Here is a 113612-nt window from a genome sequence, read left to right as displayed (position 1 = left end):
GCTGCGCCAGGGCCGTGAGGTGCTGGCCGGCCTGCCCGGCAACACCTTGCTGCTGGGTGAGATGGGCATTGGCAACACCTCGTCGGCTGCCTTGCTGCTGGCCTGGGCCAGTGGCCGCCCGGTGGCCGAGTGCACGGGCCGCGGCACGGGGCTGGACGAGCCCGGCGTGGCCCGCAAGGTGGCCGTGCTGGAGCAGGTGATGGCGCGCCACGCCGACATCGGCCGCGACGAGCCCTTGCGCGCCCTGGCCGCCTTCGGTGGCTTCGAGGTGGTGACCCTGGTGGGCGCCGTGCTGCAGGCGGCCGCCGAGCGCCGCGTGGTGGTGGTCGATGGCTTCATCACCACCGCCGCAGTGCTGCTGGCCTGCGAACTGGCCCCTGCGGTGCGTCAGCGCTGCGTGTTTGCCCACCAGTCGGGCGAACGGGGGCACGCCCTGATGCTGCAGCAATTGAGGGCCGAGCCCTTGCTGAGCCTGGGTTTGCGCCTGGGCGAGGGCTCGGGCGCGGCGCTGGCCTGGCCCTTGCTCGATTCCGCCTGCCGGGTGCTGGCCGAGATGGCCAGCTTCGAATCCGCGGGGGTGTCGCAGCAGCAGGCTTGATCAACCCGCGCGCACACAATTGCGGCCATCGTTCTTGGCCTGGTACAGCGCCTTGTCGGCCCGGGCCAGCAAGGCGTCAATCGATTCTCCGGGCTCGACGGCCGTGGCCACGCCGATGCTCACCGTGCAGCCCAGGGCCGGTGGCGCCGGCTGGGCCTGGCGCACGCGCTCGGCCACGCCCAGGGCGGTGGCCGCATCGGTGCCGGGCAGCAGCACCAGGAACTCTTCGCCGCCATAGCGGCCCAGCAGGTCGGTCTGGCGCAGCATGCGGCGGGTGCGTGCGGTGAACTCGATCAGCACGGCATCCCCCTGCTGGTGGCCGAACTGGTCGTTGATGGCCTTGAAATGGTCCAGGTCCAGCATCATCAGCGACACCGGGTCGCCGTGGCGACGCAGCCGGGCCAGTTCCTCTTCGGCACGCTGCAGCACGGCACGCCGCGTCAGGGCCTGGGTCAGGGTGTCGTGGCTGGCCAGGTGCTCGAACTCGATGCGCAGCCGCTCGGTGGCGCACAGCACCGAACCCACGGTCAGCATCAGGATGGTCACGGCATTGCCCGACAGGTAGGCCAGCTGCATCAGGCCGGGCTCCATCAGGCCTTCACCCGCGTGCCCCAGCAAGACGCTGATCAGGCGGGCGCCCAGGATGGCGCTTTGCAGGCCCAGCACCAGCACTACCACGGTCTGGCTGAAGCTGGTGGGCTGGCGCATCATGAAACGCATCTGGGTCAGAAACAGCGCACCCATCAGGCTGGTGAACAGGATCAGTCGCACGTCGTACGAGGGCGACACCCAGGTGAACCAGGCCATCACAGGCAGGCAGCCGAGCACCACCAGGGTCCAGCCCTTCCAGCGCGCTTGGCCCGTGAAAAAGTATTGATTGCCTACGTGGTAGGCCAGCACGCCACCCATCAGGACTTCATTGGCCAGCACCACCGAGAAGAGATCCGGCAGGTGTCCGCGCAGGCCGAACAGCACGGTGCTGGCACACCACAACAGCGGTGCGCAGGTCAGCAAACCCAGGCCTTGGCGCAGATGGCGTGGGTAGCTGCGGCGCATGAAGATCAGCACCAGTGACATCAGCAGGGCCAGCAGGCCTGACAACATCATGATCGACCGGGCGTCGAGTGCAGACAAGTGATGGCTTTCAGGCAAGGCAGTGGTCTTGGCCGCCCAGTCAAGCCTTTGGGCGACAGACGGTTCGGATGACAGTATACGAAGCCTTTACATAGCCCAAGAGTTTCAGATCTGCTGGTTTTCCCGGCTTTTTGTGTTCGATGGCGAACTGAACGTTCCGGCCAATGGCTTTGATCGTGCCGGCCATTGCGAGGGGTGGGCCGGGCTGCCTAGACTGGCCCGGTCCTTCACCCGCCCGCTGTCATGACACCGACCCTTGCCCCTCCTGACTCTGCGCCCCTTGCCGGCCCGGCCCAGGCCGCCCCTTTGCATGGGGTGCGTGTGCTCGATCTCACCCGCCTGCTGCCCGGGCCGATGTGCACCCTGCACCTGGCCGATCTGGGCGCCGAGGTGATCAAGATCGAAGACACCGGTGCGGGTGACTACGCCGCCCGCGCCGTGCGCGAGCTGGTCAACCGCAACAAGCAGGGCCTGTGCCTGGATCTGAAGCAAGCCGCCGGCCTGGCCGTGCTGCAGCGCCTGGTGCGCGAGGCCGATGTGCTGGTCGAGGGCTTTCGCCCGGGCGTGATGGCGCGCCTGGGCGCCGGCTACCCGGCGCTGGCCGCCATCAACCCGCGTCTGGTCTATTGCAGCCTGACCGGCTACGGCCAGACCGGCCCCCTGCGCGATGCGGCCGGCCACGACCTCAACTACGCCGGCCTGGCCGGCGTGGCCGAGCAGAGCGGGCAACCCGGCCAGCCGCCCGCCTTGTCCAATGTGCCGGTGGCCGATCTGCTGGGGGGCAGCATGACCGCGGTGATGGGCATCCTGGCCGCCTTGTTCGATGCGCAGCGCACGGGCTTGGGGCGCCATGTCGACATCGCCGTGGCCGACGGGGTGTTGGCCCATGCCGTGCTGCCATTGGCGGCGGTCAACACCCAGGGCCGCACCAGCCCGGTGGGCCAGGGCAAGCTGACCGGGGCCTTGCCCTGTTATGCGGTGTACACGGCCGCCTGCGGCGGGCACCTGGCCGTGGCAGCCCTCGAGAAGAAGTTCTGGGACCTGTTCTGCCAGCACGTCGGCCGGCCCGAGTGGCAGGCCCGCCACCAGCCCGCCACGCCGGCCGGCTGCGAGCAGATGCGTGCCGAGCTGCAAGCCCTGATCGGCAGCCAGCCCCTGGCCTGGTGGGCCGAGCACCTGGCGGGCGTGGACTGCTGTGTCACCCCGATCCTGAAACTCGAAGAGGCGTTGGAGCATCCGCAGTTCCAGGCCCGGGGCATGGTGCTGCAGCAGCCTGAAGGGCAGCGCCAGCTGGCCTGCCCGGTGCGCATGAGCGGCTATGAATTTGCCCTGCGGCAACCGGCGCCCCGGCCCGGCGAGCACACCGACCCCGTGCTGGCCCAGGCCGGCTACAGCGCCGAAGAGATCGAGGCCCTGCGCGCCCAGGGGGCCGTGGCCTGAGCGGGGCCCGTCTGAATCAGCGGGCAGGGCCCTCGGCCCGCCCAGGATAAAAACCAAGGAGACAAGCCTATGAAGACCGGATTCTGGACAGGGCGTGCGCGCCCGCTGGCCCGCCGTGCCGCGATGGGGGCCCTGTTGGCATCGCTGGGTGGTCTCGCCTTCGCCCCGGCGTTGCAGGCCGCCGAGGCCTACCCCAGCAAGCCCATCACGCTGATCCTGCCGTTCCCGCCCGGCGGGGCCACGGATGTGCAGCTGCGCGCCCTGGCGCTGGCGGCCCAGCGCGAGCTGGGCCAGCCCATCGTCATCGTCAACCGCCCCGGCGTGGGCGGCACCCTGGGGCCGGCCGCCATGGCCCAGAGCGCGGCGCCCGACGGCTACACCATCGCGTTGATCGCGGCCACGCTGTTCCGCCTGCCCCACCTCATGAAGGTGAGCTACGACCCGGTGGCCGATTTCAGCTACCTGATCTGCCTGACCGGCTACACCAACGGCCTGGTGGTGCGCCAGGACGCCCCCTGGAAGACCGTGCAAGACCTGCTGGCCGATGCACGCAAGCAGCCCGGCGCCATCAGCTTCGGCAGCACGGGGCGGGGCAGCAGCGGCCACATCGCGATGGAGCGCCTGGCCCGGGCGGCCGGGGTGCAGTTCAACTTCATCCCCTACAAGGGCATGGCCGAAGAGACGGCCGCCCTGCTGGGCGGGCACCTGATGGTCATCTCCGACCCGGGCTGGGGCGCGCTGGCCGAGTCGGGCAAGGCCCGTGTGCTGGCCACCCTGGGCGAGAGCCGCCTCAAGCGCTGGCCCGAGGTGCCCACGCTGCGCGAACTGGGCTTTGACCTGGTGGTCAACTCGCCCATCGGCCTGGCCGGCCCCAAGGGCATGGACCCGAAAGTGGTCAAGGTGTTGCACGACGCCTTCCGCAAGGCCATGGCCGACCCCGGCTTCACCCGCGCGCTGGAGCAGAACGACCAGGTGCCCCTGTACCTGAGCGCCGAGGACTACACCCGCTACGCTGCGGAACAGACCGCGCGTGAGAAGGTGTTCGTGCAGGAACTGGGCCTTAAACTCGACTGATGCCATCGACCGAGGTGACCCGCCACACCATTGCCATCCTGCAGGTCAGTCAGATCCTGCAGGGCGTGCGTGGCCGTGGCGTTGACGTGCAGGCCTTGCTGCGCCGCGCCGGCATCGTGCCGGCGCTGCTGGATTCGCCGCTGTCGCGCGTCACGCAGGCCCAGTACGCGGCGCTGATCAAGCTGCTGAGCCGCAGCACCCGCGACGAGTTGTGGGGCCTGTGCAGCCAGCCCGTGCCGCTGGGCCACTTTGCCCAGATGTGCCGGCTGCTGGTGCAATGCCGCACCCTGGGCGAGGCCTTGCGCACCGGCCTGGCCTATTACCACCGCGTGCTGCCCGACTTCGTGCCCCGCCTGGTGGTGCACGAGGGGCAGGCCGCGGTGCGCCTGGTGGGGCGGGGCGAACGGGCCGTGGAGCGGGGCTATGCCGACCGCACCTTCTGCTTTTTCACCTACGGGCTGGCCTCGTGGCTGGTGGCGCGCCGCATCCCGGTGCTGGAGGTGATGTACCGGCCCATCGACCAGGGCTACAGCAGCGATGCGGGGCGCCTGTTCCAGGCCCCCGTGGTGTACGACCACCCCTGGGTGGGCTTTCGCTTCGAGGCCCGCTGGCTGGATCTGCCGGTGGTGCAGACGCCGCAAAGCCTGCAGGAGTTTCTGCGCCAGGCGCCGGCCAGCCTGCTGATCCGTTACCGCGACCAGACCAGCCTGAGCGAGCGCATCCGCCGCTTGCTGCGGCGCCACCTGGCGGGCGAGATGCCCTCGCTCGAATTCGTCTCCGACTACCTGGCCATGACCCCGCAGACCTTGCGCCGGCGCCTGCGCGACGAGGGCCTGGGCTACCAGGCCATCAAGGACGACCTGCGCCGTGATGCCGCCATCGAGTACCTGGGCCAGCCCGAGCTGACCTTGCTGGACATCGCCAACCGCCTGGGCTTTTCCGAGGCCAGCACCTTCCACCGCGCCTTCAAGGGCTGGACCGGCCTGGCCCCGGGCGTGTACCGCCAGACCTTGTTGCGGCCGCACGCCGGCGCAGCTGCCCCGGACCCGACCACCTTGGCCCTGCCGCATTGAGACCTTGTGGTCTGGGTGCGCTTTACCGAAGCGATGCGATCCGGGCATCGCGCCACCACACGCCGTGGGCATACTGGCGGCGGATTCTGCCGACCTCTTCTGCTTTGCCCATGACCGCCTGCAAAACCCTGTCCACGTTACGCACCACCGCCTTGCTGGGCGGAACCACGCTGCTGCTGGCGGCCTGCGCCCAGCTGGCGCCCGGCGCCGCCGCAGGCACGGGCACCGCCCTGAACTTCGATGCCCAGCGCTACGAGCTGCGCCAGATCCAGGTCAACGACCAGACCCTGGCGGTGCGGGCTTACGAGAACATTGTCTATGTGGCCCGGCCGGCCGATGCACGCTACGAGCGCATGAACCTGTATGTGCCCGAGGCCTATTTCAAGGGCGAGAGCGTGGCCGGCTTCACGGCCCAGACGGCGCCGATCTTCCTGCCCAACGAGGTGGGCGGCTACATGCCGGCCGAACCTGCCAGCCTGAGCGGACGTGCCGGGCTGGGTGGGCCACCAGGAGCGCCCCAACACTCTGGCCGTGGCCCTGAGCCAGGGCTTTGTGGTGGCGGCTCCCGGTGCCCGCGGGCGCACCCAGGCCAACGGCAAGGCCCCCGCAGCCATCGTCGACCTGAAGGCGGCCGTGCGCTACCTGCGCTACAACGACGCGCGCATGCCGGGCAATGCCGAGCGCATCATCTCCAACGGCACCAGTGCGGGCGGCGCCTTGTCGGCCCTGCTGGGCGCCAGCGGCAACAGCCCTGACTTCGAGCCCCTGCTGGCCGAGCTGGGGGCCGCCCCCAGCCGCGATGATCTGTTTGCGGTGTCGGCCTACTGCCCCATCACCAACCTCGAGCATGCCGACAGCGCCTACGAGTGGTTGTTTGCCGGCTTCAACGACTACCAGAAGATCGAGATCTCGATGCTCGACTACAAGGTGCAGCGCAAGCCCGTGGCCGGCACGCTGTCGCCCGAGCAGATCCGGCTCTCGCGTGAGCTCAAGGCTGCCTTTCCGGCCTACCTCAACAGCCTGCAGTTGCGCGGGCCCGAGGGCCAGGCCCTGAGCCTGGACGCCCAAGGGCAGGGCCCCTTCCGGCAGTACCTGAAATCGCTGCTCGTCGCCTCGGCCCAGCAGGCACTGGACCAGGGGCAAAAGCTGTCAGGCCTGAGCTGGCTCACGGTGCGTGAGGGGCGGGTGATCGATCTGAACCTGGAGGGCTATCTGGCCTACGCGGGCCGCATGAAGACCCCGCCCGCCTTCGATGCGCTCGACCTCAGCTCGGGCGAGAACCAGCTGTTTGGCCTCGCCCAGGCTGACAAGCAGCATTTCACCGACTTCGGCATGGCGCACAACACCGCCCCGGGCGCCACCCGCGCCGACGCGCAGCAGGTGGCCATGATGAATCCCATGAATTACATCGGCCGCGCCGGTGTCAGCACCGCACGCCACTGGCGCATCCGCCAGGGCACCAAAGACCGCGACACCTCGCTGGCCGTGCCCCTGATCCTGGCCAGTGCGCTGCGCCAGCAAGGCCGGTCGGTGGACCTGGCCTTGCCTTGGGACCGCCCGCACAGCGGTGACTACGATCTGGATGAGTTGTTCGCCTGGGCGCGCCAGATCAGTTTGGCGCGCTGAGCGGGCAGGGGCAGGGCTCAGCCCCGCATCAGCGCCTCGGCCACCGCCGCAAAGGCCGGCAGCGTGATCGGGTCGTTGCCCACGCCGCTGGCCACCGGGTGCGAGCCGGTGCGCACGATCACCATCTCGGCGGCCGGGTCGATGTAGATGCACTGGCCGTGCACGCCGCGCGCCATGTAGGCGCCGTGGGCGTTGTGGCTGACCCACCACATGCTGCGGTACGACCAGCCCGGCAGGGTGGCGCGGTAGCCCTCGGCCTGGGCAAAGTGGCTGCGCTGGCCGCCGGCCTCGATGTCGGCCACCACCGCCTCGGGCACGATCTGGCGGCCGTTGAAGTGGCCGCGCAGGCGCATCATCTCGCCAAAACGGGCCAGGTCGCGCACGGTGGCGCTCATGCCGCCGCCGCCAAAGGCCGCGCCCGTGGCGTCCAGCGAGATCGAGGCCTCGTGATCCATGCCCAGGGGCTGCCACAGCCGCTGCGAGATCTGCGTGGCCAGGCGCTGGCCATGCAGGCGCTCCAGCAGCCAGCCCAGCACCTGGGTGTTGACGGTCTTGTAGGCAAAGGCGGTGCCATGCTCGCCCTGCTGGCGCAGCGTGGCCAGGAACTCGCCATAGCTGAGCGGGCCGGCATAGCCCTCGGGGCGGGGCAGCAGGCCGCCGGCGCGCGAGAAATCCCAGATGCCGGCCTGCGGGTCGGCATAGTCTTCCGAATAATCCAGCCCGATCAGCATGTCCATCACCTGCCGCACGCTGGCCGTGCCATAGGCGCTGTGGCGCAGTTCGGGCAGCAGCTCGGCCACGGGCTGCTGGGGGTCGAGCCGGCCCTGGTGCACGTCCATGGCGGCCAGTGTGCCGACAAAGGATTTGGTGACCGAGAACAGCGCATGGCCCCGATCAGCAGCGCCTTCGCCAAAGTAGTCCTCCTGCACCACCCGGCCCCGGTGCAGCACCAGGATGCCGTCGTAGTAGGTGCGCAGCAGCGCCTCGCGCCAGCTCATCGCTTCACCGTGTAGGGAGGTGAAGCGCAGGGCATCCAGGTCATCGCGCAGGGCCAGCGGCAACGCACTGGGGGCGCCAGGTGCGCGCTCGATCGCCGTGGTGGGCACAAACTCGCGCAGGTGGCTCAGGCTCCAGCGCAGCTGCGGAAAGCGCAGAAAGCTGCCGTCGTCGAACCGGATGGTCTTGTCGGCCGGCGGCGGCGAGCCCTGCATCCAGCCCAGGGCCTGTGGGTTGCTGGCGTGGGCGTCGGGCCAGGTGGGGGGCGTGAGGGTGTCTGACATGGGTGGATTTCTGGGGGCCAAGTGGATCCCGATTGTGGCGATCTTTGGTAGCGAGTCGATTTCGCTGACGCGACAGACGGGCATTTTGAGAAACGATTAAAAAACGGTCGCTCATCAAAAAAACGCTTAGGTTTCAAGAAATTCGATGATTTCTGGCACCGATGCCCATTTTTTGATTAAAAGCCAAGCCCCAAAACAAACGGCCCGTGACCACCACAGGGGCGGGCACGGGCCGTCGGGGCACAGGCGAGGGGCTGTGCTTACTTCACTTCGCTCACGAACTGCGAGTTCGGGCGGCGCACCTTCTTCAGGTTGACCAGCCAGTCCTTGTCCTCTTCGCGGTAGCCCAGGGGCAGGATGATCACGCTGCGCAGGCCCTTGGCGCGCAGGCCCAGGATCTCGTCGAGGGCGGCGGGGTCGAAGCCTTCCATGGGGGTGGCGTCCACGCCTTCGGCGGCAGCCGCGATCAGCGCGGTGCCCAGGCCGATGTAGGCCTGGCGGGCGGCGTGCTGGTAATTGGTTTCAGCATCGCGGCCAGGGTACAGGGCCAGCAGCTTGGCGCGGTAGGCTTCCCAGCCTTCGTTCTTGAAACCACGTTCGTCATTGGTCAGGTCGAACATGTGGTTGATGCGATCGGCGGTGTAGTTGTCCCAGGCGGCGAACACGATCAGGTGCGAGCCGTCGGTGACCTGGCCCTGGTTCCAGGCGATGGCCTTGATCTTCTCGCGCACTTCGGGGTTGGTCACCACGATCAGCTCGTAGGGCTGCAGGCCGCTGGAGGTGGCGGTCAGGCGCACCGCTTCGATGATGCGGTCGACCTTGTCCTGGGGGACGGCCTTTTGCGGGTTCATCTTCTTGGTGGCATAGCGCCACTTGAGCAAATCGTTCAGGTTCATGGTACGGACTCGGAAATGGGATTGGGATGGGTTTTTGACCCGGTGTGCCATCGCTGGGCCGGGTGTGCATTGCATTCTGCCACCGACCTTGTTTTCTTGCCGGCAACGCAATATTTCCAAATTGGAGACAGTGCTTGTTGCGTAAAGCGCGTTGCACCGGCCTGTTGGTGCACGGTGCCCTGAACGCGGCCCCTGGTATTTTCTGCCAATCAGATTGGCTCAATCCGCGATTGGCCTGCTCTCCTGAAATGCGCAAACTGAAGGCCTGAATCCGCTCGAAGAAGCGGGTCGGGTCCTCAAAACCAGGAGACAAGACATGCGCGTTTCACGTCGATCAGCCTTGCAGGCCCTCGCGGCCATGGGGCTGGCTGCAGGCGGGGGCTCCGCCTTTGCCCAGGCCTATCCGGCCAAGCCCATCCGTCTGGTGGTGCCTTACCCGGCGGGTGGGGGCACCGACATCATGGCCCGCATCCTGGCCACCCAGCTGGCGCAAAGTTGGGGCCAGCCGGTGCTGGTCGACAACAAGCCCGGGGCCAGCGGCATGCTGGGCAACGACATCGTGGCCAAGGCCGCGCCTGATGGCTACACCGTGCTCGTCAGCATCACGGCCATGATCCAGTCGCCGGCACTTTATGCCAAAGTGCCCTACGACGTGCTGCGCGACTTCGCCCCCGTCTCGCAGCTGGCCACCTCGTCCGATCTGTTCATCGTGCCGTCCAGTTCGCCGGCCAAGACCCTGGCCGAGTTCATCGCCCTGGCCAAGGCGCGGCCGGGCAAGCTCAACTACGGCACCTATGGCAACGGCACCTCGTCTCACATGCATGGCGAGCTGCTCAAGATGGCCGCGGGCATCAACCTGATCTCGGTGCCCTACAAGGGCGCCGGCCCCGAGGTGAACGACCTGCTGGGCGGCCAGCTCGATTCGGCCTTTGTCGACGCCACCTCCATCACCCCGCACCTGCGCTCGGACCGCATCCGTGTGCTGGCCATCACCGGCACCCAGCGGCACCCGTCGCTGCCCGAGGTGCCCACCCTGGGCGAGCAGGGGCTCAAGGGCTTCGAGTCCAACGGCTGGTTTGGTGTGTTTCTACCGGGCGGTACGCCGCGCCCCATCGTCGACAAGCTGTCGGCCGAGGTGCAGCGCATCGTGGCGGGGGCCGAACTCAGCGGCCGCCTCAAGGCCATGGGCCTGACCCCGGTGGGCGGCACGCCCGAGCAGTTGCAGGCCGTGCTGAGCAACGACCTGCCCAAGTGGGAGCGCATCGTGCGCGAGGCCCGCATTTCCATCGAGTAGCCGCCGGCATCGGCCTTCGATTTCCGCTTTCCGCTTTCCGATTTCCAGAACCCTGGGCCCGAGTTGGGCCCGCAGGAGACTTCCATGAGTGCTGTTCAAGCGTTGCAACGTGCCGTCCATGTGGTGGGCGTGGGCATGATCCCCTTCACCAAACCCGGTGCCAGCGAGCCCTACACCGTGATGGGCGCCCGCGCCGCCCGGCTGGCCCTTGACGATGCCAAGGTCGACTACGCCCTGGTGCAGCAGGCCTATGTGGGCTATGTGTATGGTGATTCGACCGCCGGCCAGGCCGCGATCTACGGCGTGGGCCTGAGCGGCATCCCGGTGTTCAACCTCAACAACAACTGCTCCACCGGGTCGAGCGCGCTGTTCCTGGCGCGCCAGGCGGTGGCCAGCGGCATGGTCGAGTGCGCCATCGCGCTGGGTTTCGAGCAGATGCAACCCGGCGCGCTCAAGGGCGCCTGGGACGACCGCCCCTCGCCCATGGCCCGCTTTGCCGAGGCCATGGATGCGCACCAGGGCTACGAGCCCCAGACCCCGCGCGCCGCGCAGTTCTTCGGTGGCGCCGGGCGCGACTACATGCGCCAGTACGGCACCCGGGCCGACACCTTTGGCCGCATCTCGGTCAAGGCGCGCCAGCACGCCGCACGCAACCCGCTGGCCCTGTTCCGCCAGCCCCTGACGCTGGACGAGGTGATGGCCTCGGCCACCGTGTTCGACCCGCTCACGCGCTTCCAGTGCTGCCCGCCCACCTGCGGGGCCGCCGCGGCCGTGGTGTGCTCGGCCGACTTTGCCAAGCGCCACAAGCTGGACCAGCGCGTGGTGATCGCCGCCCAGGCCATGACCACCGACACCCCCAGCACTTTCGAGAGCGACGACATGCGCAAGGTGGTGGGCTACGACATGAGCGCGGCGGCGGCCCGCCAGGTGTATGAGGCGGCCGGCATCGGCCCCGAAGACCTGGACGTGGTGGAGCTGCACGACTGCTTCACGGCCAACGAACTCATCACCTACGAGGCCCTGGGCCTGACCCCCGAGGGCACGGCCGAGAAGTTCATCCTCGACGGTGACAACACCTATGGCGGGCGCATCGTCACCAACCCCTCGGGCGGCTTGTTGTCCAAGGGCCACCCGCTGGGTGCCACGGGCCTGGCCCAGTGCACCGAGCTGGTGTGGCAGCTGCGCGGCCAGGCCGAGCAGCGCCAGGTCGAGGGTGCCCGCCTGGCCCTGCAGCACAACCTGGGCCTGGGCGGGGCCTGCGTGGTCACCCTGTACCAAGCCGTTTGAAGGGGCACGCACCATGATCGACAAGAAGTTCATCGGGCATGTGATGCCCCGCTTCAGCGCCGTGGTCGAGGCCGGTCGCCTGCGCTTTTTTGCCAAGGCCACGGGCCAGACCGACCCGGTCTACAGCGACGAGGCCGCCGCCCGCGCCGCCGGCCACCCCGGCCTGCCGGTGCCGCCCACCTTTCTGTTCTGCCTGGAGATGGAGTCGCCCGACCCGGCCGCCATCCGCGACCTGCTGGGCATGGACTACCGCACCCTGCTGCATGGCGAGCAAGGCTTCACTTACCACCGCATGGCCTACGCGGGCGACACGCTGAGCTTCGAGCAGCGCATCGACGACATCTACGACAAGAAGGGCGGGGCGCTGGAGTTCGTGGTGCGCGGCACCCGTGTGCGCAACCAGCGCGATGAACTGGTGGCCGAACTGCGCGCCGTGACCGTGATCCGCAACCAGCCAGGAGCCTGAGATGAGCACGCTTCCCTCTTTCGACCAGGTGAACGTGGGCGATGCCCTGCCGGCCTTCGAGACCCCGCCGCTGTCGCGCCACACCCTGGCCCTGTACTGCGGCGCCTCGGGCGACCACAACCCCATTCACGTCGACATCGACTTTGCCAAGGCCGCCGGCCTGCCCGACGTGATCGCCCACGGCATGTTGTCCATGGCCTGGCTGGCCCGCCTGCTCACGAACTGGGTGCCGCAAAGTGCGCTGCGCGAGTACAGCGTGCGCTTTGCCGCCATGACCCAGGTGGGCGAGCGCATCACTTGCGCGGGCCACATCACCGAGAAGTTTGAACGCCAGGGCGAACGCTGCGTGCGCCTGGCCCTGAGCACCACCAACGCCGAGGGCGTGATCAAGCTGGCCGGTGAGGCCGTGGTCGCCTTGCCCTGAACCCTGACCCTTTGAAGGAAACCCCATGAGCAACGCATTGAACAAACTCGCGGGCAAGGTGGCCCTGGTCTCCGGCTCTGGCCGGGGCATCGGGCGCGAGATCGCCCTCAAGCTGGCCCGCGAGGGCGCGGCCGTGGTCATCAACGACCTGGACGAGGCCCCGGCCCGCCAGACCGTGGCCGAGATCGAGGCCGCCGGCGGGCGCGCCCTGGCCTGCGTGGGCAGCGTCACCGAGGCCGGCTTTGCCGAGCGCTTTGTCGAGGCCGCGGTCAGCACCTATGGCGGGCTGGACATCATCGTCAACAACGCCGGCTACACCTGGGACAGCGTGGTGCAGAAGATGAGCGACGAGCAGTGGGACGCCATGCTGGCCGTGCACCTGACGGCCCCCTTCCGCATCCTGCGCGCCGCCTCGGGCTTCATCCGCGAGGCCAACCGGCGTGAGAGCGAAGAGGGGCGCGATGTGTTCCGCAAGGTGGTCAACATCTCGTCCACCTCGGGCGTGTACGGCAACGCGGGCCAGGCCAACTACGCGGCCGCCAAGGCCGGCATCAATGGCCTGACCAAGGCCATGGCCAAGGAGTGGGGGCGCTACAAGGTCAACGTCAACAGCGTGGCCTTCGGCCTGATCAAGACCCGGCTGACCGAGGCCGACGCCACCGCCGGCGCCAGCATCGACATTGCCGGCCAGCAGATCAAGGTGGGCGTGAACCCGCAGATCCTGAAGAACGCCGAAGCCCTGATCCCCCTGGGCCGTGGCGGCACGCCCGAAGAGGCGGCCGGTGCGGTGTACCTGTTCTGCATTCCCGAGTCGAACTACGTCAGCGGCCAGGTGCTGGTGTGCGGCGGCGGCCGCCCCTGAGGAGCTTTTCATGGATGAGCAAAGCGTCTTGAGTTTTCCGCGCACCCTGTTCCGCGACGACCACGAGGCCTACCGCGAGACGGTGCGCCGCTTCGTGGCCCGCGAATGCCTGCCGCGCCAGGCCGAGTGGGACGAGGCCGGCCGGGTCGACCGCGAGACCTGGCTCAAGGCCGGCCGCGAAGGCCTGCTGTGCACGGCGATCAGCCCCGACTACGGCGGCGCCGGGGGCGATTTCGGCCACTGCGCCGTGCTGGTCGAAGAGGTGGCCCGCTCGGGCGTCAGCGGCCCGGGCTTTCACCTGCACTCGGACATCATCGCGCCCTACATCGAGCGCCTGGGCACCGAGGCGCAGAAGCAGCAGTGGCTGCCACGCTGCGCCAGCGGCGAGACCATCCTGGCCATCGCCATGAGCGAGCCCGGCGCCGGCAGCGACCTCAAGGCCATCCGCACCACGGCCCGCCGCGAGGGCGACGAGTATGTGATCAGCGGTGCCAAGACCTTCATCAGCAACGGCCTGAACTGCGACCTGGTGGTGCTGGTGGCCAAGACCCAGCCCGAGCTGGGCGCCAAGGGCACCTCGCTGATCCTGGTCGAGGCCGACCGGCCGGGCTTCCGCAAGGGCCGCAAGCTCGACAAGATGGGCCTGAAGGCGGCCGACACCGCCGAGCTGTTCTTCGACGAGGTGCGCGTGCCGGTGAACAACCTGCTGGGCGAAGAGGGCAAGGGCTTCAGCTACCTGATGACCGAGCTGGCCCAGGAGCGCCTGATCATCGCCATCGGCGCCGCCGCCAAGCTCGAGGCCATGCTGGCCGAGACCATCCGCTACACCAAGGAGCGCATGGTGTTCGGCAAGCCGCTGTTCGACTTCCAGAACACCCGCTTCAAGCTGGCCGAGATCAAGGCCCGCGCCACGGCGGTGCGCATGATGGTCGACCAGTACCTGGCCGAGCATCTGCGGCGCAAGCTCAGCCTGCAGGAGGCCGCCATCGCCAAGCTCTTCAGCACCGAGGAGTTGGGCCGCTGCCTCGATGAGCTGCTGCAGCTCTACGGCGGCTACGGCTACATGATGGAGTACCCCATCTGCCGCGCCTATGTGGACTCGCGCGTCAACCGCATCTACGGCGGCACCAGCGAGGTCATGAAAGAGCTGATCTCGCGCACCCTCTGAGCTGCCTGGCCCGCCATGCCCACCCCCCGGCTTCACCGCTCACAGCAGGCCCAGCCACTGGCCCCACACCAGCTGGCCCAGGTAGCGCTGGGGCAGCAGCGTGAACACGCCGGCGCCCACGCAGGCCATCCAGTACAGCGACTGCATGCAGCGCCGGTGGCCGCTGATGTTGCGCCGGGCCAGAAACCAGAAGGCCCCGAACAGACCCGAGAAACACACCGGCACCAGCAGATGGATCGGGGTGTAACCCGCCCAGTTGGGCAGGCTGAAATCCCGGATGAACAGGGCCGAGGTGGCCGTGATCAGCATCAGCGTGACCCAGGCGTAGCCTGCGGCGCGGTGCAGCCAGGGGCGTTGCGTGCGGCCCTGACGGGCCCACAGCGCGACCGGGCCCAGGGCCAGGGCGCCCAGGGCAGCACTCAGGTGGATGGCGATGGAGGGTGTGAGTTGCATGGCAGATCAGGGGTTTCAACAGCAGATGGGGCGAAGTGTGCGCGGGCTCAGCGCCGATCACATCTGCTTTTCGACCGACTGCCTCTGTGCTTCGCCAAATGTCAATTTCAAAGTGCCAGTTGTCTGATTTTCAAGCCGGTGACCGAGCGCCTTGGCAGCACGCCAGAAGCGCTTTTCAACTTTCAGGAGGCCTTCTGATGCATCCCCGAGTCCATGCCCGCACCCAGCCCGACAAAGCCGCCCTGGTGATGGCCGACAGTGGCCAGCGCCTGAGCTATGCCGAGCTCGACGCCCGTGCCAACCAGGTGGCCCAGCTGCTGCGCGCACGCGGCCTGAAGGCCGGCGACCACATCGCGCTGCTGCTGGAGAACCAGCTGCGCTTTTTCGAGCTGTGCTGGGGCGCCCAGCGCGCCGGCATCATCTACACCGCGATGAGCACGCGGCTCAAGGTGGCCGAAGCGGCCTACATCCTCGACAACTGCCAGGCGCGCCTGCTGGTCAGCTCGCAGGCCCTGGCCGCCCAGGCCGGCGAGCTGCTGGGCCAGATGCCCAGCGTGCACACCTGCCTGATGCTGGACGGCACGGTGCCGGGCTTCGAGTCGTATGAGGCGGCGCTGGCGGCCCAGCCGGCCACGCCGATCGGCGACGAGAGTGCGGGCGGCGACATGCTGTACTCCTCGGGCACCACCGGCTACCCCAAGGGCGTGTTCGTGCCGCCCGATTCGCCCGAGGTCGAGGCCGTGCCGGCCCTCACCGGCATCTGCCAGCGCGTGTTCGGCATGGACGCTTCCACGGTCTACCTGTCGCCCGCGCCGCTGTACCACGCGGCCCCCATGCGCTTTTGCATGAGCGTGATGCGCCTGGGCGGCACCGTGGTGGTGATGGAGCACTTCGACCCCGAGCGCTACCTGGCCGCGGTGCAGCAGCACCGCATCACCCACACCCAGGTGGTGCCCACCATGTTCGTGCGCCTGCTCAAGCTCAGCGAGGCGCAGCGCCAGGCCTTTGATGTGTCGTCGCTGCGGGTGGCCATCCACGCCGCAGCACCTTGCCCCATCCCGGTCAAGCAGCAGATGATCGCCTGGTGGGGCCCGGTGCTCTGGGAGTACTACGCCGGCACCGAGGGCAATGGCATGACCCTGGTCGGCTCGGCCGACTGGCTGAGCCACCCCGGCACCGTGGGCCGTGCCGTGATCGGCCAGCTGCGCATCTGCAACGAGTTCGGCGAGCCCGTGCCTGCGGGCGAGACCGGCACCGTGTACTTTGCCGAGGGCAAGCCCTTTGCCTACCACAACGACCCGGCCAAGACCGCCGAATCGACCAACGCCCACGGCTGGACCACGCTGGGCGATGTGGGCCATGTGGATGCCGAGGGCTACCTGTACCTGACCGACCGCAAGGCCTACATGATCATTTCGGGCGGGGTCAACATCTACCCGCAAGAGGTGGAGAACCTGCTCGTCACCCACCCCATGGTGATGGACGCCGCCGTGCTCGGCGTGCCCAACGAGGAGTTCGGCGAAGAGGTCAAGGCCGTGGTGCAGCCGCGCGACATGGCCCAGGCCGGCCCGACCCTGGCGGCCGAGCTGATCGCCTTCTGCCAGCAGCACCTGTCGCACATCAAGTGCCCGCGCTCGGTCGACTTCGAGGCCGAGCTGCCGCGCCACCCCACCGGCAAGCTCTACAAGCGCCTGCTGCGCGATCGCTACTGGGCCGGCCACGCCAGCCGGCTGGTCTGAATACCCGCCTTCATGAACCCGCAGGAGACCCCCACCTTGACCGCCCCTGTCACTCCGCGCCATCACCGGCACTGGCCGCCCGGCGTGCCGCACGCGTTCCGCCCCAGCGCCGTGGGCCTGAGCCACTACCTCGAGGTGGCCGCGCAGCGCTACCCGGCCAAGCCGGCCCTGCTGTTCTGCGGCCTGAGCCTGAGCTATGCCGAGCTGCACCGGCGCGTGCAGGCCCTGGCCGCCTGGCTGAACCGGCGCCTGGGCGTGCAGCCCGGCGACCGCGTGCTGCTGATGAGCCAGAACTGCCCTCAGTACGTGCTGGCCTACCACGCCGTGCTGCGCCTGGGCGCGGTGGTGGTGCCGGTCAACCCCATGAGCACCACGCCCGAGCTGCAGTGGTTCCAGCAGGACACCGGGGCCCGCGTGGCCCTGCTGGCGCAAGAGCTGCTGCCCCGCCTGCAGCCCCTGCTGCAGTCCGGCGCCATCGAGGCCGCGGTGGTCCATGCCTATGCCGATGCCATGCACCCTGACGAGGTCGGGGCCCCCAGCTCGCCCTGGCCCGAGCCCTTTCATCAGCCGCGCCAGGCCTTGCCGGGCCCGGGCCTGCACGGGCTCGAAGAGGCCCTGGCCGAGGCCACCGAAAAGGGCTGGCAGCCCGACTGGCTGCACCCCGGCCCCGAGGCCCTGGCCGTGCTGCCCTACACCTCGGGCACCACCGGCCACCCCAAGGGTTGCATGCACACGCATGGCACGGTGCTGGCGTCCAACCTGGCCTCGCAGGTGTGGCGCCGACTGCATGCCGATTCGGTGTTCTTGAGTGTGGCGCCGCTGTTCCACATGCTGGGCATGCAAAACGGCATGAACATGCCGCTCACCCTGGGCGCCACCCTGGTCATGATGCCGCGCTGGCATGCGCCCACGGCGGCGCGCCTGATCGAGCAGCACCGGGTCTCGGTGTGGACCGCACCGCCCAGCATGGTGATCGAGTTCTTTGCCCAGCCCGATGTGATGGCGCGCGACCTCAGCAGCCTGAGCCTGCTCTCGGGCGGCGGCGCCGCCATGCCCGAGGCCGTGGCCACCCTGTTGGCCGATCGCTTCGGCCTGGCCTACAACGAGGCCTACGGCCTGTCCGAGACGGCCGCCTTTCTGCACGCCAACCCGCTGCACCGCGGCAAGCGCCAGTGCCTGGGCATGCCCACGCAGGGCGTGGTGTCGCGCATCGTCGACCCCGCCACCGGCGAGGAACTGCCCGCGGGCGAGGTGGGCGAGCTGGTCACCAGCGGCCCGCAGCTGATGCTGGGTTACTGGCGCAACCCCGCGGCCACCGAGGCCGCCTTCTTCGAGCGCGACGGCCTGCGCTTCTTCCGCACCGGCGACCTGGCCAGCGTGGACGAGGACGGCTACTACTTCATGCGCGACCGCCTCAAACGCATGATCAATGCCTCGGGCTTCAAGGTCTGGCCGGCCGAGGTCGAGAGTGCCTTGTACGAGCACCCGGCCATCTTCGAGGCCTGCGTGATCGCGGTGGACGACCCCAAGCGCGGCGAGACCGTCAAGGCCCTGGTGGTGCTGCGCCCCGGCCATGAAGGAACGCTGAGCGCCGAGCAGCTCACGGCCTGGGCGCGTGAGCGCATGTCGGCCTACAAGGTGCCGCGCCTGGTCGAGTTTGTGCCGGCCCTGCCCAAGTCGGGCACCGGCAAGATTTTGTGGCGCGAGCTGCAGGAGGCGCACCGGCACAGCCCCGGCAGCGAGCCCGCCCCAGCCCACGCCGAACTTCAGGAGACCCCATGAACCCCGATAACTTCGAGCGCATCCGCTTTGCCGTGCGCGACCAGGTGGCCACGCTCACGCTGCACAACCCCGAGCGGCGCAATGCCTTCGACCCCGCCATGCGCGAAGAGATGCGCCAGGTGGTGGCCTGGCTGCGCGCTGACCCCGGCATCCGCGCCCTGGTGCTGACGGGCGCGGGCGAGCATTTCTGTGCCGGTGGCGATCTGCGCAACATCGCCACCGTGGGCCTGGACAACGCGGGCTGGCGCGCGCGCCTGCAAAGCCTGCACGACTGGCTCAAGGAGCTGATCACCCTCGACCGCTCGGTGATCGCCGCGGTGGACGGTGCGGCCTATGGCGCCGGCTTCAGCCTGGCCCTGTTGGCCGACTTTGTGATCGCCACGCCGCGGGCGCGCTTTTGCATGTCTTTCATGCGCGTGGGCCTGGTGCCCGACTGCGCGGCCTTCTACACCTTGCCCCGCATCGTGGGCGTGCAGCGCGCCCGCGAGCTGATGCTGTCGGCCCGCGAGGTCGATGCCGCCGAGGCCCTGCGCCTGGGCATCGCCATGGAGTTGCAGCCGCCCGAGCAGTTGCAGGCGCGGGCCCAGGCCCTGGCGGCCAGCTTTGTGCAGGCCTCGCCGATGGCGGTGGCGCTCGTCAAGCGCACCCTGGCCGCGCCCGGGCACGACCTGCCCACGCTGCTCGAGATGGAGGCCAACGCCCAGGCCCTGGCCATGGGCACCGAGGCACACCGTGTGGCGGTGCAGCGCTTTCTCGACAAGCAGCCCGCGCTGTTCCAGTGGCCGGCCGCCTGATCCCCTTTTTGATGACACCTCAGCAACCCAAGGAGAACAACATGAGTCAATCCAGCCCGTCCCGCATGGTCGAAGGCAAAGTGGTGGTGGTCACCGGCGCAGGCGGCGGCATCGGCCGCGACATCGCCCTGGCCATGGCCCGTGAAGGGGCCCGTCTGGTGGTCAACGACATCGGTGCCTCGGTGGCCGGCGAAGGCAACGATGCCGGCCCGGCGCAGAAGGTGGTGGACGAGATCCGCGCCCTGGGCGGCGAGGCCGTGGCCAACACCGACAGCGTGAGCGAGGCGGTCAGCGCCGGGCGCATCGTGCAGGCGGCGCTCGACACCTTCGGCCGCATCGATGTGGTGGTCAACAACGCGGGCATCCTGCGCGACCGCTTCTTCCACAAGATGAGCCTGGACGAGTGGGACGCCGTCATCAAGGTGCACCTGTACGGCGCCTACTACGTGAGCCGCGCGGCCTCGACCCACTTCAAGGAGCAGGGCTCGGGCAACTACATCCACATGACCTCCACCTCGGGCCTGATCGGCAATTTCGGCCAGGCCAACTACTCGGCGGCCAAGTTGGGCATCGCGGCGCTGTCCAAATCCATTGCGCTCGACATGCAGAAGTTCAACGTGCGCAGCAACTGCATCGCCCCCTTCGCCTGGAGCCGCATGATCGGCAGCATCCCCACCGAGACCGATGCCGAAAAGGCCCGGGTCGAGCGCATCAAGCAGATGACCCCGGCCAAGATCGCGCCCCTGGCCGTGTGCCTGGCCAGCGATGAGTCGTCTTACGCCAACGGCCAGATCTTTGCCGTGCGCAACAACGAGATCTTCCTGATCAGCCAGCCCCGCCCCGTGCGCTCGGTGCACCGCAGCGAGGGCTGGACGCCCGAGAGCGTGGCCAGCCACGCGCTGCCGGCCCTGAAGGCCATGTTCTACCCCCTGGACCGCTCGGGTGATGTCTTCACCTGGGACCCGATCTGATGTCCGCCGCGCACAAGGAGCCAACCATGAGTGAGCAAGGGCAGGGCGTCCAGGCCCGGCATCAGGCCTGGCTGGACCAGGGCCGTTTCATGATCCAGCGCTGCGCCGCCTGCGGCCAGCATGTGTACTTTCCGCGCGCGGTCTGCCCGCACTGCGGCGCCTCCGACCCCGGCTGGGTGGAGCCCAGCGGCGCGGGCATGGTGTACTCCGTCACCGTGGTGCGGCGCAAGCCCGAGGCGGGCGGCGACTACAACGTCTGCCTGATCGACCTCGATGAAGGCGTGCGCCTGATGAGCCGCGTCGAGCAGCAGCCCGCCGATGCGGTGCAGGTGGGGCAGCGCGTGAAGGCCCGCGTGCTGCAGGCCGAGGGGCAGGGCGGCATCGTGGTGTTCGACCCGGTGGCTGAGCCGGCCGCGGCCGCGCCAACCCCGGTGCCGCATGGGCCTGCCGCACCGACCCCGGTGCCGCGTGGCCCCGCCGCCCCGGCCGCCCCGGCGGTGCACACCCCGCCAGCCCTGCGCGCCTTGCGCGGCAGCGCCGTCATCGCCGGTGTGGCCACCTTCGGCTGTGGCGAGGCCACGGGCTACACCGAGATGGAGGTGCTGGCCCACGCGGCGCGTGCCGCCGTGGCCGATGCGGGCCTGACGATGCGCGACATCGACGGCCTGTGCACCGCCAGCGTGCTGTCCACCATGTGGCCCATGCCGGTGACCGAGTACCTGGGCCTGAACCCGCGCTACATCAACGGCACCATGGTGGGCGGCTCCAGCTTCGTGGCCCACCTGCTGCCGGCCATGATGGCCTTGCAGGCGGGCCAGTGCAACGCGGTGCTGGTCTGCTATGGCAGCACGCAGCGCACGTCCACCTTCGGCCGCAGCGAGATCGCCAAGGCCCGCCGCGTGATGGACCCGCAGCCCTACGAAACGCCTTACGAGCCCATGCAGCCGCTGTCGGCCTATGCGCTGGCCGCCCGGCGCCACATGCACCAGTACGGCACCACGCGGCGCGATCTGGCCGAGGTGGCGGTGGCCGCGCGCGCCTGGGCGCAGCTCAACCCCGAGGCTTTCATGCGCGACCCGCTGAGCATCGAGGATGTGCTCAAGGCGCGCATGGTGTCCGACCCGCTTTCGGTGCGCGACTGCTGCCTGGTCACCGACGGGGGCGGGGCCTTGGTGCTGACCCGCGCCGACCGGGCCGCCAGCCTGCCGCGCAAACCGGTGTACGTGCTGGGCAATGCCACCGCCAACTGGAACCGCCAGATCTCGTCCATGCACGACCTGACCGTGACGGCGGCCAGCCAGTCGGGCCGCGAGGCCTTTGCCATGGCCGGCCTGGCCCCGCGCGACATCGGCCTGCTGGAGCTGTACGACGCCTTCACCATCAACACCCTGCTGTTCCTCGAAGACCTGGGCTTCTGCCCCAAGGGCGAGGGCGGGCGATTTGTGCAGGACGGCGCCATCGCCCCGGGCGGGCGCCTGCCGGTCAACACCAACGGAGGCGGGCTGTCGTGCGTGCACCCGGGCATGTACGGCATCTTCACCCTGATCGAGGCCGTGCGGCAGCTGCGCGGCGACGCCGGGGCCCGCCAGGTGGCCGGCGCCGTGACGGCCCTGGCCCATGGCAACGGCGGCACCTTGTCGAGCCAGGCCACCGCCATCCTGGGCACGGCCGACGCGCTGTGACCGCAACCGAAAGAACCCACCCATGATCCGAGACCCCCAAACCTTTCAGGCCCTGCTGGATTCCGTCACCCGCTTCACCCGCGAGCGCCTGGTGCCGGCCGAGAACGAAGTGGCCGAGACCGATGCCATCCCCCACGCCATCGTGCAGGAGATGCGCGACATGGGCCTGTTCGGCCTGACCATCCCCGAGGCCTATGGCGGCCTGGAGCTGACCATGGAGGAAGAGGTGCGCGTGCTCTTCGAGCTGTGCCAGACCTCGCCCGCCTTCCGCTCGGTGATCGGCACCACCGTGGGCATCGGCTCGCAGGGCATCCTGATGGATGGCACGCCCGAGCAGCAGGCCGAGTACCTGCCGCGCCTGGCCACCGGCGAGCTGATGGCCTCGTTCGCCCTCACCGAACCCGACGCCGGCAGCGATGCCGCCTCGCTGCGCACCACCGCGATCAAGGGGGTGGACAGCGAGGGCGAGCACTACATCGTCAACGGCAGCAAGCGCTACATCACCAACGCCCCGCAGGCCGGCATCTTCACGCTGATGGCGCGCACCAACCCGGCCGACAAGGGTGCGGGCGGGGTGTCGGCCTTCATCGTCGATGCCCACTCGCCCGGCATCAGCCTGGGCCGCATCGACCGCAAGATGGGGCAGAAGGGCGCCCACACCTGCGACGTGATCTTCGACAACGTGCGCGTGCCGGCCCACCAACTGATCGGCGGGGTGGAGGGGCGCGGCTTCAAGACCGCGATGAAGGTGCTCGACAAGGGCCGCATCCACCTGGCCGCGGTGTGCGTGGGCGTGGCCCGGCGCATCCTGGCCGATGCCCTGCGCTACGCCATCGAACGCCAGCAGTTCGGCCAGCCGATTGCCGAGTTCCAACTGGTGCAGGCCATGCTGGCCGACAGCCAGACCGAGCTGTATGCGTCCGAGTGCATGGTGATCGACGCGGCGCGCCGGCGCGACGAGGGCCGCAACGTGTCCACCGAGGCGGCCTGCTGCAAGCTGTTTGCCAGCGAGATGTGCGGCCGCGTGGCCGACCGTGCGGTGCAGATCCTGGGCGGGGCCGGCTACCTGGCCGAGTACGGCATCGAGCGCTTCTACCGCGATGTGCGCCTGTTCCGCCTGTACGAGGGCACCAGCCAGATCCAGCAGATCGTGATCGCCCGCAACATGGTGCGTGAGGCCCGCGCATGAGCTCCGGGGTGCTGGAGGCCGGTGCTGAACCCTCTACCGACACCCGCGCCCTGTTTGCCCAGGTGGCCTTCAACCACCTGCTGGGCCTGCAGCGCGAGTTTGCCGAGGGCGGCGTGGCCCGGCTCTCGCTCGATCTGCGGCCCGAGCTGACCAACAACTTCGGCGTGGTGCACGGCGGCGTGCTGATGTCGCTGATGGACAGCGCCATGTCCAGCGCGGCGCTGTCGGCCACGGGCTTTCAGAAGGCAGTGGTCACGATCGACATGAGCACCAGCTTTCACCGCCCCGGCCGGGGCCGCCTGCTGGCGCATGCCACCTGCCAAGGCGGTGGCCGCTCGGTGTGCTTTTGCGAGGCCCGGGTGGAAGACGCCAGTGGCCAGGTGGTGGCGCGTGCCATGGGCACCTTCCGCTACGTGCGGGTGTGACGAGATTCAAGAAATACAACGGAGACAAGACATGCCAAGCTATTTTTCAAGGCCACGACGCGTACTGCTCGCGCTGGCCAGCCTGGGCCCCCTGCTGTGGGGCGCACCGGCCCAGGCCCAGGGTGGGGGGCAACCCATCCGCCTGGTGGTGGGCTATGCGGCGGGCGGCCCGGTGGACGCCACGGCGCGTTTGTTCGCCCCGGCCCTGTCCAAGGAGCTGGGCCAGCCCGTGGTGGTCGAGAACCGCCCCGGCGCCGCCGGCAGCATGGGGGGCGACGCCGTGGCCAAGGCGGCGCCCAACGGCCTGCTGCTGTACTTTGGCGCCAGCCCCACGCTGACCATCAGCCCGCACATCCTCAAGTCCATGCCCTTTGATGTGAGCAAGGACCTGAGCGCCATCGCCCCGCTGGTGAGCTACACCAATGTGCTGGTGATCAACAAGGACCAGCCCTTCAAGACCCTGCCCGAGCTGGTGGCCTACGCCCGGGCCAACCCCGGCAAGCTGGCCTATGGCTCGGCCGGCATGGGGGCGTCCAACCACCTGAGCGGCGAGCTGTTTGCGCTGCGCGCCGGCATCAAGCTGACCCATGTGCCCTACAAGGGCAATGCGCCGGCCATGACCGATGTGATTGGCGGCCAGCTCAGCATGATGTTCGACATCATCGGCAGCGCCCGCAACTACATCAGCACCCAGCGCGTGCGGCCCCTGGCCGTCACCTCGCGCGAGCGCAATGCCTCGCTGCCCGAGGTGCCCACCATGGTCGAGTCGGGCATTGCCGACTACGACGTGGGCGGCTGGTACGGCCTGTACGGCCCGGCGCGCCTGCCGCCTGAACTGGTGAACCGCCTCAACGAGGCCACGCGCCGGGCCCTGGCCCAGGACGAGCTGAAAGCCAAGCTGATCGAGCAGGGCTACGACCTGTGGTCCGGCAGCCCGCAACTGCTGGCCGAGCGCGCGGCGCGCGATCTGGCGCTGTGGGGCACGGTGGCCAAGGGCATCCAGGTGGAGTGAACCGACATGACCCATCCCCCCACCCGACTTCACCACCTGTTTGACCAGCGCCTGGCGGCCACGCCCGAGGCGCTGTTTTTGCATCTGCCCGATCACACCCTGAGCTACGCCCAACTGGGCACCATGATCGACACCCTGCAGGCCGAGCTGCTGGCCCAGGGCGTGCTGCCCGGCGACCGCGTGCTGGCGGTGGCCGAGAACTGCCCCGAGCACGTGGCCCTGGTGCTGGCCTGCAGCCGCGTGGGCGCCTGGTCTTGCGGGGTGAACGCCCGCATGGCGCGCGGCGAGATCGAGGCCTTTGTGGCCAAGGCCGACCCGCGGCTGGTGTACTTCACCTGCGAGGTGGGCAGCGCGGCTCGCGAGCACGGCGAGCACCTGGGCGCCCAGCCCTCGGCCCTGGCCGGCCTGAGCCGCACGGCCCGGCGCGAGCAGGCCACGCCCGAGCCCGCGCCGCTGGCCGAGCAGGTGGTGGCCATCATCTTCACTTCGGGCACCACAGGGGCGCCCAAGGGCGTGCTGGTGTCGCATGCCGGCCTGCTGCAGTTTGCCCGGGTGTCGGCCGAGTCGCGCGCCCTCACACCGGCCGACCGCTCCTATGCCTGTGTGCCCATGACCCACATCTTTGGCCTGGGCACGGTGCTGGCGGCCTCGCTGCACGCGGGCGCGGCCCTGGTGATGCGCAGCCGCTTCGAGCCGGCGGATGCGCTGCAGGCCCTGGCGATGCACCAGGTGTCCAACCTGCAGGGGCCGCCGGCCCTGTTCACGCGGCTGCTGGCCTGGCTGGACGAGCAGGGCGTGGTGGGCATGCCCCCGGCGCCCGCGCTGCGCTACATCTACACCGGCGCGGCGCCGCTGGACCTGCCCCTGAAGAACGCGGTGCAGGACCGCTTCGGCCAGCCGCTGCACCACGGCTATGGCTTGTCGGAGTACGCCGGCGCGGCCTGCCTGGTGCGCCGTGGTCAGTGGCGCGAAGACACCGCCGCCGGCGTGCCGGTGGAGGGCGCTGAATGCCGCATCGTCGATGACGCCGGGCGCGAACTGCCCCAGGGCGAACGCGGCGAGATCTGGCTGCGCGGCGTGGGCCTGATGCCGGGCTACTTCCGCGACCCAGCGGCCACCGCCCAGGTGATGCGCGAGGGCGGCTGGTATGCCACCGGCGACCTGGGCCGCATCGGGCCCGACGGTGCGCTGCACGTGGTGGGCCGGCTCAAGGAGATGATCATCCGCTCGGGCTTCAATGTGTACCCGGGCGAGGTCGAGAACGTGCTCAACCAGCACCCGCGCGTGCAGCGCTCGGCCGTGGTGGGCCGCAAAGAGGCCGACGGCAACGAAACCGTGCTGGCCTTTGTCGAGACCGTGGGCGGCCAGCCCCTGGGCGAGGCCGATCAGGCCAGCCTGCAGGCCCTGCTGCACGACCAGTTGGCGCCCTACAAGCGCCCGGCCAGCATCACGGCCCTGGAGGCCCTGCCCATGACGCACAGCGGCAAGGTGCTCAAGCGTGCCTTGCTGGACCTGCCCACCCCCGTCTGACCCCCAGGAGAACGCCATGTTCAAGACCCTTCATGAAAGTGCCGCGGCCCGCATCGGCCGCCGCCAGTGGCTGGGCACGGCCCTGGCGGGGCTGACGCTGCCGACCTGGGCCCAAGCGCCAACACCGGCCTACCCGGCACGCCCAGTGAAGTTCATCGTGCCCTTTCCGGCCGGCGGGCCGGTGGACATCACGGGCCGCGCCCTGGCCCAGAAGCTGGCCGAGCTGTGGGGCCAGCCCGCCGTGGTGGACAACCGCGCCGGTGCCGGCGGCATGGTGGGCGCCGAGCTGGCGGCCCGCGCCCCGGCCGACGGGCACAACCTGTTCGTGTGCAGCATCCACCACACCGTGCTGCCCGCGCTGAACCCGCGCATGAGCTACGACATCGAGCGTGACTTTGCAGCGGTCAGCTTTGCGGCGCGCTTTCCGGTGGTGCTGGTGGTGCACCCCAGCCTGCCCGTCAAGAGCGTGGCCGAGCTGATCGCCCTCGACAAGGCGCGCCCGGGCACCCTGGCCTTCGCCTCGGCCGGCAATGGCGGCGGCACGCACCTGGCGGGCGAGCTGTTCAACATGCTGGCCGGCACCAAGTTGCAGCATGTGCCCTACAAGGGCAGCGCCCCGGCCATGACCGACCTGCTGGGCAACCAGGTGCCCATCATGTTCAGCGATGCCCCCACCGCGCTGCCCCAGATCCGCGCCGGCAAGGTGCGCGCGCTGGCCGTGGCCAGCGTGCAGCGCTCCAGCCTGTTGCCCGATCTGCCCACGGTGGCCGAAACCGGCCTGCCGGGCTACGAGGCCTATTCCTGGGCCGGGGTGCTGACCCCGGCGGCCACCCCGCGCGAACTGGTCGGGCGGCTCAGCGCCGACATCGGCCGCGCCCTGGCCCAGCCCGAGGTGCGCCAGCGCCTGCAGGACGCCGGCGCCGAGCCCGCCCCTGGCAGCCCCGAAGCCTTTGCCCAACTGTTGCACGCCGAGCGGCTGAAGTGGGCGCAGGTGGTGAAGGCCGCCAACATCCGGATGGATTGACGTTGAACTGATCCAGGGCCCCGCAGAGGGCCTTTTTGTTGTGCACATCCCTGAAACCAAGAAGGAGACAAGTCATGAACCCATTCGTGAAAGCAAGCCACCGAGCGCGACGCCGTGCGCCGCTCTGGTGGGCCCTGGCCGCGGCTCTGGGCAGTGCCGGCCTGAGCGCCCCGGCGCTGGCGCAGAAGCTGTCGGACGACAAAGTGCGCATCGGCGTGCTGTCCGACATGTCGGGCCTGTATGCCGACACCGCGGGCAAGGGATCGCTGGAGGCGGCCCGCATGGCCGCTGAAGACTTTGGCGGCCAGGTGCTGGGCAAGCCCATCGAGGTGATCGGTGGCGACCACCAGAACAAGGCCGACATCGGCGCCTCGCTGGCGCGGGCCTGGTACGACCGCGAGGGGGTGGACGCCATCGTCGATGTGAACAACTCGGCCGTGGCGGTGGCCGTGGGCAACCTGGCCCGCGAGCGCAACAAGATGCTGCTGCTGACCGGCGCCGCCTCGGTGGCCATGACCAACGAGAACTGCGGCCCCACCAGCATCCACTATGTGTACGACACCTACGCCATGGTCAACGGGGCGGCCCAGGGCATGCTGGCCAAGGGGGCGCGCAGTTGGTTTGTGATCGGCACCGACTACGCCTTCGGCAAGGCCATGGCCGCCAACGTCACCGAGTTTGTGACCGCCAGCGGCGGCAAGGTGGTGGGCAGCGTGTTCCACCCGCTCAATGCCAGCGATTTCTCGTCGTTTGTGCTGCAGGCCCAGGCTTCCAAGGCCGACGCCATTGCCCTGGCCAACGCCACCAGCGACACCGTCAACGCCATCAAGGCCACGCGCGAGTTCGGCCTGAGCAAAAGCCAGGCCGTGGTGCCCTTGCTGATGTTCATCAACGACGTGCATTCGCTGGGCCTGAAGGAAGCCCAGGACATGACCTTTGCCACCGGCTTCTACTGGGACCGCACTCCTGAGACCCGGGCCTGGTCACGGCGCTATTTCGAGCGCATGAAGAAGATGCCCTCGATGATCCAGGCCGGCACCTACTCGGCCGTCACCAGCTACCTGAAGGCCATCCAGGCCGCGGGCGGCGATGAGGGCCTGAGCGTGGCCCGCAAGATGCAGGCCCTGCCCATCAACGACTTCTTTGCCCAGGGCGGCAAGGTGCGCGTCGACGGCCGCATGGTGCACGACATGTACCTGGTGCAGGTCAAGAAGCCGGCCGAATCCCAGATGCCCTGGGATTACTACAAGGTGCTGGCCACCATCCCGGGCGAGCAGGCCTTCCAGCCGCTGTCCAAGTCCAAGTGCTCTTTGGTGAAGAACCCATGAAAACCCGTGCTGCTGTCCTCACGCGCATCGGCGCGCCGGCCCCCTATGCCGAAAGCCGTCCCCTGGAAGTCACCGAGGTCGATCTGGCCCCACCCGGCCCGGGCGAGGTGCTGGTGCGGGTGGTGGCCGCCGGCCTGTGCCACTCCGATCTGTCCATCATCAACGGCGACCGCCCGCGCCGCACCCCCATCGTGCTGGGGCACGAGGCCGCCGGCGTGGTGGAAGCCCTGGGCGAGGGCGTGACCGATCTGGTGCCCGGCGACCATGTGATCCTGGTCTTTGTGCCCAGCTGCGGCCACTGCGCCCCCTGCTCGGAAGGCCGCCCCGTGCTGTGCGAGCCGGCCGGCGCGGCCAATGTGGCCGGCACCTTGCTGGGCGGCGGGCGCCGCCTGTCCTGGCAAGGCCAGCCCATGGACCACTTTGTGGGCGTGTCGGCCTTTGCCCAGCACGCCGTGCTGTCACGGCGCGGCGTGCAGAAGATCGACAGCGAGCTGCCGCTGGAGATCGCGGCCCTGTTCGGCTGCGCCGTCATGACCGGGGTGGGCGCGGTGGTCAACACCTCGCAGGTGCGCCCTGGCCAGAGCGTGGCCGTGGTGGGCCTGGGCGGCGTGGGCCTGTCGGCCGTGATGGGCGCCCTGGCCGCCGGGGCCGGCCGCGTGGTGGCGGTGGACCTGGCCGACGACAAGCTGGCTTTTGCGCGCCGCCTGGGCGCCACCGACGTGGTCAACGCCGGGGCCGACAACGCGGTGGAGCAACTGCGCGAGCTGACCGGCGGCGGCGTGGACCACGCGCTGGAGATGGTGGGCTCGGCCCGCGCCCTGGAGTTTGCCTACCGCGTGACCCGCCGCGGCGGCACCACCGTGACCGTGGGCCTGCCCGCGTCCAGCCAGAACCTCAGCACCCCCGTGTGGCACCTGGTGGCCGAAGAGCGCACCCTCAAGGGCAGCTACCTGGGCAGCTGCGTGCCCCGGCGCGACATCGGCCGCTTTGTGGCCCTGTACCGCCAGGGCAAACTGCCGGTCGACCAGTTGCTCACCGGCCGCCTCAGCCTGGACCAGATCAACCTGGGCTTCGACCGCCTGGCCCGGGGCGAGGCGATTCGGCAGGTGATCATGATGGAGGGGTGAGGGGGGCCGGTTGACCCAGCCGGGGCTGGGTCAATGGCGGCGGGCCAAGGGCTCTGTACTTCGCTTTCAGGTGCTTGTTGATGTTTGGGTATGCGCTTGCTGATCTGCCAAAAGCCTTTGGTCTGTGGGCGCGCAGGATTCAAGATCACCGGAAACGGAAGGAGTTGAGAGCATGAACGCTGTGCATGTGGATGCCAACGAGGTGTGCTTTGGATGTTTCAATGTCTTTTCAGACCTGAAGCTGGCCACCCCTGAAAAACTCAAGTTCAAAACCGCTCTTGTCATCGAGATCCGCCGGGCCATGCAAGCCCAGGGGCTGACACAGCAGCAAGCCGCCAAACGCATGGGCATCACCCAGCCCAAAGTGTCGGACATGATGCGCGGCGACTTCAGCAACCTGTCTGAGCGCAAGTTGATGGATTGCCTGGCACGTCTGGGATATGACATCGAAATCACTGTCCGGCCTGCGAAGACCGGCGTCGGTCAATTGATGTTGGCCCCTGCTTGATGAATGGGGCACTCTGCAGCGCGCCTGGTCTTGCCAAAGCACTTGTTTTCAGTCTTCTGTACCGCCATCGCCGATATCAGCAGGCCATTGGCTGATTTCCTCGTCCAGATCCTGCAGGCGCTGCGGCCCATCAGGCAGCGTGCCCACAAAGCGGCGGTAACCCCGGCGCAGCCGCGGCGACAGCCTGAGGTAGCGGTGCACCCACTCCGGGGGCTCGTTGGGGGCCGTGGCCTTGGAGGTGGTGGATGCGGCGCTGGCCGCGGTGTGTTGGTTCCCTGAGCGCATTGGATTCAGATCGGTCATTGGAGAGACGGTCCGTTGTTTGTGGTTGTGCAACGGATGATCCGCGGGGCTGCGTCAGGGTGTGTCGCTGAGGGTAGAGTGGCAAGCGGGCGTTTTGTGGGTGTTGTTGATGGATCCCATCTGGGCTATGTTCATTTCATGAAAATCGTCGCGACCCCGCCTGCCTGCATCGATCCCGCATCTCGTGAGGAAATCGAACAAGCCCTTGATGAAGGCGACAGCTTGGCGTGCATCGCCGAAACGGCTGTTCGGCAGGAAATCACACGCTGCGAACCTCAGTCCGAGTTCCTCCGTCGCGGTATCGCTGCCATCGACCGGACTGCCGCGGCGGGCGATGGCATCGCCCCTTCCTCCGTCATCGCCAGGCTGGAGGCCAAACTGGCGGAGGCCCGAAAGGCTAGGCCGTCCTGAGTTGCCGGGCGAGATTGAAGCCCGAAGCCGTTGATGACCTGGAAAGGTTGTTCGACCCTTTGCTCGAACGAGAGTTGGCAAGCGTCACCGGCAAGCTGGATCTTGCAGCGCGGGCCATCGAGTCGATTCGGCAGGGATGTCTGTTTCTGGCCCACAGCCCGTCCAGTTGCTGAAAGGTGAGGCAAGGCCCTTTTCTGCGCGAGTTGATCATTTCATTGGGCCGCTCGGGCCCTGGAGTAAAAGCAGGCTTCGCGCACCGCTGCGACACCATCTGTCGCACATCCCCTCACCATGCCTGGGTGTTCAGGCCTTGCCTGCACAGGCAGCCCCGCCCGAGCGGTGCTGCGCCTTTCAACCCTTTCCAGGAGATCATCATGTTCACCGAGCAACGTTCCCCCCTTGAATCACTTGCCGCCTACGCCATCGCATTCGCTGCGGGTGCTCTGGTGCTGGCGGGCAGCCACGCCTATGCCGAATGGCGGGTGCGGCGCGAGAAAGCCAATGGGCTTTGAGCAGGGCAGGGCGCTTTACCGTCTGTCTGAGCCTGGCCTGACCCGCCGGTAGAATCATCCGCAGAAGATTCAAAAGCACCAGCCTAGGCGAGGGATGGATGAGTAGCAGCAATTTCGGTTTTCTGGCCACCCATTCACGGCTTCTGGCCGATCTGGGCCGCACGGCCGAGACGGTCTACCCCTTTGACCCTGCCAGTTGCGTGCTCAAGCTGCGGCTGTTGGCCGAGGCGCTGACGCAAGAGGTGGCTTCGCGCATCGGCCTGAGGCTGGTGCAGGCCACGCAGGCCGAGTTGCTGCGGGCGGTGGACCAGCGTCTGCGGCTTGACCCCCAGGTGCGCCAGATGTTTCAGCTGCTGCGCACGCGGGGCAACGATGCGGCCCACCAGATCGACCACCACATTGGCTACAAAGAAGGGCTGGAGGCCCTGAAGGTGGCGCGCGAGGTGGCCCTGTGGTTTCACCGCAGTTTTGGTGACAACCCCGACTTCAAGCCCGGCCCCTTCATCTACCCCGACGACCCCAGCCAGAAGCTGGCCACGCTGCAGCAACAGATCACGGCCCTGCAGACCGATCTGCAACAGGCCCAGAGTGCGCAGGCCACTCAGGCCGAAGTGGCCCGCCTTCTGGAGGCGCAGGCGGCCCAAGAGCGCGACATGGCCCAGCGTGCCCAAGAAGAGCGCAGCGTGTACGAGAGCCTGGCCGAAGAGGCCAGCACCCGCTACGCCAGCCTGAAAGCCGAGTTTGACAAGCAACTCAAGCAGGCCAACGCCACCCCCGATACCACCAGCGCCAAAGACCACGCCCAGTTTGCCGAGCGCGCCGCCAAGGCCGCGCAAAAGGTGCAGATGGACGAGGCCGCCACCCGGCTCATCATCGACCAGATGCTGGTTGAGGCGGGCTGGCAGGCCGACACCCTGGCCCTGACCCACGCCAAAGGCGCCCGCCCCGAGCGCCACAAGAACCTGGCTATTGCCGAATGGCCCACCCAGGGCAAGCAAAGCGCTGACTACCTGCTGTTTGCCGGCTTGACCCCGGTGGCCGCGGTCGAGGCCAAGCGCCTGAACGTGAACGTGGCCGGCAAAATTGCCCAGGCCGAGCGCTATGCCGCCGGCTTCAAGCCCGACGCCGGGCACGAGCCCGCCTGGCAGGTGGAGGGCCGCAGCGGGCCCTGGCCCGACGGCAAGGGCGGGCACTTTGAGCTGCCTTTTGTGTATTCCTGCAACGGGCGCCCCCTGGTCAAGCAAAGCCCTGAGGCCAGCGGCACCTGGCACCGCGATGCGCGCCACCCCGCCAACCTTGCCAAGCCCTTGCAAGGGTTTCATTCGCCGCAAGGCCTGCTGGACATGCTCAAGCGCAACCAGGCCGAAGCCGAAGCCCGGCTGCAGCGAGAGGGCTTTGACTACCTGCGGGTGCGCGACTACCAGCAACAGGCCATCGTCAGCGTAGAGGCCGCACTGGCCGCCGGCCAGCGCAACTGCCTGCTGGCCATGGCCACCGGCACCGGCAAGACCCGCACCATCATCGGCCTGATGTACCGCTTTTTGAAGGCCGAGCGCTTTCGCCGCATTCTGTTTCTGGTGGACCGCACGGCCCTGGGCGACCAGGCCATGGATGCCTTCAACGAGGCCCCGCTGGAGCAGAACCAGCCTCTGTCCAGTATCTACAACATCGCCGACCTGGGCGACATGGCCGCCGAGGCCGAAACTCGGGTGCAGGTGGCCACCGTACAGGCTATGGTGAAGCGCATCTTTGGCAGCGACAACCCGCCCCCGCTCGATGCTTACGATTGCATCATCGTGGACGAAGCCCACCGTGGCTACGCGCTGGATCAGGACATGACCGAGGGCGAACTGGCCCTGCGTGACCCGGCCCAGTACTTGTCTACCTACCGCCGGGTGCTGGACTATTTTGATGCCGTCAAGATCGGCCTTACCGCCACCCCGGCCCGCCACACCACCGAGATTTTTGGCAAGCCCGTCTTCACCTACTCGTACCGCGAGGCCGTGGCCGATGACTGGCTGATCGACCACGAGCCCCCCATCCGCTACCAGACCGTGCTGAGCCAGCACGGCATTCACTTCGACAAAGGTGCCGAAGTGGAGGCCTTGAACCTGGCCACCGGCGAGATTGAAACCTCGGCCCTCGAAGACGAACTCAATTTTGAGCTGGAGAGCTTCAACCGCCGGGTGATCAACGAAGACTTCAACCGCGTGATCTGCGAAGCACTGGCCAAAGAGATTGACCCCCTGGGCGAAGAAAAAACCATGGTCTTCTGCGCCACCGATGCGCACGCCGACATGGTCAAGCGCCTGCTCAACGAGGCTTTCAAGGCCGTGTATGGCGACGACTACAACCAGGCCGCCGTCGAGAAGATCACCGGTGCCTCGGACAAGGTCGACCAGTTGATACGTCGCTACAAAAACGAGCGTTTGCCCAGCATCGCCATCACGGTCGATCTGTTGACTACGGGCATCGACGTGCCCCCGATCTGCAACCTGGTGTTCATGCGCCGCGTTCGGTCGCGCATCTTGTACGAGCAGATGATCGGCCGCGCTACCCGCCGGTGCGACGAGATCGGCAAGACCGTATTCCGCATTTACGACCCGGTGGACCTGTACGCCTCTCTGCAGGCGGTGAACACCATGCAGCCCCTGGTCAAAGACCCCCACATCACCGTCGAGCAGTTGCTGGACGAGCTGAACAACCCCCAGTCGTATACCGAGCCCGGCAGCGTGGCCGGCCACACCCACGCGCACGATGTGCTCGGCCAGCTGAACCAGAAGCTGATGCGCGTGCTGCGCGATGCGCACCACCAGGCCGACAAGCGCCCGGCCTTGCAGCAGCGCCTGGCCGAGCTGGAGCAGCAATGGGGCGTGCCCCCGCAAGAGCTGCACCGGCACCTGCACCAGCTGGCGCAAGCGCAGGGCCCCCAGGCCGCCGCCGACTTTTTGCAGCACAACACCCGTCTGCTGGCCCAGCTGGCCGAGGTACAGCAACTGCGGGGCACCCGCTACATGCCCGTGCTATCAAGCCACAGCGACGCCTTGCTGGCGCGCGAGCAAAGCTGGGGCTACCACGCCAAACCCGACGACTACCTGGACAGCTTTGGCCGCTTTGTACGCGAGCAGATCAACCAGTCGGCCGCGCTGGCGGTGGTGGTGCAGCGCCCCAAAGACCTGACCCGCGCCCAGCTCAAAGAAGTGCGCCTGCTGCTGGACTGCGCCGGCTTCAACGAGGCCAGCCTGCAATCGGCCTGGCGCAGCCAAAGCAACCAGGACATTGCCGCCGGCATCATCGCCCACATCCGTCGCGCTGCCCTTGGCGAGGCCTTGCTGCCGTTTGAGCAGCGCGTGCAGCAGGCCATGTCCAAAATCCGCCAGCAGCACGCCTGGACCCCCGTGCAGCTCAAATGGCTGGACCGCCTGGCCAAGCAGCTCACGCACGAGCTGGTGCTGGACGACACCTTCATCAACCAAAGCTTCACCGTCACCGGCGGCGCCAAGGGCCTGGACAAGGTCTTGGGTGGCCAACTGGCCCCCGTGATGGCCTCGCTGGCCGAAACCCTGTGGTTGAATGCCGCCTGACCGGCGGCCTTGCCAGATGCCAGAACAGCCTTTGTGCCAAGCCGTTTTCTACTTTCCTCTGACCCCCGCCCCCTGAGCAACCCCCAGCGATGAGCACCTCCGATATCGTCCAGAAACTCTGGAACCTTTGCGACGTCTTGCGTGACGACGGCATCAACTACAGTGACTACGTGACCGAGCTGGTGCTGCTGCTGTTCATCAAGATGGAGCACGAGAACACCCAAAGTGGCATCTTGCAGGCCCACAAACTGCCCGACTACGCCCGCTGGCCTGAGCTGACCGGCAAGAGCGGCCTGAACCTGCTCAACCACTACAAGGCCACGCTGCTGCAACTGTCGCAAAGCCCCGACCCGCTGATTGCTGCCATCTACGCCGACGCCCAGACCCGCCTCAAAGAGCCGCGCCACCTGGAGCAGCTCATCAAAAGCCTGGACGGTATCGACTGGTTCAGCGCCGAGCAAGACGGCCTGGGGGACCTCTACGAAGGCCTGCTGGAGAAAAACGCCAACGAAACCAAGAGTGGTGCCGGCCAGTACTTCACCCCCCGCCCACTGATCGACGCCATCATCGACGTGATGGACCCCCGCGCCGGCGAGACCATCCAAGACCCCGCCGCCGGCACCGGCGGCTTTCTGATCGCGGCCGACCGCTACATCAAACACCAGACCGACGACCTGTTTGACCTGGACGACAAGGCCCGGCAGTTTCAGCGCAACAAGGCCTTTCTGGGCATGGAGCTGGTCAGCGGCACGCGCCGCCTGGCCTTGATGAACTGCCTGCTGCACGGCATGGAAGGCGACAACGAAGGCGTGGTGCACCTGGGAAACACCCTGGGCAGCGCCGGCAGCCAACTGCCCAAGAGCGACATCATCTTGAGCAACCCGCCCTTTGGCACGGCACGCGGCGGCGGCGGCCCCACCCGCGACGACCTGACCTTTGCCACCGGCAACAAGCAACTGGCCTTTTTGCAGCACATCGTGCGCCACCTGAAAGACGGCGGCCGCGCCGCCGTGGTGCTGCCCGACAACGTGCTGTTTGAAGCCGGCGTGGGCGCCGACATCCGCCGCGACCTGATGGACAAGTGCCACCTGCACACCGTGCTGCGCCTGCCCACCGGCATCTTTTACGCCCAGGGCGTGAAGACCAATGTGCTGTTCTTCCAGAAAGCCAGCCAGGCCGCCACCGGCAGCACCTGCCAAGTGTGGGTGTACGACATGCGCGCCAACGCCCCCAAGTTTGGCAAGCGCAGCCCCCTGACCCACGCCCATTTCGACGACTTCAAAAAAGCCTACGGCGAAGACCCCAACGGCCAGAGCCCCCGCACCGACCAGGGCGAACAAGGCCGCTGGCGCTGCTTCACCCGTGAGTGGATTCGCGACGAAAAGGGCGACAGCCTAGACATTGCCTGGCTCAAGGATGAGAACGCCGAGGACGCCGCGGACCTGCCGGAGCCGGCGGTGCTGGCGCAGGAGATCATGGCGGAACTCAATGGGGCGTTGGAGGAGTTGGAGGGGATATTGGCTGAACTGAGTGAGGCGGCATGAACTTGGTACGCCAACTTCCTCTTGGATGGGTTCACGCATCTGTAGCTGATTTGTGCCAATTCAATCCAAAAACGAATTCTGATCCAGAAATTTCATGCGGCTTCGTTCCGATGGCTGCGTTGGGGACCAGATTTCGAGAGGCTCTGAAGTTCGAGATTCGCCCGTGGGGCGAGGTGCGAAGCACTTATACTCATTTTCAAAATGGTGATGTGCTTGTGGCTAAAGTGACTCCATGTTTTGAAAATGGCAAGGCTGGAGTTGTCACGAATTTACCCAATGGAATAGGTGCTGGTAGCAGTGAATTTTGTGTATTCAGACCCTCTGAGCTTATAGAAGCGAAATACCTGTTGGCATGGTTCAGTTCGGAGGCGTTTCGGCGTCATGCAACTGTTTCTATGACTGGCTCTGTTGGGTTGAAGCGCGTCCCCAAAGATGTATTCATCTCTGAAAAAATTTCATTACCACCAAAGGCAGAACAAAAGCGCATCGTCGAAAAACTTGACCTCGTACTGGCCCGCGTCGATTCAGTGAATGTCCGTCTGGCCCGTATCACCCCCTTGCTCAAACGTTTTCGGCAGTCCGTGTTGGCTGCGGCGACTTCGGGGCGATTGACTGAGGATTGGCGTAAGACACATTGCTCTGTTCAAGCAATTGAGACAACGCTTCAAGCCATCTGCGTTAAAGATAGAGTGATTACTTATGGCGTTGTCAAATTAGGTGAGGAAACGCTAGGTGGTGTTCCATGTCTTCGCACAAGCAATGTTCGTTGGCTACGATTCGAAGTCGATGGGATTAAGTTAATTGATCCCAGGATTTCTGAGGATTATGGGCGCACCGTGCTTCGTGGGGGTGAGGTTCTCGTGAATGTTCGCGGGACCCTAGGTGGCGTGGCAGTTGTAAGTCCAGCCATGATTGGCTGGAATGTTTCGCGCGAGGTCGCAGTGGTTCCCATTGACGAAAAATGGGCGATCTCTGAATTTATCGCGTTTTGGATTGCTGGCGAGGCTTGCCAACGTTGGTTGACGGGAGTTGCCAAAGGCGTGGCATACACGGGGATAAATATAGAAGATTTACGAGCGCTTCCATTGAAGTTACCGCCGAAAGATGAACAGGCTGAAATCATTCGCCGAGTTGAAACTCTATTCGCTTTTGCCGATCGCCTCGAAGCCCGCCTTCAAGCCGCCCAGACATCTGCCACCCGCTTGACGCCCTCTCTGCTCGCCAAAGCCTTCAGGGGCGAGTTGGTGCCGCAAGATCCGGATGACGAGCCGGCGGCGGAACTGCTCAAACGCTTGGCTGAGGCGCGGCCTGCGGGTAAGGTCGCAAAGAAGAGGCAAGGGGAAACGACGACGCAGGTTACGGCGGTATAACCCTCCCCGTCGCAGATCTCAATCCATGCTCCGTTGGCCAGGTAGCCGTCTCGCGATGGCAACCTGGCTTTTATTTTCAGTGCCGCATCAATTTCCAAATGAGTGCTGTCAACCGGGTTGCCAAGTTGTCTTTGATCTCAAGATCCTCGGATTTGCAACGCGGACAGGCCTTCACATAGTCGAACCCCGCCATCATGCAATCGCTTCTTGGGAAAAAGGTCCGCTGCCAACCACATGATCGGCATTGGTAGGTGCTTGGGGGAGGGCGGACCGGCATGGTGATTAAATATATTTGGATGAAGTAGAAGTGCTTAGGGCTGGGTTTGCACTTGGCTTGTGGCGCGCCACGATTATTTCGATCGTGGCGGCCTTCATTAATTGATTAATAAATGCATGTGCTGATCAATATTGCAAATTTTATGCTGCCTTGCTTAAAAGTCGACCCAATAATGCAAGCAACTTGTCTTTGTTCTTGAAGTCAGCGGGAGACATGTTTTTAAGTTCTTCACCTATTTTGCTGAAATTGTTGAATGCGGTTTTGAGTAATTCTTTTTCTTCAAGGGAGTGCTCATTTTCAAACATCCATTTGACAGTGCCGAGCATTGCGAATGTGATTGTGACTGCAATCCCTGCTGCTGCCACATCCAAGACCAGCGTTGGAGGGAGAAATGATTTTGCCCAAAGAAAGGCAGTTGTTCCTAACGATTGACCGCCGAAAGTTGGGAGTAGGCCGAGGGCTGAAGATTTGCTAAGTACTTCACCTTTGTATAGGTAATTCAATGATGTGATGGCGATCACCTGCGTCGCCGTTATGTATGCTGCGCTGCCTGGAATGAAGGCCTCACCAGCAACGGCAATAAGGGCTGTGCCGATGATTCCAATTGCAAAATTCTCTTTGCTTTTTAAGTGCCTTGCTAAGAGAATTGCTTTGCCTTCTGAGTTGAGGAATTTGAAAATATCATCTTGTATCTCTTTTATCCCCCTCAAATCCATTGCGGCAGTCTTCTTCATTTTTGGGTCGTAGCCTTTGGTGCACGCCCCATAAATAGTTCTGACCCCCAGGGTTTCTTGCCATTGTTTTTTTACGTTGTCGAGTTCTGAACTTTCCAAGTCATCCCACTCGTCAATTTTGTTAAGTATGACAAGAACATTTCGGGAGCTCTTTTTTAGATCCTCGAAGTTCTTTTGTTGAGTAATGTCTGCGGATCCTGTTACAACAAAAATTCCGAGATCTATGGAAGAAAGGAATTTTACGGTTTCATTGCTATTTTCTTCTCTGACGTCGTCTAGGCCGGGGCAGTCAATGATTAAGACGTTCTTATCAAGCTTGTATGCTGTAACTTTGGTTGTTACGCCTGAGTTGGCTCCCACTGCTGCGGTCGGTGCTTCTCGTTGACAATCCAGGATTGCGTTGAGAAGAGAGCTTTTACCAGAGCTCACCTTGCCAACTATTGCGATATTAATGCTTTGTTCGAAGTTTGGCATTTTTTCTTGGTATGCTTTTTCGAAGTTTTTTTCGAATTCTTTGTCTGTTGTAGTAGTCATGTTGATTCAGTTGGGTTGCTAATTTTTTGGATTGGTTGGGAATTTGAAATAATAAGGTATTGCGCGGGAATTAATGTCCTGCATGGAGGTGTGATTCGATGAATTTATACTTTTAAAGGCTGTTGTTTTGGGTGTTCAATTTTGTGTGGGTTTGTGAATGCAATTGCTGGTTTTGAAGCTCAGTTGCATGTGCAGTCTTTTAACGCTGCCAAAACGGTAAACTTTGTTGTCGAAATTTTCCTGGTCAAAGTGGATACTCAAGCCTCCGCAATGCGGAGTACACCCGAAAGATTGTCGAATCGCGATTATCAAATCAGCCCCCATATGCCTTGATCGCCAAACGCATCTCGTCCGCGACTTTTTTGGCACGCGCCACGTCATCGCTGGCTTCCAGGCTTTGCAGGTGTTCGCGCAGGTAGGCGAGACGCTCTTGGGCATCAATGGCCACCTCAGCGGGTGTTCTGACACGCTTGCGACCCCGGGTGTAAGGGATGGGTACCGAGTTTCGTTTGCGAAACAGGCCCAACTCATGGAGGTCCAATTCCAATGAATTCACCACATCCGCGATTTCAGTCGACGATTGCGCGTTGCGGCTCATGGCGTTGTAAAGCTTTCGGAACGTGGCGTTGAGTTCTTTCAGCAACGTGGCCTGTACGTCCACGGGTTGATCCAGTTCTCGCAGAAATGACTTGAGCGTCTTGCGGCGGTATTTGACTTGGCTGCCCAGCATGGAGCTGTAAGCGCACAGGCCCTCAAAGTTAACGCCCGAATCTTCCAGGGTGTGGCGCAATTGCTCCAGCACCTCAACCACCGATTCTTCGGGGCGCAGGTCTGCCTTGTTCAGCACGACATAAAGGGGGCGCTCCTCGTTTTGCTGTTTCAGAAGAAAGTCAAGGTCGGGCTTTGGCATCTCGCCATTGCTGTCGATGCCCACCAGCCATATCAGCGCCTGGGCCTGTGAGATGAACACCTGTGCTTGCTGTTGGTCGCCGTCGGTATGTGCTCCCTCTGACTGAGCCGCGTCATAGCCTGGCAGGTCGATGAAAGTCAGGTGCTCCAAGCCCTTCAGAGGGGTTTCGATGGCCACAAACGGCAGGATCTCGCGCAGGTTGAAGCCGAGGTCGTGCACAAACGTATGAGAGAGCCTGTTGTAGAAATCTGGGGCAATGTCGATCACGCCGCCTTTGTAGGTGTAGCCGCGTATGGTGTTGCCTGTGCCTGGCATCACATAGGTCGGTATGGAGGTAACCGGCTCGATGCCTACCGGCAAGCTCACCTGGGTGTCTTCGATGAAGCTGGTGATGAACGACGACTTGCCACTGCTGAATCCGCCACCCACGGCCACCACGGTTTTGCATTGCAGGGCAGGGGAACTGCCCAGCAGTTCCAGCTTGTCCGCCACGCCCTGCAGCCTGAACAGGACTTCGGCGGTGATGGCACTCGGTACCTCGACACCACTGAGCAAGGCGTGTACGTCATGCTCCAGCAGGTCGCGGAAGGCTCGCTCACAGGTATTCCGTGCCGGCTTTGCGGAGAGGATTTGAACGACGAATGCCGCACGATCCGCCAATTCCTCAGTCATTTCGTCGTTGGACTCGAGATCTGTTGTGGGGGCGGTTTGCTCCCAGCCCGTCATGCCATTGCTTGTTTGGTTCATGCCAGGGCCCGCTCTAGGTAGTTCATTCCTTCTTGGCGCATCCTGAGCAGCAAATCTTTTGCTGCTCCCGGGTCGACGTTCGCCAATAAGCCCTTTTGTAGTTGCATCATTCGCTTGTTCACATTTCTTCGCAGGCTTGGCAGGCGGGTGCCGTTTTCAGCTTGTGCTCCTATCAGATCGTCAATTTCGTCTGCGCTGTATACATGTTCGATATATTCGCGCCGCTGGGAATCGAGATCGCTCTCCTCTAGTACCCCGTTCGGGAGATGGCTGAGCAATTCCATGAAGTCCAGGCGCAAGGATTTGACTGCGTCCAGCGTTGCAGTCCGTTGGGACGACGCGCCTTCAACCTGATCCATCAACTCGCCAAATTGCCGGAGCACGCGGGTCATTGGTTGGCCGGGTTGATCCCAAAGGCCAAAACTCTCCAGCAGGCTTTTCTGCAAAAATTGAAGCTCTTCGCCCAGTACGGAGCTGTAAGCGCTGAGGCCGACAAACTGAATCCGTTCGGCCTCCAACAAATCGCGGATTTGATCCAGTACTTCAGTCACCTGGCTGGGCTCGCGTAAATCGGCCTTGTTCAACACCACATGAATCGGTAGATCGCGCTGAGACAACTTGTCCAAGTGGGCCAAATCCGTTTCGGGCAACGTGCCATTGCTGTCCAGGCCGACCACCCAGACGATGGCATCCGCACTCTGCATGAAGTCTGTTGCCGTGAGTTCGTCACCTGCTGTGTGGATGCCTTCTGAGTCCGCAGCGTCGTACCCGGGCAGATCGACGAATGCCAGATGCTCGACATGACGCAGTGTGGTTTCGATCGTCACGTAGGGCAGGATGTCGCGCAGGTTGAAGCCCAGTGATTGGGCAAAATCGTGAGACAAGCCCTTGTAAATGTCGACTGACATCGAGATTTCGCCGCCTCGAAAGGTATGGCCCCGTATGGCGTCAGTGCCTCCTGACATCACATAGGTCGGGATGGAGGTGACGGGCTCCATCCCGTTGGGCAGTTCGATGGTCTGACCCTCTATCAGGCTGGAAATGAAAGACGATTTGCCACTGCTGAAACCCCCTGCCACGGCCACGACGAACTTGTCTCTCAATAGAGGGGTGCTTTCTAGCATTGCAACGGTTGCTTCAAGCTCCTGCACTCGGTCCAGTACAAAGGCTAACGGCTCGGCCGGCAAATGCAATTCACCCAGTGCCGGCACAAAAAACACTTTCAACCAATCGGAGAACGATGGGCCCCCCGTGGGCTCCTCAAACTGATCTTTGTCCCATTCAGGGTCGTGTCTGTGGGGCGGGTGCACGCGGGGCGGCGCACTGAGGATCTCGCGTACCAAGGCCTCCTTCTTCTGCAGCACCGCTTTCTCGTGCGCCAATACCTGGTTGGCTGCTTGTTCCTGTTGCAGCCATTTTTGGTGCTGGGCAAGATCGCGCTGTACTTGCTGATGCACTTCTCGCAGGCTTTCCAATGTGGCCTGCAGTGTCCTGCATTCCTCAGAAGCGACGAGTAAGTCGCGCTGGCTTTGTGTCGCGCGTTGTTCCAAAGCGGAGTAAGCCATTTGAAGAGACTGGTGGCTGGCTTGCGCCTGCGCCAACGCACTACCTTGCTGTTCATTCTCCTGAGTCAGCGCTTGCCGTTGCCCTTTCAATTCGGCTAGGGCTAGCTCTAAACCAGTCAGGGTTTGCTGACTTTCGCTCAGCGCATCGCGCAGGGCACTGGCATCAAGCAGCAAAGCGTTGTGCGCAACGGTCAGGGTGGTATTGGCGTCGGTGCACTCCCGCAGGCGCTCGGCTTGCTGGCTGTGGGTGTCTTGTAATTGCTTTAGCGTGACCTTTTGGTGTTCAAGGTCTCCCTTCAGCACCGCTTGGTGCTTGAGAATTCGCGCTGTCAGCGCATCAGCAGCGCTGATCTGCTGTCGCGCGTCGTTGACCCATTTCTTTCGGTTCAGGCTCCAGAACCGACCCAGCTGCGTCAATGCAGGCAGCAGTTGCTGCTCTAAAGTATCAGGCGCCATGTCGCAGCTGCTTGAGGTCAGCGATGAGGGCGTCGTATTGCTTCAGTGTTTGGGTCTTTTCCTTGATCTGTTTCTTAAGCAGTTGCAGGTCTTCTTCATACTGACTGAACAGAATTGCCCCCACATCCACTCCTGCGGCTCTGTCGATATAAACCTTGGCAAGGCCTCGGCCAGATTGGAGGGCGGCTTTCTTGAGTTGGTGAAGGTATTTCGTGGCAGCTTGCATAAAGCTCTCTGCGGCCGATCCTTTCAGGGGGCCACTGCGTGTCAAGTCATCTGGTAATGGCGGCAACTTGGGGTCGTCAAAGCTGCGCAATTCCCCAACGGCGCTCAGGCAAGCCTGCTCCAGGGCAACGTGGTCAATATCACGGTCTGCCAGCACCTGCGCTTCTCGCAGGCGGCCCAGCACAGCTCCCGTCAGGGTCTTGCGCAGACGGCTTCGCTGCTCAGCCACGGCGGTAGCCTGTGCGGTCTCCAGGTTCAAATGGAGTTCTTCGAGCGCGTCCCGAATGGCGCTGGCCTTGACCGTTTGCACGGTTCGGGAGCGGGTTTCTTGTCCGCCTACGTTAATGAACCGGGCAAATCCTGCCAGCCAGCCCTCGGAGTCAACTTTGTATGTCTCAACGTCTGTGCCGCGTGCGTTTTCAGCGGTGCGCTCCACTTGTGAAAAGGCTTGTTTGGTTGCCGCTTCCAACGCAAGCACCAGAGCCTCTGAGCTGTCCTCTACAGCGTTTTGAACAGCCAAGTTGACGACTTTGGTGCCCTGGGATTTTGCCTTCTGCAGAGCTTGCAGGCGGCTCTCCAGCCCTTCACTGGTGGCCGTTTCTACGCCAGCACGTTCCTGGGCCAACAATTCCAATGCCTGCGCCAGACTCTCGGAGAGCTGACCCCCTCGGTCGTGCACAAAGTTCAGGGCCGACGTGGCCTGAATGGCTTCCTTGTTGCTCCTGACCTGTTCCAGGAACCCTTGCGTCTTGGTCATGCCCGCCAGGGATGACAGGCACTCCTCAGCGATGGCGGGGGTGGAAAAGACCGCTGGGTAAGCCTTGGTCAGCATTTGCTGAATGTGCCGAGCGTTAGCATCCCATTGGGCTTCCGACTGGGTTGACAGCGTGTGGGCCACACTGGAGGTCACGACCAGGCGGTTTTGCAAGCCGGAGAGCAAAGTCGCCACACCGGGGTTGGCGTTGCGCTGGACCGCCAGGGTCTGCTGGGCCTGCTTGGTCAGAATGCCTTGAACTTCGGACAGTGCTGTCAGCAATTGACCTTGACTCTGGCGCTGCACGCTTCCAAAAAGCTGACTGTCCACTTGGCTTGCGACCAAAAATACTTCCCGAACGCCTTCTTTCGTGCCCAGGCGATCCATGAGTTCCAGATCCTGCGCATTCAAAAACTGCCCCGCCGGGCTGACAACCAACACGGCATCGCAGCGGTGCAATTCGCGGTAGGTGCGAGCCTCGCGTGAGGGGATGGGGTCGTTGACGCCAGGGGTGTCCACAATTTCCAGGTCTTTCAAACCTGGCAGTGGCAGGTACAGCCGAAGGCAATTGGTGAAAGGGGTGAAGCGCCCGTTGGCTCCCACGTAGTCGGCCAGTTCTTCGCGCAGTGCAGCGATGGATTTCGCCTTGAGCTGTATGGCCTCACCTTGTGCCCAATCGGCAGGCATGCCTCCGGCCTTCAGAATGCGCTCATGCATGTCCTTGGCGCCACCAAGTTGCGGATCCTGATCGAGTTCCCGGCGAACAGCTTGCTCAATGCGATCCGGGTCCAGGGCGGGGGCAGGGCGCCCTCCGAAGGAGGCTGGGCGCGCAGTCTGCTGCGCCATTCGAGCCTCGATGCGGGACCTCAGTTCGCGGTCATATTCCGCTGCGCGTTGGGCAATTTCTGCCAAATCTTCGGGTTCGAAAGGCTCGACCTCTGCCCGCGCCACGTCACCGTATGCCAGCACCGTGAGCGATGCTGTCATTGGTGTGGCCGCTTTGGGGAGAACGTCTGCCCCATCAAAGAGCAGGGCATTCAACAAGGAAGATTTACCTGCCTTGACTCGGCCAATGATGCCCACGCGCAATTGCCGTCCTTCGCGGGCTTTTTCGGCAATGGTGGTCTGGAGAGCTTCGGCATCTAGCCATTGGCTCTCCTGGATCCTGCCGCGCAGACCCTGGGTTTGATCGGGGTAGCGGTCCAGTACCTCATCGAATTTCGACAAGCGCTCTGCCAATTGCTTGGCTTGCGTGTTCAGCTTGTTGTTTTGGGTCATCGTCTGCTTCTTAGAGTGGTTTAGAGCACCTTGTGCGCACGGGCCAGTGCTTGGGCGTTGGTGCGAACTGCCAGCACAGCGGCACCCAAGGCCGCTCTGTTTGCGGCTTGCATGTGCGCTTCGGCGTCCTTCAAAACATTTCGTTTGGCTTGCAGTTGTTGCTCGAAGGCATTGGTCACCACTGCCATGGCTTGTTCGTTGGCCTGGGTCAGGACAGCCGCCACTTCTGGGCGCAGACTCCGGATGAGATCAGGGATCAAATTTTCGCGGATGGCCTTTTTGGCCTGTTCCAACTGTTGCCCTTCGCCGACCTGACCCAGCACGTACCCCAAAAGTGGGGGGAGGATCAGCGTTGCCGCTTTCAAGATGGGGTGAGGCAGCAGCTTTCCGATCACGGCCGTGCTGCCGATGAAGCCGGCCGCCCAGCGCATCACGGGTTCTATCTTGTTGGGGGTCAGGGCAGACAACAGCACCGGAAGTAGATTTGTCTGCAAGTCGTTCAACAAGGTTCTGGTCCAATCTTCAGGAATCTGAAAATGGCCGCTTACACCGTTGGCTGTAGCCCGCGTAAATTGGCTGACCACTTCTTCGGACAGGTGATCTGTGGCGACCTTGAGTCCTGCCAATAGGCTGGCCCGAACCTCGTCGGAGACCACGCGTGCCAGTTCGTCATTGCTGCGCAGGGCTGCACGAGCCATGTCATCAACGGCCAAGTTCAGAGCGTTGGTCACACCCGTCAGAACATTGTTCACAGAGGTCGCCAGATCAGCCGATCGCGTCGCCGTCAATTTGGCATCACGCTGTGTTTCCAGTTCATGGATGGCCACCTCCAACTCCGACACCCGCTTTTTGTTTTCGGCTTCGTCATGTTGAATGGCCTCGGAGGCTGTCTGCAGTATGTTCTCAAGCGTCTGGGACAACTGCTGCAGTCGCGCTTGGAATAGGTTGTTCACCAATGCCTCTGGATCGATGCTTTGCAGCATCGCCTGAATCGCCCCTCCGTCCAGTTGACTGACTCGACAGGTCGCAGCCTCTAGGCCCACCTCAGCCAGTTGATCGCCGATGTAGGCCTGAACCGCTTCAACTTCTTGTTGGGGCCGCAGGTCGGCCTTGTTGACGCACACAGAAAACGTGCGGCCAATCGTCACAACCTCTTCAATGCGACGCAGTGTCTGGGTGTGCAATGCCCCTTCTTCAACGCTCACCACGAACAGGTAGTGGGCACCCTGGCCGATGTAGTGAGCAATCGCCCTGTTGTGGGCGTCCAGGGGGGAGTTGAAGCCCGGCATATCGACCAACACCAAAGGTTGCAGGGCCTTGAGTGCTGAGCGTTCCGCGTACAACTTCACCAGTTCGATCTCGTGCGCTCGTGACTGTAGAGTGGGTAAGGCAGCGAGAGGGAATTCCTGGGTCTTCCCATCCAGAAACACCACTTCCAGGCGCTCCCGTTGGTCATATCGAAGCTCGGTCGGCATGGCTGTTTCGGGGGTGATGGCGACGGGCAGCAAGTCCGTGCCCACCAAGGCATTGAGCAGCGAGGATTTACCTGCGCTGAATGCTCCCACAACTGGAATCAACAATTCGCACTGCTGAATGGCAGTTTGTAAACCTGAAATTTCAGGTTGCAAACGGCTGAATTCGGCACGCAGGAGTGGCAAATCGCTGCCAGCTTGCTTCAACTCATGCTCGATGGCGTGTAGAAAGCCGATCAAGTTCTTTTGCGCTTTTGTCATGTCGTGTCTCATCCTCCATGCCGGAGGCTGGTTAAAGGAGAGGCTTGATTGAGAAAGGGATCAGCTTCAGCCGACTTTCCGCTTGAAAGATAGTTTTTCGTGGAGAGACAAGGCAAGCCATGTGCCGAGGGCGATGGCGATCGTCAACTTCAAAATGTCTTCTTGGTGGCAGGGTGGTCGATAAATCATGTTGGGCCGGGGCTGAAAATGGAGGCAGGTTGTGTTGCTTGATTCCGCATGGGCATTCATTTTTCAGTGGCTTGACGACAAGTCGTGACGCAAGGGCTTCGCAGGTCAGCTCATTCATGAACGGGTTGCATTGCTGTATCCCAAACATCCCCCCCAAACCCCTGCAACCACTGCCGCAGCCGCAGCGTGTCCTGCAACGGCGCGCTCACCGCGTAGTGATCCCCACAGTCCTCAATCGTCTGGTCTTTGGACAGCGGTGATTCAGTCAGGTGCAGGCCAGCCTTTTTTCTGATCTTGAAGCTCAGTTGCACACGAGGGCCTTCGCTGGAGGCAAAGCGGCCGTCTTCGTCGTATTTGTCGAGGTCGAAGTCGGCGGGGCGCTCAAAAGCTTTGGTGGAGACGGTGGCGGCGGTGATCCGGTTGATGGCCAGGGTGCGTTCGTTGTCGTAGCCCTCGAAGCGGCACACCAGGTACAAGCGCACGCCTTGTTGGGCAATGCCCAGGGGCATCACATAGGCCGATTTGGCCTGTTGGGTCTGGTTGCGGTAGTCGATGTTGAGCCACTTGTTGGCGTACAGGGCGCTGCTCACGGCCTCCAGCACGGCCTCGTCGATCCGGGGCGGCAGCAGGGGCTGGGTGGCCGATACGATGCGCACTTTGTCCAGCCACTGGGCGCTGAGGCGGGTGGCCTCGTCTTCACTGAGACTGGCGATGGCTGGGGCCACCTTGCGGTGGGCCTGCTCAAAAAAGCCTTCCATGGCCTTGAGCATTTGGGTGGGCATCAGGTTTTTCAGGTGCTGCTCGGCCAGCAGCAGCATCAACGAGTCGGACTCGCTGAGGCTGCGCACTGAAAATTCTTTGGACTGGGTGCGCCACCGGTAGCCATAGGGCTTGCTGCGGGTGTCGCACTCGATGTCAAAGTGCTCCACCAGCATGCCCAAGGTGCGTTGCACACTGCGCTGACTGCGCTTGATGCCTTTAGCCTCCAGGCGTTGCATCAGGGTGGCACTGTCGATGGCCTTCACGGGCGAGAGCTCGCGCATGATTTCAAGGGCCATGCGCAGGGTTTCGAGGTTTTCGACCCTTTCCCTCATGCGGCCCCCAAGGCTTGATATGCGTCAATCAGAACCAGGGGTTCAAATTGCCGTTTTAAGGACCAAAAATATTGGAAATTAGAGCCTGCTTCAACAGAGGCCGTAGAGTGTGGAGAACTGGATTTGAGCATCCCTGATCGCTGGTGTTTTTTTGTAACATTCTAGCGGTCGGGTTTGTGCGTTACCGAACGTGGTACTGCGTCTTTGCGTGATTTGTTGCTGGTTTGAATCAAGTTATTTGCCTGCTGCGGGGGCTTGGGCAGGTGGCCGTTCACTTGCGTGCTTTGCGTCGGACGCCTCCGGGCCATTGGCGCGATTCCTGGAACCACGTCCTGGTGGGCGAGATTAAGCGGCCAAGCCAGGGCTGCACCGCAGGGCGCTGATGAGCATCGCCCTCCGGGGTCTTGGCCCGGCCCAAGTGTCTTCACTCCCAAGTCGGCGAAAATCCCCCACCTGCCAGCCCCGGTCCCTTGCCGGCCAGCCCGCCGAAGCGCCGCTCCCCCAGCGGCACCTTCCCTTTTGTCTCTTTGACCTTTCTCTCTTCTCGTTTTTGCCATGGCTATTCTTTTGGCGCCCATGGAGGGCCTGCTCGATTGCGTGTTGCGCGATGTGTTGACCCGTGTGGGTGGGGTGGACTTGTGTGTGTCGGAGTTCATCCGGGTGACGGGCACGCTGCTGCCCGAGCGGGCTTTCAGGCGCATCGTGCCTGAGCTGGACAACGGCGGGCGCACGGCGGCGGGGGTGGCGGTGCGGGCGCAGCTGATGGGCTCTGACCCGCAGTGCCTGGCCGAGAACGCTGCGCGGCTGGCGGGCCTGGGGCCGGCGGGGATCGACCTGAATTTTGGCTGCCCGGCCAAGGTGGTGAACCGGCATGGCGGCGGGGCCGCCTTGCTGCAAGACCCGGAGCTGCTGCACCGCATCGTCTCGGCGGTGCGGCGGGCGGTGCCGGCCCAGGTGCCGGTGTCGGCCAAGATGCGCCTGGGCTTTGACGACGACCAGAGCGCAGAGGACTGCGCCCGGGCGATTGCGGCCGGGGGCGCCAACCAGCTGGTGGTGCATGGCCGCACCCGGGCCCAGGGGTACAAACCGCCGGCTTACTGGGCGCGCATTGCGGATGTGCGCAGCGTGGTCAACATCCCGGTGGTGGCCAATGGCGAGATCTGGACGGTGGCCGACGCGCAGCGCTGCCGCGCCGAATCGGGCTGCCAGGATCTGATGCTGGGCCGCGGCATGGTGTCCGACCCCGGGCTGGCCTGGGACATCCTGGCCGCCGATGGGGCGGCTGAACCTGGCCAGGCCCCGCAGTGGGCCGATCTGCAGCCCCTGTTCCACCTGTTCTGGGCCCGGGTCAAGCTGCGGGTGGAGCCGCGCAACCGGGCCGGGCGCCTCAAGCAGTGGCTCAACTACCTGCGCCGTCGCTACCCCGAGGCCGAGCAGGCCTACCAGGGGCTGCGGCTGATCAACGATTCGCGCCTGGTGGAGGCCTGGATGGCCGAGCACCTGGCCGCGCCGCCTGAGCTGGCTGCGGCCGAAGCGACGGCCGAGCCCGAAGTGCTGGCCGAGGCCTGCGCGGGCTGATCCGCCTTATTTTTTGCCTTCTACCGGGTTGGCCAGCAGCGATTGCGCCGGGTAGGCGCGCATGAAGTCGCGCGCCTTTTCGGGCGTGGTGTTGAGCCAGGCGTCGTAAGAGCCTTCGTTGAGGATGACGGGCATGCGCTTTTCGTTGCCGTCGTGCTGGTAGCGGCGCATCAGCGCGTGGCTGTTGGCGTTCACGGTGAGCAGGGTGAAGCTGATGATCTCTTCGCCCTCGGCGCCCGTCCACCGCTCCCACAGGCCGGCCACGCCCAGGGGTTTGCCATCGACCCGGGCGATGCGGGTGGGCACGGCCTTGCCGGTGCGCAGATCGTCTTCAAAGAAGGCCATCATCGGCACGATGCAGCGTTGCGAGGCCAGCCAGGCATCGCGAAACGGGGTCGAGGTGGTGAGGGTCTCCGAGCGCGCATTGACGAGCTTGACCGAGCGCAGCTTGGCGTCCGAGGCCGATTTGACCCAGGCCGGCACCAGGCCGAACTGGCCAATGGCGAGTTCTCGCCCGGGCAACTCGGGCGCCGGGGCGGTGGCGTCGGCGTCTGGCTGGGGCGCCTCGGGGGCTGGATTGGCGCTGCTGGAGGCCTTGCGGATGAAGGCCGCCGGGCGGCGCGGCACGATGTCGCGGCCGGGCAGGGGTTGGGGGGGGCTCACGCGGAAGGCGTCGCTGAACAGGGTGTCCTGGGTCAGGCTCTGGTAATGGCTGGGCATGGGGGGATGCTAACCGGCCCGCCCCACCTCCAAGCCCGGCGGCAGCGTGATCCGCACCTCCAGCCCCGGCTGGGCGTTGCGCACCTGCCATTGGCCGCCATGCGCCTGGGCCACCAGGCGGCACAGGTACAGGCCCAGGCCCACGCCGCCGCTGCTGCGTTCGCGGGCGGCGTCGGGGCGGTAAAAGGGCTCGGCCAGGTGCGGCAACACCTCGTCGGGTACGCCGGGGCCAAAGTCGCGCACGCTCAGCACCCATTGCAGGCCCGCGGCCTGCAGGCTGATCACCGGGGGCCGCGCGGCCTGGGCGCTGTGGCGCAGGGCGTTGTCCAGCAGGTTGCGCACCAGCAGGCGCAGGCGGCTGGGGTCCAGCCTCAGCAAGGGCATGCTGGCGGGCAATTGCCGTTCGATGGTGCTGGCGCCGTCGAGCTGGGCCAGCACCTCGTCCACCAGGGCGGGCAGGGCGGTGGGCTCCAGGTGCAGGGCCGAATGGCCTTGGCCCAGGCGCTCGCTTTCCAGCAGGTCGCTGATCAGGTCGCGCATCAGGGCCAGGTCGCGGGTCAGGGCTTCGCGCAGGGGCTGGGCCTCGCCGCTGTCGGGCAGCAACTCGGTGTTCAGGCGGGCCCGGGTCAGGGGGCTGCGCAGTTCGTGGCTGATGGCCAGCAGCAAGGCGCGCTTGGCGTCCAGCATGCCGTGCAGGCCCTGGGCCATGGTGTTCACGTCGGCGGCCAGGGCGGCCAGCTCGTTGTGGCCGCGCAGCGGGATGGGCTGGTCAAAGTTGCCCTGGCCAAAGCGCCGGGCCCCGGCGCGGATGTCGTCCAGCGGGCGCAGCAGGCGGCGCAGGACCAGGTAGGTGCCGGCCGTCAGCAGCAGCAATGCCCCCAGGGTGAACCAGCCGATGCGCCGGGGCTGGTACTGGCCGCGGCCCAGGTTCAGGCCCAGCTCGATGTGGTGGCCGTCGGCGGTGTCGCGCTGCAGCAGGGGCGAGTCGCCTTCGCCCTCGCTGGCATGGCGGCGCCAGCCTCGCTCGGCGTGGGGCGCGGGGTTGGACACCCAGTTCACCTGGGGCCCGCTGATGCGCAGCGTGATGGGCAGGCGCTGCACCAGGGCCTGGGCCTTGTCCACCTGGGGCGGGCTGCCCAGGTCGGCCACCAGGTGGTCGACGTAGTCGACCACCAGGGGGCGGGCCGCGTCGCGCCAGCCCAGGCTCATGGCGCGCTGCATGCCGCCGATGAAGGTCAGCGTCAGGGCCACCGCCAGCACCAGGAACAGCACGATCAGGCGCAGGCGCAGCGAGTGCCGCCACGAATGGCGCAGCGCATGGTGGGCGTGGTGCAGGCGATGCAGCCTGCGCAGCTTGCGAGGGCTGGGTTCAGCCATGGGGCGCCGCCTGGCCTCGGGTGTCGCCCGGCGGCAGCGTGGCCAGTGGGGCCAGCCCCAGCGAGTAGCCGGCGTTGCGCAGGGTCTTGATGCAGTCCAGCGGCTCCAGCTTCTTGCGCAGCCGGCTCACCACGATGTCGACCGCGCGGGTGTACAGCTCGGCCTCGTGGCCGCGCAGCTGGTTCAGGATGTCGTCGCGGCTGAACACCTTGCCGGGCTCGCGCGCCAGCAGGTGCAGCAGGTCGAACTCGGTGCTGGTCAACTCCAGGGCCTGCCCGGCGCGCTGCACCTGGCGGGTGACGGGGTCGATCTGCAGGCCGTCAAAGTGCAGGGGGCTGCCCTGGGGTGGGCGGGCCGGCTGGCGCCGGCGCAGCACGGTCTGAACCCGGGCCACCAGCTCGCGCGGCTCGAAGGGTTTGGGCAGGTAGTCGTCGGCGCCCAGCTCCAGCCCCACCACGCGGTCCATCACATCGCCGCGGGCGGTCAGCATGAGGATGGGCAGGTCGCTGGTCTTGCGGATCTCACGGCACAGGGCAAAGCCGTCCATCTCGGGCAGCATCACGTCCAGGATGGCGACGTCAAAGCCTCCGCGGGCCAGCCGGGCCAGGCCCTCGCTGGGGCGCAGGGCCTGCTCCAGTTGCAACTCGAAGCGGGCGAAATACGCCGCCAGCGGCGGGCCCAGGTCGGTGTCGTCGTCGATCAGCAGGATGCGTGGCATGGTGCGGATTGTGGCCGATGCGAGATCGTGAACAGGCTCTTAGCCGCCCCAGCGGTGGCCGTGGCGCTTTTGCATGAAGTCGCGCACCTTCTGCTGCTGCTCGGGGCGCAGGCTGTCGTAGAAGTCGCCGAAGGCGGCAATCACCTCGGGGCTCTGGTTGCGCACGATGTCGGTCTTGTCGTTGACCAGGGCCTGGGCGCGGCTGCGGTCGAACTTGTTGCCGGCCACCAGGGCCTGCAGGTCGGCACGCGGGTCGGTGCTGTTGCCCATCAGGGCCTTGCGCTGGGCATGCAGCTTGTCGCCCAGGGCGCTCAGCAGCTGTTTCTGGGGGGCATCCAGATCGAGCTTGCTGGCGATGCGCTCGACTATTCTGCCGCGGAACTGGGCGGCGTCGGTCTCGCTCATGGGCCCAGAGCCCCAGCGGGGGCCGTCGCCCATGTGGCCGCAGGCACTCAGGCTGCCGGCCAGCAGCGTGGCGCCCAGGGCGCCGAACAGAACACGTTTGTTGAGGAAGCGGAGGCGGATGAATCGCATGGCAGGCACTTTCAAGGACAGAGGTTGAAGAACATGTCCTGCATGGTGCCGCCGGGGGCCGGCCGCGTCCTGTCGCTGCGGTTTCGGTTTGTTTCGTTTTATGTCGACGGCTCAGCTCTGAGCCGTCGTCCTGTCTTTTTGCCCACGCAGCGTGACCAGCGAAAACGCCAGGGCCATCAGGGCCGAACCCGCGATGCCGGCCACCATGGGGCGGGCCGTGCCGTCGACAAACAGGCCCACCACGGCCATCACGGTGGCCCCCACCACGAACTGCAGGGTGCCCATCAGGGCCGAGGCGGTACCGGCCAGGGCGCCGTGCTCCTCCAGGGCCAGCACGGCGGTGGTGGGCACCACCAGGCCCAGAAAGCCGTAGCCCAGCAGCAGCATGGCAATCATCAGGGCCAGGCTGTCAAAGCCCAGCAGGTTCAGGCCCAGCAGGGCGGCCATGGTCAGGGCATAGCCCAGCACGGCCACGCGCACCAGCGGCACCAGCCCGAAGCGGCGCGTGAGCTGGCCGGTGAATTGCGAGATGCCGATGAACGAGGCCGCGTTCACCGCAAAGGCGATGCTGTACTGGCGCGGGCTCAGGCCGTAGTGGTCGATCAGCACGAACGACGAGTTGGCCAGGTAGGCAAAAAAGCTCGAGATGCCAAAGGCCCCGATCATCACCAGGCCCATGAAATGCCGGTCGCGCAACAGCAGGCCGTAGGCCCGCAGGGCGCCGCCCACACTGCTGTCGGCGCGCTGCTCGGGCAGGCGGGTTTCGGGCAGGCTGCTGGCCAGCAGGGCCAGGCCGGCCAGGGCGGCCACCGTCACGGCCCAGAACACGCCGCGCCAGCCGGCCCATTCGATGATCAGGCTGCCGCTCAAGGGCGCCAGGATGGGCGACACGCTGAACACCAGCATCAGCAGCGACATCAGCCGGGCCGCATCGTGGCCGGTGTGCAGGTCGCGCACCACGGCGCGCGGCACCACCATGCCGGCGCAGGCACCCAGGCCCTGCACAAAGCGCAGCGCGATCAGGCTGTGGATGTCGGGGGCCAGCGCGCAGCCCACGCTGCCCAGGGCAAACAGGGCCAGGCCGAAGTACAGCGGTGGCTTGCGCCCCACCATGTCGGACACCGGGCCATAGATGATCTGGCCGATGCCCAGTGAGATGAAAAACGCCATCAGGCTGGCCTGCACCGCGCCCATCGAGGCGCCCAGGCTCTGGCCGATCGAGGGCAGGGCCGGCAGGTACATGTCGATGGCGAAAGGCCCGATGGCCGAGAGCAGACCGAGCACCAGCGCGGTCTTGAAGAAGTTGGATGTCATGGAGAAGCCTGCAGCCCAGGGCAGCGTGTCGACGCCCTGTCTGCTTGTGCGGGGGGAAAGGAGCGACAGCATAGCCAATGCGGCCGCTGGTCGCCGAAATATGGCGGGTTAACCCTTGGTGCGGCCGGAAATCGACCGCTTATCCCTTGTAATGCGCCACCAGTGTGTCCACCAGGGCCTGGGCGTAGGGGGGCAGGGCGGCCTGGTCGCGCACCAGCACGTAGCGCTCGCGCACGGCCCAGGCATCGGTCAGCTCGATCAGGGCCAGTTTCATGGCCTGCTGGTTGCGGCGTGCCGCGCTGACCGGCACCACGCCGATGCCCACGCCCGCGCCGATCATGCGGCACATGGCATCAAAGCTGGCCAGCTGGATGCGCAGGCGCAGCGGTTTGCCCAGGCGCTCGGTCACCTGGGCCAGAAAGGCCTGGATGGTGCTGCCGTGCTGCATGCCCACGGCGTCTTCGTCCAGGGTCTCGGCAAAGGCGATGCTCTTGCGCCGCGCAAAGCGGTGGCCGCGCGCCGTCACCAGCACCAGCCGGTCGGTGCTGAAGTGGATGGCCTGCAGGCCCAGGGTGTCGATCTGGCCGGCCACGATGCCCAGATCGGCCCGCCCGTCCAGCACGCCGCGGGCGATCTCAGCATTCGGTTTTTCCTGAAGGTCGACATTGATGCGCGGGTTGGCGGCCAGAAACGGCGGCAGGATCTCGGGCATGAAGTCGGTCACCGCCGTGGTGTTGGCAAACACCCGCAGGTGGCCGCGCAGGCCACCCGTGTACTCCTGCAGGTCCAGGCGCAGCTGCTCGGTCTGGCGCAGCACGCCGCGGGCATGGTGCAAAAAGGCCTCGCCGGCCGGCGTCAGACGCACGCCGCGGGCCTCGCGGTAGAACAGGGGCAGGCCGGCATGCGCCTCCAAGGCCTTGATGCGCGCGCTGGCCGCTGCCAGCGACAGGTGTTGCGCGGCGGCGGCGCGGGTCAGGTTGAGCGCCTCGGCCGTCTGCACGTACAGGCGCAGGTCGGTCAGATCGAACTGCATGGTGCCATGCTAGCCCAAAGCCGCGCTGCCGGCCCCCAGCCTCTTGAAAAACAGAAGGCTTGGTCTTGAAATCAATGATTGCGCCCACGCGCCAGGGGGCCGACGATGCGGGCTGTCTTTTCAGATCGTTCCGACCCAGATCGTTTCGACTTTTTTACAGGCCTCTGATTCTCATGAGCGACACCTCTCCCCGCAACGTCGATGCCAGCCTGCTGGCCCACCTGCAGACCTGGCAGGGCCGCAGCGAAACCCTGCACGACACCCTGACCTCCGCCCCGGTCAGCGGCCTGTCGGCCACGCTGGACCGCGACGACCCGGCCCCGCAGCCCGGCACGGCCCTGCCGCCGCTGTGGCACTGGCTGTACTTTCTGCCCCAGGTGCGGCAAAGCGGCCTGGGGCCGGATGGCCACCCCCAGCGTGGCGGTTTTCTGCCCCCGGTGCCGCTGCCGCGCCGCATGTGGGCGGGCGGGCGCCTGCGCTGGGAAGAGTCCAACCCCCTGCAGGTGGGCCAGGCGGTGCAGCGCGTGTCGCGCATCGAGTCGGTCACGCACAAGGCGGGCCGCACCGGCGACCTGGTGTTCGTGCTGGTCAAGCACGAGGTGCACAACGAGGCCGGCCTGGCCCTGACCGAAGAGCACGACATCGTCTACCGCGCCGCGGCCCAGCCCGGCGACCCCGTGCCGCCCCCCGTGGCGGCCGACACCGGGGCCCCCTGGCAGCGCGAGATCGTGCCCGACGATGTGCTGCTGTTCCGTTACTCGGCGCTCACCTTCAATGGCCACCGCATCCACTACGACCGCCGCTATGTGACCGGGGTGGAAGGCTACCCTGGCCTGATCGTGCACGGCCCCCTGATCGCCACCTTGCTGGTGGACCTGGTGCGGCGCCAGCAGCCCGGGGCCCGCTTCAAGCGCTTCGACTTCAAGGCCGTGCGCCCCACCTTCGACCTGCACCCCTTTGCCGTCAACGGCCGCCCCGAGGCCGATGGCAAGACCGTGCGCCTGTGGGCCAACGATCACGAGGGCTGGCTGACCATGCAGGCCACGGCCGAGCTGTTCTGAGCTGTCCCAACCTCCATCCCATCCAATCCAACAAAAGAGACACCATGATCAAGCAAGCCCCCGACCAGTACCAGGAGATCCGCGATGCGGTGCGCGCCCTGTGCGCCGAGTTCCCAGACGAATACCACCGCCAGATCGACCACGAGCGCGCCTACCCCGAAGCCTTTGTGGATGCCCTGACCACGGCCGGCTGGCTGGCCGCGTTGATCCCGGCAGAGTACGGCGGCTCGGGCCTGGGCCTGGCTGAGGCCTCGGTGATCATGGAAGAGATCAACCGCAGCGGCGGCAACTCGGGGGCCTGCCATGGTCAGATGTACAACATGGGCACCTTGCTGCGCCACGGCTCGAAGGCGCAGAAAGAGCTGTACCTGCCCAAGATCGCCAGCGGCGAGTGGCGCCTGCAGTCCATGGGGGTGACCGAGCCCACCACCGGCACCGACACCACCAAGATCAAGACCTCGGCCGTCAGGAAGGGCGACCGCTATGTGGTCAATGGCCAGAAGGTCTGGATCAGCCGGGTGCAGCACAGCGAGTGGATGATTCTGCTGGCGCGCACCACGCCGCTGGCCGAGGTCAGCAAGAAGAGCGAGGGCATGTCGATCTTCATGGTCGACCTGCGCGAGGCCGAGAAGAAGGGCATGACGGTGCGCCCGATCCAGAACATGGTCAACCACGAGACCAATGAGCTGTACTTCGACAACCTGGAGATCCCGGCCGAGAACCTGATCGGCGAAGAGGGCAAGGGTTTCAAGTACATCCTCGACGGCCTGAACGCCGAGCGCACCTTGATTGCGGCCGAGTGCATCGGCGATGGTTACTGGTTCCTGGACCGGGTGACGAAGTACGTCAGCGAGCGCGTGGTGTTCGGCCGCCCGATCGGCCAGAACCAGGGGGTGCAGTTTCCGATTGCCGATGCCTACATCGAGGTGGAAGCGGCCAACCTGATGCGCTACAAGGCCTGCGAACTGTTCGACGCCAACCAGCCCTGTGGCGCCCAGGCCAACATGGCCAAGTACCTGGCGGCCAAGGCCAGTTGGGAGGCGGCCAATGCCTGCATCCAGTTCCATGGTGGGTTTGGCTTTGCCCACGAGTACGACGTGGAGCGCAAGTTCCGGGAGACGCGGCTGTATCAGGTGGCGCCTATCTCGACGAATTTGATTTATTCGTATGTGGCGGAGCATTTGCTGGGTTTGCCCCGGTCGTTTTGATTCGTTTGTGCGTGGTGCTCATGCTTCTGCTCTTGGTTTCAGGTCGGAGGCCGGGATTGCGGTCCGGTGGGTGCCGGGCGTTGGCGGTCTGCTTTGTCCATTCGATCAAGGCTTTGTTTCGTCGCTGCGCTCTGTTCCTTCTGTTCTTCTTTGAAGGGCGGAGGCCGGGGGTTCGTCCCGGCGGCCGAGGCACTTTTCTTTGTCTCGCCAAAGAAAAGTACCCCAAAGAAAGGCGACCCGACGTGCACGCCCTGCTGCGCAGGGTCCGCTGCGCTGCTCAACTTGGGCGGGGTCTCGCTAAACTCGCTGACGCTCAAACAGACGCGAGCCCTTATCCGCCCAAGTCTGCGCTGCTCGCCGTGCCCGACGGGAGGTGGGGAGCGGGAGCCGACGGCTGCTGCTGCGCAGCGGCGCCGTGTTGTTTCAATCGGAGGGCGCGGCTGCTTCGCAGCGCGGGGGCGCATGGGCGCTCTGCCCAGCACATCAAACAGCAATTCACCAGAGCTTCTGGATGCACCCACACAAGTGATTTCGTCAGTGCGTTCGCAAGCTCGCCCGCTCCCGATCCCGCTTGCCCCGTGGGGCAGGGCCGAGCAGCGCAGCGCCAGGGGGATCAGGCCCCGCGTCTGTTTGAGCGCAGCGAGTTTAGCGGGGACCCCCCTGGCGCGAGCAGCGCAGGGAACCACGAAGTGGCCCTGACTTCGGGTCGCCTTTCTTTGCTTACTTTCTTTGGCGAAGCAAAGAAAGTGAGGCGGCCGCCGGGCCGCAACCCCGGCCTCTGCCCTGAAACAAAAAGCAGAAACCACAGAGCGCAGCGGCAACAACGAACCTACGCCGAGTGGGCAAGTCAAGGTTGCCATTTTGAGCACCAGCCGAAGTGCAACCCCGGCCTCCGCCCTCAACCAAAGAGCAGAACCACCAGAGCGCAGCGGCACAACAAAGCCACAAGCAAGTGGACAAGGCACACCCCCCACCCGTGCCCCCAACAAGCAGCCATCCCCCTGGCCCCATCCCACAGACAGTGAGTCACCATCATGACCCAACGCCCCCTAGACGGTATCACCGTCATCTCCCTCGAACACGCCATCGCAGCCCCCTTCTGCACCCGCCAACTCGCCGACCTGGGCGCCCGCGTCATCAAGATCGAGCGCCCCGGTGCGGGCGACTTTGCCCGGGCCTATGACCAGCGGGTCAACGGCGAGGCCTCGCACTTCGTGTGGGTCAACCGCTCCAAGGAAAGTCTCACCCTCGACCTCAAGCAGCCCGAGGCCCTGCAGGTGCTGCAAGAGCTGCTGAAAGACGCCGACGTGCTGGTGCAGAACCTGGCCCCAGGGGCCGCTGCCCGCATGGGGCTGGGCTACGACAGCCTGAAAGACAGCCACCCGCGCCTGATCGTGTGCGACATCTCGGGCTACGGCGAAGACGGCCCTTACCGCGACAAGAAGGCCTACGACCTGCTGATCCAGAGCGAGGCCGGCTTTCTGTCGGTCACCGGCACGCCCGATGAGCCCTGCAAGGCCGGCAACTCGGTGGCCGACATCGCGGCCGGCATGTATGCCTACAGCAGCGTGCTGGCGGCCCTGCTGCAGCGGGGGCGCACGGGGCAGGGTGGGCACATCGACGTGTCCATGCTCGAAGCCCTGGGCGAGTGGATGGGCTACCCCATGTACTACGCCTACCAGGGCGCCACCCCGCCGCCGCGCAGCGCGGCCGCCCACGCCACCATCTACCCTTATGGGCCTTTCAAGGCTGGCGACGGGGGCACCGTGATGCTGGGCCTGCAGAACGAACGCGAGTGGAAGGTGTTCTGCGCCGTGGTGCTGCGCGATGCCGAGCTGGCCACCGACCCGCGCTTTGACAGCAACGCGCGCCGCAACGAACACCGTGAAGCGCTGAAGGCCCTCATCCTGACGGCCTTCGGGGCCCTCAGCAGCGCCGAGGTGCTGGCCCGGCTCGACGAGGCCCAGATCGCCAACGCCCGCATGAACGACATGGCCGGCCTGTGGGCCCACCCGCAGTTGCAGGCGCGTGAGCGCTGGCGCGAGGTGGGATCGCCCGCAGGCAGCATCCCGGCCCTGCTGCCGCCGGGGCGCCACAGCAGCTTTGACTACCGCATGGAGGCCGTGCCCGCCGTGGGCCAGCACACCGAGGCCATCCTGCACCGCCTGGGCCGCAGCGAGGCCGACATCGCGGCCCTGCGTGAGCGCGGCGCGATCTGATCTGAACTGCCACCCAACGAAACCAGACGAAAACAGAACATTCCGGAGACGACAAGCCATGACATCCCTCACCCCCACCGCCGCCCTGGCCCAATTCGCGGCTGGCCTGCGCTATGACGACATCCCCGACACCGTGGTGCGCAAGACCGAAGACCTGCTGGTCGACTGGTTCGGCTCGGCCGTGGCCGGCCATGGCTCGCGCCCGGTGGAGAGCATCACCCGCTTTGCCGAGCACATGGGATGTGCGGGCGGCGCAGGCGCCCCCAAGCTGGGGCAGGGCGGGGCCGAGGTGCTGATCAAGCGCCAGCTCAACAGCCCCTACCTGGCGGCGATGGCCAATGCCGCGGCCTCGCATGTGGCCGAGCAGGACGATGTGCACAACGGCTCGGTGTTCCACCCGGCCACGGTGGTGTTCCCGCCCGCGGTGGCGGTGGCGCAGGCGCTGGGGCGCAGCGGGCGCGACCTGCTGGCCGCCTCGGTGGTGGGCTACGAGGTGGGCATCCGTGTGGGCGAATTCTTGGGGCGCTCGCATTACCGGGTGTTCCACACCACCGGCACGGCCGGCACCCTGGCTGCGGCTGCCGCCGTGGGCCACCTGCTGGCGCTGGACGCGCGCCAGATGCAGCACGCCTTCGGCTCGGCGGGCACCCAGTCGGCCGGGCTGTGGGAGTTCTTGCGCACCGCGGCCGATTCCAAGCAGCTGCACACCGCGCACGCGGCCGCCGCCGGCCTGATGTCGGCCTACCTGGCCAAGGATGGCTTCACCGGCGCCGCCGACATCTTGGACGGCCCCCAGGGCATGGCCGCCGGCATGTCCAGCGACGCGGACCCGGCCCGCCTGGTCGACGGTCTGGGCGCGCGCTGGGTCACGGCCGAGACCTCGTTCAAGTACCACGCCAGCTGCCGCCACACCCACCCGGCCGCTGACGCGCTGCTGCTGGTGATGCGCGAGCATGGCCTCAAGCCCGAAGACCTGGCGGCCGTGCAGACCCATGTGCACCAGGGCGCGATCGACGTGCTGGGCCCGGTGGTGTCGCCCAGCACGGTGCACCAGAGCAAGTTCTCGATGGGCACGGTGCTGGCCCTGGTGGCGCAGTTCGGGCACGCGGGCCTGGCCGAGTTTGATCAGCACTTTCTCAGCGAGACCACGCGCCAGCTTCGCGACCGCGTGACCATGAGCCTGGACGCCGAGGTCGACGGCGCCTACCCGCGCCGCTGGATCGGCAAGGTGACGGTGCACACCACCGACGGGCGCGTGTTCCAGGGCCGGGTGGACGAGCCCAAGGGCGACCCCGGCAACACCCTGAGCCGCGACGAGATCACCGCCAAGGCCTTGCGCCTGGCGGCCTTCAGTGGCGGCGCCCAGGCCGGTGAGATGGCCCAGGCGGTGGAGCACCTGTGGCAGGTGAGCCAGTGGCCGGTGGTGGGGCGCCTGTTGCCGGGGGCCGCATGAACACGGCCCCCTTGCCGCGCCCGCTGGGCGAGGCGCGCAGCCTGCTGTTTGTGCCCGGTGACCGCCCCGAGCGCCTGCCCAAGGCCCTGGCCAGTGCCGCCGACGCGGTGATCCTGGACCTGGAAGACGCCGTGGCCCCTGCTGTCAAGCCCGCCGCCCGCGCCGCCCTGGCCCAGGGCTGGCCGAGTCTGAGCGCGGCCGAGCGCCAGCGCCTGTTGGTGCGGGTGAACGCGGTGCCCGCGCCCGGGCATGGCGACGACCTGGCCCTGCTCGAAGCCCTGCCCGGCCTGGCCGGCGTGATGCTGGCCAAGGCCGAGAGTGCGGCGCAGCTGCAGCCCTTGGCCCAGCGCCTGCCGGGCCTGCCGCTGCTGCCCCTGATCGAGAGTGCCCAGGGCCTGCTGCACTTGCAGGCCATCGCGGGTGCGCCCCAGGTGCTGCGCCTGGTGCTGGGCCACATCGACCTGCAGGCGGACCTGGGCATGGCCTGCGGGCCGGACGAGGCCGAGCTGCTGCCTGCCCGCTGGCAGCTGGTGCTGGCCTCGCGTGGCGCCGGCCTGGCGCCGCCGGTCGATGGCGTGACCGTGGCGCTGGACGAGCCCGAGCAGGCCTTGAGCGACGCCCGGCGCGCCCGCCGCCTGGGCTTTGGCGCCAAGCTGTGCATCCACCCCAGCCAGATCGAGGCCGTGCACCAGGGCCTGGCGCCCAGCGCGGCCGAGTGCGACTGGGCGCGCCGCGTGTTGGCGGCTGCCGAGGCCGCGGGCGATGCCCTCGGGGCCGGTGCCCTGCGGGTGGATGGCCGCATGGTCGATGCCCCGGTGCTGGCGCTGGCAAGGCGCTGGCTGGCCCTGGAGCACCGACCTGTGATCCCCTGATGGATGGGCCGCCCCGGGGTTAGGCCTAGTGCCGGCGGGCCCCAAGGCGGCGCAACATGGCTGCAGAACAAGAACGACACAGCAGGGAGTGCGCCTGGCACTGCGGCGTGAGAGCAGTGAAGCCTGGGTCGGGTGCACCGTACCCACCCCAGAGAACCCCTTAGAAACAGAGAGACAAGACCCATGACAAATCGCTTCAGCCCCTTCCAATCCCTGTGGCGCACCGGCCTGGCGGCGCTGGCCGCCGCCACCCTGCTGGCCGCAGGCCCGGCCCGTGCCGAGGTGTTCCCCGACCGGCCCATCACCATGCTGGTGCCGTTTGCAGCCGGTGGCCCCACCGACGTGGTGGCACGCCTGATCGCCATCCCCATGGGCAAGGCCCTGGGGCAGACCGTGCTGATCGAAAACGCCGTGGGCGCGGGCGGCACCATCGCCGCCACCAAGACGGCGCGCGCCGCTCCCAACGGCTACACCATCTTCCTGCACCACATGGGCATGTCGACGGCACCGGCGCTGTACAAGAAGCTCAGCTTCGACCCGCTCAAGGATTTCGACTACATCGGCCAGGTGGTCGATGTGCCCATGACCCTGCTGGCCCGCAAGGACTTTCCGGCCAACAACCTGCAGGAGGCCCTGGCCTACATCAAGGCCAACAAGGAGAAGGTGACGCTGGCCAATGCCGGCCTGGGCGCGGTGTCCCACCTGTGCGGTCTGATCTTCATGAGCACCATCGGTGTCGACCTGAACACCATCCCCTACAAGGGCACCGGGCCGGCCATGAACGACCTGCTGGGCGGGCAGGTCGATCTGCTGTGCGACCAGACCACCCAGACCGTGCCCATGATCAAGGAGGGGCGCATCAAGGTGTTCGGCGTGACCACGCTGAACCGTCTCTCGGCCCTGCCCAATGTGCCCACGCTCGACGAACAGGGCCTGAAGGGCTTTGACGTCAAGGTCTGGCACGGCATGTACGCCCCCAAGGGCACGCCGCCCGAGGTCATCAACAAGCTCAACGCCGCCCTGCGCACCGCCTTGCAAGACCCGGTGGTCACCAAGCGCCTGGCCGATCTGAGCTCGGATGTGCCGCCGCTGGACAAGATCACCCCCAATGGGCTCAAAACCCACCTTGAGGCCGAGATCAACCGCTGGGGCCCGGTGATCCGCAAGGCCGGCATCTACGCGGATTGAGCTGGCGGGCGAGGGGCCCCGTTTTGCGCCAGCGCATGGACTCAGACGCGGTGCCGGGTTAGAGTGGGCCGTCCACTTGACGGAGGCCCGCCATGTCACGCGCAACCGAACGCCACCCCGCAGCCCCTGACACCGCGGCCTCGCAGGGCCTGTACCGCTGGCGCGCGGGTATCTATGACCTGCAACTGGCCCCGTACGACGCGATCCGCGCCGAGGCCATTGCCACGCTGCAGCTGCAGCCCGGCCAGACCGTGCTGGACCTGGGTTGCGGCACCGGCATGAGCCTGGACCTGCTGCAGGCCGCCGTGGGCCCGCAAGGCCGGGTGGTGGCGGTGGACCAGTGCCCCGAGATGGTGGACGAGGCGCGCCGCCGGGTGCAGCGCCACGGCTGGCGCAACATCAGCCTGGCCTGTGCCCCCATCGATCAGGCTGTTCTGCCCGAAGGGGCCGATGCCGCCCTGTTCCATTTCACCCACGACATCCTGCAGACGCCCGCCGCGGTCGATCATGTGCTGGCCCACCTGCGCCCCGGGGCCCGGGTGGCGGCCAGTGGCCTGCAGTGGGCGCCGGCGGGCTGGGGCGTCTTCAATGGCCTGGTGTGGCTGGCCGCGATGCATTCGGTGACCACGCTGCAGGGCCTGGGGCAACCCTGGCGGGCGCTGGCCGACCACGGCATCGAGTTGTCGCTGCAGACGCATCTCGGTAACACCGTGTATGTGGCCGGTGGATGCCTGCCCGCTTCAGCGGGCGGGCGGCCGGGCAGGCACAATCGGGGCTGACCGAGCTTTCCGGCGCTCCTGCCCGACGCCTTTTCCGCATGCAATTCAAAGACGCCCCACCTGACCACGAAGACACCCAGTACAGCAGCGCCGAGCGCTCGGCGGCAGCGTCGCGCAGCACCTGGGTCAGTGTGGTGGTGAACACGGCGCTCAGTGCCACCCAGATCGTGGTGGGGGCCTTGACCCATTCCCAGGGCCTGGTGGCAGACGGCATCCACTCGCTGTCGGACCTGGTGTCGGACGCCGTGGTGCTGTTTGCCAACCACCACAGCCAGAAGGAAGCCGACGAAGACCACCCCTACGGCCACCAGCGCTTCGAGACCGCCGCTTCGCTGGTGCTGGGCCTGATTCTGCTGGCCGTGGGCGCCGGCATGCTGTGGGCGGCGGTGCTCAAGCTGCAAAGCCCCGACTCGGTGCCCCAGGTGCACGGCGTGGCCCTGTGGGTGGCCGGGGCCGCCCTGGTGTCCAAGGAACTGCTGTTCCGCTACATGCTGATGATCGCCAAGCGCGTCAAGTCGAGCCTGTTGGTGGCCAATGCCTGGCATGCGCGCTCGGATGCGGCTTCGTCCCTGGTGGTGGGGGCGGGCATTGCGGGCAATCTGGCCGGCTTTCCGTTGCTCGACCCGATTGCCGCCCTGATCGTGGGCCTGATGGTGGGCCGCATGGGCTGGCAGTTCGCTTGGGATGCGCTGCACGATCTGATGGACCGCGCGGTGGATGAGGAAGAGGTCGCCGCCATCCGCCAGACCCTGGTCGAGACCCCGGGCGTCATCGGTGTGCACGACGTGCGCACCCGGCGCATGGGCGACATGATCGTGGTCGATGCCCACATCGAGGTCGATGCCCGGCTGACCGTCGAGGCCGGGCACGACATCGCCGTGGCAGCCCAGCACCGCGTCATGGCGCGCCACCGCGTGCTCAACCTGATGACCCACGTCGACCCCTGGAAGCGCCCCGATCTGGACCACCAGTTGCCGGCGCAGGCGGGGTCTGTCAGCTGATCTCCGTCCTGTGCGGATGGGCATGCACCTTGGGCTGGGGCCGCCAGGGCGTACCATGGGGTGGGTTGCTTGCGCCTTGGCCCTCACAAAACCCGCCCAACCCCCTGACCCAAGCGCCCGGCCGCCGTGACCGGGCCTGCTTCTTGCCTGCATCTTCAGGCCAGCCCGGGTGACGCCCACCGTCCCCGGTGCGTTCTTCTTTTTATTGTCTGGATCTCCATGCCCTCTACGTTTCTACGCCCTGGCCGCCTCGGCCTTCTTCATGGGGCGGGTTGAGCCATGGTCCGCCTTGAACTTCTGATTGCCCTGCGTTACGTGGTGGCCGCGCCCGGGGCCGACTTCATCTTCAACATCCAATTGGCCCACACCCGGCGCCAATGGGTGCTGCACGAGCAATTGAACGTGAGCCAGCCGGTGCCGCTGTTGATGCACACCGACCCGGCCACCCAGGCGCGCAGCCTGCGCCTGAGCGCTGCCCCCGGCCCGCTGGAGGTGAGCTACCGCGCCACGGTGGACCTGGACCACCTGGTGCTGCCGGCGGCGGCCATCCCCGAGGTGCCGGTGGCCCAGTTGCCGCCCGATGTGCTGACCTACCTGTACCCCAGCCGCTACTGCCAGTCGGACCTGCTCAATGCCCTGGCCATGACCGAGTTCGGCACCTTGCCCCATGGCTATGCCCGGGTGCAGGCGATCCAGCAATGGGTGCAGCAGCGGGTGCTGTTCAAGTCGAGCAGCAGCAACTCGATGACCTCGGCCATCGACACCCTGCGCGACGGCGTGGGTGTGTGCCGCGACTTTGCCCACCTGATGATCGCGCTGTGCCGTGCCGTCAACATCCCGGCGCGCTTCACCACCGGCATCGACTTCGGGGCCGACCCGACCTTGGGGCCGACCGACTTCCATGCCTATGTCGAGGCCTACCTGGGCCACAACTGGTACCTGTTCGACCCCTCCGGCACGGCGATCCCGATGGGCTTTGTGCGCATCGGCACCGGGCATGACGCGGCCGATGCCTCGTTTGCGACCATCTTCGGGGCGGTCAGCTCGGAAGCACCCCACATCGAGATCGCGGCCCAACTGACCACCCAGCCCGGCTCGATGCTGCCGTATCGGCGTGCCGAAGGGGTGTCCACCGACGGGCAGACCCTGCCTCAGTACTGGGTGCGTTGAGTCAGGGCGGCTGGGTAGATCGGTGTCCAGTCGGGCAGCAGCGGGGTGAACAGCAGGGCGAAGCCGAGCAGGTTCAGCACCACCGTCAGCCAGAACCAGCCGCGAAAGCGCAGCTTGGCCGATTTGTGGCGCAGGCGCTCCTGCGCCAGGATGGCGCCGGGCCAGCCGCAGGCCAGGCCCAGGTACAGCAGCGTGCGTTCGCTGGTGCGCCACTGGCCGCTGCGGGCCGCCGATTTGTCGGCGGCATAGCTCAGGTAGCAGACCAGGCTCATCACGGCATAGACCAGCCCCGCCGCCCAGGGCACCTCCCAGCGCAGGCTGGCGGCCACATACAGGGTGATGCCGGCCGACAGCGCCAGCACGCTGCTGCTGCGCCAGCGCACCGGGGTGCGCTGGCGTGGGGCAGGGCGGGCGGCCGGGCGTCGGGTGGGTCTTGGCGCTGGCACGTCAGGGCTTGGCGTTCTTAGGCTTGAAATCGCACCAGGCGGCCACGCTGCAGTGCCAGCACTGGGGCTTGCGCGCCTGGCACACATAGCGCCCATGCAGGATCAGCCAGTGGTGCGAGTCCACCGCGTAGGCGGGGGGCACCCGTTTGAGCAACTGCTTTTCCACTTCGAGCGGGTTCTTGCCCGGGGCCAGTCCGGTGCGGTTGCTGACCCGGAAGATGTGGGTGTCCACCGCCATGGTGGGCTCGCCAAAGGCCACGTTCAGCACCACGTTGGCGGTCTTGCGGCCCACGCCGGGCAGGGCTTCCAGTGCTTCGCGGGTGCGGGGCACCTGGCCGCCATGCTGCTCGACCAGCATGCGACAGGTCTCCAGCAGGTGGCGGGCCTTGCTGTGGTACAGGCCGATGGTCTTGATGTAGTCCTCCAGCCCCTCCAGGCCCAGGGCCAGGATCTTCTCGGGCGTTCCCGCCACCGGGAACAGCCGCCGCGTGGCCTTGTTCACGCCCACATCGGTGGCCTGGGCTGACAGCAGCACGGCGGCCAGCAACTCGAACACGGTGGTGTATTCGAGCTCGGTGTTGGGCTGGGGGTTGGCCGCCTTGAGGGTGGCAAAAAAGGGTTCGATGTCGGATTTCTTCATGCGGGTTCAACGTAGGCTGAACCGCATTGTGTCGCGTCCTGGGCGGGCTTGCTGCAAAGCCCTGCTGGCCCGGGATCGGTGCTCAGAACATCAACGCCTTCTCAGTGCAGCAAGCTCATGTCGATGAAACCGTCCACCGAGGGCAGGTGGGTGGCCATCCAGTCGGCATCGAGCTGCAGGGCCTGCATCACGTCCTGCGGCAGGCTGGCCACCGCTTGCTTGATTTCGGCCGGATCCGCAGCATGGGGCGCGGTCTCGGCCAGCAGTTCGGCCAGGTGCAGCAGGCCGGCCATGCGGCAGAAGGGGCGCGTGGCCATGGGCTCTGAGGCATGTTCCAGCCCGCGCACGATCAGCTCGGGGAAGTTCCAGCGCCGTGCCATCTCGGCACTGACCTGGCTTTCGGTGAAGCCCAGCAACTGGGTTTCGCGCTGCCAGCGTCCGCCAGGCAGGTGCGGCTGGCGTTCGATCTCGGACAGGGCCTGGGGCAGGCGTTGGCCGATCACCAGTTCGCCCAGGCGCAGCATCATGCCCGCCAGCCAGGCGGCCTGGGGATCGACTTCAAGGCGCTGGGCCAGCCAGCTGGCGTAGCCGGCACAGGCCATGCTCTGCTCCCAGAACTCCTGGCGGTTCAGGCCCGTGATCATCGGGAAGGCGCCATTCAGACAAGCCGACAGGGCCAGGGTACGCACCTGGCCCATGCCGGTCATGAGGATGGCATCGTCCAGGCTGGCCACCGTGCGCGGCAGGCCGAAGCGGGCGCAGTTGGCCAGGCGGATCAGCTTCACCGTGAGGGCCGGGTCGCGTGCCAGGATGTCGCGCACCGAGCGGGGCGAGCTGTCGTCATCGTGCAGGGTGCGGATCAGCGTGTGCGCCACCTCGGGCATGGTGGGCAACTGGACGTTCTGGAAAAATGTCTCGAGCTGGGGCATGGGCAGATCCTCATCAGAGTTGTGCAGGTTCCTCATTTATGCCCTGCCTTGGGCGATTTGTATATGGATGTTTCACGGGCCTGAGCACCATTCATCAGCCTCATGCAGGGGCCGTGTGCGTAGCAGCGTGCCCACTTGTCCGGCGAGCGGCCGCGAATTGGCGACAATGCGAATCCGAAAGTGAGATGCACCATGCCATTGCAATTTGCCGACCGCCTCGACAACGTCGAAACCTCTGCCATCCGTGAACTGTTCAAGCTGCTGGGCAAGCCCGGCATCATCAGCTTTGCCGGGGGCTTTCCCGACAGCGCCATGTTCGATGTCGACGGCATCCGTGAGGCCGTCAACACCGCGCTGACCGAAGAGGCCGGCGGCGCCCTGCAGTACGGTGCCACCGAGGGCTACAACCCCTTGCGTGAGCAACTGGCCCGCTTTATGACCGACAAAGGCGCCAGCGATGTGGCCCCCGAGAACCTGATCGTCACCACCGGCAGCCAGCAGGCGCTGGACCTGCTGGGCAAGGCCTTGATCAGCCCCGGCGACAAGGTGTTTGTCGAAGGCCCGACCTTTCTGGCCACCATCCAGTGCTTCCGCCTGTATGGCGCCGAGCTGGTCAGCGCCCCGATTGACGGCGAGGGCGTGAAGGTGGACGAGCTCGAAGCCCTGATCGCCGAGCACCGCCCCAAGTTCATCTACCTGATTCCCACCTTCGGCAACCCCAGCGGCGCCACGCTGAACCTGGAGCGGCGCAAGAAGGTGCTGGAGCTGGCCGTCAAGTACCAGACCCTGGTGATCGAGGACGACCCCTATGGCGACCTGTATTTCGGCGCTGCCCCGCCCCCCAGCCTGCTGAACCTGAGCGCCAGCGTGCCGGGCAGCCGCGAGCTGCTGGTGCACTGCGGCTCGCTGAGCAAGGTGCTGTCGCCCGGCCTGCGTGTGGGCTGGATGATCGCGCCGGCCGAGCTGCTGGCCAAGGCCACCATGTGCAAGCAGTTCAGCGACGCGCACACCAGCACCTTTGCCCAGGCCACGGCTGCCCAGTACCTGAAGGCCGGCCGCATGCCGGCCACGCTGGCCAAGGTGCGCGCGGTGTATGCCGAACGCGCCCAGGCCATGGGCCAGGCGCTGCGCCGCGAGCTGGGCGATGCCATCGAGTTCACCCAGCCGCAGGGCGGCTTGTTCATCTGGGCCCGCCTGACGGGTGCCGGTGGCAAGGTGGGCGACGGCAATGTGCTGGCCAAACGTGCCATCGAGAAGGGGGTGGCTTTTGTGCCGGGGGCGCCGTTCTTCTGCGCCAACCCCGACCACGCCACCCTGCGCCTGAGCTTTGCCACCGCCGATGTGGCCAAGATCGAAGAGGGCGTGGCGCGCCTGGCCCAGGCGCTCTGATCAGGCTTTTGGATCGCCGCCCTGGCCCTGGCCCTGGGCGGCGGCTGCGGCCGCGCGCAGCTTGTCTTTCTTGCTCGGGCGCTTGCCCTTGACGCCGCCGGTGCCGGGCACAGGCGCGAGGTCGGGTGGTGGCGGAGCGGCCACATCCCGGGGCTCAAAGCCTTCGATCTGTTCGCGCGGCAGGCTCAGGCGCTGGCGCTTTTCGATCAGGGCAAAGTGGGCCTCGGTGTCGGCGCTGACAAAGCTCACCGCGGTGCCGGCCTCGCCGGCGCGGGCCGTGCGGCCGATGCGGTGCACGTAGTCGGTGGCCGAGCGCGGCAGGTCGTAGTTGACCACCACCGGCAGCTGCATGATGTCGATGCCGCGGGCCGCCAGGTCGGTGGTGACCACCACGTCCCAGCGCTCGTCCTTGAACTCTTGCAGCACCTGGGTGCGGGCGCCCTGGCTCAGGCCGCCATGGAACACCGTGGCGTAGATGCCGTTCTTGTAGAGCTTGCCGGCCACCAGCTGGCAGGCGTACTGGGTGGCGACAAACACCAGCACCCGGTCCCAGCCCTGGGTTTTGATGAGGTGGCGCAGCAGCTCGGTGCGGCGGCTGGCGTCGACCTGGATCACCCGCTGGGTGATGGCGGGCTCATTGGCCTCGGTGGCGGCCACGGCGATGCGCACGGGTTCTTTCAGCAGGCCGTCGGCCAATTGCTGCACCGCCGGCGCAAAGGTGGCCGAGAAGAACAGGTTCTGCCGCTGGGCCGGCAGCTCGGCCAGCACACGCTGCAGCTCTTCGGCAAAGCCCAGGTCGAGCAGGCGGTCGGCCTCGTCCAGCACCAGCACCTCGATCTGTCCGAGCTGGATGGCGTTGTGCGCCACCAGATCGAGCAGCCGGCCCGGCGTGGCCACCAGCACATCGGCGCCGCCGCGCAGCCGCATCATCTGCGGGTTGATCGAGACCCCGCCGAACACCACGGCCACCTTGGGCGGGTCTTGCAGGGCACTGCCCAGGCTGCGCAGCACCTCGCCCACCTGGGCCGCCAGTTCGCGCGTGGGCACCAGCACCAGGGCGCGCACGCGCCGGCCCCGGCTGGGGCTGTGGCCGTGCAGGCGCTGCAGCAGGGGCAGGGCGTAGGCTGCTGTCTTGCCCGAGCCGGTCTGGGCCTGGCCTTGCAGGTCGGCGCCGCGCAGGATGGCCGGAATGGCTTCGGCCTGGATCGGCGTGGGCGCGTTGAAGCCTTGGGTGCTGGCGGCGTGGACCAGTTCGGGGGTAAGGCCTAGAGAGGAAAAGGGCATGTCATGGGGGCGCCCGCCCCTGCTGGGGGGCACCTGGAATAAGTCATGGGAAACCAGGGTTTTGTCCTGGCCCGATCAGGCCCGGTGTGGCCTTGGGGGCATAGTATGGCCGCTGTCGGCGGCGCTGCCCATCGAAGAGGGTGTGCCAGGCCGCTTTCATCCACAGGAGTCTGCCATGCAATACCGCCCGCTCGGCAAGAGCAATCTGCAAGTTTCCGCCCTGTGCCTGGGCACCATGATGTTCGGCGACCAGACCGATGCGGCCGAGGCCGCGGCCATCGTGGCCGATGCCCGCGAGCAGGGCGTGAACTACATCGACACCGCCGACGTGTACACCCAGGGAGCCTCGGAAACCCTGGTGGGCCAGCTGCTCAAGGGCCAGCGCCACGATTGGGTGCTGGCCACCAAGCTGGGCAACAAGATGTCGGGCCGCGTGAACGAGAGCCACTACTCGCGCAGCTGGATGTTGCGCGAGACCGAGGCCAGCCTGCAGCGCCTGCAGACCGACCATGTCGACATCCTGTACCTGCACCGTGATTTTCCGGACGCGGACCTGGAAGAGGCCGTGCGTGCCCTGGACCAGTTGCTGCGCCAGGGCAAGATCCGCTACTGGGGGGTGTCGAACTTCCGCGGCTGGCGCATTGCCGAGCTGGTGCGCCTGGCCCAGCAGGTGGGCATGCCGGGCCCGGTGGTGTGCCAGCCTTATTACAACCTGCTCAACCGCATGCCCGAGGTCGAGATCCTGCCGGCCTGTGCGCATTACGGCATCGGCGTCACGCCCTACAGCCCGATTGCCCGCGGGGTGCTGACCGGCAAATACCTGCCGGGCCAGCCGCCGGCCGAAGGCAGCCGCGTGGCCCGGGGCGACAAGCGCATCGCCGAGACCGAGTTCCGGGAAGAGTCGCTGGTGATCGCCCAACAACTGAAGGCCCATGCCGAGGCCAAGGGCTGCACCCTGGCGCAGTTCGCCACCGCCTGGGTGCTGGCCAACCGCAGCATCAGCTCGGTGATCGCGGGCCCGCGCACCCTGAAGCAGTGGCAGGACTACCGCCCCGCGCTCGACGTGGTGATCACCTCCGAGGACGAGGCCTTGGTCGATGCGCTGGTGGCGCCCGGTCACCCCTCCACCCCGGGCTACACCGACCCGGCCTACCCGCTCACGGGGCGGGTGTGCTGAGTTTTTTCACTTCTTCACGCTGATGACCCGGGTCTGGGTCACGCTCTTGAGGCCTTCCAGGCCGAATTCCACCCCCAGGCCTGAGCCCTTGAGGCCCCCGAACGGCACCATGGGGTGGACGGCGCCGTGCTGGTTGATCCACACCGTGCCGGCCTGCAGGCGCAGGGCCACGGCCCGGGCCTGATCGGCATCGCGGCCCCAGACCGAGGCCCCCAGGCCCACGTCGAGCCGGTTGGCGCGCGCCACGGCGTCGTCCAGGTCGCGGTAGCGCACGATGGGCAGCACCGGGCCGAACTGCTCCTGGTCCACCAGCGGGGCGCCGTCGTCGATGTCGGTGACCAGGGTGATGGGGTAGAAATACCCCGGCCCGCCCGGGGCCTCGCCACCACACACGATGCGGGCGCCGCCGGCCTTGGCGCCCTCCACCAGCGACACCACCTTGTCGAACTGCATGCGGTTCTGGACCGGGCCCATGGCGATGCCGGGCTGCAGGCCGTCGCCCATGGGCATGGCCTGGGCCAGGGCCTGCAGGGCAGCGACCACCGCATCGTGCAGGGCGTCGGGCACATACAGACGCTTGATGGCGGCACAGGTCTGGCCCATGTTGAGGAAGGCGCCCCAGAACAGGCCCATGGCGATCGCGGCCGGGTCGGCATCGGGCAGCACGATGGCGGCGTCGTTGCCGCCCAGCTCCAGGGTGCAGGCGCTGAGGCGCTCGCCGGCCAGGGCGGCGATGCGCCGGCCCGTGGCGGTGGAGCCGGTGAACAAAATCTTGCGCACCGCGGGCTGGGCGATCAGGCTTGCGCCCACCTCGCCTGCGCCGGTGACGGTGTTGAGCACGCCCGGGGGCAGGGCGGCGCTGATCAGGCGCACCATCTCCAGGGTGCCGATGGAGGTGTGCTCGGAGGGCTTGATCACCACCGTGTTGCCGGCGCGCAGGGCCGGGATGATCTGCCAGATGGCGATCATCAGCGGCCAGTTCCAGGGCGCGATGGCTGCCACCACGCCGTAGGGCTGGCGGTGCACCTCGTCGCGGCGGGTGTCGTCTTCAAAGGCCACCTCGACCGGCAGCGCCAGGCTGGCGGGCACACGGGTCCAGACCTCGCAGGCATAGGCCTCGAAGCGGGCGCCGGGCACCTGGTCGGGGCCCACGCCGCCCAGCGGCTTGCCTTGTTCGCGGGTGATCCACCCGGCCAGGTGCTCCTGCTCGGCGTGCAGGATGTCGGCCACGCGGTTCAGGGCGGCCTGGCGCTCAGCATCGGGCAGTGCCGCCCAGGCGGGCTGGGCTGCCTGGGCCGCGGCCACGGCCTGGGCCACCTGCTCGGGGCTGCTCTGCGGCACCCGACCCAGCAGCTCGCCGGTGGCCGGGTTGCGCGATTCGAAAGTGGTGGCCGACAGCACAGGCTGGCCGGCGACGATGTTGGGGTAGGTGGTCATGAGGAGGGCTGCGTCGTGAAGGGGAAGAGCGGTCCTCAGTATCGGCAAAGGGGTTCGCTTTGGCATCGCGAAGGTTCGCACCAGGGTTAACCCCTGGAGGGCGGCCGCCGTTCGGCCTGCGGGATGACCCCAATTGCCAAGCCGATGAGCCCCTTTAGATTGGCGGCCATGACCGATTTGCTGCTCATGAACGAGCAACGCCACTGGCGCCAGAAATTGCTGGAAGGCCCGCAGGCCCTGCGCTGGCGTCCGGCGCGTGAACTGGCGGCTCAATTGCTGCTGTACCTCGACGACCCGGCCGCCTGCTGGCGCCTCACCACCGACTGGATGCTCGACACCCTGCGTGCCGACCGGGTGGATGCCGGCCTGGGCGGCTATGCGCTGGCCGGGGCACCGGGCCAGGGCCCGCGCGACTACGTGGTGCTGGCCGAGACCCGGCGCCCCGGCCGCGAGATGGCCTCGATGCTGGGCCAGCGCTTTGGCGCTGGCGAGCAAGGGGTGCGCGAGGTGTGGCAGCGCCGCATCGGGCTGGCCGTGCCCAGTGTGGCCCGTGAGCGCAGCATGGCCGAACCCTTGCGTGAGCGCCTGCTGCGCTCGGGCGCTGCGGCCAAGATGGCGCTGCCCTTGCGCGCTGCCGGGCCGGTGGGCCTGATCTGTGCCGACTGGCAGCACGAGTCGCCGCCGTGGCCGGGCGAGGTCTGCAACGAGCTGCCTGACCTGGCGGGCAAGGTGATCGGGCCCTTGCTGGCGCTGGCCACTGAGGCCACTGAGGCCGCCGAGGCGCCATCCGGTTCTGCGTCTGCCCCCCCTCACCCCGTGCTGGCCCAGCTGACGCCAGCCGAGCGCCGGGTGGCCGAGCTGGTGGCCATGGGCCTGAGCTACAAAGAAGTGGCGCGGCGCCTGGGGCGCTCGCTGTCCACCATCGATCACCAGCTGCGCAGCATCCGCGGCAAGGTCGGGGTGGCCTCGACGGCGCGCCTGGTGCGCCTGCTCAACACCCCGGCGGGCTAGGGCCTGTCAACCCTGATTTCGCCGGTGAAATCAGGGTTAGAACAGGCCCTGGATCAATAGGGCAGCTTGAACCCGTTGCGCCCGGCGTTGATGCGGGTGGCGGTGGGTTCGCCCGCCACCACCTGGGCACTCAAGGAGACGCTGGCCCCGGGCACCAGCAGGCTGCGGTCGGCGGGCTTGAACGTGACCACCGGCGTGCCCGCAGGCACCTGCAGGGTTTTCTGCCCGCCCGCATAGCGCAGTTGCAGGGTGCGCCCGGCGGGCGCGCTCACCACATCGGCCACGGTGGCATTGGTCATGGTGCTGTCGGCCTGCAGGTCGAAGGGGCGGTGGCCCTCACCCAGCCCGCGGGCGGATTCTGGGAACACGGTGAGGGCAATGGCCTGGAGGCTGCCGTCGGCCTGGGGCAGGGCCGCGGTGCCGATGAAGCTGCCGGCCTGCACCTCGGCCAGGGTGATGGGGTAGACCTCGGCCACGGTGAGCTGTGCGCCCAGCGTCAGCGTCACGGTGTCGCCCTCGCGGGTCAGCAGGGTGATGTGGTCTGGTGTCACCTTCTGCAAGGTGCCGCGCAGGCGCCGCACTTCGGCAGGGGGCGTCTGGGCCAGCGCATGCTGTGCCAGGACTGGCCAGGCGGCCAGCCCCCAAAGAAGCTGCCGCCGTTGTACGGAGGCAGGGTGTGCGAGTGGCGAGGGCGTGGGCTTGTGCATGGCTTTCCTGGCGACGGTGGTCAACGCAGTTTAGGGGCGCGCGCCAGCTGGGTCAGAAGCAGGGTTTTGCTGGGGCGCGCGCGTGCTGCCTTGGCCCTCTTGCAAAGCGCCGGCCCATCCCCAATTGCAGGACCATGAACACCCTCCGAACCGACTTCACTCCGCTGGCCGTCCTGGCACAAATGCTGGACCGGCTCGACACGTCCCCCAAGGCTGCTGACCCGCTGCAGTACAGGCTGCTGGCCCAGCGCGCCACGCAGATGCTGCACGACCTCAGCGACCGCGCCGAAACCCAGGAGGGCCTGCAGGCCCTGCTGCGCAAAAGCCCGGCCCTGACGCTGCTGTACGAAAACCTGCACTACGGCGAAGCCGGCCTGTGCCGCGCCCCGCTGGCCCAGGCGGTCGAGGCCGAGGTGGCCACGCGCCAACTGCTGGGCCGCCTGGGCAGCCCGGGCCAGGTCAGCCGGCCCGCTGCCAGCCGCGAGCCCGGGGCCCCGGCATGAATGCCAGCGCGACAGCGGCCACGTCGCTGCACGTGGTCTGCCCGCATTGCCACACCACCAACCGGGTGCAGCAGGCCCAGATGGGGCAGGCCCCCGACTGCGGGCAGTGCAAGCAGCCCTTGTTCAGCGGCCACTCGCTGGCGCTGGACGATGTGGCCTTGTTCGAGCGCCACATCGGGCGCAGCCAGGTGCCGGTGCTGGTCGATTTCTGGGCGCCCTGGTGTGGCCCCTGCCGCATGATGGCGCCCGCCTTCGAGCAGGCGGCGCAGCAGCTGGAGCCACATTTCCGCCTGGCCAAGGTCAACACCGAGGCCGTGCCGGCCCTGGGCCAGCGCTTTCAGATCCGCAGCATCCCGACCCTGGCCCTGTTCGTGGGCGGTCGCGAGGTGGCCCGCCAGCCCGGCGCCCTGGGGGCCGCCGACATCGTGCGCTGGGCGCGCCAGAACCTGCCCGGCTGAGCGGGCTTCACCGCACGGCTGGCGCGGCCGGCAGCCCCCTGAAGGCCGCCATGCCCATCAGCAGCAGGGCCATGACCGTGCTGTTGACGGCCACGAAGGTCTCGATCTGGTGCTGCTGGGCCCAGGCGGCCACCAGGCCGGTCAGCCATTGCATCCAGGCGATGCCCAGGAACATGGCCATGGTGTAGACCGCCAGGGCCCGCCCGGTCTGCCGGGCCGGGTAAGAGGCGCGCACATCGGCGTACTGCAGGATGATGAAGCCGCAGCCAAAGCCGATCACCAGGCTGGCCAGCACGGTCAGCCAGGCCAGGGGCGACCACGCCAGCAGGCCGAACAGCAAAGCCAACGTGGCGCTGAAGCCGACGATCCAGCGCCTGCGCCGGGCGCCATCCGCGAATTGCAGGCGCCCGAACAGCGGCGGCCCGAACAAGCCCACCACCGACACCGCCAGCGCCACGTTGCCCGACTGCACCAGGCTGAAGCCATGGCGCTCGATCAGCATCGGGCCCAGCCACAGGCCGCGCAGGGCGATGAAAGAGGCGTAGGTGACCGAGGCCAGGGCCAGGATGCCCCAGGTGTGGGGCTGGGTGAGCAGTTGCATGGCCCCGCGCAGGGCCTGGGGCAGTGATTCAGCGCTGCCCGTTGTGGCGGGGCTGGCGGTTTCGCGCACCCAGATCCAGGTGCACCCCCAGGCCAGGGCCGAGCCCACGCCCAGTGCTGCAAAGCCCAGGCGCCAGGAACTGGCCTGGATCAGCCAGGCCAGGGGCGTGCCGGTGATCAGCAGGCCCAGGCCCCCGATGCCCATCACCAGGCCCGAGATGGCGGCAAAGCGTTCGATGGGAAAGCGCCGCGCGATGAACACCGTGCACACCAGGAAGGCGGGAGCACAGCCGACCCCGATCAGGGCCTGCCCCAGCAGCAGCGCGGCCAGACCCGGGGCCCAGGCCGAGACGGCGGCCCCGAGGACCGTGAGCGGCATGGCCCACAGCAGGGTGCGGCGGATGCCGATCAGGTCGATGCCCACCCCCATGAGGATCTGCAAGGCCCCGAAGGCGAAATGGAAGGCCCCGGCAAACAGGCCCAACTGGCTGCTGGAGAGGCCGAAATCGGCCTGCAGCGGAGCCGCCATCATGGCGGCCACGGTACGGTAGGCCTGGCTGAGCGTGAAGCCCAGGCACAGGGCGAGCAGCATCACCCAGGCCTGGCGGGCCGGCGGATGCTGGGGGGCGGTGGGTGAGACTGCGTCGGGCATCGCAGCATTCTGCTGGCAAGGCCCGGGTGCCGCTGTCGCGACGGTGGCGCCTGGGCTCAGGCCGGCCGGCTGAGCTCCAGCAGGCGGTCCAGGCCGCCCTGGTTGATGGCCACCATGGCCTCGGCGCGCACGCGCGGCTTGGCGTGGTAGGCCACCGACAGACCGGCCACGCCCATCATGGGCAGGTCGTTGGCGCCGTCGCCCATGGCGATGGTCTGGCTGGCGGGGATGCCCATCAGGGTGCTCACCTCCAGCAGGGTGCGGCGCTTTTCGGCGCCGTCGCAGATGTCGCCCCAGGGCTGGTCGACCATGCGGCCGGTCAGCACGCCGTCTTGCACCTCCAGCACGTTGGAGCGTGCAAAGTCGATGCCCAGGCGGGCCCGGATGCGGTCGGTGAAGAAGGTGAAGCCGCCGCTGACCAGCAGCACCTTGAGGCCGGCGGCCTTGCAGGCCGCCACCAGCTCGGCGGCCCCGGGGTTGAGTTGCAGGCGCTGCTCGTACACCTGCAGCATGTGCGCCTCGGTCACGCCCTTGAGCAAGGCCACGCGCTGGCGCAGGCTGTCTTTGTAGTCGGTGATCTCGCCGCGCATGGCAGCTTCGGTGATGGCCGCCACCTCGGCCTTGCGGCCGGCGGCGTCGGCAATCTCGTCCACGCACTCGATGTTGATCAGGGTGGAATCCATGTCGAAGGCGATCAGCTTGTAGGCGCTGAGGTCAAACGGGGGCGTGAAGCCCTGGATCACGAGGCCGGGGGCGAATTCTTGGGTGCTCATGGGTGCCATGCGGAGTTGGTGTGTTCTGCGAAATAGATGGTGATTTTGCCTGCTCAGGTCAGCGGCTCAGCTGTCCCTTCAGGGGCGCTTGAGGTACAGCCCATCCGACCAGGTGGCCAGCCATTGCGGGCGGAAGGCCACGAAGATGGCGGTCAGCATGCCGGTCATGAAGCCGTCGGCCCAGGCCATGAGCCAGTGGGCAATGACCGAGAGGTCGCTGCCGACGCCGGGCAGCTCGTGGCCCAGCCACTGGCCCAGCAAGGTGGCGGCGAAGTTGCACAGCACCGTGCCCAGAAAGGCCCGACCCAGGGTGTAGACGAAGAGGTGGGCCCCGATCCAGCGCCGGATCGCCGCGCCCAGCAGCAGGGCCAGGGTGGCGGGCAGAACGCCTTGCCAGAAGGCCATGTCGATCACCGCGGCCGGGGGCAGCTTGGCCAGCAGGCCGGCCAGGATGGCCACCGCGGTGAGCACCGGCACCGCCAGTGGCCAACCCAGCATCAGCAGGGCCAGGCAGGCGCCCGACCACTGCAGTTGCAGCGGCATGGCGTGCAGCGAGGGCAGGGCCCACAGGCCCGGCAGCAGCACCAGGCAGCCCAGCACTGGCGACAGCAGGGCGCTGCCGGCCATCAGGCGCCAGGGCCGCAGCCACAGGGCCAGCAGCAGGGCGGCGGCGAGCAGGCCGGCTTCCAGGTCCAGCAGCCAGGGCAGGGCGGTTTCCATGGCAGGCCCCGTGGATCAGGCCACGGCCAGGGGTTGGCCCAGCTGGCGCAGGATGTCGCGCACGGCCTGGGCGCGGTCCTTGGGGTCTTTCACCTCGCGTTCGATGCGCAGCTTCTCGTTGCCCGCGAGCTTGATGTGGCGGTGCTTCTGGATCAGCTCGATGATGCGCATCGGGTCGATCGGCGGGCTGGGCTTGAAGGTGATGGTGATCACGCCCGGGGCGGCATCGACCTTGACCACGCCGTAGGGTGCGCTGAGCACGCGCAGGCGGTGCACATCGATCAGGGTCTGGGCCTGGGCGGGCAGCTTGCCGAAGCGGTCGACGATCTCTTCGAGCAGGGTGTCGATCTGGTCGGGGGTGCGGGCCGTGGCCAGCTTCTTGTAGAACGACAGGCGCAGGTGCACGTCGCCGCAGTAGTCGTCGGGCAGCAGGGCCGGGGCGTGCAGGTTGATGTCGGTGGTGACCGACAGCGGGGCCAGCAGGTCGGGCTCCTTGCCGGCCTTCAGGCTGCGCACGGCTTCAGAGAGCATCTCGTTGTAGAGCTGGAAGCCCACTTCGAGCATGTTGCCGCTCTGGTTTTCGCCCAGCACCTCGCCAGCACCGCGGATCTCGAGGTCGTGCATGGCCAGGTAGAAGCCGCTGCCCAGTTCTTCCATGGCCTGGATGGCCTCCAGGCGCTGGGCGGCCTGCTTGGTCAGGCCCTCGATGTCGGGCACCATGAGGTAGGCATAGGCCTGGTGGTGGCTGCGGCCCACGCGGCCGCGCAGCTGGTGCAGCTGGGCCAGGCCGAACTTGTCGGCGCGGCTCATCACGATGGTGTTGGCGCTGGGCACGTCGATGCCGGTCTCGATGATGGTGGAGCACAGCAGCAGGTTGAAGCGCTGGGCCACGAAGTCGCGCATCACGCGCTCGAGCTCGCGCTCGGGCATCTGGCCGTGGGCGATGGCGATGCGGGCTTCGGGCAGGATCTCTTCGAGCTTCTGGCGCCGGTTCTCGATGGTCTCGACCTCGTTGTGCAGAAAGTAGACCTGGCCGCCGCGCTTGAGCTCGCGCAGCACGGCTTCGCGGATCACGCCGGTGCCCTCGTTGCGCACAAAGGTCTTGATGGCCAGGCGGCGTTGCGGCGCCGTGGCGATCACGCTGAGGTCGCGCAGACCTTCGAGTGCCATGCCCAGGGTGCGCGGGATGGGGGTGGCGGTGAGGGTGAGCACGTCCACCTCGGCGCGCAGGGCCTTCATGGCCTCTTTGTGGCGCACGCCAAAGCGGTGTTCCTCGTCGATGATCAGCAGGCCCAGGTTCTTGAACTTGACGCTTTCGCTGAGCAGCTTGTGGGTGCCCACCACGATGTCGACCGTGCCTTCGGCAATGCCCTTGGCGGCGGCGCTGATCTCCTTGGCCGAGCGGAAGCGGCTCATCTCGGCGATCTTCACGGGCCATTTGGCAAAGCGGTCGACCAGGGTCTGGTAGTGCTGTTCGGCCAGCAGGGTGGTGGGGGCCAGAAAGGCCACCTGGCGCCCACCGGTGACGGCCACGAAGGCGGCGCGAAGGGCCACCTCGGTCTTGCCGAAGCCCACGTCGCCGCAGACCAGGCGGTCCATGGGGCGCGGGCTGATCATGTCCTGGACCACGGCATGGATGGCGGCGCGCTGGTCGGCGGTCTCTTCAAAGCCGAAGTCGTTGGCGAACACCTCGTAATCCTGCGGCGAGTAGCGGAAGGCGTGGCCTTCGCGGGCGGCGCGGCGGGCGTAGATGTTGAGCAGTTCGGCGGCGGCATCGCGCACCTGTTCGGCGGCGCGGCGCTTGGCCTTGTCCCATTGGCCGCTGCCCAGCTTGTGCAGCGGGGCTTCGTCGGCGCTCACGCCGGTGTAGCGGCTGATCTGCTGCAACTGGCTGACGGGCACGTAGAGCACGGCCTTGTCGGCGTACTCCAGGTGCAAGAATTCTTGCATGGCGGGCGTGCCGTCGGGGTTCTTGCCCTGGCCCAGGTCCATGTTGACCAGACCGCGGTAGCGCCCGATGCCGTGCTGGGCGTGCACCACGGGGTCGCCCACGTTGAGCTCGGCCAGGTCCTTGATCAGGGCTTCGACGTCGCTGACCTGCTCTTGCTTTTTGCGCCGACGGGTGGTGGCGCCGGCGGCGAAGAGCTCGGTCTCGGTGACGAAGTCGATGCCCGGGGCGAGCCAGCGAAAGCCCACGGTGAGGGCCGCGGTGGCGATGCCCAGGGGCTCGGTGGTTTCAGCCTCGAACTCGGCCAGCGAGTCGAAGGCCGGCGGATTGACGCCACCGGCGCGCAGGAAGTCGAGCAGGCTTTCACGCCGGCCATCGCTCTCGGCCAGCAGCAGCACGCGTTGCGTGCCCGGGTTGCTCAGGTGGGCCTTGAGTCGGGCCAGCGGGTCTTCGGTGCCGCGCAGCACCGACAGGTCGCCCAGTCTCTGCACGTCGGCACTGTCGCTGACACCGGCCTTGTCGGGGCTTTCAGGGCGGATGGAGAGTTGGGCGTGTTCATTGGCGCGGCCATAGAACTGCTCGGTGCTCAGGAACAGGGCCTCGGGCGGCAGGGCGGGCCGGTCGGGGTCGCCCTGGATCAGGCGGAAGCGGTCTTTGGTGTCTTGCCAGAAGCGCTGGAAGGCGGGTTCCAGGTCGCCATGCAGCACCACGGTGGCGTCGGTGCCCAGGTAGTCGAACACGGTGGCCGTGTCGTCGAAGAACAGCGGCAGGTAGTACTCGATGCCGGCCGTGGCCACGCCGTTGCCCATGTCCTTGTAGACGCGGCTCTTGGTGGGGTCGCCCTCCAGCAGTTCGCGCCAGCGGCTGCGGAATTTGGCGCGGGCCGCGTCGTCCATGGGGAACTCGCGCCCGGGCAGCAGGCGCACCTCGGGCACGGGGTAGAGGCTGCGCTGGCTGTCGGGGTCGAAGGTGCGGATGGAGTCGATCTCGTCATCGAACAGGTCCACCCGGAAGGGCATGGCCGAGCCCATGGGGAACAGGTCGATCAGGCCGCCGCGCACGGCGTACTCCCCTGGGCTGACCACCTGCGTGACGTGGCTGTAGCCGGCCAGGGTGAGCTGGCTCTTGAGCTTGGCCTCGTCGAGCTTTTGCTTGACCTTGAAGTGGAAGGTGTAGCCCGCCAGGAACGAGGGCGGTGCCACCCGGTACAGCGCGGTGGTGGCCGGCACGATGACCACGTCGGCCCCGGTGTCCTTGTCGCGTTGCTGGATGCGCCACAGCGTGGCCAGGCGCTCGGAGATCAGGTCCTGGTGGGGCGAGAAGGTATCGTAAGGCAGGGTTTCCCAGTCGGGAAACAGCGCGCAGCGCAGGCCGGGGGCAAAGAAGGCGATCTCGTCGATCAGGCGCTGGGCATCGCTGGCGTCGGCGGTGACGATGGCGGTGGGGCGGCCGGCGGCTTTTTCGCGCAAACCCAGGCGGGCCAGCAGCAAGGCATCGGCGGAGCCCACGGGGCGGGGCAGGGTGAAACGTTTTCCGGGCGAGAGTTTGGGCAGTTCCATGGCGTCCAGCAATGGCAAACACCCCCCGTGGCAAATGACGGGGGGTGTGTAGGCAGGGATTTTAGAATGGGCGACCTGATATGACCGATCTCACACCTCAAAACCCCCCTTCATCCCTGGCCTCACCCCCAGCCTCATCCCCAGCCTCGCCCCCGACGTCACCCCGCTGCTGGGTGCTCATCCCCTGTGCGGGCTCGGGCTCGCGGGCCGGTTCGGCCGGCCCCAAGCAATACCAGCCGCTGGCCGGGCAGCCCCTGGTGGCCCACACCCTGGCGGCGTTTGCGGCCACGCCCGGGCTGGCCGGCGTGCTGGTGGTGGTGGCCTCGGGCGACAACACCCTGGAGCAGGCCGGCCTGGCCGAGGGCTGCCATGTGGCCGATTGCGGGGGCGCTTCACGCGCCGAGAGCGTGTTGAACGGCCTGGGGGTGCTCAGCACCCTGGGCGCTGTGGCCGACGACTGGGTGCTGGTGCATGACGCTGCGCGTTGCCTGATCACCCCGGCCCAGGTGCGGGCCCTGATCGAGGCCTGCTGGAACGATCCGGTGGGCGGTCTGCTGGCCCAGCCGCTGGCGGACACGCTCAAAAGCGGTGCTGCGGGCCGGGTGGCCGCCACGCTGGACCGGCAGGACAAATGGCTGGCGCAGACGCCGCAGATGTTCCGCCTGGGCCTGTTGCAGCAGGCGCTGGGTGCCAGCGGCCTGGCTGTGACCGATGAGGCCGCAGCGGTCGAGGCGCTGGGCTTTTCGCCCCTGCTGGTGCCGGCGGCCGGGGTCAATTTCAAGGTGACCTACCCCGATGACTTTGCCCTGGCCGCGGCCGTGTTGCAGGCCCGCCAGGCCGTGCTGGAGGCCAAGCCATGAAGCTGCGGGTGGGCGAGGGCTGGGATGTGCATGCGCTGGTGCCCGGGCGCAAGCTGATTCTGGGCGGGGTGGAGGTGCCCCACACATTGGGGCTGCTGGGCCACTCCGACGCCGATGTGCTGCTGCACGCCATCACCGATGCCTTGCTGGGCGCGGCTGGATTGGGCGACATCGGCCGGCATTTTCCGGACACGGATGCGCGTTTCAAGGGCGCTGATTCGACGGTGCTGCTGGCCGAGGCGGCACGCCGTGTGCAGGCCCAGGGCTGGCGCATCAACAACATCGACAGCACCGTGATTGCGCAGGCCCCCAAGCTGATGCCCCACATCCCGGCCATGTGCGAGCGCATTGCCGCCGTGCTGGGCCTGGAGGTGTCGCAGGTGAACGTGAAGGCCAAGACGGCCGAGAAACTGGGCCCGGTGGGCCAGGGCCTGAGCATGGAAGCCCGGGCCGTGGTGCTGTTGCTGGGCTGAGCTGGCGCTCTTGTCGGGCCTTGGATCAAGCCCAGGATCATGCCCCGGATCAGGCCCGCTGCAGCTTGATGTGGGCCGCCAGGCCCCCGGTGCTGCTGTTGGCCAGCACAAACATGCCGCCCATGCGCTGGATGGTCTTGTTGACGATGGACAGGCCCAGGCCCGCGCCGGTGGCGTGGGTGCGGGCGGCGTCGCCCCGGAAGAAGGGTTTGACCAGATCGGCCAGGATGTCGGGGGGCACGCCGGGGCCGTGGTCACGGACCTTGAGCAGCACCCATTCCTCACGGGCGCGGGCGGCAATTTCGATCACCGACACCGGGGTGTCGGGCGTCTTGCCATAGCGGCGGGCGTTCTCGATCAGGTTGGACAGCACCCGGGCCAGCTCGACCTCGTCGGCCAGCACATGGGGGTCGTCCTGCAGCGAGACATGGATTTTCAGTTCGGGGTCGTCCTGCACGCCGTACAGGCAGGATTCGACCACGTCGGCCAGACGCACTGTCTTGAGCTGCACGTGATCCGGGCGGGCGTAGTCGAGGAACTTGTCGATGATGGCGTCGAGCTGCACGATGTCGGCCACCATGTGGTTGCGTGCATCGGTGTCGGCCACGCTCATCTCGGTTTCCAGACGCAGGCGTGCCAGGGGGGGGCGCAGGTCATGGGAGATGCCGGCCAGCATGATGGCCCGGTCTTGCTCGACCTTGGCCAGCTTCTCGGCCATGCGGTTGAAGCCGATGTTGACCTCGCGGATCTCGCTGGTGGCCACCTGCTCGTCCAGGTGGCTGGCGGCAAAGTCGCCATCGCGCACCCGGTTGGCCGCAAATGACAGCTGCTGCAGCGGCTTGTTGATCAGCCGGGCGATGGCCGCAGCCCCCGCCAGCGACAGCACGGCGGCGGTGATCATCCAGATCAGCCAGGTGCGACCACTGGCCGGGCTGAAGCGGGCCCGGTCCATCAGCAGCCAGTTAGAGTCGCCATTGATCTCGAAGCCCACCCACAGGCCGGGCTCGTGGTTGACGCGTTGCGCCACCACGGTGCCGGGGCCCAGGCGTTCGATCACCTCGGCCGTCACGCGCTGGCCCAGGGCGTTGTCGGCCTCGAACATTTCAAACTGGTCGTTGGGCTCGCGTGGCAGGATGCGCAGGCCCTCCTGGTCGGCCATGGTCTTGATCAGGGACAGGCGGGCAATGCCATCTGCGTGCAGCAGGGCGGCGCGGCTGAGGTTGACCAATGAGGCGATCTGCTGGGCCGTGTGCAGGGCCCGGGGTTCCAGCTCCAGGGCCCGCAGGGTCTGCAACCAGGCCAGGATGCTGCCGATGAGCAGGATGGCCAGCAGGAAGAACGTGCGCCAGAACAGGTTCAGGCTGACCCGTGCACGCGCGCCGCGCGCCTGCTGGGTCATCTCCAGCGGGGCCGGGCTGGTGGCATCAATGGGGTTGTGCGGCGCGCGAGGTTTCTTTTTTTTCACGTCGGGGTCTTCTCGGACTCGGTCGTTCTGTTCGGGGGCCGCCATGAAAAACGGCGCCATGGGCGCCGTCGGGTTGCCTGGGGCAGCTCAATTACCGCCGTCCGGCACAAACACGTAACCGACTCCCCACACGGTTTGAATATACCTCGGAGCGGCGGCATCGATCTCGATCAGTTTGCGAAGACGTGACACTTGCACGTCCAGGCTGCGATCAAAGGGCTCGAATTCGCGGCCGCGGGCCAGCAGGGCCAGCTTTTCACGCGACAAGGGTTGGCGTGGGTGGCGTACCAGGGCCTTGAGCATGGCGAATTCGCCGGTGGTCAGCGGCAGCTCTTCGCCGTTGCGGTGCAGGGCACGGGTGCCCAGGTCGAAGGTGAAGGGGCCGAAGGTGACTTGCTCGTTGTCGCCCGAGGGGGCGCCCGGGGCCTCTTGGGGGGGGCGGCGGCGCAGCACGGCGTGGATGCGGGCCAGCAGTTCACGGGGGTTGAAGGGCTTGCCGAGGTAGTCGTCGGCCCCCACCTCCAGGCCCACGATGCGGTCCACGTCTTCACCCTTGGCGGTGAGCATGATGATGGGGGTGCGGTCATTGGCGGCACGCAGGCGGCGGCAGATGGACAGGCCGTCTTCACCGGGCATCATCAGGTCCAGCACGATGAGGTCGACCGATTCGCGCAACAGGATGCGGTTGAGGGCCTTGCCATCTTCGGCCACCATGACTTCAAAGCCTTCTTGGCTCAGGTAGCGCCCGAGCAGGTCGCGGATGCGGGCATCGTCATCGACGACCAGAATCTTGTCTGTGCGGGTATTGGAAGTGTTCATGGCTTGGCTTTGATTTGTAACAAGCGCAATTTTGAGACTTGTAACAACCAAAAGGCCAGCGTTTTGGGATCGATATCACATACTGTTACAGCGCTTTCCTTAACTAGCCGACCATGTCCTACATGATGTTCAGAGCTTGACGTTCGTCTTGTAGGAAATTTGTTTATTCAGGCCGTTTGGGCCGTGATTCACCTGAATTCAGTGGTGTTTACCCTGGTTTCCTGGTGTGTCAATGATCAGGAGTTTTCACGTGTCTCGATCTTCTTTGTGGCGGGGGCTGGTTTTGGCCGGCGGTGTGTGGGCGCTGACGGCTTGGGGGGCGCAGGCGCAGACCGTGCCGGTGCCGGCACCGCAGAATGTGCTGCAGTTGCAGAGTTCGGGTTCGGTGGAGGTGGTGCAGGATTGGCTGAGCCTGACTTTGGCCGTGGTCCGGGAGGGCGCTGATGCGGCCCAGGTGCAGGCTCAGTTGCGTGCCGTGCTGGAGCCCGCCATGAACGAGGCCAGAAAGCAGGCCAAACCCGGCCAGGTCGAGGTACGCAGTGGTGGTTTTTCGGTCTACCCGCGCTACGGACGCGAAGGCAAGATCAATGGCTGGCAAGGCTCGGCCGAGGTGATTCTGGAAGGGCGTGACATTCCGGCCTTGACGGCGACGGCCTCGCGGATCTCGGGTCTGAACGTCACTCAACTGAATTTTTCGCTCAGCCGGGAGCAGCGCCAGCAACTGGAGGCCGAGGCGCAGAGCCGCGCGATCCAGAGCTTCAAGGCCCGGGCCGCCGATCTGACCCGCCAGTTCGGCTTTGCCGGCTACTCACTGCGTGAGGTGAATGTGAGCTCGTCTGATGGCGGGTATTCACCTCGCCCTCGACTGATGGCCGCCGAGGCCAAGATGGCCTCACCGATGGCAGCGGCCGATCTGCCGGTGGAGGCCGGCCGCAGCACGGTGACGGTCACCGTGTCGGGCTCAATCCAGATGAACTGAGCGGCCCCCGGCAGGGGCGCTTGGGCGGGGGCGGCTTATTGCGCTGTCCAGCCGCCGTCCATGTTCCACGCCACGCCGCGCACGTTGTTGCCGGCGGGGGAGCAGAAGAACACGGCCAACTCGCCCAATTCTTCAGGGGTGGTGAACTGCATCGAGGGTTCTTTTTCGCCCAGCAGTTCGCGGGTGGCCTGTTCGTTGGTCCATTGGTGGGCGGCGGCCTTGGCATCGACCTGCTTTTGCACCAGGGGGGTCAGCACCCAGCCCGGGCAGATGGCATTGCAGGTGATGCCGCTGGTGGCGTTTTCGAGGGCGGTGACCTTGGTCAGCCCGACGACGCCATGCTTGGCCGCCACATAGGCGGATTTTTCAGCCGAACCGACCAGGCCGTGCACCGAGGCCACATTGATGATGCGCCCCCAGTTCTTGGTCTTCATGCCGGGCAGGGCCAGGCGGGTGGCGTGGAATGCGCTGGACAGGTTGATGGCCAGGATGGCGTCCCATTTCTCGACCGGAAAGTCTTCCACGCGCGCCACGTGCTGGATGCCCGCGTTGTTGACCAGGATGTCCACCCCGCCGAAGCGGGTGTTGGCGAACGCGATCATGTCGGCGATCTCGGCCGGCTTGCTCATGTCGGCGCCGTGGAAGGCCACCTGCACGCCATGGGCTTTGCCGGCTTCTGCCACTTCGGCCTGGGGCGCCGAGGCGTCGCCAAAACCATTCAGGATCAGGTTGGCGCCCTGGCGGGCCAGCGCCTTCGCGATGCCCAGACCGATGCCGCTGGTGGAGCCGGTCACAAGAGCTGTCTTGCCATTCAACATGAGGAATCTCCAGATCAATTAGGATGCAGTGAACAAAGATTATCGAGCCGAGTGTTGGCCCTGGAAGGCACCATGAATGATCCTACGCTGAACTACGTAAGCTGTCCGGACGCCGATGGCGGGCACCGCATGGCCTATTGGGCCTGGGGTGATGCCCAGGCCGGGCACGTGATCGTTTGCGTGCATGGTCTGTCCAGGCAGGGGCGCGATTTCGATGTGCTGGCCCAGGACCTGGTGGCCCGTGCCGGCCATCCTGTGCGGGTGATCTGCCCCGACGTGGTCGGGCGCGGCCAGAGCGACCGGCTGGTCAACCCGGCGCATTATCAGATCCCTCAGTACGCAGCCGACATGGTGGCCTTGCTGGCGCAGTTGCAGCAGCAGGCACTTGTCACCTGCCTGGACTGGATCGGCACCAGCATGGGGGGCTTGATCGGCATGGTGCTGGCGGGCCAGCCCGGCCTTCCCCTGCCTCAGCCCGTGCACCGTCTGGTGCTCAATGATGTGGGGCCGGTGATCCAGTGGAGTGCCTTGCAACGCATAGGCACCTACCTGGGGCAACCCGTGCAGTTTGCCGATGAGAAACAGGCCGCTGCAGCGCTGTGGCTGATCTCCACCGGCTTCGGGTCCCACACGCCCGAACAATGGTTGGCGCTGACCCGACCCATGCTGCGCGAGTTGCCCGGCGGTGGCCTCGGTTTGCACTATGACCCGGCGATTGCCGTGCCGTTTCGTGCCTTGCAGGAGGAAGACGCACTGCGCGGCGAAGCTGCGCTGTGGCAGCTCTATGACCAGATCCAGGCCCGGACGCTGTTGCTGCGCGGGGCGCAATCCGATCTGTTGTCGCCGGCGACGGCACAGGCCATGGCCGAGCGTGGACCCCGTGCCCGGGTGGTGGAGCTGGCGGGTGTGGGTCATGCGCCGACGCTGATCGCCCAGGATCAGCGTGATACGCTCGTCGACTTCATTTTTGCTGCTGAAGCACCGCTTTCCTGATTCTGATGACCCCTCCCCCGGTGGAGCCTGAGGGCTCGCCTTTCCGTTCCGAGCCGGTGGCGCCGCTGATCGCAGCGACCGCCAGAGAGTTGCAGGGGCAGGCCGATATCCTGGCCCGGGCTCGTGCCTTTGCCGAGCCCTTCCTGGTGGACCAGTTGCTGGTCTCTGGCGAGAGCACGCTGGCCCATGCCGACGCCGAGGCCGCCATCTTGCGCATGATCGGTGGCTCGGAGGCGATGCAGGCTGCCACCTACCTTGTCTACACCTGCGAACACCTGAACAAGCCCCAGGAGGTGCTGAGCAAGGTGTTTGGTGACCAGTTCGCCACGCTGGCGGTCGAGACCACCCAACTGATCCGCATCCAGCAGCAGGCCCGCGCCGCGCAGCAACTGCTGGACGACCCAGCGGTGCAGCATGAGAACGTGCGCAAGATGCTGCTGGCCTTCTCGCGGGATCTTCGTGTGGTGTTGCTGCGCCTGGCCTCGCGGCTGCAGACCTTGCGGTATTACGCGGCGTCGAAGCAGCCGATCCCGCCCAGCCTGGCCCGCGAGTCGCTGCACGTGTTTGCGCCGCTGGCCAACCGGCTGGGCATCTGGCAGATCAAGTGGGAGCTGGAAGACCTGGCTTTTCGCTTCATCGAGCCCGACACCTACCGCGAGGTGGCCCGACTGCTCGATGAAAAGCGTGCCGAGCGCGAGGCTTCGATGGCGGCTTTGCGTCTGCGCCTGGAGTCGGAGCTGCAGGGGCAGGGCATCCGGGCCAGCGTGCAGGGGCGTCCCAAGCACATCTACAGCATCGTCAAGAAGATGCGCGGCAAGGGTCTGGGGTTCGAGCAGGTGTTCGATCTGCGCGCGCTGCGGGTGATCGTGTCCTCGATCAAGGACTGCTACACCGTGCTGGGCTGGGTGCATGACCGCTTCACGCCCATCGATGCCGAGTTTGATGACTACATCGCCAAGCCCAAACCCAATGGCTACCAGTCCTTGCACACGGTGGTGCGCGACGAGGCGGGCAAGGCGATCGAGATCCAGATCCGCACCCAGGCCATGCACGACCACGCCGAGCATGGCGTGGCCGCGCATTGGGCCTACAAGGAGGCCGGCACCAAAGGCTATGCCGGGGTGTCGGCCAGCAGCGAATACGACGCCAAGATCGCCGTGCTGCGCCAGTTGCTGGCCTGGGAGCGCGACCTGTCGGGCACCCAGCCCAGCGGTGGGTTGTTCGAAGATCGCATCTATGTGCTGACGCCCAACGCGGCGATTGTCGAGTTGCCCCAGGGGGGCACACCGGTCGATTTTGCCTACGCAGTGCACACCGACGTGGGGCACCGCTGCCGGGGCGCCCGTATTGATGGCGTCATGGTGCCGCTGAACACGCCGCTGCAAAACGGGCAGACGGTGGAGATCGTGGCGGCCAAGGAGGGCGGGCCTTCGCGGGATTGGCTGAATGCCGACCTGGGGTTCTTGAACAGCAACCGGGCGCGAGCCAAGGTGCGGGCCTGGTTCAATGCCCAGATCACGCACGAGACCATCGCCCGTGGACGTGAAGCGGTCGAGAAGCTGCTTCAGCGCGAGGGCAAGACGGCGGTCAAGCTGGTCGACCTGGCGTCGCAGCTGGGCTTCAAGTCGGCCGATGCCCTGTTCGAGGTGGTGGGCAAGGATGAATTCTCGCTGCGCAACATCGAGAACCTGTTGCGCCCACCGGAGCCGGTGCTGGAGCCCGATGACTACCTGCTGCTGAAGAAATCGCGCAACATCGAAAAGGCCCCCAAGGGTGGTGTGCTGGTGGTGGGCATCGATTCGTTGATGACCCAGTTGGCGAAATGCTGCAAGCCCGCGCCGCCGGATGCCATCGGGGGTTTTGTGACCCGTGGCAAGGGCGTCAGCGTGCACAGGCTCGATTGCAGCAACTTCCGTGAGATGGCCGCCCGCAGTGCCGAGCGCGTCATCGACGTGGAATGGGGGCGGGCCAAGGGTGAGGACCTGGCCCGGTACCCGGTGGATGTGGCGATCGAAGCCGCCGACCGGCAAGGTTTGTTGCGCGACATCTCGGAGGTGTTTGCCCGCGAGAAGACCAATGTGATCGGTGTGCAGACCCAGTCCGTCAAGGGTACGGCCTGGATGACGTTCACAGTGGAGGTCTCGGACTCGGCTCGACTGAGCAAGGTGCTGTCTCTGGTGGCCACGGTCTCGGGGGTGAGGTGGGCGAAGCGACGCTGAGTTGAAGAGAAGATTTCAACTTTTTTGCGGTTTTTCTAAAAACACAAAAATTCCGCTGTATACTCTACATTCTCGAATACAGACAGGCGCGTAGCTCAGCTGGTTAGAGCACCACCTTGACATGGTGGGGGTCGTTGGTTCGAGTCCAATCGCGCCTACCAGTTTATCCGAGCGAAGATAACCAGACTTCGCAACATCGGTAAACTGACCCGGAAGCCCAAGAGCTTCCAAACTTGAAAAGCCACCCCATGGGTGGCTTTTTCTTTTTCCGCTTTCGAATTTGATTTCATCTTCCGTTGCCGTGCATGGGTGCTGCGGCGATGTTGTGACGCGGCTCAGGAAAGATTGTCTTCGTCTGCAGTGTTCGGGTTGACAATAGCCGGTCAGGGTAAACCTTGGCTGTTGGCTCGGGTGTGCTCCCTAGAATGTGACGATCCCATCGATATTTCGGTCTGTCCAGGATCGAGGAGCCTCATACGTGCAAAGCAAGAAAGCAGCCGCCAAACCGTCTCAGCGGATCATCAAGAAGTACCCGAATCGGCGCCTGTACGATACCGACACCTCCACCTACATCACCCTGGCCGAGGTGCGTCAGCTGGTGATGGACAGCGAATCCTTTGTGGTTCGCGATGCCAAGACCAATGACGATTTGACGCGCAGCATTCTGTTGCAGATCATTCTCGAAGAGGAGGCGGGCGGGGCGCCCATGTTCACGGAGGCGGTGTTGTCCAGCATCATCCGTTTCTACGGGCATGCCATGCAGGGTTTCATGGGGTCTTACATCGAGAAGAACATCCAGGCCTTCTCGGAGATGCAGACCCAGTTGACGGCCCAATCCAAGAGCATTTCGCCGGAGATGTGGGCTCAATTTATGAGCATGCAGTCGCCGGTGCTGCAAAGCATGATGGGTGGATACACCGAGCAGTCCAAGTCGCTGCTGACCCAGATGCAGGAGCAGATGCAGAAGCAGACCGAGCAGATGCTGGGCGCTTTTGGCCTGAAGCGCTGAGCTTTTCGACGCTCAGGCGGCGGGTATTGCGCCCGCCTTGGCCTGTGGTCGGCCAGAACTGGGACAATACGCCGATGAGTGAAGTTCTTGTTCCCCCTTCTTCCGCTGGCGCCGCCCAGCCGGTCCCCCGCGTTGGATTTGTGAGCCTTGGATGTCCCAAGGCACTCACGGACTCCGAATTGATCCTGACCCAGCTCAGCGCTGAGGGGTACCAGACCTCCAAAACCTTCGAGGGTGCCGATCTCGTCATCGTCAACACCTGCGGCTTCATCGATGATGCGGTCAAGGAGAGTCTCGATACGATCGGCGAGGCGTTGGCGGAGAATGGCAAGGTGATCGTCACGGGTTGCCTGGGGGCCAAGCAGGCGCAGGGTGGCGAGAACCTGGTGCGTCAGATGCACCCCAGCGTGCTCGCGGTGACGGGGCCTCACGCCACGCAGGAGGTGATGGATGCGGTGCACCAGCATCTGCCCAAGCCGCATGATCCCTTCATCGATCTCGTTCCCAATGCATTCGGGGATGCAGGTATCAAGCTGACGCCGCGGCACTACGCCTATTTGAAGATCAGCGAGGGCTGCAATCACCGTTGTACCTTCTGCATCATCCCTTCCATGCGTGGCGATCTGGTATCCCGCCCGGTCGGTGATGTGCTGAAGGAGGCGCGCGCCTTGTTCGAGGGTGGGGTCAAGGAGTTGCTGGTGATCAGCCAGGACACCTCGGCCTACGGTGTGGATGTCAAATACCGCACGGGTTTTTGGGATGGTAAGCCGGTCAAGACCCGCATGCTCGAGTTGGTGCAGGCCTTGAGTGAGTTGGCTGAGCCGCATGGTGCCTGGGTGCGCCTGCACTATGTGTACCCCTATCCCAGTGTGGATGAGATCCTGCCTCTGATGGCCTCCGGCCGGGTCTTGCCCTACTTGGATGTGCCGTTCCAGCACAGCCACCCTGAGGTGCTGCGGCGCATGAAGCGTCCGGCCAGTGGCGAAAAGAACCTGGAGCGCATCCAGCGTTGGCGCGAGATCTGTCCGGAGTTGGTGATCCGAAGCACCTTCATTGCGGGCTTTCCGGGTGAGACGGAAGAGGAGTTCCAGCATCTGCTGGATTTTGTTCGCGAGGCGCAGATCGATCGCGCGGGTTGCTTTGCCTACAGTCCGGTGGAGGGGGCGGCTGCCAATGAGATTCCGGGCATGTTGCCGCCCGAGGTGCGCGAGGAGCGTCGCGCCCGGTTCATGGCGGTGGCTGAGGAGGTGTCCATCGAGCGTCTTCAGCGCCGCGTAGGGGCCACCATGCAGGTGTTGGTGGACTCGGCGCCGGCCATGGGTCGCCGTGGTGGGGTGGGTCGCAGTTACGCTGATGCCCCTGAGATTGATGGCGTGGTGCGTTTGTTGCCGCCTGAGAAGATCAGCAAGACCCTGAAGGTGGGTGAGTTCACCCGGGCTCGCATTGTGGCTGCAGAGGGGCATGACCTGGTGGCGCTGCCTATCTGAAGCTCCTGACTTTTTCTGATTGATTCAAAAGCCCCGGCGCTGTGTGGTGTTCGGGGCTTTTTTGTGGGTGCTGATTTTCAGGAGTTTGAGCTGAAAAACAAAAAAGCCGCTGAAACAGCGGCTTTTTGCTCATATTTATCGAAGACTGGTGCCCAGGAGAGGACTCGAACCTCCACGATGTTACTCGCTAGTACCTGAAACTAGTGCGTCTACCAATTCCGCCACCTGGGCAGTCTGTCGACAAATAATATTTCCTGATTTTAGTGCATTTGAAAGCGAATATTGAGTTCGTTTTCATTAAACTTGGTGCCCAGGAGAGGACTCGAACCTCCACGATGTTACTCGCTAGTACCTGAAACTAGTGCGTCTACCAATTCCGCCACCTGGGCATCTCAGGAAGAATTCGATTGTATATCAAAAATTTAGGCCAAAGCAAGTCAGTGAACAATTTTCTAGATGAATTTGAAGGTGTCGTCCAAGGACACCGTGATGGACACGGGTTCGTGGTCCGTGACAACGGTGAGCCGGACGTCTACCTGCCACCCAATGAAATGAGGGCGGTGTTGCACAAGGATCGGGTCAAGGCTCGCATCGTGCGCTCCGATCGCCGTGGTCGTCCTGAGGGGCGGGTGGTGGAAATCATCGAGCGACCCGCGCAACCCATCATTGGCCGTTTGCTTCAAGAGAGCGGTGTCTGGCTCGTGGCGCCTGAAGACAAGCGCTATGGTCAGGATGTTTTGATTCCCAAAGGGGCAACGGGCACTGCCAAACCCGGTCAGGTGGTGGTGGTTGACCTCACCGAGCCCCCGGCCTTGTTTGGTCAGCCGGTGGGCCGCATCACCGAGGTGCTGGGTGAGGTGGACGACCCCGGCATGGAGATCGAGATTGCCGTGCGCAAGTACGGTGTGCCGCACGAGTTCTCGCAAGCCTGTCTTGACGAGGCGAAAGCCCTGCCGGACAAGGTGCGGCCCTCGGACAAGCGTGACCGCATCGACCTGACGGACGTTCCACTGGTCACCATTGACGGTGAAGATGCGCGTGACTTTGACGATGCGGTCTATTGCGAACCGGCCCGCGTCGGGCGTGGCAAGGGTTGGCGACTGTTGGTGGCGATCGCCGACGTGAGTCAGTATGTCCACACGGGCTCGGGCATCGACATTGATGCTTACGAACGTGCCACCAGTGTGTATTTCCCGCGCCGGGTGATCCCGATGCTGCCCGAGAAGCTCTCCAACGGCCTGTGTTCGCTCAACCCCGAGGTGGATCGGCTTTGCATGGTGTGCGACATGTTGATCAACGCCAAGGGCGAGATCCATGCCTACCAGTTCTACCCTGCCGTGATGTGGAGTCATGCACGCTTCACGTACACCGAGGTGGCGGCCATCCTGGCCAACACCAAAGGGCCGGAGGCGGCACGTCGCAAGGCGCTGGTGCCCCACCTGTTGAACCTGCATGATGTCTACCGGGCCCTGTTGGGCGCTCGCCGTACCCGTGGCGCTGTGGATTTCGACACCACCGAAACCCAGATCGTGTGCGATGACAGTGGTCGCATCGAGAAGATCGTGCCGCGCACCCGCAACGATGCGCACCGGCTGATCGAGGAGGCGATGCTGGCGGCCAATGTCTGCAGTGCTGACTTCATCGGCCAGGGCAAGCACCCCGGGCTGTTCCGTGTCCACGAGGGCCCCACGCCCGAGAAGCGTGAACTGTTGGCCAATTACCTCAAGGCCATGGGAGTCGGCTTGTCGGTCAGTGATGAGCCCCTGCCGGGCGAGTTCCAGGCGATTGCAGAAGCCACCAAGGACCGGCCTGATTCCCAGCAGATCCACACCATGCTGCTGCGCTCCATGCAGCAGGCCATTTACACGCCGATCAACAGCGGCCACTTCGGTCTGGCCTTTGAGGCGTACACCCATTTCACCAGCCCGATCCGTCGTTACCCGGATCTGCTGGTGCATCGCGTGATCAAGGCCATCCTGGGCAAGTCGCGCTACCAGTTGCCTGCCTTGCCGACGCCCGGCGAAGCCCACACCAAGCTGGCCCGCCGCCTCGCGTCACGGGTGAAAGAGCCTTCGGTCAAGCCGCGCAAGGCCACGGCCGAGACCCAGGCCTGGGAGGCTGCCGGCCTGCATTGCAGCGCCAACGAGCGCCGCGCAGATGAGGCCAGCCGCGATGTGGAGGCCTGGCTCAAGTGCAAATACATGCGTGAGCACCTGGGCGAGGAGTTTGGTGGCGTGGTCTCGGCTGCCACCAGCTTTGGCATCTTCGTGACCTTGGACGCCATGTATGTCGAGGGCCTGGTGCACATCACCGAACTCGGGGGCGAGTACTTCAAGTTCGACGAGGCGCGCCAGGAGTTGCGTGGCGAGCGCACGGGCATCCGGTATGCCATCGGCAGTCGGGTTCGGGTGCAGGTCAGCCGTGTGGATCTGGATGGCCGCAAGATCGACTTCCGCCTGGTGCATGAGGGGGAAGCCCTGACGGGCAGGTCGCAACGAGACAAGGCCGGTGTGGCGCCCACGTCAGGAAGTTCGCGCAGTGCGAGCAAAAAGGCCCGCAGCGCTTCCAGGCAGGACGAGAAGCTGGAAGCGCCGGCACGCACGTCGTCCCGGTCCGGTTCGAGCGCTGATCTGATTCCCCGCTCGCCCATCCAGGCCTTGAAGGCCTCGGTGAAGAAGGCGGCCGCAGCGGCCAAGAAGAAGAGTGCAAAGGGCGGCCGTGGCAAATCCCACCGTTGACTGGCTTGCCGACCCTGCCGTGGCCCTGTGCCACGGCCTATCCAGGAGCTTTTTTTGACTTCATCCACAACTTCGGGCGCTTCGGCGCTCCGTGTCGCGATCGTCACAGGGGCGGGCTCGGGCATCGGGCGCGCTGTGGCGCTGGCGCTGCTGGGTGCCGGCTACGCCGTTGCCTTGGCTGGGCGGCGGGTTGAACTGTTGCAGCAGGTGGCAGACGCTTCGGGGTCTGCCGAGCGGGCCCTGGTGGTGCCTTGCGATGTGGGCGACGAGCAGGCGGTGGCCGCGCTTTTTTCGGCCACGGTGAAAACCTGGGGTCGGGTTGATCTGCTGTTCAACAATGCCGGCATCAATGCCCCGGGCGTGCTCTTGGAGGATTTGACCTTGGCGGATTGGCGTCGCGTGGTGGACACCAATCTGACGGGCATGTTCCTGTGTGTGCGCGAAGCGTTCCGCGTCATGAAGGCGCAGCAGCCCCAGGGCGGACGCATCATCAACAATGGCTCGATCTCGGCGCACACGCCGCGCCCCAATTCGGTGGCCTACACCAGCACCAAACACGCGGTGATGGGTTTGACCAAGACGGCCTCCCTCGATGGCCGCAAGTACGACATCGCCGTCGGCCAGATCGATGTGGGCAATGCCGCCACCGATTTGGCTGCACGCATGGCCAAGGGCGTGCCGCAGGCCAATGGCGAGGTGGCGATTGAGCCCTTGATGGATGTGAACATCGTGGCCCAGTCGGTGCTTTACATGGCCAGCCTGCCGCTGGAGGCCAATGTCATGTTCCACACCGTGATGGCCACCAAGATGCCTTTCGCGGGACGGGGCTGAGGCCCGACTTGTCGAGTCACTGCCGGCGCAATGCGCTGGCCAGCATGCCGGCGGTGAAGGCCTGGTGGGCGGGCCATTGGTCTGCCACCGAGCCGTGCACGAAGACGCCCTCGCGGGCGGCGTCGAAAGCCTGCATCCCAGGGCGCGCCCAGAGGGCTCCGATCAGCCCGGCCAGCACGTCGCCCGTGCCTGCTGTGGCCAGTCGGGCGTTGCCCGTCGGGTTGATGTGGGGTACCAGACCGCTTCGGGTGATCACGGTGCCTGAACCCTTGAGCACCACGACGGCGCCGCTCTGAGCGGCCAGGGCCTGAGCGGCGGCCAGGCGGTCGCTCTGGATGGCGGCAGCCGTGGTGTCCAGAAGCCGGGCTGCCTCAAGGGGATGGGGTGTCAGCACGGTTTCCCAGCCGCGCTGCCGCCGTGCTGCCAGCTGCGACATCCAGTCCGGATGTCGCGCCAGGGCGTTCAAGGCATCGGCATCCAGCAGCAGGCAAAGTGCCTCTGCCAGGGCTTGGGGTACCCAGCGCTCAATCGCGTCGCCACCACCGCAGCCGCACACCAGGACACCGTTGCCCAGGCTCAAGGCTTCCGGGGTGCGCAGCATCAATTCGGGTTGGACCATGTCGACGGACAGACGTGCCGCGTCCGAGTCCAGCAGGCCGACCAGGACGCGCCCCGCCCCGGCATGCAGGGCAGCCCGGCCCGCCAGCAGAGCGGCGCCGGTCATGCCCAGTCCGCGTTGCGCCAGGCCTTCCCCGCCCAGCACCTGCACATCGCCATAACTGCCTTTGTGGTTGCCATGGGCCTGGGTGCGAAGCGAGGGCGGTGGGTTGAGCCAGGCATCGGCTGGTGTCGCATTTGGCGGAACATCCAATGTGTCCAGCCAAACCGCGCCAGCATGGTCGCGACCCTGGGCTGTGAAGAGTCCTGGTTTCAGTGTCAGCAGGCTCAGAGTGTGATCGGCGCGGACTGCGCCCGCCTTCAGCGCAGGTGTGCCTTGGTCGGCGCTCAGGCCGGAGGGGATGTCGGCCGCAAGCACCAGGGCTTGGCTGCAGTTGATGCGCTCGATCCACTCAGTCAGTCGGGTGTCGGCAGATGAGGGGGCGGGGCGAGTTGCCTGCTGCGCCAGTCCAATGCCCAGCAGGGCATCGATGCACAGGTCGTCCGGCCCCAGATCTGGAGGCTGATCCTGGCAGATCACGCCAGCCTGAAGGGCGGCCTGACGGCTGGCCAGGGTGTCGGCGCTGCAGCGATCAGGCTGGCCCAGCCAGGTCACCACGGGTTTGAATCCCCGCAACTGGAGGTGGTAGGCAGCCTCCCAGCCATCGCCGCCGTTGTTGCCCTGGCCGCAGGCCACCCAGATGGTGTTTGCGTGGGGTGCCAGAGCCTGGGCCAACCGGGCCAGCGCTTGGCCAGCGCGTTGCATCAGGGTGTGTGCGGGAAGTTGCTGCAACCATGCAGCCTCAAGCGCGCGCGTGCTGGTCAGCAGGTGCAGGGGGTGGGCTCGGTCGGAGTGGATGCGGTCCATGAGGCGTCTGCCCGTGTTGCTTAAGTCACTGATACTGCACCGTGATTTCAATCAGCGGTGCAGGCGCGCGATGGAACAGCCTGCCAGATCCAGCTCGGGGGCTTGGCCGGCCACGGCATCGGCCAGCAGCCGGGCGCTGCCGCAGCTCAGGGCCCAACCATTGTCGCCGTGTCCCAGGTTCAGCCAGATGCCGGGGACGCCGCTGGCGCCCAGTACGGGAAGACCGTCGGGCATCATGGGTCGGCTGCCTTTCCATTCCTGCACGCCTGCGGTCATCGAGGCAGCACCCGGGAACCAGTCCTGCAGCACTTTATAGAGCGTGCGCAGCCCGGAGGTTTGCTTGTCATCCTGACGGTAGCCCAGCTCAGCCCCGCCGGACACCCTCACGCGCTGGCCCAGTCGGGCAATGCTGACCCGATGGCGCTCGTCGCTGACGACGCTGCGGGGCGCATTCAAGGGCTCGCGCACGTTGGCACTGACTGAGTAGCCGTGAATGCCCACCAGCGGAATCTTCAGGCCCAGTGGCTTGATCAGGGGGGAGGTATCGGCTCCGGTGCATAGCATGATGGCGTCGAAGGTGCGTGGCGTGGTCTCAGTGCGGGTGCTCAGCGCAGGGCGGGGCCCCGGGCTGAGGTGGCTGACGGTGCTGTTGAATTCAAACTTCACCCCCAGGCGCATGGCCTCGTTCTTGATCATCAGTGCAAACTGACGGGCGTTGCCCACTTCATCCTGGGGCAGGTGGATCGCGGCTTCGATGGCGCTGTCGGGATTGAGTGCGGGCTCCAGCTTGCGGGCTTCGTCAGCATTGAGTTCACGAAAGGCCAGACCTGCCTCGCGCAAGTTATTCAATCGGGCTTGCAGACCTTTGTGCTCCTGGGCGTTGCGCAGCAACAGCAGGTGCCCGGTGCTGGCGTCGAACTCAAGCGCATGCCGCTGGCGCAGGTGGTGCAGGCGGCTTGTGCTGTAAGTGATCAGTTGTTGCAGGTGCAGGCGACTCTCCGTGCTGCGGCTGCTTCGGCTGGCACGCATCCATTGTCCGATCCAGCTCAGTTCGTGCCAGCCCAGTCGGGGCCCCAGGCGCATGGCGGCGTGGGCGTCGCCCCACTGGCGCAGCCACTTGCGCGGCATGCCGGGGGCGGCCCATAGCAGCAATTGGGCGGGCGAGATGAGTCCTGCACTCGCGAAGCTGCATTCCTCGGCAACTGCGCCGTGGCGCTCGAAAACGGTGACCTGGTGGCCGTCGGTGGCCAGTTCGTAGGCTGTCGTGACGCCGACGATGCCGGCGCCAATGATGGCAATGTTCATGCGCTGTGCTTGGGGCACCCGGCGAATTCTGTGTCGACCTGGGGTGCCGGTCTTTCGTAGGGGCTGGGTGCTGTCGCGATGCGAGCCTGGCAGTCGGTGCGTAGGCCATCGGTCGGGACAGGCGGTTGGCCATGCTATAATTTTGGGGTTTTTGCTGGTGTCACGGCAAGACAAATCGCAAACCAGACCCATCAAGGTGTTGGTTTTTTCAAGGGTTTTCCCTGTAGAAAAAGCCAAAGTCGGGCTGGATTTTAGACCCAACCTTCGGAGAATTTTCATGTCCGTTACCATGCGCGAAATGCTGGAAGCCGGTGTCCACTTCGGTCACCAAACCCGCTTCTGGAACCCCAAGATGGCCCCCTTCATCTTCGGTCATCGCAACAAGATCCACATCATCAACCTGGAAAAGTCGCTGCCGATGTTCCAGGAAGCTTCCAAGTTCGTGAAGCAACTGGCTGCCAACCGCGGCACCATCCTGTTTGTGGGCACCAAGCGTCAAGCCCGCGACATCGTGGCTGCTGAAGCCGAGCGCGCTGGCGTGCCTTTCGTGAACCAGCGTTGGCTGGGCGGCACGCTGACCAACTTCAAGACCGTGAAGACCTCGATCAAGCGTCTGAAGGATCTGAAGGCCCAGCAAGAAGCTGGTCTGGGCAGCCTGTCCAAGAAGGAACAGCTGACCTTCAGCCGTGAAATCGAAAAGCTCGAAAAAGACATCGGCGGCATCCAGGACGTGACGGCTCTGCCGGACGCCATCTTCGTGATCGACGTCGGCTTCCACAAGATTGCCATCGCTGAAGCCAAGAAGCTGGGCATTCCCCTGATCGGTGTGGTGGACTCCAACCACTCCCCCGAAGGCATCGACTACGTGATCCCCGGCAACGACGACTCGGCCAAGGCTGTGGCGCTGTATGCCCGTGGCATTGCTGACGCCATCATCGCTGGCCGTGCTGAAGCCGGCAACGAAGTGGTCAAGGCTGTGGCTGCTGAAGGCGGCGACGAATTCGTGGAAGTCGAAGAATCGGCTGCCTGAGTTTGCCCCGCGCGAATTCCGAAGGGTCGCGAAAAAAGTGGGGCTTAGTTGCCCCCTTTTTTTTAGCCCATCAACAACGTTTTGACTTGAACTGAATACGGAGTAACAAAAATGGCTGCAATTACCGCAAGCATGGTCGCTGAACTGCGTGGCAAGACCGACGCCCCCATGATGGAGTGCAAGAAGGCACTGACCGAAGCCGGTGGTGACCTGGTCAAGGCCGAAGAACTGCTGCGTGTGAAGCTGGGCACCAAGGCCGGCAAGGCTGCTTCGCGCGTGACCGCCGAAGGCGTGGTTGCCAGCTTCATCGAAGGCAACACCGGTGCCTTGATCGAAGTGAACTGCGAAACCGACTTCGTGACCAAGAACGACAGCTTCCTGGCCCTGGCCAAGGCTGCCGCTGAGCTGGTTGCCAAGCACAATCCCGCTGACATCGAAGCCCTGGGTGCCCTGGCCTACGAGCAAGACACCTTTGGCCCGACCCTGGAAGACGTGCGCAAGGGCCTGATCGGCAAGATCGGCGAAAACATGTCTTTCCGTCGTTTCAAGCGTTTTGACAACGGCGCCAAGCTGGCTGCCTACCTGCACGGCACCCGCATCGGTGTGGTGGTCGAGTTCAACGGCGACGAAGCCGCCGCCAAGGACGTCGCCATGCACGTGGCCGCCATGAAGCCCGTGGCCCTGACCAGCGCCGACGTGCCGAGCGATCTGATCGAAAAAGAGCGCGCTGTGGCCGCCGGCAAGGCTGCTGAAGATGCTGCCAAGGCGCAAGCCGAAGGCAAGCCGGTGCAATCGCCGGAAATCGTGGCCAAGCGCATTGAAGGCGGCGTGCAGAAGTTCCTGAAGGAAGTGTCCCTGTTCAACCAGGCTTTCGTGAAGAACGACAAGCAGACCGTCGAGCAGATGCTCAAGGCTGCCAGCACCGAGGTGAAGGGCTTCACGCTGTTCATCGTCGGCGAAGGCATCGAGAAGAAGGTTGACGACTTCGCGGCCGAAGTGGCTGCTCAAGTCGCTGCTGCCAAGGCTGCAGCCTGATTCCGTCAACTTGCAACAACCCCCAACGTCACCCCATCGCCCTCAGGAGAACCCTTTCATGACCAACGCCCAACCAGCCAACAAGCGGATCCTGCTGAAGCTGTCAGGCGAGGCCCTGATGGGGGACGATGCCTTCGGTATCAACCGTGCCACCATCGTCCGCATGGTTGAAGAGGTGGCCGAGGTCACCCGCCTGGGTGTCGAGGTGGCGGTGGTAATCGGGGGCGGCAACATCTTCCGAGGTGTTGCTGGGGGTTCGGTGGGCATGGATCGCGCCACGGCCGACTACATGGGCATGCTGGCCACGGTGATGAACGCACTGGCCTTGGCGGACACCATGGAGAAGGCGGGCTTGACGGCCCGTGTCATGTCGGCCATCGCCATCGAGCAGGTGGTGGAGCCCTATGTGCGTCCCAAGGCCTTGCAGTATCTGGAAGAAGGCAAGGTGGTGATCTTTGCCGCCGGCACGGGCAACCCTTTCTTCACCACGGACACTGCTGCCGCCTTGCGTGGCGCCGAAATCGGCGCCGAGCTGGTGCTCAAGGCCACCAAGGTGGATGGTGTGTATTCGGCCGATCCCAAGAAGGATCCCAATGCAACCCGTTACTCGAAAATTTCGTTCGATGATGCGATGGCGCAGAACCTGGGCATCATGGATGCCACGGCGTTTGCCCTGTGCCGCGACCAGAAGTTGCCTGTGAAGGTGTTTTCCATCTTCAAGCCCGGCGCGCTCAAGCGCGTCGTGATGGGTGAGGACGAGGGGACTCTGGTTTACGCCTGAGCCTTGACCCAACAGCCCGAAGAACTCCGGCAGCCGTTGCCGGGGCTCGTCCCAGGAGATTGACATGAGCATTGCCGACATCAAGAAGACGACCGAAACCAAGATGGACCAGTCCATCGCGGCTTTCAAGAACAACCTGACCAAGATCCGCACGGGTCGCGCCAACCCGGCTTTGCTGGATGCCGTGCAGGTGGATTACTACGGATCGCCTGTGCCGATCAGCCAGGTGGCCAACGTGTCGCTGCTGGATTCGCGCACCATCAGCGTTCAGCCCTGGGAAAAGGGCATGGGCGCCAAGATCGAGAAAGCCATCCGCGACAGCGATCTGGGCTTGAACCCGTCCAGCATGGGTGAGCTGATCCGTGTGCCGATGCCTCCGATGAGTGAAGAGCGCCGCAAGGAACTGACCAAGGTGGTTCGCAACGAAGGCGAGGCTGCCAAGGTGGCCATCCGCAACCTGCGCCGTGACGCCAACGAATCGGTGAAGAAGCTGGTCAAGGACAAACTGGCCTCCGAGGACGATCAAAAGCGTGCCGAAGCCGACACCCAGAAGGTGACCGACAAGCACATTGCCGAGATCGACAAGCTGGTGGCTTCCAAGGAACAGGACATCATGGCGGTTTGATGGCTGCCGGTTGTCGTGCTATCCGGGCCTGAAGGCCATTTCAGGGGCGGCTCTCCAGCAGGGCTGCCCCATTCGTTTTCTGGGGTATCGTGCCCTGTCTTTGAAGTTATCTAGCTGTCCATGACCCAGACTCCCGCGAACCAGGCTGTTCCTCATCACGTCGCCATCGTCATGGATGGCAATGGTCGTTGGGCCACGCGCCGATTCCTTCCCCGCGTAGCCGGACACAAGCAAGGCGTGGATTCCCTGCGTCGCTGCGTCAAGGCTTGCGCAGCCCGCGGCGTGAAGGTGTTGACGGTATTTGCATTTTCTTCCGAAAACTGGAATCGGCCTGCCGATGAGGTTTCCGGTTTGATGGACCTGCTGGCGATGGCCCTGGGGCGAGAAGTGCCTCAACTGAAGGCCGATGGCGTGCGTCTGCATTTTGTCGGCGAGCGACGAGGCCTGTCCGACAAGGTGGCGGCCGGGCTGGCCCAGGCCGAGGCTGCCACGGCGCAGAACGAGCGGCTGATCCTCAACGTCTGTTTCAACTATGGTGGCCGCTGGGATATCGCGCAGGCCGCTGCGGCCTTGGCCGCCCGGGGTGAGCCGATCACCGAGCTGGCGCTGGACCGGGCCATGGCGCTTGCGCACGTGCCAGACCCGGATTTGATGATCCGCACCGGGGGTGAGCAACGCATCAGCAACTTCCTGCTGTGGCAGTGTGCCTACTCCGAGCTTTTCTTCAGCGATCGCCTCTGGCCTGATTTTGATGAGGCGGCCTTGGACGAGGCATTTGCAGCCTATGCCGCCCGCGAGCGGCGCTTTGGCAAGACGTCCGAGCAGATGGCGCAGGCCGCCACTTCCGCATCCCCCAAGGTCTGAGAAAGGCAAATCCCATGCTCAAGCAGCGTGTCATCACTGCACTGATCCTGCTGGCTGTTCTGCTGCCTGCCTTGTTCTACTCGGAGCCGCAGCCTTTTTGTGCGCTGATGCTGTTGTTCATCGCTGCGGGTGGTTGGGAGTGGGGGCGTCTGAATGGGCTGTCCCAGCCCCTTTCCTGGGCCACGGCGGGGGCTTGCTTGATGGTGTGCGCACTGGCCTGGTGGGCGGGTGCGCTGGAGGTGTCGCTGCGCAGCCTTTGGGTGGTGGCTGGCCCGGCCTGGGTGCTGGGCAGTGCCGCCTTGCTGCGGGGGGGCGTGGCGGGGTGGCCCCGTGTGCCCCTGCTGCTGCGATGGCTGGCTGGCCTGCTGGCCTTGGTCACAGCCTGGCTGGCGGTCGCCCAGGCCAAGGTCATCGGCGTCAACTTTCTGCTATCGGTTCTGGTGTTGGTCTGGGTGGCCGACATCTTTGCCTATTTTGCCGGGCGTGCTTTTGGCTTGCGTTTCACACGCAACAAGCTCGCTCCGAGCATCAGCCCGGGCAAAAGCTGGGAGGGCGTCTGGGGTGGGTTGGCTGGGGTGGTGGTTCTGGCTTGGGTCTGGCCCCTGGCGGATGCGTCGTTGGGGGCGGCCGTTCCGAGTTTTTACAGCCGCTTGATGGGGCCGGGCTGGCCTTTTGCCATGCTGGCCGTGCTGTTCATGGGGGCGATGAGCGTGGTGGGTGATCTGGTGGAGTCACTCATCAAGCGCAGCGTGGGCGCCAAGGACAGCAGTGGTTTGTTGCCAGGCCATGGCGGGGTGCTTGACCGCGTCGACGCCCTGTTGCCTACTTTGCCGCTCGCCATGATGCTGAGCACTCTGATTTGAAGACATGACACAACGCATCACCATTCTGGGATCGACCGGTTCGATCGGCCAAAGCACGTTGGACGTGATGGCGCGCCACCCCGAACGCTATGAAGTGTTCGCCCTCACGGCTGCGACGCAGGTCGAGCTGATGCTCAAGCAATGCGCCAGCTTCCGGCCCCGGTTCGCCGTGATGGCCAGTGAGGCCCATGGCCGACAGTTGGCCGAGCGGGTGCAGGCCGAGGGCCTGGCGGTGGAGGTCTTGTGGGGCGCTCAGGCCATCGAGGCCGTGTCGGCCCATCCTGAGGTGGATGCCGTGATGGCCGCCATTGTGGGCGCTGCAGGCCTCGCGCCCTGCTTGGCGGCAGCGCGGGCCGGCAAGCGCCTCATGCTGGCCAACAAGGAGGCCCTGGTGGTGGGCGCCGAGGTCTTTCTGCAGGCCGTGCGCGAGGGTGGGGCGGTGCTGCTGCCGATCGACAGCGAACACTCGGCCATCTTCCAATCCCTGCCGGATGATGCCTCCACCTGGGATCGCAGGGTGCGCAAGATCATCTTGACGGCTTCCGGCGGCCCTTTCCGGACGCGCGATCCCCAGACCCTGCGGGAGGTGACGCCCGAGCAGGCCTGTGCCCATCCCAACTGGTCGATGGGGCGCAAGATTTCGGTCGACTCCGCCACCATGATGAACAAGGCTCTCGAGGTGATCGAGGCCCGCTACCTGTTCGGTTTGGCGCCCCGCCGCATCGAAGTGGTGATCCATCCGCAGAGCATCGTGCATTCGATGGTCCAGTACCACGATACCTCGGTGGTGGCCCAGCTCGGCGTGCCTGATATGCGCGCCCCGATCGCTTACGGATTGGCCTGGCCCGAGCGCATCGACAGTGGCGCCGCCCATCTCGACTTCACGTCCCTGCCGGCCATGACCTTCGAGCCGCCCGATCCTGCCCGTTTCCCTGGCCTGCAGCTGGCCTGGGACGCCTTGGAGGGCCCCGCCGGGACCGCGGCTGTGCTCAATGCAGCCAACGAGGTGGCGGTTCAGGCTTTTCTGGACCGGCGCATCCGGTTTGACCAGATCCACCACGTGAACCTGGAAACCCTGGCGGCCGTGTTGCCCCAGCAGCCGGCCACACTGGATGAACTGCTGTTGCTCGATGCCCGCGCGCGTGAAGTCGCTGAGCGGGCGGCGCAGCGCCTGCAGGCTTGAAGGCCAAGGAGCCCTGATGTTGATGACCGTGTTGGCTTTTCTCCTGGCCTTGGGCGTGCTGATTGCGGTGCACGAGTACGGCCACTACCGTGTCGCCGTGGCCTGCGGCATCAAGGTGCTCCGCTTTTCGATCGGGTTTGGCACGGTGCTTTGGCGATGGCAGCCCAAGGGTTCGCCGACCGAATTTGTGCTGAGCGCATTCCCCTTGGGCGGCTATGTGCGCATGCTGGACGAGCGCGAGGCGCCCGTGGACGCGTCTGAGCGACACCTGGCATTCAATGCCCAGCCCTTGTTCAAGCGTGCTGCCGTGGTGGCTGCAGGCCCGGTGGCCAACCTGCTGCTTGCCGTCTTTTTGTACACGGTGGTGAACTGGACGGGTGTCGAGGAGCCTGCCGCGATCCTGGCCAGCCCTGTGCAGGGGTCGATTGCGGCCCAGGCTGGCTTGCAAGGCGGCGAAACCGTTCGACGTGCGGCACTGGTTGGAGAGGAACTGGAGGCGGTGACCTCCTTCGAGGACTTGCGCTGGCTGCTGACGCAGGCCGCCCTCAATGGCCGTGATGTGCAGCTTGAAGTGGCCTTGGGCGAGCATGCCGGCACCCGCGACTACCTGCTGCCTCTGTCTCAGGTTCAGGTCAAGGAGGCGGATGCCCAGCTCTTCCGCCGCATCGGTCTGATGGGGCCCTGGACCCGCCCCGAGGTGGGTGATGTGATGCCGGGCAGCCCTGCGGAGCGGGGTGGCTTGCGCCGGGGTGATCTGGTTCACCAGATTGGCAATACCCCCATCGTCGATGGGCAGCAGTTGCGTGAATTGATCCGTTCCTCTGTGGTGCAGGGCGTGCCCATGGCCCAGACCTGGCGCGTCGAGCAGGCGGGGGTGATGCGCACCCTGGAGATGACGCCCGAGATGCAGTCGGACGGGCGCGATGGCCGGGTGGCCCGCGTGGGCGCCATGATAGGCGCACCGCCTGAATTTGTGACCGTGCGCATGGGGCCCGTCGATGGGCTTTGGCGCGGTGCCGTCAAGACCTGGGAGGTGTCATCACTGACCTTGCGCATGATGGGGCGCATGGTGATCGGCGAGGCCTCGATTCGCAACATCAGTGGCCCGCTCACCATCGCAGACTACGCCGGCAAGTCGGCCAGCCTGGGCTTGAGCCAGTACCTTGTGTTTTTGGCATTGATCAGCGTGAGCCTGGGTGTGCTGAACCTGCTTCCCCTGCCGGTCTTGGACGGTGGACACCTGATGTATTATCTTTGGGAGGCAGTGACCGGCAAGGCCGTGTCCGATGCCTGGATGGAGCGGCTGCAGCGGGGGGGGATCGCCCTGCTGATGGCCATGATGTCCGTCGCGTTCTTCAACGACGTCACCCGGCTCTTTGGTTAACCTTGTGGTCGCAGCGCCTGGCGCTGCGGCACGCGCTCATTCATGAACAAACATCTCTCCCGTTTTTGCCTGCGCACTGTGGCTGCAGTGACGACCCTCCTGGTAGCCTCGCACGCCTGGGCCGTCGACCCCTTCACGGTGCGTGATATCCGCGTTGAAGGCCTCCAACGGGTTGAGCCCGGAACCATCTTCGCGTCGCTGCCCTTCCGGGTGGGTGAGACCTACAACGATGACAAGGGCTCCGCAGCCATCCGTGCGCTGTTCGCACTGGGCCTTTTCAAGGACGTGCGCCTGGAAGCCAATGGCGATGTGCTGGTCGTGGTCGTTGAAGAGCGGCCCACGGTGGCCGAGGTCGAATTTGTCGGCACCAAGGAGTTCGACAAGGACACCCTGAAAAAGGCCATGCGCGATGTGGGTCTGGCTGAGGGGCGTCCCTTTGACAAGGCGCTGGCCGACCGGGCCGAGCAGGAACTCAAGCGTCAATACATCAGCCGCAGCCTTTACGGTGCTGAAGTGGTGACCACGGTCACGCCGATCGAGCGCAACCGTGTCAATCTGACCTTCTCGGTGGTGGAGGGCGAGCCCGCCAAGATCAAGGACATCCAGGTGGTGGGCAACAAGGCCTTCAGCGAATCCACCCTGCGCGGCCTGTTCGATCTGGACACCGGTGGATGGCTGAGCTGGTATACCAAGTCCGATCGCTATGCCCGGGCCAAGCTCAATGCTGATCTGGAAACCCTGCGCTCCTATTACCTGGCGCGTGGCTACCTCGAGTTCCGCATCGACTCGACCCAGGTGGCCATTTCGCCCGACAAGAAAGACATCTCCATCACCATCAACGTGACCGAGGGCGAGCGCTTTGTGGTGTCTGGTGTCAAGCTGGAAGGCGATTTCCTGGGCAAGGAAGACGAATTCAAGTCGCTGGTCTCGATCAAGGTGGGTGAGCCCTACAACGCTGACGATGTGGCCCATACCAGCAAGGCGTTTTCCGATTACTTCGGTAATTTTGGTTTCGCCTTCGCACGGGTTGAAGTGCGGCCGGAAATCGATCGCAGCACCAATCGTGTGTCCTTTGTCCTGGCTGCAGAGCCCGCGCGCCGGGCTTACGTCCGTCGCATCCATGTGACAGGCAATGGCCGCACGCGTGACGAGGTGGTGCGTCGCGAGTTCCGGCAGTTTGAGGCCTCCTGGTACGACGGGGACCGCATCAAGCTGTCGCGTGACCGGGTGGACCGCCTGGGCTTCTTCAAAGACGTCAACATCGAAACCCAAGAGGTGCCTGGCTCTCCAGACCAGGTCGATCTGGTCATCAATGTGACCGAGAAGCCAGCGGGCAGCATTCAGCTGGGTGCCGGTTTTTCGAGCGCGGAGCGGGTATCGCTGTCGTTCAGCATCCGCAATGAAAACGTGTTCGGCTCGGGCAACTACCTGGGTTTCGAGATCAACACCAGCAAGTACAACCGCGTCATCTCGGTGAATGCGACCGACCCCTACTTCACGGTCGATGGCATCTCTCGCACCATCGATCTTTACCACCGCGCACTGCGTCCCTACGCGGATCAGGGCGGCAACTACCGCCTGCTGACCACCGGAGCGGGCTTGCGCTTCGGTATCCCGTTCAGTGAGACCGATCGCGTGTTTGTCGGCATGAACGCCGAGCAGACCACGATTCAAGCCGGTACCAACATTCCGGCGGCCTATCTGACCTACGCGGAAACCTATGGCTACACCAGCTGGGCTGCCCCTCTGACGCTGGGCTGGTCGCGCGATGATCGGGACAGCGCCCTGGCGCCCAACAGCGGTCGCTACCAGCGCTTCAATTCCGAGTTGGGCCTGATCGGTGACGCCCGATACACCCGCAACAACTACCAGTACCAGCAGTACGTGCCCATCACCAAGAAGTTCACCTTTGCATTCAATGGTGAGGTCGGTCTCGGCAAGGGGTTGGGCGGTCGGCCCTTCCCGGTGTTCAAGAATTTCTATGGCGGTGGTCTGGGCTCGGTCCGGGGCTTTGACCAGGGTACCCTGGGCCCGCACGATGTGACAGGCGCCATTGTCGGTGGCGCCAAGAAAGTGGTGTTCAACGCTGAAGTCACCGCGCCCTTCCCGGGTGCCGGCAATGACCGCACCCTCCGAGTCTTCGGTTTCACCGATGTTGGTAACATTTTTGGTGAGAACGAAAAAATCACCTCCAGCCAGCTCCGCACCTCGGTGGGGGTGGGCCTGAGCTGGGTATCTCCCATGGGGCCTCTGCGTTTTGCCATTGCCAACCCGGTACGCAAGTTCCCTGGCGATAGAATCCAGAGATTGCAATTCCAGATCGGAACGTCTTTCTAATGAAATCCATTTCTCGTCAATGGGCCCTGGCCGCAGTGCTGGGTGCCTCCGCGTTCGCTGCTGCTCCGGTCATGGCCGAAGACTTCCGCGCCGGTTTCGTCAATACCGACCGCATCTTTCGCGAAGCGAACATGGCCAAGTCGGCCCAGGCCAAACTCGAAGCTGAGTTTGCCAAGCGTGAAAAAGAATTGGTCGATCAGCGCAATGCACTGAAGACGGCGTCTGACAAGTTCGAGCGCGAGGCGCCTACGTTGTCCGAGACGCAGCGCACAAGCCGTCAGAAGCAACTGGTTGATCAAGACCGCGACTTCCAGCGCAAGAGCCGTGAGTTCCAGGAAGACCTGAACACCCGCAAGAACGAAGAGTTGCAGCAGGTCATCGATCGCGCCAACAAGGTGGTCAAGCAAGTTGCCGAGACTGAAAAGTACGACGTCATCCTGCAAGAAGCCATCTACATCAACCCCAAGCACGACATCACTGACAAGGTGATCAAGGCTTTGAATGCTGCCAGCGCAGCCTCGGGCAGCACGGGCAAGTGAGCCGGGTGACAGGCATGGTCCTGCATCTGGGGCAGATTGTTGAGGCACTCGGCGGCGAACTCATCGGAGACCCGTCGCTGGGCATGGCCCGCATCTCCCCGCTGGAGTCGGCCGCGGCCGACGCCATCAGTTTTCTGAGCCACCCCAAATACCAGCAGCAGTTGTCTCTGACAAAGGCTGGTTGCGTGATCGTGGCGCCCGCTTTCCGTGCGGCGGCCAGTGAGCGGGGGGCCTGCATCGTCACCGATCAGCCCTACCTGTACTTCGCCCGGCTGACCCGTTTCTGGAAGCAGGTCACGCGCCCCGCAGGCACCACCCGTGTCCATCCCAGTGCCGTGATCGATCCCGAGGCAGAGGTGCACCCCAGCGCCCGCATTGGTGCCCTGTGCGTGATCGAGCGAGGCGCTCGCATCGGTGCCGACACCTTGCTCTACTCCCGCGTCACGGTGGGAGAGGGGTGTTCGATCGGCGAGCGCTGCATTCTTCATCCGGGCGTGGTCATCGGTGCCGATGGCTTCGGCTTTGCACCGGTGGATGGTGTTTGGGAAAAGATCGAGCAGTTGGGGGCGGTGCGCATCGGCAACGATGTGGAGATTGGCGCCAACACCTGCATTGACCGCGGCGCGTTGGATGACACGGTGCTGGCGGACGGCGTGAAGCTGGACAACCTGATCCAGATCGGCCACAACGTCCGCATCGGGGCGCACTCGGCGCTGGCAGGTTGCGTGGGCGTGGCGGGCAGTGCCACCATCGGGGCGCATTGCACGGTGGGGGGCGGGGCCGTGGTGCTGGGGCACCTCACGCTGGCAGACCATGTTCACATTTCGGCGGCCTCGGTGGTGACCCGTTCCTTGCTCAAGCCGGGCCAGTACACTGGCGTGTTTCCTCTGGACGATAACCGTCAGTGGGAGAAAAATGCGGCCACCCTCAAGCAACTTCACGGCCTTCGCGAGCGCATCAAGGCGCTTGAGGCTTTAAAACAAGAATCGAATTCATAAAGTACCCCATGTTGGACATCCATCAAATCCTCAAGCAACTGCCCCACCGTTACCCCATCTTGCTGGTGGATCGGGTGCTGTCGGTTGAAAAGGGCAAGACCATCAAGGCCTTGAAGAACGTGTCGATCAACGAGCCGTATTTCATGGGCCACTTCCCGCACCGTCCGGTGATGCCGGGCGTGCTGATGCTCGAAGCCATGGCCCAGGCCGCCGCCTTGTTGGCGTTTGATACCTTGGGCGTCACGCCCGATGACAAGACGGTGTACTACTTTGCCGGCATTGACGGTGCACGTTTCAAGCGCCCCGTCGAGCCGGGCGATCAACTGATCATGGATGTGTCCTTGGAGCGCATGAAGGCCGGTATCTTCAAGTTCAAGGGCGTCACCCGCGTCGGTGAAGAGGTGGCCTGCGAAGCCGAACTCATGTGCACCATGCGCACCATTGCCTGATCAAGCCCCGGAGCACGCCATGGCCCAAATCCATCCCACCGCCATCGTAGACCCCGCAGCCGAGCTCGACAGCTCGGTCACGGTGGGGCCTTACACCATCATCGGGCCGGACGTGATCATTGGTGCGGGCACCACGATCGGTGCGCATTGCGTGATCGAGGGCAACACCACGATCGGTTGCGACAACCGCATCTTCCAGTTCAATTCGTTGGGGGCGATCCCGCAGGACAAGAAATACGACAACGAGCCCTGCGAGTTGTTCATTGGCGACCGCAACACCATTCGCGAGTTCTGCACCTTCAACATCGGCTCGCCCGGTGGTGGAGGGGTGACCCGGATCGGGCACGACAACTGGATCATGGCCTATGTGCACATCGCCCATGATTGCGAAGTCGGCAACAACACCATCTTCGCCAACAACGCAGGTATCGCCGGGCATGTGAAAGTTGAAGACTGGGTGATCTTCGGGGCCTTCACGGTGGTCCATCAGTTTGTGCGCATCGGTGCCCACAGCATGACGGCGATGTCTTCGCTGCTCTTTGCCGATCTGCCGCCCTTTGTCATGTGCCAGGGGCAGCCTGCAGAAGCGCGCTCAATGAATTTCGAGGGCTTGCGCCGGCGTGGCTTCTCGGCCGAGCGCATGGCTGCCGTGCGCTCGATGCACAAGCTGCTTTACCGCAGCAATCTGTCGCTGGAGCAGTCCTGCACCGAGATCTCGCGCCTCACCGAGACGCATCCCGAGGCGGCTGCCGATGTGCAGATGATGCTGGGCTTCCTTGAGCAGACGCCGCCCAACCGCGGCATCGTGCGCTGACCCCGAAGTGACCATGGATCCGCGTTTCGCCATGGTGACCGGCGAGGCGTCCGGTGACCTGTTGGCAGCCTTGCTGCTCGATGGCCTGAAGGCCCGTTGGCCGGCGCTGACGGCGCAGGGCATCGGTGGGCCTGCGATGGCCCAGCGAGGCTTTGAGGCTTGGTGGCCACAGGCGCGCCTGGCCGTTCGCGGCTATGTCGAGGTGCTGCCTCATCTGCGTGAGCTGCTGGCCATGCGTCGGGCCCTGGGTGACCGCCTGCTGGCCGATCGCCCCGATGTGTTCGTGGGGGTGGATGCGCCTGACTTCAATTTCGATCTGGAAATC

The 113612-nt window shown here is 65.6% G+C and carries 99 protein-coding genes, 3 tRNA genes and 1 pseudogene (2 of these 103 running past the window's edge); 69 read left to right on the top strand and 34 right to left on the bottom strand.

Annotation, left to right across the window (positions count from 1 at the left end; genetic code table 11):
- Positions 1–598: the 3' portion of a nicotinate-nucleotide--dimethylbenzimidazole phosphoribosyltransferase gene (gene cobT, locus L880_RS0130305; RefSeq protein ID WP_027478795.1), read on the top strand. 491 nt of this gene lie to the left of the window's left edge; the window shows 598 of its 1089 coding nt (coding positions 492–1089); its start codon lies off the left edge, out of view; its stop codon occupies positions 596–598.
- Here the strand turns inward: cobT and L880_RS0130300 are convergent, their stop codons facing one another.
- Positions 599–1732, bottom strand: a complete 1134-nt coding sequence (locus L880_RS0130300) for a GGDEF domain-containing protein (protein ID WP_027478794.1) — start codon at positions 1730–1732, stop codon at positions 599–601. It abuts the gene before it with no gap.
- Between the two features lie 243 nt (positions 1733–1975).
- On the opposite strand from L880_RS0130300, the gene L880_RS0130295 reads away from it, so the two are divergent.
- The 4 genes from L880_RS0130295 (at position 1976) to L880_RS36580 (ending at position 6945) form a co-directional block, all read left to right on the top strand.
- Positions 1976–3172 (top strand): CaiB/BaiF CoA transferase family protein, encoded by a 1197-nt coding sequence (locus tag L880_RS0130295; RefSeq protein WP_043331042.1) that lies wholly within the window; start codon positions 1976–1978, stop codon positions 3170–3172.
- A 69-nt stretch (positions 3173–3241) separates the two neighbouring features.
- Complete coding sequence (locus tag L880_RS0130290; RefSeq protein WP_051443691.1) at positions 3242–4246, top strand: tripartite tricarboxylate transporter substrate binding protein; 1005 nt, start codon at positions 3242–3244, stop codon at positions 4244–4246.
- Complete coding sequence (locus tag L880_RS0130285; protein ID WP_027478791.1) at positions 4246–5319, top strand: AraC family transcriptional regulator; 1074 nt, start codon at positions 4246–4248, stop codon at positions 5317–5319. The genes L880_RS0130290 and L880_RS0130285 overlap by 1 nt, the downstream gene beginning before the upstream one ends.
- Before the next feature lie 531 nt (positions 5320–5850).
- Positions 5851–6945: a subtype B tannase gene (locus tag L880_RS36580; RefSeq protein ID WP_245615441.1), complete on the top strand. Its 1095-nt coding sequence runs from the start codon at positions 5851–5853 to the stop codon at positions 6943–6945.
- A 17-nt stretch (positions 6946–6962) separates the two neighbouring features.
- Here L880_RS36580 and L880_RS0130275 read toward each other — a convergent pair whose 3' ends face one another.
- Positions 6963–8225: a serine hydrolase domain-containing protein gene (locus tag L880_RS0130275; protein ID WP_051443690.1), complete on the bottom strand. Its 1263-nt coding sequence runs from the start codon at positions 8223–8225 to the stop codon at positions 6963–6965.
- Between the two features lie 260 nt (positions 8226–8485).
- Entirely contained in the window at positions 8486–9121 is a 636-nt protein-coding gene (locus L880_RS0130270; RefSeq protein WP_027478789.1) for an NAD(P)H-dependent oxidoreductase, read from the bottom strand.
- A 316-nt stretch (positions 9122–9437) separates the two neighbouring features.
- Between L880_RS0130270 and L880_RS0130265 the strand changes: the two genes are divergently transcribed.
- The 6 genes from L880_RS0130265 (at position 9438) to L880_RS0130240 (ending at position 14622) form a co-directional block, all read left to right on the top strand.
- Positions 9438–10415, top strand: a complete 978-nt coding sequence (locus tag L880_RS0130265) for a tripartite tricarboxylate transporter substrate binding protein (protein WP_027478788.1) — start codon at positions 9438–9440, stop codon at positions 10413–10415.
- Between the two features lie 84 nt (positions 10416–10499).
- Positions 10500–11702 carry a lipid-transfer protein gene (locus tag L880_RS0130260; RefSeq protein WP_043331040.1) on the top strand — a complete coding sequence of 401 codons (1203 nt, stop codon included), beginning with the start codon at positions 10500–10502 and terminating at the stop codon, positions 11700–11702.
- A gap of 13 nt (positions 11703–11715) precedes the next feature.
- The gene (locus L880_RS0130255) at positions 11716–12168 is read left to right on the top strand and encodes a MaoC family dehydratase N-terminal domain-containing protein (RefSeq protein ID WP_027478786.1); all 453 of its coding nucleotides are present in this window, start codon (positions 11716–11718) and stop codon (positions 12166–12168) included.
- A 1-nt stretch (position 12169) separates the two neighbouring features.
- Positions 12170–12592: a MaoC family dehydratase gene (locus tag L880_RS0130250; RefSeq protein WP_027478785.1), complete on the top strand. Its 423-nt coding sequence runs from the start codon at positions 12170–12172 to the stop codon at positions 12590–12592.
- 25 nt (positions 12593–12617) lie between these two features.
- Positions 12618–13454 carry an SDR family NAD(P)-dependent oxidoreductase gene (locus L880_RS0130245; protein ID WP_043331037.1) on the top strand — a complete coding sequence of 279 codons (837 nt, stop codon included), beginning with the start codon at positions 12618–12620 and terminating at the stop codon, positions 13452–13454.
- Between the two features lie 10 nt (positions 13455–13464).
- Positions 13465–14622: an acyl-CoA dehydrogenase family protein gene (locus L880_RS0130240; protein WP_043331035.1), complete on the top strand. Its 1158-nt coding sequence runs from the start codon at positions 13465–13467 to the stop codon at positions 14620–14622.
- A gap of 39 nt (positions 14623–14661) precedes the next feature.
- Here the strand turns inward: L880_RS0130240 and L880_RS0130235 are convergent, their stop codons facing one another.
- Positions 14662–15075: a DUF2306 domain-containing protein gene (locus tag L880_RS0130235; protein ID WP_027478782.1), complete on the bottom strand. Its 414-nt coding sequence runs from the start codon at positions 15073–15075 to the stop codon at positions 14662–14664.
- 197 nt (positions 15076–15272) lie between these two features.
- On the opposite strand from L880_RS0130235, the gene L880_RS0130230 reads away from it, so the two are divergent.
- The 14 genes and pseudogenes from L880_RS0130230 to L880_RS0130170 all read left to right on the top strand — a co-directional run bounded on the left by L880_RS0130230 (position 15273) and on the right by L880_RS0130170 (position 30186).
- Positions 15273–16814 carry an AMP-binding protein gene (locus L880_RS0130230; RefSeq protein WP_027478781.1) on the top strand — a complete coding sequence of 514 codons (1542 nt, stop codon included), beginning with the start codon at positions 15273–15275 and terminating at the stop codon, positions 16812–16814.
- Positions 16815–16850: 36 nt separating this feature from the next.
- Positions 16851–18596: a long-chain-fatty-acid--CoA ligase gene (locus L880_RS0130225; protein WP_027478780.1), complete on the top strand. Its 1746-nt coding sequence runs from the start codon at positions 16851–16853 to the stop codon at positions 18594–18596.
- Positions 18593–19390: an enoyl-CoA hydratase/isomerase family protein gene (locus L880_RS0130220; protein WP_027478779.1), complete on the top strand. Its 798-nt coding sequence runs from the start codon at positions 18593–18595 to the stop codon at positions 19388–19390. The genes L880_RS0130225 and L880_RS0130220 overlap by 4 nt, the downstream gene beginning before the upstream one ends.
- Before the next feature lie 65 nt (positions 19391–19455).
- A complete protein-coding gene (locus L880_RS0130215; RefSeq protein WP_027478778.1) occupies positions 19456–20361 on the top strand; it encodes an SDR family NAD(P)-dependent oxidoreductase in 906 nt (301 codons plus the stop codon).
- Positions 20361–20702: pseudogene (locus tag L880_RS36720) on the top strand (Zn-ribbon domain-containing OB-fold protein); the annotation flags it as partial. The gene L880_RS0130215 and the pseudogene L880_RS36720, both read left to right, overlap by 1 nt.
- A 156-nt stretch (positions 20703–20858) precedes the next feature.
- Positions 20859–22043 carry a thiolase gene (locus L880_RS0130210; RefSeq protein ID WP_027478777.1) on the top strand — a complete coding sequence of 395 codons (1185 nt, stop codon included), beginning with the start codon at positions 20859–20861 and terminating at the stop codon, positions 22041–22043.
- Positions 22044–22065: 22 nt separating this feature from the next.
- A complete protein-coding gene (locus L880_RS0130205; protein WP_027478776.1) occupies positions 22066–23232 on the top strand; it encodes an acyl-CoA dehydrogenase family protein in 1167 nt (388 codons plus the stop codon).
- Positions 23229–23657 carry a PaaI family thioesterase gene (locus L880_RS0130200; protein ID WP_027478775.1) on the top strand — a complete coding sequence of 143 codons (429 nt, stop codon included), beginning with the start codon at positions 23229–23231 and terminating at the stop codon, positions 23655–23657. Before L880_RS0130205 ends, L880_RS0130200 begins: the two co-directional genes overlap by 4 nt.
- Positions 23658–23688: 31 nt before the next feature.
- Positions 23689–24669 (top strand): Bug family tripartite tricarboxylate transporter substrate binding protein, encoded by a 981-nt coding sequence (locus L880_RS0130195; protein ID WP_027478774.1) that lies wholly within the window; start codon positions 23689–23691, stop codon positions 24667–24669.
- A 6-nt stretch (positions 24670–24675) separates the two neighbouring features.
- Positions 24676–26199 (top strand): class I adenylate-forming enzyme family protein, encoded by a 1524-nt coding sequence (locus L880_RS0130190; RefSeq protein WP_027478773.1) that lies wholly within the window; start codon positions 24676–24678, stop codon positions 26197–26199.
- A 16-nt stretch (positions 26200–26215) separates the two neighbouring features.
- Entirely contained in the window at positions 26216–27223 is a 1008-nt protein-coding gene (locus tag L880_RS0130185; RefSeq protein ID WP_027478772.1) for a tripartite tricarboxylate transporter substrate binding protein, read from the top strand.
- A 74-nt stretch (positions 27224–27297) separates the two neighbouring features.
- Entirely contained in the window at positions 27298–28551 is a 1254-nt protein-coding gene (locus L880_RS0130180; protein ID WP_051443688.1) for an ABC transporter substrate-binding protein, read from the top strand.
- Positions 28548–29678 carry a zinc-dependent alcohol dehydrogenase family protein gene (locus tag L880_RS0130175; protein WP_027478770.1) on the top strand — a complete coding sequence of 377 codons (1131 nt, stop codon included), beginning with the start codon at positions 28548–28550 and terminating at the stop codon, positions 29676–29678. The genes L880_RS0130180 and L880_RS0130175 overlap by 4 nt, the downstream gene beginning before the upstream one ends.
- Before the next feature lie 187 nt (positions 29679–29865).
- Positions 29866–30186 (top strand): helix-turn-helix domain-containing protein, encoded by a 321-nt coding sequence (locus L880_RS0130170; protein ID WP_245615439.1) that lies wholly within the window; start codon positions 29866–29868, stop codon positions 30184–30186.
- 48 nt (positions 30187–30234) lie between these two features.
- On the opposite strand, the gene L880_RS0130165 is transcribed toward L880_RS0130170, so the two are convergent.
- Positions 30235–30471 carry a hypothetical protein gene (locus tag L880_RS0130165; RefSeq protein ID WP_027478768.1) on the bottom strand — a complete coding sequence of 79 codons (237 nt, stop codon included), beginning with the start codon at positions 30469–30471 and terminating at the stop codon, positions 30235–30237.
- A gap of 156 nt (positions 30472–30627) precedes the next feature.
- On the opposite strand from L880_RS0130165, the gene L880_RS0130160 reads away from it, so the two are divergent.
- The 5 genes from L880_RS0130160 (at position 30628) to L880_RS35350 (ending at position 37910) form a co-directional block, all read left to right on the top strand.
- The gene (locus L880_RS0130160; protein ID WP_043331033.1) at positions 30628–30900 is read left to right on the top strand and encodes a hypothetical protein; all 273 of its coding nucleotides are present in this window, start codon (positions 30628–30630) and stop codon (positions 30898–30900) included.
- Positions 30901–31274: 374 nt separating this feature from the next.
- Positions 31275–31412, top strand: a complete 138-nt coding sequence (locus L880_RS35995; RefSeq protein ID WP_157463119.1) for a hypothetical protein — start codon at positions 31275–31277, stop codon at positions 31410–31412.
- Between the two features lie 98 nt (positions 31413–31510).
- Complete coding sequence (gene hsdR / locus L880_RS0130150) at positions 31511–34996, top strand: type I restriction-modification system endonuclease (RefSeq protein WP_027478766.1); 3486 nt, start codon at positions 31511–31513, stop codon at positions 34994–34996.
- Between the two features lie 89 nt (positions 34997–35085).
- Positions 35086–36540: a class I SAM-dependent DNA methyltransferase gene (locus tag L880_RS0130145; protein WP_027478765.1), complete on the top strand. Its 1455-nt coding sequence runs from the start codon at positions 35086–35088 to the stop codon at positions 36538–36540.
- Positions 36537–37910, top strand: a complete 1374-nt coding sequence (locus tag L880_RS35350) for a restriction endonuclease subunit S (protein WP_084461763.1) — start codon at positions 36537–36539, stop codon at positions 37908–37910. Before L880_RS0130145 ends, L880_RS35350 begins: the two co-directional genes overlap by 4 nt.
- Positions 37911–38327: 417 nt before the next feature.
- On the opposite strand, the gene L880_RS35345 is transcribed toward L880_RS35350, so the two are convergent.
- The 6 genes from L880_RS35345 to L880_RS0130115 form a co-directional block, all read right to left on the bottom strand.
- Complete coding sequence (locus L880_RS35345; protein ID WP_084461761.1) at positions 38328–39455, bottom strand: GTPase; 1128 nt, start codon at positions 39453–39455, stop codon at positions 38328–38330.
- A gap of 313 nt (positions 39456–39768) precedes the next feature.
- Positions 39769–41112 (bottom strand): GTPase domain-containing protein, encoded by a 1344-nt coding sequence (locus L880_RS33985; protein WP_084461760.1) that lies wholly within the window; start codon positions 41110–41112, stop codon positions 39769–39771.
- Positions 41109–43133, bottom strand: coding sequence for a dynamin family protein (locus tag L880_RS0130130; RefSeq protein WP_027478763.1), 2025 nt, complete (start codon positions 43131–43133; stop codon positions 41109–41111). Before L880_RS0130130 ends, L880_RS33985 begins: the two co-directional genes overlap by 4 nt.
- Positions 43123–45390 (bottom strand): dynamin family protein, encoded by a 2268-nt coding sequence (locus L880_RS0130125; RefSeq protein WP_051443686.1) that lies wholly within the window; start codon positions 45388–45390, stop codon positions 43123–43125. The genes L880_RS0130130 and L880_RS0130125 overlap by 11 nt, the downstream gene beginning before the upstream one ends.
- 20 nt (positions 45391–45410) lie before the next feature.
- Positions 45411–47123 carry a dynamin family protein gene (locus L880_RS0130120; RefSeq protein WP_027478761.1) on the bottom strand — a complete coding sequence of 571 codons (1713 nt, stop codon included), beginning with the start codon at positions 47121–47123 and terminating at the stop codon, positions 45411–45413.
- A gap of 299 nt (positions 47124–47422) precedes the next feature.
- On the bottom strand, positions 47423–48370 hold the full coding sequence (locus L880_RS0130115; RefSeq protein ID WP_245615438.1) for a helix-turn-helix transcriptional regulator: 948 nt from the start codon (positions 48368–48370) through the stop codon (positions 47423–47425).
- Positions 48371–48961: 591 nt separating this feature from the next.
- Between L880_RS0130115 and L880_RS0130110 the strand changes: the two genes are divergently transcribed.
- The gene (locus tag L880_RS0130110) at positions 48962–49984 is read left to right on the top strand and encodes a tRNA dihydrouridine synthase (RefSeq protein ID WP_084461757.1); all 1023 of its coding nucleotides are present in this window, start codon (positions 48962–48964) and stop codon (positions 49982–49984) included.
- 6 nt (positions 49985–49990) lie between these two features.
- Here L880_RS0130110 and L880_RS0130105 read toward each other — a convergent pair whose 3' ends face one another.
- From L880_RS0130105 to L880_RS0130080, 6 genes are all read right to left on the bottom strand, one after another.
- Positions 49991–50704: an SOS response-associated peptidase gene (locus tag L880_RS0130105; protein WP_027478758.1), complete on the bottom strand. Its 714-nt coding sequence runs from the start codon at positions 50702–50704 to the stop codon at positions 49991–49993.
- Positions 50705–50713: 9 nt separating this feature from the next.
- Complete coding sequence (locus L880_RS0130100; protein WP_084461756.1) at positions 50714–52081, bottom strand: HAMP domain-containing sensor histidine kinase; 1368 nt, start codon at positions 52079–52081, stop codon at positions 50714–50716.
- Positions 52074–52799, bottom strand: a complete 726-nt coding sequence (locus L880_RS0130095; protein ID WP_027478756.1) for a response regulator transcription factor — start codon at positions 52797–52799, stop codon at positions 52074–52076. Before L880_RS0130095 ends, L880_RS0130100 begins: the two co-directional genes overlap by 8 nt.
- A gap of 39 nt (positions 52800–52838) precedes the next feature.
- Positions 52839–53333 carry a Spy/CpxP family protein refolding chaperone gene (locus tag L880_RS0130090; protein ID WP_027478755.1) on the bottom strand — a complete coding sequence of 165 codons (495 nt, stop codon included), beginning with the start codon at positions 53331–53333 and terminating at the stop codon, positions 52839–52841.
- Positions 53334–53444: 111 nt separating this feature from the next.
- Positions 53445–54647 (bottom strand): multidrug effflux MFS transporter, encoded by a 1203-nt coding sequence (locus L880_RS0130085; RefSeq protein ID WP_027478754.1) that lies wholly within the window; start codon positions 54645–54647, stop codon positions 53445–53447.
- 139 nt (positions 54648–54786) lie between these two features.
- On the bottom strand, positions 54787–55680 hold the full coding sequence (locus L880_RS0130080) for a LysR family transcriptional regulator (protein ID WP_027478753.1): 894 nt from the start codon (positions 55678–55680) through the stop codon (positions 54787–54789).
- 173 nt (positions 55681–55853) lie between these two features.
- Here L880_RS0130080 and L880_RS0130075 point away from each other — a divergent pair, with 173 nt between their 5' ends.
- From L880_RS0130075 to L880_RS0130035, 9 genes are all read left to right on the top strand, one after another.
- Positions 55854–56741 (top strand): HTD2 family dehydratase, encoded by an 888-nt coding sequence (locus L880_RS0130075; RefSeq protein WP_027478752.1) that lies wholly within the window; start codon positions 55854–55856, stop codon positions 56739–56741.
- A 44-nt stretch (positions 56742–56785) separates the two neighbouring features.
- Positions 56786–57949, top strand: a complete 1164-nt coding sequence (locus L880_RS0130070; protein WP_027478751.1) for an acyl-CoA dehydrogenase family protein — start codon at positions 56786–56788, stop codon at positions 57947–57949.
- 1034 nt (positions 57950–58983) lie between these two features.
- Entirely contained in the window at positions 58984–60168 is a 1185-nt protein-coding gene (locus L880_RS0130065) for a CaiB/BaiF CoA transferase family protein (protein ID WP_027478750.1), read from the top strand.
- A 58-nt stretch (positions 60169–60226) separates the two neighbouring features.
- Positions 60227–61621 (top strand): MmgE/PrpD family protein, encoded by a 1395-nt coding sequence (locus L880_RS0130060; protein ID WP_027478749.1) that lies wholly within the window; start codon positions 60227–60229, stop codon positions 61619–61621.
- On the top strand, positions 61618–62493 hold the full coding sequence (locus L880_RS0130055) for an HpcH/HpaI aldolase/citrate lyase family protein (protein WP_027478748.1): 876 nt from the start codon (positions 61618–61620) through the stop codon (positions 62491–62493). The genes L880_RS0130060 and L880_RS0130055 overlap by 4 nt, the downstream gene beginning before the upstream one ends.
- Before the next feature lie 183 nt (positions 62494–62676).
- Entirely contained in the window at positions 62677–63681 is a 1005-nt protein-coding gene (locus L880_RS0130050) for a tripartite tricarboxylate transporter substrate binding protein BugD (RefSeq protein WP_051443685.1), read from the top strand.
- Positions 63682–63773: 92 nt separating this feature from the next.
- A complete protein-coding gene (locus L880_RS0130045) occupies positions 63774–64460 on the top strand; it encodes a class I SAM-dependent methyltransferase (RefSeq protein ID WP_027478746.1) in 687 nt (228 codons plus the stop codon).
- Between the two features lie 38 nt (positions 64461–64498).
- A complete protein-coding gene (locus tag L880_RS0130040) occupies positions 64499–65461 on the top strand; it encodes a cation diffusion facilitator family transporter (RefSeq protein ID WP_027478745.1) in 963 nt (320 codons plus the stop codon).
- 279 nt (positions 65462–65740) lie between these two features.
- The gene (locus tag L880_RS0130035; RefSeq protein ID WP_019573178.1) at positions 65741–66631 is read left to right on the top strand and encodes a transglutaminase-like domain-containing protein; all 891 of its coding nucleotides are present in this window, start codon (positions 65741–65743) and stop codon (positions 66629–66631) included.
- On the opposite strand, the gene L880_RS33980 is transcribed toward L880_RS0130035, so the two are convergent.
- From L880_RS33980 to L880_RS0130020, 3 genes are all read right to left on the bottom strand, one after another.
- Entirely contained in the window at positions 66613–67077 is a 465-nt protein-coding gene (locus L880_RS33980; RefSeq protein WP_245615435.1) for a DUF1294 domain-containing protein, read from the bottom strand. The genes L880_RS0130035 and L880_RS33980 overlap by 19 nt on opposite strands.
- 1 nt (position 67078) lies before the next feature.
- Positions 67079–67717 carry an endonuclease III gene (gene nth, locus L880_RS0130025; protein WP_027478744.1) on the bottom strand — a complete coding sequence of 213 codons (639 nt, stop codon included), beginning with the start codon at positions 67715–67717 and terminating at the stop codon, positions 67079–67081.
- A gap of 101 nt (positions 67718–67818) precedes the next feature.
- Positions 67819–68646, bottom strand: coding sequence for an HDOD domain-containing protein (locus tag L880_RS0130020; protein WP_043331030.1), 828 nt, complete (start codon positions 68644–68646; stop codon positions 67819–67821).
- A gap of 198 nt (positions 68647–68844) precedes the next feature.
- Here L880_RS0130020 and L880_RS0130015 point away from each other — a divergent pair, with 198 nt between their 5' ends.
- Positions 68845–70035, top strand: coding sequence for an aminotransferase-like domain-containing protein (locus L880_RS0130015; protein ID WP_027478742.1), 1191 nt, complete (start codon positions 68845–68847; stop codon positions 70033–70035).
- Here the strand turns inward: L880_RS0130015 and L880_RS0130010 are convergent, their stop codons facing one another.
- Entirely contained in the window at positions 70036–71319 is a 1284-nt protein-coding gene (locus L880_RS0130010; protein WP_027478741.1) for a DEAD/DEAH box helicase, read from the bottom strand.
- A gap of 175 nt (positions 71320–71494) precedes the next feature.
- Here L880_RS0130010 and L880_RS0130005 point away from each other — a divergent pair, with 175 nt between their 5' ends.
- Positions 71495–72496: an aldo/keto reductase gene (locus tag L880_RS0130005; protein WP_027478740.1), complete on the top strand. Its 1002-nt coding sequence runs from the start codon at positions 71495–71497 to the stop codon at positions 72494–72496.
- A 6-nt stretch (positions 72497–72502) separates the two neighbouring features.
- Here L880_RS0130005 and L880_RS0130000 read toward each other — a convergent pair whose 3' ends face one another.
- On the bottom strand, positions 72503–73933 hold the full coding sequence (locus L880_RS0130000) for an aldehyde dehydrogenase family protein (RefSeq protein ID WP_027478739.1): 1431 nt from the start codon (positions 73931–73933) through the stop codon (positions 72503–72505).
- A 168-nt stretch (positions 73934–74101) separates the two neighbouring features.
- Here L880_RS0130000 and L880_RS34655 point away from each other — a divergent pair, with 168 nt between their 5' ends.
- Positions 74102–74944 (top strand): helix-turn-helix transcriptional regulator, encoded by an 843-nt coding sequence (locus L880_RS34655; protein WP_051443684.1) that lies wholly within the window; start codon positions 74102–74104, stop codon positions 74942–74944.
- 53 nt (positions 74945–74997) lie between these two features.
- Here L880_RS34655 and L880_RS0129990 read toward each other — a convergent pair whose 3' ends face one another.
- Positions 74998–75651 carry a hypothetical protein gene (locus tag L880_RS0129990; RefSeq protein WP_051443683.1) on the bottom strand — a complete coding sequence of 218 codons (654 nt, stop codon included), beginning with the start codon at positions 75649–75651 and terminating at the stop codon, positions 74998–75000.
- A gap of 134 nt (positions 75652–75785) precedes the next feature.
- Between L880_RS0129990 and L880_RS33970 the strand changes: the two genes are divergently transcribed.
- Both L880_RS33970 and trxC read left to right on the top strand, forming a co-directional pair.
- The gene (locus tag L880_RS33970) at positions 75786–76154 is read left to right on the top strand and encodes a hypothetical protein (RefSeq protein ID WP_051443682.1); all 369 of its coding nucleotides are present in this window, start codon (positions 75786–75788) and stop codon (positions 76152–76154) included.
- A complete protein-coding gene (gene trxC, locus L880_RS0129980) occupies positions 76151–76612 on the top strand; it encodes a thioredoxin TrxC (protein ID WP_027478736.1) in 462 nt (153 codons plus the stop codon). The genes L880_RS33970 and trxC overlap by 4 nt, the downstream gene beginning before the upstream one ends.
- A 7-nt stretch (positions 76613–76619) precedes the next feature.
- Here trxC and L880_RS0129975 read toward each other — a convergent pair whose 3' ends face one another.
- The 4 genes from L880_RS0129975 to mfd all read right to left on the bottom strand — a co-directional run bounded on the left by L880_RS0129975 (position 76620) and on the right by mfd (position 82864).
- Positions 76620–77864, bottom strand: a complete 1245-nt coding sequence (locus L880_RS0129975; protein WP_027478735.1) for an MFS transporter — start codon at positions 77862–77864, stop codon at positions 76620–76622.
- A 56-nt stretch (positions 77865–77920) separates the two neighbouring features.
- Positions 77921–78637: a phosphoserine phosphatase SerB gene (gene serB / locus L880_RS0129970; RefSeq protein ID WP_027478734.1), complete on the bottom strand. Its 717-nt coding sequence runs from the start codon at positions 78635–78637 to the stop codon at positions 77921–77923.
- Between the two features lie 78 nt (positions 78638–78715).
- Positions 78716–79357, bottom strand: coding sequence for a hypothetical protein (locus tag L880_RS0129965; protein WP_425389218.1), 642 nt, complete (start codon positions 79355–79357; stop codon positions 78716–78718).
- 15 nt (positions 79358–79372) lie between these two features.
- Positions 79373–82864 carry a transcription-repair coupling factor gene (gene mfd, locus L880_RS0129960; protein WP_027478732.1) on the bottom strand — a complete coding sequence of 1164 codons (3492 nt, stop codon included), beginning with the start codon at positions 82862–82864 and terminating at the stop codon, positions 79373–79375.
- Between the two features lie 80 nt (positions 82865–82944).
- Here mfd and ispD point away from each other — a divergent pair, with 80 nt between their 5' ends.
- On the top strand, positions 82945–83724 hold the full coding sequence (gene ispD / locus L880_RS0129955) for a 2-C-methyl-D-erythritol 4-phosphate cytidylyltransferase (RefSeq protein WP_084461751.1): 780 nt from the start codon (positions 82945–82947) through the stop codon (positions 83722–83724).
- Positions 83721–84197 carry a 2-C-methyl-D-erythritol 2,4-cyclodiphosphate synthase gene (ispF, locus tag L880_RS0129950; RefSeq protein WP_019573195.1) on the top strand — a complete coding sequence of 159 codons (477 nt, stop codon included), beginning with the start codon at positions 83721–83723 and terminating at the stop codon, positions 84195–84197. Before ispD ends, ispF begins: the two co-directional genes overlap by 4 nt.
- 49 nt (positions 84198–84246) lie before the next feature.
- On the opposite strand, the gene L880_RS33965 is transcribed toward ispF, so the two are convergent.
- Together L880_RS33965 and ompR are read right to left on the bottom strand one after the other, a co-directional pair.
- Complete coding sequence (locus L880_RS33965) at positions 84247–85596, bottom strand: ATP-binding protein (protein ID WP_051443701.1); 1350 nt, start codon at positions 85594–85596, stop codon at positions 84247–84249.
- 153 nt (positions 85597–85749) lie between these two features.
- Entirely contained in the window at positions 85750–86481 is a 732-nt protein-coding gene (gene ompR, locus L880_RS0129940; RefSeq protein ID WP_027478730.1) for an osmolarity response regulator transcription factor OmpR, read from the bottom strand.
- 250 nt (positions 86482–86731) lie between these two features.
- Between ompR and L880_RS0129935 the strand changes: the two genes are divergently transcribed.
- The gene (locus L880_RS0129935; RefSeq protein WP_245615433.1) at positions 86732–87460 is read left to right on the top strand and encodes an SIMPL domain-containing protein; all 729 of its coding nucleotides are present in this window, start codon (positions 86732–86734) and stop codon (positions 87458–87460) included.
- 35 nt (positions 87461–87495) lie between these two features.
- Here the strand turns inward: L880_RS0129935 and L880_RS0129930 are convergent, their stop codons facing one another.
- Positions 87496–88278 (bottom strand): 3-hydroxybutyrate dehydrogenase, encoded by a 783-nt coding sequence (locus L880_RS0129930; protein WP_027478728.1) that lies wholly within the window; start codon positions 88276–88278, stop codon positions 87496–87498.
- A gap of 72 nt (positions 88279–88350) precedes the next feature.
- Here L880_RS0129930 and L880_RS0129925 point away from each other — a divergent pair, with 72 nt between their 5' ends.
- The 5 genes from L880_RS0129925 to rimO all read left to right on the top strand — a co-directional run bounded on the left by L880_RS0129925 (position 88351) and on the right by rimO (position 93986).
- Positions 88351–89271 carry an alpha/beta fold hydrolase gene (locus tag L880_RS0129925; protein WP_027478727.1) on the top strand — a complete coding sequence of 307 codons (921 nt, stop codon included), beginning with the start codon at positions 88351–88353 and terminating at the stop codon, positions 89269–89271.
- A gap of 5 nt (positions 89272–89276) precedes the next feature.
- Positions 89277–91490, top strand: coding sequence for a RelA/SpoT family protein (locus L880_RS0129920; RefSeq protein ID WP_027478726.1), 2214 nt, complete (start codon positions 89277–89279; stop codon positions 91488–91490).
- An 84-nt stretch (positions 91491–91574) separates the two neighbouring features.
- Positions 91575–91651, top strand: a tRNA-Val gene (locus L880_RS0129915).
- Between the two features lie 317 nt (positions 91652–91968).
- A complete protein-coding gene (gene phaR / locus L880_RS0129910; RefSeq protein ID WP_027478725.1) occupies positions 91969–92499 on the top strand; it encodes a polyhydroxyalkanoate synthesis repressor PhaR in 531 nt (176 codons plus the stop codon).
- A gap of 74 nt (positions 92500–92573) precedes the next feature.
- A complete protein-coding gene (rimO, locus tag L880_RS0129905; protein ID WP_027478724.1) occupies positions 92574–93986 on the top strand; it encodes a 30S ribosomal protein S12 methylthiotransferase RimO in 1413 nt (470 codons plus the stop codon).
- Between the two features lie 146 nt (positions 93987–94132).
- On the opposite strand, the gene L880_RS0129900 is transcribed toward rimO, so the two are convergent.
- Both L880_RS0129900 and L880_RS0129895 read right to left on the bottom strand, forming a co-directional pair.
- Positions 94133–94217: transfer RNA gene (locus L880_RS0129900), tRNA-Leu, on the bottom strand.
- A gap of 73 nt (positions 94218–94290) precedes the next feature.
- Positions 94291–94375 (bottom strand) — tRNA-Leu (locus L880_RS0129895).
- A gap of 18 nt (positions 94376–94393) precedes the next feature.
- Here L880_RS0129895 and rnr point away from each other — a divergent pair.
- On the top strand, positions 94394–96724 hold the full coding sequence (gene rnr / locus L880_RS0129890) for a ribonuclease R (protein ID WP_051443680.1): 2331 nt from the start codon (positions 94394–94396) through the stop codon (positions 96722–96724).
- A gap of 54 nt (positions 96725–96778) precedes the next feature.
- A complete protein-coding gene (locus L880_RS0129885) occupies positions 96779–97555 on the top strand; it encodes an SDR family oxidoreductase (protein WP_051443679.1) in 777 nt (258 codons plus the stop codon).
- Positions 97556–97571: 16 nt separating this feature from the next.
- Here the strand turns inward: L880_RS0129885 and L880_RS0129880 are convergent, their stop codons facing one another.
- The gene (locus tag L880_RS0129880; RefSeq protein ID WP_027478721.1) at positions 97572–99080 is read right to left on the bottom strand and encodes a bifunctional ADP-dependent NAD(P)H-hydrate dehydratase/NAD(P)H-hydrate epimerase; all 1509 of its coding nucleotides are present in this window, start codon (positions 99078–99080) and stop codon (positions 97572–97574) included.
- 51 nt (positions 99081–99131) lie between these two features.
- The gene (locus L880_RS0129875) at positions 99132–100385 is read right to left on the bottom strand and encodes an FAD-dependent oxidoreductase (protein ID WP_027478720.1); all 1254 of its coding nucleotides are present in this window, start codon (positions 100383–100385) and stop codon (positions 99132–99134) included.
- Positions 100386–100662: 277 nt separating this feature from the next.
- Here L880_RS0129875 and rpsB point away from each other — a divergent pair, with 277 nt between their 5' ends.
- The 14 genes from rpsB to lpxB all read left to right on the top strand — a co-directional run.
- Complete coding sequence (gene rpsB, locus L880_RS0129870; protein ID WP_027478719.1) at positions 100663–101415, top strand: 30S ribosomal protein S2; 753 nt, start codon at positions 100663–100665, stop codon at positions 101413–101415.
- A 111-nt stretch (positions 101416–101526) separates the two neighbouring features.
- Complete coding sequence (gene tsf / locus L880_RS0129865; RefSeq protein ID WP_027478718.1) at positions 101527–102450, top strand: translation elongation factor Ts; 924 nt, start codon at positions 101527–101529, stop codon at positions 102448–102450.
- A gap of 58 nt (positions 102451–102508) precedes the next feature.
- Positions 102509–103231, top strand: coding sequence for a UMP kinase (gene pyrH, locus L880_RS0129860; RefSeq protein ID WP_027478717.1), 723 nt, complete (start codon positions 102509–102511; stop codon positions 103229–103231).
- 64 nt (positions 103232–103295) lie between these two features.
- Positions 103296–103856 (top strand): ribosome recycling factor, encoded by a 561-nt coding sequence (gene frr, locus L880_RS0129855; protein ID WP_019573212.1) that lies wholly within the window; start codon positions 103296–103298, stop codon positions 103854–103856.
- Between the two features lie 120 nt (positions 103857–103976).
- Positions 103977–104720 (top strand): polyprenyl diphosphate synthase, encoded by a 744-nt coding sequence (gene uppS, locus L880_RS0129850; RefSeq protein WP_027478716.1) that lies wholly within the window; start codon positions 103977–103979, stop codon positions 104718–104720.
- 14 nt (positions 104721–104734) lie between these two features.
- Positions 104735–105583, top strand: coding sequence for a phosphatidate cytidylyltransferase (locus L880_RS0129845; protein ID WP_027478715.1), 849 nt, complete (start codon positions 104735–104737; stop codon positions 105581–105583).
- 4 nt (positions 105584–105587) lie between these two features.
- Positions 105588–106766, top strand: coding sequence for a 1-deoxy-D-xylulose-5-phosphate reductoisomerase (gene ispC / locus L880_RS0129840; RefSeq protein WP_027478714.1), 1179 nt, complete (start codon positions 105588–105590; stop codon positions 106764–106766).
- A gap of 16 nt (positions 106767–106782) precedes the next feature.
- Positions 106783–108150: an RIP metalloprotease RseP gene (rseP, locus tag L880_RS0129835; RefSeq protein ID WP_027478713.1), complete on the top strand. Its 1368-nt coding sequence runs from the start codon at positions 106783–106785 to the stop codon at positions 108148–108150.
- A gap of 42 nt (positions 108151–108192) precedes the next feature.
- Positions 108193–110487 carry an outer membrane protein assembly factor BamA gene (gene bamA / locus L880_RS0129830; RefSeq protein WP_027478712.1) on the top strand — a complete coding sequence of 765 codons (2295 nt, stop codon included), beginning with the start codon at positions 108193–108195 and terminating at the stop codon, positions 110485–110487.
- Positions 110487–111026, top strand: coding sequence for an OmpH/Skp family outer membrane protein (locus L880_RS0129825; protein WP_027478711.1), 540 nt, complete (start codon positions 110487–110489; stop codon positions 111024–111026). The genes bamA and L880_RS0129825 overlap by 1 nt, the downstream gene beginning before the upstream one ends.
- 14 nt (positions 111027–111040) lie before the next feature.
- Positions 111041–112024, top strand: a complete 984-nt coding sequence (gene lpxD, locus L880_RS0129820) for a UDP-3-O-(3-hydroxymyristoyl)glucosamine N-acyltransferase (protein WP_027478710.1) — start codon at positions 111041–111043, stop codon at positions 112022–112024.
- 8 nt (positions 112025–112032) lie between these two features.
- Positions 112033–112473, top strand: coding sequence for a 3-hydroxyacyl-ACP dehydratase FabZ (fabZ, locus tag L880_RS0129815; protein WP_019573220.1), 441 nt, complete (start codon positions 112033–112035; stop codon positions 112471–112473).
- Positions 112474–112492: 19 nt separating this feature from the next.
- Positions 112493–113287: an acyl-ACP--UDP-N-acetylglucosamine O-acyltransferase gene (gene lpxA / locus L880_RS0129810; protein WP_027478709.1), complete on the top strand. Its 795-nt coding sequence runs from the start codon at positions 112493–112495 to the stop codon at positions 113285–113287.
- Between the two features lie 31 nt (positions 113288–113318).
- Positions 113319–113612 carry the 5' portion of a lipid-A-disaccharide synthase gene (gene lpxB, locus L880_RS0129805; RefSeq protein ID WP_027478708.1) on the top strand. It continues 837 nt past the right edge of the window, so the window shows 294 of its 1131 coding nt (coding positions 1–294); its start codon is at positions 113319–113321; its stop codon lies beyond the right edge, outside the window.

It is taken from the genome of Curvibacter gracilis ATCC BAA-807, assembly GCF_000518645.1.
Lineage (GTDB): Bacteria > Pseudomonadota > Gammaproteobacteria > Burkholderiales > Burkholderiaceae_C > Curvibacter > Curvibacter gracilis.
This window is presented reverse-complemented; position numbering and strand designations above follow the sequence as displayed.

What these genes read in the sequence shown, in the direction of transcription:
- fabZ (WP_019573220.1), top strand. Translation starts at nt 112,033, where the DNA reads ATGTTGGACATCCATCAAATCCTCAAGCAACTGCCCCACCGTTACCCC.
- L880_RS0130050 (WP_051443685.1), top strand. Translation starts at nt 62,677, where the DNA reads ATGACAAATCGCTTCAGCCCCTTCCAATCCCTGTGGCGCACCGGCCTG.
- L880_RS0130250 (WP_027478785.1), top strand. Translation starts at nt 12,170, where the DNA reads ATGAGCACGCTTCCCTCTTTCGACCAGGTGAACGTGGGCGATGCCCTG.
- ompR (WP_027478730.1), bottom strand. Translation starts at nt 86,481, where the DNA reads ATGAACACTTCCAATACCCGCACAGACAAGATTCTGGTCGTCGATGAC.
- L880_RS0130285 (WP_027478791.1), top strand. Translation starts at nt 4,246, where the DNA reads ATGCCATCGACCGAGGTGACCCGCCACACCATTGCCATCCTGCAGGTC.
- L880_RS0130055 (WP_027478748.1), top strand. Translation starts at nt 61,618, where the DNA reads ATGAACACGGCCCCCTTGCCGCGCCCGCTGGGCGAGGCGCGCAGCCTG.
- L880_RS0130105 (WP_027478758.1), bottom strand. Translation starts at nt 50,704, where the DNA reads ATGCCCAGCCATTACCAGAGCCTGACCCAGGACACCCTGTTCAGCGAC.
- L880_RS0129990 (WP_051443683.1), bottom strand. Translation starts at nt 75,651, where the DNA reads ATGCACAAGCCCACGCCCTCGCCACTCGCACACCCTGCCTCCGTACAA.
- mfd (WP_027478732.1), bottom strand. Translation starts at nt 82,864, where the DNA reads ATGGAACTGCCCAAACTCTCGCCCGGAAAACGTTTCACCCTGCCCCGC.
- L880_RS0130125 (WP_051443686.1), bottom strand. Translation starts at nt 45,390, where the DNA reads ATGACCCAAAACAACAAGCTGAACACGCAAGCCAAGCAATTGGCAGAG.
- L880_RS0130145 (WP_027478765.1), top strand. Translation starts at nt 35,086, where the DNA reads ATGAGCACCTCCGATATCGTCCAGAAACTCTGGAACCTTTGCGACGTC.
- pyrH (WP_027478717.1), top strand. Translation starts at nt 102,509, where the DNA reads ATGACCAACGCCCAACCAGCCAACAAGCGGATCCTGCTGAAGCTGTCA.
- L880_RS0130265 (WP_027478788.1), top strand. Translation starts at nt 9,438, where the DNA reads ATGCGCGTTTCACGTCGATCAGCCTTGCAGGCCCTCGCGGCCATGGGG.
- L880_RS0129930 (WP_027478728.1), bottom strand. Translation starts at nt 88,278, where the DNA reads ATGTTGAATGGCAAGACAGCTCTTGTGACCGGCTCCACCAGCGGCATC.
- L880_RS0130185 (WP_027478772.1), top strand. Translation starts at nt 26,216, where the DNA reads ATGTTCAAGACCCTTCATGAAAGTGCCGCGGCCCGCATCGGCCGCCGC.
- L880_RS33970 (WP_051443682.1), top strand. Translation starts at nt 75,786, where the DNA reads ATGAACACCCTCCGAACCGACTTCACTCCGCTGGCCGTCCTGGCACAA.
- L880_RS34655 (WP_051443684.1), top strand. Translation starts at nt 74,102, where the DNA reads ATGACCGATTTGCTGCTCATGAACGAGCAACGCCACTGGCGCCAGAAA.
- L880_RS0130065 (WP_027478750.1), top strand. Translation starts at nt 58,984, where the DNA reads ATGACCCAACGCCCCCTAGACGGTATCACCGTCATCTCCCTCGAACAC.
- L880_RS33965 (WP_051443701.1), bottom strand. Translation starts at nt 85,596, where the DNA reads ATGACCCAGCAGGCGCGCGGCGCGCGTGCACGGGTCAGCCTGAACCTG.
- rseP (WP_027478713.1), top strand. Translation starts at nt 106,783, where the DNA reads ATGTTGATGACCGTGTTGGCTTTTCTCCTGGCCTTGGGCGTGCTGATT.
- L880_RS35345 (WP_084461761.1), bottom strand. Translation starts at nt 39,455, where the DNA reads ATGACTACTACAACAGACAAAGAATTCGAAAAAAACTTCGAAAAAGCA.
- L880_RS0130100 (WP_084461756.1), bottom strand. Translation starts at nt 52,081, where the DNA reads ATGGCTGAACCCAGCCCTCGCAAGCTGCGCAGGCTGCATCGCCTGCAC.
- L880_RS0130085 (WP_027478754.1), bottom strand. Translation starts at nt 54,647, where the DNA reads ATGACATCCAACTTCTTCAAGACCGCGCTGGTGCTCGGTCTGCTCTCG.
- L880_RS0130245 (WP_043331037.1), top strand. Translation starts at nt 12,618, where the DNA reads ATGAGCAACGCATTGAACAAACTCGCGGGCAAGGTGGCCCTGGTCTCC.
- frr (WP_019573212.1), top strand. Translation starts at nt 103,296, where the DNA reads ATGAGCATTGCCGACATCAAGAAGACGACCGAAACCAAGATGGACCAG.
- L880_RS0130190 (WP_027478773.1), top strand. Translation starts at nt 24,676, where the DNA reads ATGACCCATCCCCCCACCCGACTTCACCACCTGTTTGACCAGCGCCTG.
- L880_RS0130270 (WP_027478789.1), bottom strand. Translation starts at nt 9,121, where the DNA reads ATGAACCTGAACGATTTGCTCAAGTGGCGCTATGCCACCAAGAAGATG.
- L880_RS0130075 (WP_027478752.1), top strand. Translation starts at nt 55,854, where the DNA reads ATGAGCGACACCTCTCCCCGCAACGTCGATGCCAGCCTGCTGGCCCAC.
- L880_RS0130130 (WP_027478763.1), bottom strand. Translation starts at nt 43,133, where the DNA reads ATGGCGCCTGATACTTTAGAGCAGCAACTGCTGCCTGCATTGACGCAG.
- L880_RS0130110 (WP_084461757.1), top strand. Translation starts at nt 48,962, where the DNA reads ATGGCTATTCTTTTGGCGCCCATGGAGGGCCTGCTCGATTGCGTGTTG.
- L880_RS0130045 (WP_027478746.1), top strand. Translation starts at nt 63,774, where the DNA reads ATGTCACGCGCAACCGAACGCCACCCCGCAGCCCCTGACACCGCGGCC.
- L880_RS0130205 (WP_027478776.1), top strand. Translation starts at nt 22,066, where the DNA reads ATGATCCGAGACCCCCAAACCTTTCAGGCCCTGCTGGATTCCGTCACC.
- L880_RS35350 (WP_084461763.1), top strand. Translation starts at nt 36,537, where the DNA reads ATGAACTTGGTACGCCAACTTCCTCTTGGATGGGTTCACGCATCTGTA.
- L880_RS0130090 (WP_027478755.1), bottom strand. Translation starts at nt 53,333, where the DNA reads ATGCGATTCATCCGCCTCCGCTTCCTCAACAAACGTGTTCTGTTCGGC.
- L880_RS0129825 (WP_027478711.1), top strand. Translation starts at nt 110,487, where the DNA reads ATGAAATCCATTTCTCGTCAATGGGCCCTGGCCGCAGTGCTGGGTGCC.
- trxC (WP_027478736.1), top strand. Translation starts at nt 76,151, where the DNA reads ATGAATGCCAGCGCGACAGCGGCCACGTCGCTGCACGTGGTCTGCCCG.
- ispD (WP_084461751.1), top strand. Translation starts at nt 82,945, where the DNA reads ATGACCGATCTCACACCTCAAAACCCCCCTTCATCCCTGGCCTCACCC.
- L880_RS0130220 (WP_027478779.1), top strand. Translation starts at nt 18,593, where the DNA reads ATGAACCCCGATAACTTCGAGCGCATCCGCTTTGCCGTGCGCGACCAG.
- L880_RS0129925 (WP_027478727.1), top strand. Translation starts at nt 88,351, where the DNA reads ATGAATGATCCTACGCTGAACTACGTAAGCTGTCCGGACGCCGATGGC.
- L880_RS0129880 (WP_027478721.1), bottom strand. Translation starts at nt 99,080, where the DNA reads ATGGACCGCATCCACTCCGACCGAGCCCACCCCCTGCACCTGCTGACC.
- L880_RS0130160 (WP_043331033.1), top strand. Translation starts at nt 30,628, where the DNA reads ATGAAAATCGTCGCGACCCCGCCTGCCTGCATCGATCCCGCATCTCGT.
- L880_RS0130000 (WP_027478739.1), bottom strand. Translation starts at nt 73,933, where the DNA reads ATGACCACCTACCCCAACATCGTCGCCGGCCAGCCTGTGCTGTCGGCC.
- L880_RS0129920 (WP_027478726.1), top strand. Translation starts at nt 89,277, where the DNA reads ATGACCCCTCCCCCGGTGGAGCCTGAGGGCTCGCCTTTCCGTTCCGAG.
- L880_RS0130005 (WP_027478740.1), top strand. Translation starts at nt 71,495, where the DNA reads ATGCAATACCGCCCGCTCGGCAAGAGCAATCTGCAAGTTTCCGCCCTG.
- L880_RS0130290 (WP_051443691.1), top strand. Translation starts at nt 3,242, where the DNA reads ATGAAGACCGGATTCTGGACAGGGCGTGCGCGCCCGCTGGCCCGCCGT.
- L880_RS0130095 (WP_027478756.1), bottom strand. Translation starts at nt 52,799, where the DNA reads ATGCCACGCATCCTGCTGATCGACGACGACACCGACCTGGGCCCGCCG.
- L880_RS0130260 (WP_043331040.1), top strand. Translation starts at nt 10,500, where the DNA reads ATGAGTGCTGTTCAAGCGTTGCAACGTGCCGTCCATGTGGTGGGCGTG.
- ispC (WP_027478714.1), top strand. Translation starts at nt 105,588, where the DNA reads ATGACACAACGCATCACCATTCTGGGATCGACCGGTTCGATCGGCCAA.
- L880_RS0130020 (WP_043331030.1), bottom strand. Translation starts at nt 68,646, where the DNA reads ATGCCCCAGCTCGAGACATTTTTCCAGAACGTCCAGTTGCCCACCATG.
- rimO (WP_027478724.1), top strand. Translation starts at nt 92,574, where the DNA reads ATGAGTGAAGTTCTTGTTCCCCCTTCTTCCGCTGGCGCCGCCCAGCCG.
- uppS (WP_027478716.1), top strand. Translation starts at nt 103,977, where the DNA reads ATGACCCAGACTCCCGCGAACCAGGCTGTTCCTCATCACGTCGCCATC.
- L880_RS0130240 (WP_043331035.1), top strand. Translation starts at nt 13,465, where the DNA reads ATGGATGAGCAAAGCGTCTTGAGTTTTCCGCGCACCCTGTTCCGCGAC.
- L880_RS0130230 (WP_027478781.1), top strand. Translation starts at nt 15,273, where the DNA reads ATGCATCCCCGAGTCCATGCCCGCACCCAGCCCGACAAAGCCGCCCTG.
- L880_RS0129975 (WP_027478735.1), bottom strand. Translation starts at nt 77,864, where the DNA reads ATGCCCGACGCAGTCTCACCCACCGCCCCCCAGCATCCGCCGGCCCGC.
- L880_RS0130235 (WP_027478782.1), bottom strand. Translation starts at nt 15,075, where the DNA reads ATGCAACTCACACCCTCCATCGCCATCCACCTGAGTGCTGCCCTGGGC.
- lpxA (WP_027478709.1), top strand. Translation starts at nt 112,493, where the DNA reads ATGGCCCAAATCCATCCCACCGCCATCGTAGACCCCGCAGCCGAGCTC.
- L880_RS0130275 (WP_051443690.1), bottom strand. Translation starts at nt 8,225, where the DNA reads ATGTCAGACACCCTCACGCCCCCCACCTGGCCCGACGCCCACGCCAGC.
- L880_RS0130165 (WP_027478768.1), bottom strand. Translation starts at nt 30,471, where the DNA reads ATGCGCTCAGGGAACCAACACACCGCGGCCAGCGCCGCATCCACCACC.
- L880_RS0130120 (WP_027478761.1), bottom strand. Translation starts at nt 47,123, where the DNA reads ATGACAAAAGCGCAAAAGAACTTGATCGGCTTTCTACACGCCATCGAG.
- L880_RS0130200 (WP_027478775.1), top strand. Translation starts at nt 23,229, where the DNA reads ATGAGCTCCGGGGTGCTGGAGGCCGGTGCTGAACCCTCTACCGACACC.
- L880_RS35995 (WP_157463119.1), top strand. Translation starts at nt 31,275, where the DNA reads ATGTTCACCGAGCAACGTTCCCCCCTTGAATCACTTGCCGCCTACGCC.
- L880_RS0129875 (WP_027478720.1), bottom strand. Translation starts at nt 100,385, where the DNA reads ATGAACATTGCCATCATTGGCGCCGGCATCGTCGGCGTCACGACAGCC.
- L880_RS0130040 (WP_027478745.1), top strand. Translation starts at nt 64,499, where the DNA reads ATGCAATTCAAAGACGCCCCACCTGACCACGAAGACACCCAGTACAGC.
- L880_RS0130010 (WP_027478741.1), bottom strand. Translation starts at nt 71,319, where the DNA reads ATGCCCTTTTCCTCTCTAGGCCTTACCCCCGAACTGGTCCACGCCGCC.
- tsf (WP_027478718.1), top strand. Translation starts at nt 101,527, where the DNA reads ATGGCTGCAATTACCGCAAGCATGGTCGCTGAACTGCGTGGCAAGACC.
- L880_RS0130035 (WP_019573178.1), top strand. Translation starts at nt 65,741, where the DNA reads ATGGTCCGCCTTGAACTTCTGATTGCCCTGCGTTACGTGGTGGCCGCG.
- L880_RS0129845 (WP_027478715.1), top strand. Translation starts at nt 104,735, where the DNA reads ATGCTCAAGCAGCGTGTCATCACTGCACTGATCCTGCTGGCTGTTCTG.
- L880_RS0130070 (WP_027478751.1), top strand. Translation starts at nt 56,786, where the DNA reads ATGATCAAGCAAGCCCCCGACCAGTACCAGGAGATCCGCGATGCGGTG.
- ispF (WP_019573195.1), top strand. Translation starts at nt 83,721, where the DNA reads ATGAAGCTGCGGGTGGGCGAGGGCTGGGATGTGCATGCGCTGGTGCCC.
- L880_RS0130115 (WP_245615438.1), bottom strand. Translation starts at nt 48,370, where the DNA reads ATGGCCCTTGAAATCATGCGCGAGCTCTCGCCCGTGAAGGCCATCGAC.
- lpxD (WP_027478710.1), top strand. Translation starts at nt 111,041, where the DNA reads ATGGTCCTGCATCTGGGGCAGATTGTTGAGGCACTCGGCGGCGAACTC.
- bamA (WP_027478712.1), top strand. Translation starts at nt 108,193, where the DNA reads ATGAACAAACATCTCTCCCGTTTTTGCCTGCGCACTGTGGCTGCAGTG.
- L880_RS0130175 (WP_027478770.1), top strand. Translation starts at nt 28,548, where the DNA reads ATGAAAACCCGTGCTGCTGTCCTCACGCGCATCGGCGCGCCGGCCCCC.
- L880_RS0130060 (WP_027478749.1), top strand. Translation starts at nt 60,227, where the DNA reads ATGACATCCCTCACCCCCACCGCCGCCCTGGCCCAATTCGCGGCTGGC.
- L880_RS0130255 (WP_027478786.1), top strand. Translation starts at nt 11,716, where the DNA reads ATGATCGACAAGAAGTTCATCGGGCATGTGATGCCCCGCTTCAGCGCC.
- serB (WP_027478734.1), bottom strand. Translation starts at nt 78,637, where the DNA reads ATGAGCACCCAAGAATTCGCCCCCGGCCTCGTGATCCAGGGCTTCACG.
- hsdR (WP_027478766.1), top strand. Translation starts at nt 31,511, where the DNA reads ATGAGTAGCAGCAATTTCGGTTTTCTGGCCACCCATTCACGGCTTCTG.
- L880_RS0130195 (WP_027478774.1), top strand. Translation starts at nt 23,689, where the DNA reads ATGCCAAGCTATTTTTCAAGGCCACGACGCGTACTGCTCGCGCTGGCC.
- L880_RS0130295 (WP_043331042.1), top strand. Translation starts at nt 1,976, where the DNA reads ATGACACCGACCCTTGCCCCTCCTGACTCTGCGCCCCTTGCCGGCCCG.
- L880_RS0130215 (WP_027478778.1), top strand. Translation starts at nt 19,456, where the DNA reads ATGGTCGAAGGCAAAGTGGTGGTGGTCACCGGCGCAGGCGGCGGCATC.
- L880_RS0130180 (WP_051443688.1), top strand. Translation starts at nt 27,298, where the DNA reads ATGAACCCATTCGTGAAAGCAAGCCACCGAGCGCGACGCCGTGCGCCG.
- nth (WP_027478744.1), bottom strand. Translation starts at nt 67,717, where the DNA reads ATGAAGAAATCCGACATCGAACCCTTTTTTGCCACCCTCAAGGCGGCC.
- L880_RS33985 (WP_084461760.1), bottom strand. Translation starts at nt 41,112, where the DNA reads ATGAACCAAACAAGCAATGGCATGACGGGCTGGGAGCAAACCGCCCCC.
- L880_RS0129965 (WP_425389218.1), bottom strand. Translation starts at nt 79,357, where the DNA reads ATGGAAACCGCCCTGCCCTGGCTGCTGGACCTGGAAGCCGGCCTGCTC.
- rpsB (WP_027478719.1), top strand. Translation starts at nt 100,663, where the DNA reads ATGTCCGTTACCATGCGCGAAATGCTGGAAGCCGGTGTCCACTTCGGT.
- L880_RS0130080 (WP_027478753.1), bottom strand. Translation starts at nt 55,680, where the DNA reads ATGCAGTTCGATCTGACCGACCTGCGCCTGTACGTGCAGACGGCCGAG.